Raw genomic sequence first — 115,343 nt, 5'->3', positions numbered from 1 at the left:
TAAATTTGGTGGAAGAGTGTTTTCACTTTTCTTCTTTTCGTAAAGAGCAAGTATGTCTTTTAAATATTCCTCAAACATTTTTGGAGCGCATTAATTGGTAAAAATAAAAGGAATTTTTAGAATTCCTGCAGCATCGTATGGATTTCATATTTGGGCTGTAGCTTGTTGTTTTTTAGTTGTTTATTGTGATTTTCAAATCCGTTCATATCTCGGTAGGCTATCGGGACTTATGGATAAATAGATTTTAAAATAAACAGATGCCCCACCAGTGATTTGCATTTCCAAAATTATTTCAAAAATTACTCATGGCTTTACGGTTTCCCGTAAGTAAAGGGATTTGAACATCTATACTTTTGATAAGCTAAATAACCGGAAATGATTTGAAACCGAAGATTATGAATTTAGCAATAATGAGTTTACTGAAAAAATTGACCGCACATTTTGAAAGATCAAATGGGTAAAATAGTTCTAACCTAAAATATTATGCTTACAGAAAACGCTCAACTTGACCAACAGGTATTGCACAATAATAAAGAGATTTTTTCTCGTATCGTCGAAGAGCTCGAAGGAGCCGAATTCGAGATTTTAATTGCTACTGCCTGGTTTACTGATGATGAATTATTTGATATCATCAAACGTAAAGCCATCCAAAATATAAATATATCGCTGATCATAGCAGACAATCAGGAGAATCTTAAACTGGATTTCGACGAGCTTGCTTTGTTGGGCGTTTCGGTAACCAGGATAAAAAATGTCGGTTATGGGATGATGAATCAGAAATTTTGCGTAATTGACAAACGGGTTGCACTTCATGGTTCCTACAATTGGTCCGTAAACGCAAGGAAAAACAATCATGAAAGTATTATCGTAACCAATCACGCAGAAACGGTGGCAAATTTGATTGTTAATTTTAACGACATCAATCAGAAAGCCTCAATGCAGCGTGCTGAAGTAGTTGTGCCCAGCCCAACTGAGCCTTTGACTGTTGAATCAAAAATCGAAAACCACACGGCTAAGGAGCACGCCATTTCGGAATTTACAAAGGTACTCGATTCAATGATTGCTGCAGAGATCGGCAGCTTTGATCGAAAGATGCTGAGGGGGCAGGGCTACGAGCGTTCCAGGTTTAATAATGGTGATCACCAGGTGCTCACCAAGTCTCTTGACACCGTCTATTCGGTTTTCATTAATGACATCGATGTCGTTGATGATAAGAAGAGACGTTTAATCACAAAGATTGATGAGCAAGAGCTGAAGAGCATTAATGCCTTTGAGGAAAATCTGAATTTACAGTTACAGACTGCTGAAGCAGCATCTGAAAACGAAACTTTAAATGCAAAAAATAACCTGATCAGCCTCAGATCAGAGACCGAAAAAAATAAACAGGAAATCCAGAGCCTTAAAACAGATAAAATCGCTTTTCATGAAAAAGAGGCGGCAGGGATTAAAGAACGGATACGTGATGCCCAGCGGAATTTCATTGCGCCAAAGTTTAAATGGTATGAATTTATCCCGGTACTTTTTGCCAATATAAGTCTGGTCGCGTATCTTTTTATTTTTTATTCTTCTGCATGTTATATTCTGTTATTTGCTGTAGAGGATTCAAAGGCAGCTGAAGCGGCTGGTCTGGAAAGTATTCCGATGGAGATATTCAACCCTAAGGCATTAAGCCTGACTTTCTCAAAGGGAGGCTTGGGTACAATTTTTATTATACTTTTTGTGAGTATTCCAGTTTCCTGTGCGTTGATGCGGCTTTTTACAAAAAATAAGGTCATTACTGTGGTTATGTTTTTTGTCGGAATCCTGCTAATCGATGCGGGAATTGCTTACAAAGTCTCTGCTGCAATTTATCAAATGAACTTTATCAGAGGAGATGAAAATGAGGTATGGCGAATAACCATGGTCTTCGCTGATCCGAATTTTTATCTGGTGTTTCTACTAGGGTCTATTGGCTTGATCATGCTAAAATTCGCTTTTGAGAAATTGATATCAATTTTTGAAGAGCGCAACCCTGATATTGCCACCTTAAAAAATAGCCTGCTCATTAAACAGATGAATGAGGATGTGAAATTACAGGAAGAAAGAATTCTGCTGGTTAAAGCGAATGTTTATTCGATAGAAGCCATAAATATAGGTCTGGATGCTCAGTATAAAATAACTGAAGCGAAACTGGAAGCCATGCCTAATAAGTTAAACCTGCTGAGAGAGATTAAAAAAATAGACCTGATTACCGGGAAACAACACATCAGGGACATTTCTACCATTTACAAAAGCCATGTGGAGAATGATCACCTTCCAATCTCCATCGATTCGCTTAACGACAGGATCAATATTTTCTTAGAGGGTTGGAATGATTACTTGCATGAGGAGTATGCCATATTAAAGGCAATGGAAAAATCGCGTGAAGCATTTGATACAGCAGTGCGTTGGCAAAATGAAAAAGTAAGAAGTTCACAAATAGATAAAAGGGTAAAAATCTAATGAAAAAATATATTTTAATAGGCCTCCTGGCATTGCTGTCCGCAACAAAATTATCTGCCCAGAAACAAAATGATATCACTGATTTTAACCTGATTTTTGCCCCGGATCTATCGAACCGTTTAAATCCTAAACTATATCCAAAGGCAGTTTCAGATGCAGATATCGTCCAGGGGGTATTGGGTAGAGTGTGGCCGGATATTTTACGAATAAAGAGAGAAGAAGGGCAGTTGGATCACTATAGTGTTGATTTTATAAACAAGGGATTAATAGGTTTGTATAAAATTAATACTGATGCGCTGGCGATTGATTTCCAAAGATTCGAGCGTCGTCAAAGTGACAGAATTGATTATATCAAGGCCAGAAATAAAACAGGGCCCACATTAAAGACAGATACCGTTGCTTTTATAGCTGAATATAAGAAGTTTAATAATAAAGCTGCAATTTCTAATAATGGGGCGGATATCTGGACCTATTTTCAATCCGGCATTGATGACCGGATAGTGTTACCAACCGTGTCAACCGGCGGTAAGCTGAAGCATAAATTCCGAAATGTAATGGTTTTAATGACTGATGGTTATATCGAGGCAGGTATATACGGTAAAGGATATGATTTAAGTGCAGCAAAAGTGACGGATTTTAGAAATGCTTTTTTGAAATCGAACTCAGATGACATGCATGCTTTCTTATCCAAAAATCCCAAATTTAAGATAAAGCCTGCTAAAAATCCATTTTTGAAAGACCTGGAAGTTATTGTAATGGAAATGTATGACCGCTCGCTCTCTAAAACCGGTGCCGCGAGGAAGCATCCTACCGATATGGAAATCATGAAATTAATTTGGACGGATTGGATGAGAAGTTCCGGGGTAAAAAGATTTGAACTTAAATCTACAGCCAGCAATAAAACTGAGGCCGTTAAATATATTATCGACTTCTTGAAAAAGTCATAAAATCAAGTTGATTTCTTTTTTCGACTTCTTTATGCTATTTGTTTTTAGTAGATAAGCATCTAACAACCGGTCGATACCATCTGTTGCATAACCTAAAAGTCTGGAATTTTCGCCAAGTTCAGAAGAAGCAATCACCATTTTTTCTCTGATCTGTGTCATACAGTAGGTATTTATAGATTGTTGCATAGGCAACGTGATATACTGCTTTGCTTTGGCAATTTGTCCGCTTAACACAATGAGTTCCGGATTAAATAGCTGGATAAGTATAGAGATCCCTTTCCCCATATTGGCCCCAACGTTAGACAACAGCTGGATAGCATATTGATCGCCTCTGTTCGCTGCGTTTATAATTGCTTCTGGTTCAATCCTTTCCAGTTCTTCTTTCGAGAGCTCGTTTAACATTGATTTCTTACCTAATAAAAGGCCTTCTTTCGCCGTTTTTGATAAAGCATTTCCAGAGGCGATGGTTTCCAGGCAACCGTGTTTTCCGCAGTAACAAAGCGCTCCGTTTTCAATAAAAGGAATGTGCCCGAATTCGCCGGCAAAACCGGTAGCACCTCTTCTTAATTTGCCATCCATGATGATCCCCAGTCCGACACCCCAATCCATTAGCAATACCAATGCATTCTTTTTGCCTTTGGCGAGCCCATGTCGAAATTCCGCTATCGCTGATCCGGCCATATCGTTCTGTACAATTACCGGTAAATGAAGGGCTTTTTCAAAGGCTTGTACCAGTGCGCTGCTTTCCTGATTGTCGATCAGGTAGCTGTAATTTTCGCCTTTTTCCGTGTTCACCAGGCCTGGCATGCCCACATAACAACCAATGATCAGGCTTTGATCAATGGCAGCGGATTGTTGTATCTCCTCGAGGTGCGGAAGTAAAATGGAAAAGAAATCAGTTCTGTTTTTAGAAATAGGCAAAGAAACAGTTTTTACCTGCGTCATAAAATTACAGTTGTTATCCAAAATGGCTATTTTGGTATGAAACAACTCAATATCTATACAGATGATCAGTGCTCTTTCATTTTTTAAAGTATATAAATCAGGCCTCCGTCCGCCGATAGACAATCCACTCCCTTTTTTTTCGACCCAGCCTGTCGTCAGCAAATCTGCCAAAAGCTTGATCATGCTCGGCGTACTCAGGCCTACGGCATCACAGAGCGCAGAAATAGAAGAAGAGCCTGTAGAGAACAGGTGCTTTAATATTTTGTATTTATGGGTGAGTTGCTTATCGTTTTTACTTTCTGATAGTATTATATTCTTTAATAAGGAAAGATCCATTGGCTAAGTGTATTTATTGAGATAAGGTTCGTCAACTTAAGTGAAAATTTTATTAAACTAAGTTTTTTTATTAAAAAAATCAGTTTATTGATAAACTTAAATAAAAAATGTCATTATATTTCCTAAGCCAAACAGACTTATTTATAGTTTGTTTTCCACAACGAGTATCTTTTTACCCATAACAACCTAACCACATTTTAATTTTTCGTAACACCAATTAATTAACAATGGAACCAAAACACACAAACGAAACCAATACCAGAAGAGATTTTATTACAAAAGCCGCCGTCGGGCTCGCGGCATTTACCATAGTGCCACGTTACGTACTGGGCGGTACGGGCTTTATTGCGCCCAGCGACCGCTTAACAAAAGCCGTAATCGGTGTTGGCTCTATGGGCCGGGGCCATTTCGGTTATGATGGAACACAGGTTGTAGCCATTTGCGACGTGGATACCAGACACATTGAAAAAGCAACTTCCATGTTAGATAAAGGCGTTAAAACCTTTAGCGATTACCGGGAACTGCTTAAATTACCTGAAGTAGATATCGTACACATCGCCACACCACCACACTGGCATGGCATCATGTCCGTTGATGCAGCGAATGCAGGCAAGGACATCTGGTGTGAAAAGCCGATGACGCATACCATTGGAGAAGGGAAACGAGTGATGGAGGCCGTACAGAAACATGGCAGCATGTTCCGCTTAAATACCTGGTTTAGATTTAAAGATACTTTTTACGGAATGGGAACCACTGTGAAACCTGTAAAAAAATTAGTGGACAGTGGTATGTTGGGATGGCCTTTAAAGGTGACCGTAGGAAAACATACGGGTTACGACTGGAAATTTTATTGGGTAGGAAAGGACAATCTCGCCCCTCAGCCAGTACCACCGGAACTGGATTACGACAGGTGGCTTGGCCCGGCACCTTACAAACCTTATAATGAACACCGGGTTCATCAGACTTTCCGTGGTTACTGGGATTATGATGGTGGTGGTCTGAGTGATATGGGACAACATTATATCGATCCGATCCAGTATTTCTTAGGAAAAGACAATACCAGTCCGGTTTCTGTGGAAATAGATGCCCCGCAACAACATACAGATGCCGTTGGCACCTGGAGAAGAATCACTTATACTTATGCGGATGGCTGCCAGATCATTTTAGATGGCGAAGGAAAAGATACCAATGTCCCTTATATTGAAGGGCCTAAAGGAAAACTGTATCCTGGGTTTAAATCAGATATACCAGACCTGGAAAGGAAATTGGCTGCATTCCCTGAGCCTGCACCGCAAATGACAGATTTTGTAACCTCTGTTAAAACCAGACAAAAATTTGCCTTAAATGAAGAGAACGGACATCGCTCATGTAATATTGTAAATATGGGACTGATCGCATTGAGATTGGGTCGCTCCTTAAAGTTTGATCCTGTAAAACAGGAGTTTATTGATGATGAAGGTGCAAACAGGCTTATTAATCCTGTAATGCGCGCGCCTTTTTCTATCTAATTAAATAGCGGTTTTAAATACAATTCAGATTAACATTTTACACATATCATAATGATAAGAAAGATATTCTTTATCCTGCTGGCCGCAATCATGCTACAAAATGCAGCACAGGCACAGCAGAAAACTGACCAACGTACAATAACGACACGCATTGCGGATTTGCTTGCTCAAATGCCTGCAAAGGATGCAGGACTGTTAAAAAATAACATGAACGACATCTCTCAGCTGGGAGAAGATGGGTATATCACTTTAATTACCGGACTTACTGCACCGGGCAAGGGAAATAACGCGCTGCTGGAATATGCAATTGGCGGTTTCTCTGGGTATGTTACCCAAACCGGACAGGAAAACTTGCGGAAAATGGCGGTTGCGGCTTATTGTAAAGCGTTACCGAAGCTTACTGATCCGCAAAACAAATCATTTATCATCAGCCAGCTGGAACTTGTGGGTAAAGATGATGCGATTTCCTGTTTACAAGGTTTTTTAACAGATCCGCTATTGGCTGACCCTGCAGGCAGAGCCCTGGTTAAAATCAATACTGTTGCCTCAAAAACAACCTTGTTAAATGCCCTGGGCCAGGCAAATGGTGCTGCAAAACTTTCCATCATTGAAGCTTTAGGCGACAGCCGTTTTAAGGATGCTGCTCCGGCGATTAATGCCCTTGCAGTGAGTAATGACGTAAATACAGCCAATGTAGCTTTATATGCACTTGCTTATATTGCAGACCCATCTTCAGAAAATGTACTCGCTGCAGCAGCCGAAAAAAGCGGATATAAATATGAAAACACCAATGCGACTGCCAATTACCTGATCTATGCAACACAGTTATCGGAAAATGGGAACACTGCAATGGCAGAACAAATCGGAAAAAAACTATTAAGTAAAACTGCTGCTGATGAGCATGTAAGTGTTCGCACTGCTGCTTTAAAGATTTTAGTAGCGGCAAATAAAGAAGGCAATCAACAAATTCTGCTGGATGCTGCCGGCGATAAGAATGCAGCGTATCGTGCCGCAGCCTTAAAGTTCGCGGTTCCGTATATCACTGAGGCTTCAACCGGGGCATGGGTTAAAAAACTGGGACAGGTGGATGATGAAGCGAAAGCTGATATCGTGTACATGCTTGGCGAAAGCAATGCAACAGCAGCATTGCCTGCGATACTAAAATTATTGAAGAGTAAAAATCAGCAGGTTAAACTGTCGGCGATAAATGCGGCTACAAATATTGGCCAGGAACAGGTTCTTGGCGATTTGCTGAAGGTAATGGGCAAAGGTGATGCGACCGATATTGCTGCTGTTTCCGGAGTGATCGACCGCATGAAGGGTAATGACATTCCGGCAAAAGTTGCTGCTGCAATTCCCGGCGCAAAACCGGAAGTACAGGTGGCATTGATCAATATCCTTGCCTCGCGTGCTGCAAATACACAATTGAATGCCGTTTATACGCAAATGAAAAGTAAAAACCCACAGGTACAACAAGCGGCATATACTGCTTTAAGTGCTGTGGTCGTAAATGGTGATTTACCTCAGTTGTTTACCTTACTTAATGAAAATTCCGGAACACAGGAACTGGCGGTACAGGCGGCAATTATTGCAGCCGTAAATGGCCCTGGCGATAAGACCGCACAGGTGGATGCCGTATTGCAGCAAATGAATACCGCTCCGGAAAATAAGAAATTATTGTACTATAAAGTCCTTGCAAATTTAGGATCTGAAAAGTCATTAAAAGCGGTGTCTGATGGCTATGCTTCCGGTAATGAGCAAACTCAGCAGGCGGCTTTAGAGGCTTTATCTGCCTGGGTTGATGGTAACGCCGCGGCAGCATTGATTAAGATTGCCCGTGAGACAAAAAATCCTGCTTTCCTGAATACTGCGTTAAATGGTTATTTGCGTGCGGTAAGAGAAAGCGCTGCCCCTGCAGAACAGAAATTGTTATTGCTTCGCAATGCGATGGCAGTAGCGCAAAGCCCGGAGCAAAAAAATCAGATACTAAAGGCTGCTGAACAGGCTAAATGTTTCAATGCGATTGTTTTTGCAGGTAAATATTTAGACGATGCTGCATTACAGCAGACTGCTGCAAATGCAGTAATGAACATTACTTTGGCCGGTGAGTATAACGGAGATCTGGTTAAAGGATTGCTGAATAAAACGATCGCTGTGATCACCGGTGGTGATAGCGGTTATCAAAAAGAAGGAATGCGCAAGTATATTGCTGAAATGAAAGCAGGAGCGGGTTTCGTATCTATGTTTAACGGAACCGACTTAACAGGATGGAAAGGCTTTGTGGCAGACCCGATTAAGCGTTCGAAAATGGATGCCAAAACATTGGAAGCTGAACAGAAGAAAGCGGATGCAAAAGCAGTTGATAGCTGGAAAGTAGCCAATGGTGAATTACAGTTTGCGAGCCATGGTGACAACCTGGTTACGGCTAAAAAATACGGTGATTTTGAAATGCTGGTAGACTGGAAAATCATCGATGATAAAAAAGGAGAGGGCGATGCAGGGATCTACCTTCGTGGCACGCCTCAGGTTCAGATCTGGGACAATGCACGTACAAAAGTAGGTGCCCAGGTAGGTTCAGGTGGCCTGTATAACAATCAGGTGAATGAAAGCAAACCATTGAAGGTGGCTGATAATAAACTGGATGAGTGGAATACCTTCCGTATTTTGATGAAAGGCGACCGTGTTACGGTTTATTTAAACGGTGTGCTGGTAACTGACAATGTAATTCTGGAAAATTACTGGGATAGAAATATGGCGATTTTTGCAGAGGAGCAGATCGAGCTTCAGGCACATGGTTCTCCGGTAGCTTACCGCGATCTGTACATCAGGGAGCTTCCACGTGTGAAACCTTTTGAATTGACTGCTCAGGAGAAAAAGGAAGGTTATAAAGTGCTTTTTGATGGTACGAATATGCACAACTGGATGGGCAATACTACCGATTATGTGATCGAAGACGGAAACATTGCCATTCGTCCAAAACCAGGAAAAGGCTCAGGTGGTAACTTATTTACCAAAGAAGAATTTAGTGATTTCGTTTACCGTTTTGAGTTTCAATTGACACCGGGAGCAAATAATGGTTTAGGGATCAGAGCTCCTTTAACAGGTGATGCTGCTTATGAAGGGATGGAACTACAAATCCTGGATAGCGAAGCACCAATTTATAAAGACCTGCATGTTTACCAGTATCATGGTTCTATCTATGGTACAGTTCCTGCAAAAAGAGGCTTTTTAAAGCCTGTAGGAGAATGGAATTATGAAGAGGTGATTGTAAAAGGTCCTAAAATTAAAGTGATCCTGAACGGAACGGTGATTCTTGATGCAGACATTACTGATGCCAGAAAAAATGGCGCAGCTGATGGTCAGCCTCATCCCGGATTATTGCGCAACAGCGGCCATATTGGCTTCCTTGGTCATGGTTCCCCGGTACAGTTCAGGAACATCAGAATTAAAGACCTGAGCAAAGGGAAATAACCTGTACAAAGGCGAATAACCTGCCTGGAAGAAAGGCAAATCATATGAATACGACAAAAGAATAAAAAAATGACTGAAGAAAATAAAGATTCAGGGGCAAATAGTTCAAGAAGAAACTTTATTAAAACCACCGCCCTGGCAGCGGCAGGATTTATGATTGTACCCCGCCATGTATTGGGTGGGAAAGGATTTTTAGCACCCAGCGACCGCCTTATGGTTGCTGGCGTTGGCGTAGGTGGAAAAGGGGAGAGCGATCTGGAAAGAATCTATAGTGGTGGTAAATCTGATATCGCATTTCTGTGTGATGTTGATGATAGAAGAGCCGCGGGATCGGTTAAGCGGTTCCCTAAGGCAAAATATTATAAAGACTACCGGCAGATGCTGGATAAAGAAGCCAAAAACATTGATGGTGTTGTTATTTCAACACCGGACCATACCCATGCGATGATTGCCATGGCAGCAATGCAACTTGGAAAACATGTATATGTTCAGAAACCTTTAACACACGATATTTTTGAAGCACGCAAGCTAACTGAAGCGGCAAAGCGTTACCAGGTGGTTACCCAGATGGGAAATCAGGGCGCATCCGGTGATGGGGTAAGACAGCTGCAGGACTGGTGTGATGCCGGCCTGATCGGTAAAGTGGAAACGGTGTACTGCTGGACGGACCGTCCAGTATGGCCTCAGGGAATCACCTGGCCTTCAACAGCTGCTGAGATCCCAAAAGAACTGGACTGGGACTTGTGGTTAGGCTGTGCCCCTTACAAGCCCTACATCGATAAAATGGTTCCTTTTAACTGGAGGGGATGGTGGGATTATGGCACTGGTGCGATTGGCGATATGGGCTGTCACCTTGTGGAGCCACCTTTCAGAATATTAGGATTGGATACGCCGATTGATGTGCAGTGCAGCGTTGGAAGTATTTATGTAGATGAATTTAAAAGAGGGTATTTCCCTGATAGTTGTCCGCCGTCAAGTCATGTAATCATGACCTTTGAGAAAACAAAGAAAACCAAAGGGAACCTGGAGCTTCATTGGATGGATGGGGGGATTAAACCCGAACGTCCGGAAGAACTGGAAGCGAACGAAGCTTTTGGGGCAAATGGCGTGTTGTTCATTGGCACCAAAGGAAAAATGATGTGTGATGTGTATGGTGCTAACCCAAGGTTATTGCCATTGTCGAAGAATGCGGAAGACCGTACCAAACGGAAAACTCCATTGGTAGAAGGTGGAGTTGACGGTCATTACACCCAATGGGCAGAGGCAGCGATTGCGGGCTATGGTAAGATAAACCTGAGCTCACCATTTGAAACGGCTGGCCCGCTTACAGAGACACTTTTAATTGCCAATCTGGCGATTAGAGGAACCGATGTGAGAAGAGCCAAAGACAGCGGTTTTGACTATCCAGGAAGAGACATCAAGTTACTTTGGGACAAGCAGAACCTTAGGGTTACTAATTTTGATGAGGTGAATCAATTTGTTAAACGCGAATACCGCCAGGGCTGGAGCCTTGGGGTATAGGAGGAGTATCAATATTCCTGAGTTTCAAATGAAAAAAGCACTGACAGGTAAAAACTGTTAGTGCTTTTTTTCTGTGATGAGTTCTGTTGAGATCAGCCAAATAATGCGGTCCCAGTAGCCATTCTTTCTATTAACGCGAAGCACAACGAACCTGAAATCAGGCCAATAACTATTGCGATCAGTCCAAAGAAAAGTAGTAGTTTTCGCAAGGAAGATTGCGCTAAGCTTGTTTGTTTTTCAGCGGAAATGTGCTCATGAATGTTTCTGAAGTTCCGAAACACAACGACTCCAACCAGACCCATTGCCAAAAAAAGTAATGCAACAACAATTGTGATCACATAAAAGCGGGTTTGATTGGCGTGGATAAAAACATCACTCAAAGTAACCAGGCTCAACAAAAACTGACAGATAACTGCTGCAAAAACGGAAAATTTAAAAAAACGAAACATATCTTTTGATAAATAACAGATGCACACAATGCTACGAAAATTAATTAAATGATTGTCTGAATTCCAATGGAGATAAATTGGTTTTTCTTTTAAATAACTTGTTAAAAGACTGAGGATGTTCAAATCCCAGTTGGTAGTGTAGCCGATTTTACAAAGTGATCTTTCCCAATCTATCCAGCATCATTTCGGTGAACCATAAATTGCCATCCTTGTCTTTTCTGATGCGGTGCATCATCACCGAGCGGCTCGGAACTACATGGGTGGTAAAGGGGACACCTGTAACCGTAAAGCCACAGGAGGTTCTTATTGATTTGTCAAATTTGAGGAGATAGTCGCTTCCTTCTGGTTTGGGGTTGTCTAAATCTACATAGACCTGCACCCATAAATTCATTTCATCATCAAAGCATAAAGAAGCAAGACGGGAGTTTTGCTGAACAACAGGGATGGGGTATTCGCTGATGTTACCTTGTGCATCTATTCTGCCGATGTTAAGGCCAGCTTCCTGGGTAAACCACATGCAGTTTTCCACCGGGTCTTTGATGATCGCTATTGGCCTGCTGTTGCTGGTCGGTATTGCGTATTCGCTTACCTTTCCCTCAGCTGAGATGTTCAGGATATTGTTGCCCAGTAATTCTGTTCCCCACATTCCGCTTCCATTTCCTGCAGATAGAAAGATCGGTAGTGCCGCGAGGGTTTCTAATTGAAAATGGCTTACCTGACCGTCAGGAGAGATTTTGCCAATCGTACTGGTTCGTTTTCCCGTAAACCAAATGGTTTCCCCATCTGCATCGAGTCCTATACCATGCGGTGCAGTATTAATTGGAGCCCCGGAAGTGCCATTCGGGTAGATTTTTACGTCAATGCGTTGAACAATATTTCCATTTTCATCCAGACGGACCACCTGACCGAGTGATTCAAGGGAAACCCAAAGCCTCCTTTTGATATCAATTAACAAACCATGTGGCGCGCTGTTTTCCTCCATGTCGTAATAGGTCAGCAATTCCCCCTGGTAATTGAACTTCGCTACTTTATTCATGTTCTGCCCCGTCACAAAAATAAACTGATCGTTGATGATCAGCTCATGAGTTGATCCAGGTTTTTCGTCGCCGGTAAGTGGCCAGTTTAAGGGAAATTCTGTAATGTTTCCAAGTGTGGATGGTTCCGCTTTTTGCGTTGGCATCGTTGGCATATTCATGTCCATAGTATATTTAATAAAGGGTATGGAACCAACGATTCTTAGGGTCTTATTACAAAAAAAAAGAATAAAACAAAAAGGTTGAGCAGCGTTAATTCTTGTATCAAAGCTAAATAATTATCCGCATTTATAAATGAAAGCCATAAAGATTATTCAGAAGATCATAGCCTTATTCCCGGCAGGCGTACATGGGCGGCGACAGGAGGGAAGGGATTGGTTTCCACTTCATCCCCCAGGGGCAATGGCACTTTCTGTAGCCTTGGTTTTTCCTGTACTTCTGGTTCCTCCCGTAATCCTGTTTCTTCCTTTAGTTCTGGCTTTTCCTGCAATTCTGGTTCTTCCTGTAGTCTTAAACGCCCTAAATACTGGCTCTCCGATTGACTGCATCTGTCCTTAGCCACTACCGCAATGTAAACGTCTACTTCTTTTCCTTTCAGCGCTTCGGGAAGCTGGAGCACATCTGTTCCTGAACTCCTGAAGTTACCAGTACACTGGTAAGCCGCCTTCCGGTCCTGCATATCTATGGCCAAAAGCATCACCTGATCATAAGGGGAGCCACCGTCGATGTTCGCCGGATTCCAGCTAAAACGGAGCATATCTTCTCTTTCCTGTACCACAACCGCAGTAGTTAAGCCGGGGAGCGTTCCACCACTGATTTTAAATTGAGCAGGATCGATATAGTCGGCTTCTTCATTTGTTTTAAGCGCAAACCGGCGGTTATAGGAAAGGGCAGCACGTGTACCCCCGCTAACGGTCCAATAGTCTTTAAAACCAACCTTGACCAGATCCTTAATACAGTTAACAACCTCCTGTATCAGTTTAAACCGGCTCCTGTTTTTCAATTCATTTACAGTGGGCGGAGCTGTTCTATCCGGTAAACTCCTCATCCGGTCTATGCCATACAAAGTATAGCCGACAACGGTACCCACCTTTCCGCTGAAACCACCTAACAATCCTTTTGTAATTTTTGCCATCTCTTTTTATTTAAGTTGCGCTTTCATTGGATCTTTACCCGATGTATACTGCGTTCTTACCCGCCTTTAACACGCATCCAAGCGAGGTTGCACCGAGTATAGACCGAATATAAAGCCTGGTTTGAGCGCGTATAACCGGGAGCAGTTCCAATACTGCAAGGTACAGAACATTTCCCTCCCTGATCCCGGATAGGATTCGCTATTATATGCCGGATACCCGCCAGGATTTGAAGAAATTCAATCGTTTCCTATTCACATCGCTACCATGGACCAAACGAATTCCTGATAACGATCAGTTTTTTAACCCCTCTGCATCATTAATTAGCGTTTATTGATTACTTACTTTTATCCCTATAATTTCCCAGCTATCTAAAGGATGAAAAAGATCATCAGCATCATATTAATATTGTCTTTGGGTTTTCAATGTATGGCCACGTTGGGATTAATTACAATTTATCAGCTGAATAAAGCATACGTCAGTAGCGCACTTTGCGAAAACAGAAACCGGCCGGAAATACATTGTGAGGGCAAATGCGTTTTGAAAAAAAGCCTTGCTCATGCGGAAAGAACCGAAAGGGAAGCTGGTTCTGTCGGGAAACAGCTAGATATCCCTTTATTTCTTACGGTTACTGCCGAAGATTTGGTTGTCGAATTCATTCTGTCCTGTAAAGGAAATACACCTTTTCTCCTGAATTATACGCACACGATTTCTGATCATATATTTCATCCTCCTTTGGTATGATCTCAGTGAACTAGTCTTCAATATCCGAAACATTGCCCTTATTTTACCTCAGATCCATATGAAACCATCGTGATCTTACAGAACACATAACGAAATGAACATAAGGTCATGATCGCTTCATCACCTTTAAACCAAGTTTACGAGTTCTTGAGAACCTTTGAGGATCAATAAACAACACGAAAAAAAACAAATATATTCTGATGAAAAAGCGATATACTATTGTCTTTTTGCTGACCGTTTTTGCGGCCTGTAAAAAAGATTCGAATCATACAATTTCTACCGACCCTAAAGAAGGGTTAATAAAGATCTCAGAAGGTTATGCCTTAGGTGCTGCTACCAAGGTAGAGCTCTGGTCGCAGACGACCATAACGACAGGACATAACAAGCTGTTCCTGGCACTTTATGATTCTCTTTCCAATCAATCAATCACAAAAGCCGGGATACAAGTCCTGCCTGTTATGGATATGGACATGAATGGAATGCAAATGTCTCATGCCGCACCTTGCTTTCAACCGGAAAGCAACCAGGCTGAAAATACACTGTTCCCTTGTGCTGCAGTTTTTACCATGCCTGGCGCTGCTGCTGGTCAGAATAAATGGTCTTTTAAGGTAACTGTTAAAAAAGAAGGACAAAATAATTCTGCAATAGCCCTGTTGCCATTGGAAGTTAAAGCCTCCCTGCCGGCGAGGGTGAAAATGATCAGCACTGCTGATGGGGCCAAACTGGTTGTTTCCTGCTTTTTACCTGCCAATCCAAAAATTGGAATCAATGAGATGGAGTTGACCATTCATCGTCAACAGGATAAGATGACCTTTCTTCCGGTGGATGATTATGTTGTATCCATGACACCGGAAATGCCGGCTATGGGACACGGTTCTCCCAATAACATCAATCCTGTGATTACCAAAAACGGACGCTATAAAGGGAAAGTCAATTTCACCATGACCGGTGAATGGAGGATCAATCTTGGGCTAAGCAAAGCGGGACAAAACCTGAACACATTTTTTGACCTTACATTTTAAGGCGATGGACATTTATTTTAAATCTGTTCCAGTTGTTTTTTTACTCCTTTCCGGATCACTGGCGGTAGCTCAGACTAAACAAGATAGTGTCATGAAGGAATTGGCATTAAAAGAAGTTCAGATCCATACGAGCCGGAAAAGTAAACATCCGCGAACGGCCTTTTATCAATCGTCTATGCTTTCGGGCATAGACGATATCCTGGCGAAGGTGGAAGGGCTGAGTTTAATTAAACGGGGACCGCTAGGAATGGAACCTGTACTCCGGGGATTTTCCGGCGGCTAGGTGAATGTGGTCATTGACGGGATGAAAATCTTTGGCGCATGCACGGATAAAATGGATCCCGCAACAATTTATACGGAGCCTGTTAACCTGAAAAGTATCGAGGTCAGGAACGGCGGAGAGGGGATGAGTATGGGTGCTACAGTGGGTGGTACGTTAAACCTGAAACTGGCCGACGCCGTTATTGATTCGAATGTCAGACTTAGCGGAAGCATGGCCTCCGGATATTATTCGGCTGCTGCATCGGTACAGAATGTACTTGCGATGAACTACAGCGCGAACCGTTGGGCGTTGCGGGTAAGTGGCGTCTATAGAAAAGCAGGGGATTATATGGATGGCCTCGGCCAAAGGATCGCCTTCTCCCAATATGAAAAATTAAATACCAGTGTTTCCGGAAAATATCTGGTCAGTAAAAATAGCCTGATTAAGGCGGATTTTCTATTGGATGATGGCTGGAACATTGGTTTTCCGGCATTGCCGATGGATGTGGGTTATGCAAAGGCCAGAATCGCCTCGCTTAGCTATGAGTTGAAAGGTCAACCCGGCATCCTGCAGGAGATGGACGCAAAAGTGTATGCAAACTCCGTCCGTCATGCGATGGACGATACCCGGAGACCAACGGTAACAATGCACATGGATATGCCCGGAGAAAGCCATACGCTGGGTGCATTTTTTCAGTTTCGACTCAAACCCCGGGGAAAGCATATATTGAAGTTGAAAACAGACTTTTATTACAATTCAGTGAAAGCAGATATGACCATGTATCCCCAGGGAGCGGCACCAATGTATATGAAAACATGGCCCGAAAATCATCAGGTTGTAGCAGGGCTCTTTTTGGAGGATGGGATTTTTCTCAATGAGAAAAGTCGCCTGGATCTTAAACTACGGGTGGAAATCGCATCTTCAAAACTCGCTGACCAGATGGGGAAAAACCAGTTCGCGGTTTTAGGTTATGAGGTCCATCAGCCCCTTAACCGGTTCCTGAAAAATGTGAATGTCAGTTATACCCGGTTTTTGAGTCCGCTTTTTACCGTGTATGTGAGCGGAGGGCTGAATGAAAGGTCGCCAACCACATCTGAACGATTTGGCTTCTATCTGTTTAACCGGATGGACAATCACGATTATGTTGGAAATCCATTGTTGAAGAATGAACAGGCCTGGAATGGCGAATTAAACCTGTTGTTTTCAACAACGGATTTTTCCTGGAAATTAACGGCCTTTGGCAGCCTGGTACAGCATTACATCATCGGGAAAACCCAACCGGAATTAAGCGTAATGACGACCGGTGCTGCTGGTGTCCGTGCTTATGAAAATATTCCTTCCGCAAAATTATTTGGCGCAGAATCCAGTTTTAATTACCAGTTTTTCCATCAGCACTTTATCCTTAACAATACCTGGAAATGGCTGCAGGGCGAAGACCATCGAAATAACCCCTTACCCCTGATCGCTCCGATAAAAACCATCACGAGCCTTCGTTTCCTGCATCGCCGTTTATTTCTGCAGGCAGAAAATGAAATCAGCCTCCGGCAAAACCAGGTCAGTCTGGATTTTGGCGAAAAAGAAACCCGGGGATATACGGTATTCAACCTGAGGTCGGGTTATAGTTTTGCAATGAGCCGGTATCAGCTGAACTTTTCAGCAGGCATAGAAAATCTGTTTAACAAAGCGTATGCAGAACATTTAGACTGGGGTTCGATGTTAAGACCGGGAAGGAATATTTATGGCATGCTGACTTTGAAATTCTAAATAAGTGATCAGGCCGGTAAACAATGCTGAACATCACTTTTATAAGTGATCCCGCTTCCGAAAGGATGACCAGCTGCCATTTAACTTAGCTCCAGGATGGATGACCTCCGGACTTAATGAAAGTAAAGCATGATTGAGGAGCATTTTTTAATTCAGTTTGGTGCCAAAACCGCAAGTTTTGAAAAGGGAGAAATGTTATTCAGACAAGGTGACACGCCCAGGTATTACTTTCAGATCCTGAAAGGAGCGGTAAAAATGAATAATTTTAATGACGACGGAAAGGAATTTGTGCAGGGAATTTTTACAGAGGGGGACAGCTTCGGAGAACCACCTCTTTTCATTAAAGATAGTTATCCCGCCAATGCAGAGGCGATCGCGCCTTCGGAAGTCTTCCTCCTGGCGAAAGATAAGTTTCTGGAACTACTAACCTCCAATCCCCAAATTCATCTTAAGATTACGGTTAACCTCGCCGAACGGCTTTATTTTAAATCTGTTATGGCCTCAGAAATCTCTTCTCAGGACCCCGAACACCGCGTCCTCAAACTCATTGACCATTTTAAAATTAAGATCAATAAAGTGCCCGCAGGAGAAAAATACAGGGTGGAAATTACACGGCAACAAATTGCTGATCTAACCGGATTAAGGGTGGAAACCGTGATCCGTTCTATAAAATCCCTGGAAAAAAAGGGGGAACTGACCATCGATAACCGCAAAGTGTACCGATAGTATGCTTTATGATTTCAGTCATAAAAATGACCTGTATCTCCATCATAACTTTGACCCATTACTTCAGCTAATTACTTCATATAAATTAATAATCACCATTAAAAATAATCAAAATGAAAAGATCAATCCGTACTTCAGCATTACTATTTGCATTTGTTTTTATACTCAGTTCCTGTGGCGGAAACGCAGATAAAAGTCCGGCTGCAGGTTCAGTTCAGGAAACCACTGCGGAGCCGGTTCAGGAGGAGAGCAGTGCTGTTCAGCCTGAAATCAGCAACTCCCTGACGCTGGAGGGAAATGACCAGATGCAGTACGACAAAACAGAACTGCGTGTTAAAGCAGGTCAGACCATCACTCTGGTATTTAAGCATACCGGAAAAATGGAGAAAACGGCAATGGGACATAATTTTGTAGTCTTAAAACAAGGGACTGACCTTAATGCATTTGCGCAAAAAGCGATGACCGCTAAAGACAACGACTACATTCCTAAATCTGAAAGTGCCAGCGTTATCGCGCATACCAAGCTTATTGGCGGAGGCGAATCGGATACGATTGAGTTTACCATTCCTGAAAAAGGCAGCTATGATTATATCTGTTCGTTTCCAGGACATTTTTCTATGATGAAAGGTAAGTTAATTGTAGAGTAAAAATGAACAAAGAGAGAAAACTTTGGATAGGTTTTGCACTGGTAATGAGTATCTCCTTTGCCGTTTTAGGCTATTATGGATATGAAATTTACCAGCAAGCGCCACCGGTTCCTGACCGGATAATTTCCGTTGGGAACCAGGTTGTCTTTACAGGGCAGGAAATTAAAGATGGTCAGAATATATGGCAAAGTATGGGTGGTCAGGAAGTCGGTACAATCTGGGGACATGGTGCATATGTTGCGCCCGATTGGACCGCCGACTGGCTTCATAGGGAAGCCGTCTTTATCTTGAATAAATATGCAAAAAGAGATTTTAATAAGGATTTTGATGCACTGAATGGAGAGCAACAGGCCGCTTTAAAGATGCGGCTCCAGGGAGATGTTCGCAGCAATACCTATAATGAAAAAACAAACACGATCAGCGTTTCTGCTGATCGTCTGGAAGCCATCAGTTATCTGAGTAACTATTACAGAGGCCTGTTTATGGATGAGCCCGAATTTGATCAGCTCAGACACGACTATGCCATCCCGAAAATGTCTATAAAAGACAAGGAACGGATGCATAAAATGAATGCATTTTTCTTCTGGGCAACATGGGCCACGGTCACAGAAAGACCAGGTGCGAAAATATCTTACACACACAACTGGCCATCGGATGAGCTGGTAGGAAATGTGGCCACTCCGGATTTACTGATCTGGTCTGGTATTAGTATCATTCTACTGATTTTTTGTATCGGCATTCTGGTTTTTTATCATGTAAAGTCCGGCGAAGATGAACACCTCGAAACACCTGCAGAAGATCCTCTTTTAAGACAAGGAATGACTCCTTCGATGTACCATATTAAAAAGTATTTTTTAGTGGTCAGCCTGCTGATCGTGCTTCAGGTAGTCATGGGAGTCATCACTGCACATTATGGTGTGGAAGGCAATGGGTTTTATGGAATTCCTTTAGACCAGTTTCTGCCTTATTCGATCACAAGAACCTGGCATACACAACTGGCCATCTTTTGGATTGCTACTGCATGGCTTGCCACAGGTTTGTACATCGCCCCGGCTGTTTCCGGTAAAGATCCGAAATTTCAGGTGTTTGGTGTGAATTTCTTATTTATTGCACTGTTGATCATTGTACTAGGCTCTATGGCAGGCCAATGGATGGGGGTAATGCAAAAACTAAACCTGATTGACAATTTCTGGTTTGGACACCAGGGTTATGAATATGTTGATCTGGGAAGGTTCTGGCAGATATTCCTGTTGATTGGGTTGTTCCTGTGGCTGGCGTTAATGGTAAGACCTTTACTTACGGTATTAAGGCAAAAAACAGCGGAAAAGAGTCTGATCGTGATGTTTCTGATCTCCTGTACTGCAATCGCATTGTTTTATGCGGCAGGTTTAATGTGGGGCAGGCAAATCAATCTGGCCATAGCTGAATATTGGAGATGGTGGGTAGTTCATCTTTGGGTGGAGGGATTCTTTGAAGTATTCGCAACGGTAGTCATTGCTTTTCTATTCGTGCGTTTAGGTTTGCTTAAAACTAAAACAGCAACGATAAATGTTATTTTTTCGACCATTGTTTTTATGTCGGGCGGGATTCTGGGAACCTGTCATCATTTATATTTCTCCGGAACACCTGTGGGTGTGATGGCACTTGGAGCGACATTTAGCGCATTGGAGATTGTTCCTCTGGTATTAATCGGGTATGAAGCTTATCACAATTACCGGCTTTCCAAAGCTACCGAATGGATTAAAGACTATAAATGGCCGATCTATTTTATGATCGCAGTTGCCTTTTGGAATTTCCTGGGTGCAGGGGTCTTTGGTTTTATTATCAATCCTCCGATAGCACTCTATTATGTCCAGGGTTTAAATACAACAGCGCTACATGGACATACGGCCTTATTTGGCGTCTATGGAATGCTTGGGATCGGTCTGATGCTCTTTGTGTTAAGAAGCCTGTTCCGTCATGAAGTCTGGAATGAAAAGCTGATGAAATTTATCTTTTGGTCAACAAACATTGGATTATTAACGATGGCCTTATTCAGCCTTTTACCGATAGGGATATGGCAGGCCGTGGAAAGTATCACACATGGAATGTGGTATGCACGTTCCAGCGAATTGATGCAGCAACCTGGTATGGTTACCCTAAAATGGATGCGTGCGATTGGAGACACACTTTTTGGGTTCGGAATACTGGCCTTGTGTTATTTTGTTTTTGAAATATCATTCAGAAAAAAAAGATGAAAAAACAAGTTATAAAGAGAAACGGAACTTATCACCATTTTGAAGCTTTCAAGATTGCGGATGCGCTAAAAAAATCATTTGAAAGTGTGGGGTTGGTAGCGGATAGTAACATTTGTGAAGTCGTACTCAGCAAGTTGGATGAAAATGACATCTGGGCAGTGGAAGATATACAGGATGTAATTGAACGCGTGCTCTATGAGCAGAAATACTTTGAAGTATTACGTTCTTTTATGTTGTACCGCCACACCAGGAAAATGCAAAGGGAGCATGTTGCCGGCTTAAACGAGGATACGACTTATGTAGACAGCACACAGACGGTTGAAGAGTACATCAGGCAGACGGACTGGAGGATCAAAGCAAATGCAAACACTTCCTATTCAAATGCAGGTCTGGTGAACAATATGGCTGGAAAGATCGTGGCCAATTATTGGCTCGATAAAGTGTACTCACGTGAAGAAGGATATGCCCATCGCGCTGCGGATCTTCATATCCATGACCTCGATTGCCTGACCGGCTATTGTGCGGGATGGAGCCTTCGGGCGTTGCTCAACGAAGGTTTTAATGGCGTAAGGGGAAGAGTGGAGAGTAAAGCGCCTTCGCATTACAGAGAGGCTTTAGGTCAGATGGCTAATTTTTTAGGAATCCTGCAAAGTGAATGGGCAGGAGCACAGGCCTTCAGCTCATTTGACACCTATCTTGCGCCTTATGTTTTTAAAGACCAGCTTTCTTTTAATGAAGTGTTAAAAGCGATCAGAGGTTTTGTCTATAATCTGAATGTGCCTGCGAGGTGGGGACAATCTCCTTTTACAAATATTACGCTGGATTGGTTGGTTCCTCAGGACCTGAAAGAACAGATCCCCACAAAAAATAACCTTCACCTTTTTACCGGCCTTGCCGATGAGGCACTGCTAACTGAAGCCAAAAACAGAGGGGCAAGTCAGCTGACAGACCTGCGTTATGAACATTTTCAGAAAGAAATGAACATGATCAATAAGGCCTATTATACCGTCATGACCGAAGGTGATGCCGGCGGACAACCTTTTACCTTTCCCATTCCGACGGTAAATATCACTGAAGATTTTGACTGGAATGGAGAAAATGTGGACCTGCTCTTTGAGAACACAGCGAAAATTGGCTCTTCGTATTTTCAGAATTTCATCGGAAGTCAGTATATGCTGGATGAAAACGGAAATCAAACCGAGAATCCGGATGCCTATAAACCCAATGCGGTAAGGAGCATGTGCTGTCGCCTGCAGCTCGATTTAAGGGAGTTGCTGAAACGTGGAAACGGACTCTTTGGAAGTGCAGAAATGACCGGCAGTATTGGCGTGGTGACGATAAATATGGCCCGTCTGGGGTATTTATGTAAAGGAAACAAGGAAGCGCTTTACGAACAACTGGACCGGTTGCTTTACCTGGCCAAGTCGACATTAGAGAAGAAAAGGGTTTTTATTCAGGAAATGTATGATCAGGGTTTATATCCTTATACAAAAAGATACCTGAGCCATTTCCGCAATCACTTTTCTACCATCGGTGTAAACGGGATGAATGAAATGATCCTGAATTTTTCGGAAGGTCAGTATACGATTATCGACTCCAGTGGGATCTCTTTTTCATTAGAGATGCTGGAGCATATCCGGATGCGGATGAAGGAATTTCAGGAACATACCGGAAATCTATACAATTTGGAGGCTACTCCTGCAGAAGGGACCACTTATCGTTTTGCTAAAGAAGACAAGAAACGTTTTCCGGATATTCTGCAAGCCGGAAAAGACGCCAATATTTATTATACCAACAGTTCTCAGATTCCTGTTGACCATACCGATGATCCTTTTGAAGCTTTACTCTTGCAGGATCAATTGCAATGTAAATATACCGGAGGAACGGTTTTGCATTTGTATATGCGGGAAAAAATAGCTTCTCCGGAAGCCTGTAAAACATTTGTCAGGAAGGTGCTCACTAACTTTAAATTGCCGTACATCACTGTCACACCGCTCTTTAGCGTTTGCACCATTCATGGTTATTTAAACGGAGAACACGAATACTGTCCGCTTTGCGATGAATCAATTTTAAATGAATATAACCAGTCAAAAGATTTGCATTATGAAAACACAGGAACAATTTGAAATTTTAAGCCGTCATTCAGAAAAAAGAACGAAATGTTTAGTCTATACCCGTGTCATGGGTTATCATAGACCTGTCGAGAGTTTCAATACCGGAAAAAAGGGGGAGCATCAGCAACGAAAACATTTCACAGAAAATGAAAACGGTAACGCCGGTTTATAGCATTACGCCATTTACCTTACTCGATTACCCTGATAGAACAGCCTGCATACTTTGGTTTGCAGGTTGTAATATGCGCTGTTCTTATTGTTATAATCCGGATATCGTGCTGGGAAAAGGAAAGTTGAGCATTAATCAAACAATGGATTTCCTTCATTCCCGAAAGGGAATTCTGGATGGGGTGGTCCTTAGCGGTGGAGAATGTACCCTGCATAAGCATCTGATCCCAGTCATAAAGGAGATCAGGTCGTTGGGTTACGTTGTGAAATTAGATACGAATGGCTGCAGGCCGAAAGTGATGAAGCAAATTCTGGAGGAAAAGCTGGTGGATTATGTTGCATTGGATTTTAAAGCTTTACCCGAGTCCTTTCAGTCGGTCACTTCTTCTGATTTGTTTGCCGAATTTGAAGAAACATTAATGCTTTTAATCAAATCAACTACATGCTTTGAACTGCGAACGACTGTTCATGCTGATCTCATCGATGAAAAAGATTTCAGGGCAATGGTCTGTTTTCTGGAAAGCAAACATTACAAGGGGAATTATTACGTTCAGCACTTTGTGAATCAGGTACCCACCCTGGGCAATCTTGGTTATTCCGGAAAGGAGTTCATCAACAAAGATTTTTCAACTGTTCATATTCAGGTCGTTTTCAGATAACTCAAGCTGCATTAGGTCATGGTGATTTTATGAGGAAAATTAATACAAATAAAGATGGAAAAAAGATTATTGACGATTAACAGAAATACACGTATTACCGCATTGTTAGCGGCAAATCAGGAAGCGGTGATCGAGGCATTGGTGAAGCTTAACCGGAATTTCTCGAAGTTGAGGAATCCGATTTTGAGAAGCTTATTTGCCCGCCGTATCAGCATTGAAGATGCCTGCAGAATTGCGCGTTGCGAGCTGAATGCTTTTTTATCGAGCATGGAGCAAATCGGGTTTTGTATTGATCAACGGCCGGAGGAAGGGATGGTGCCGGCCCCGAAAAAGATAGATTTCAGTCGGCATGAAAATGTCAGGGAACTCGATGTTCGCCCTTATCTGGATCAGGATATAGATCCTTTAAAAGAAATATTAAAGCTGGCTGGTTCCCTAAAAAAGGGCGAATGTATCAAAATAATTAATTCCTTTGAACCTGTCCCGCTGATCAATTTACTCCATGATCAGGGCTTTCTGCATGAGGTAGAGGTTGTGGAGGAAAACCTGGTGGTTACCTGGTTCGAAAAAAAGGAGGAGCCGGTTGTCAACCTATCTGAGGGGCATCCGGTTTCGGTTGACAAGCGGATGTTCGACAGTGTACTGGATCAATTTAATCCGGAGAAGATCAGGTGTATTGATGTCCGTCAGTTGGAAATGCCTCAGCCTATGCTGCGGATCATAGCGAACCTGGAAGAATTAGCGGGTGATGAATTGTTATATGTGCATCATAAAAAACTTCCCGTATTTCTAATCCCGGAATTGACTAAAAGAGGATTGACATTTTTATTTCACCATAAATCAGATCAGGAACTGGAGCTGCTGATCTACAAATCATGAGCACAGTTAAACCTCAAAATGCCCTCTACCGAATCACGGTCTGTCATTATCTGATCGCTGCCTTATTTTTCCTGGCCCTGACGGTGATGTTCCTCTTTTCAACGGAGGCTATTTCCGGTCATTACTTCCAGCCTAAAATATTGGCGCTAACGCATATAGCTGCCCTGGGATGGGGTACGATGATTATCTTCGGTACTTTATATCAGTTGCTGCCCTTTATCCTGGAGACGAGCTTATTTAGCATCCGGCTTTCCTGGTTTAGCCTGGCCTTCTTTGTGCCTGGCGTCATTCTCCTGGTGTATTCTTTCTGGGTGTTTAATCCGGGGCTGAATATGCAGATTGCAAGCCTCCTGATCTTTGTCGCTGTTGTCTTATTTAACCTCAATGTTTTCCTGACGGTGAAGGACAAAAAACAAAAATCTATTGTTACAGAATTCATTCTCACTTCTTGCATCTGGCTCAGTTTAACCGTTCTGTTAGGAGGCCTGATGGTCTTTAATTTTACCTTTTCCTTTTTGCCTAAAGATCATTTGCAGTTTTTAAGGTTACACGCACACATGGGGATCGCAGGTTGGTTCTTAATGCTCATCATTGGGGTTAGTGCGAAATTATTACCCATGTTTCTGGTTTCGAAATATCAAAAAACACACTTGCTGTCCTATAGCTATTATTTCATAAATGCCGCCTTATTGTTGTTTATCCTCGATGGATATGTTTACGGAATTAATTTCAAGACTTATGTAATTTCATTTTTAGGAGTTCTCGGGATCTGTTTTTATATGGCTTATGTTTATCAGTGCGTGATCACGAGGATACGTGCAGGGATCGATTTGCCGATGCTGCAAACACTGCTTTCATTTATATTGCTGGCTTTGGCAATACTGACCTTACCCTTTGTACTTTATTATCATTTGAAACACAATGCACTGGCTACCAATTTATCGGTGTTCTATGGGATTTTGATCTTTATGGGCTGGATTAACTCCTTAATATTAGGGCAGACTTTCAAGATCCTGCCGTATGTGGTTTGGCTGAAATGCTATGAACATTTAACCGGTAAAGTGAAAACGCCCTTACCGGCAGATCTGATTGGTAACGGCCTTCTGTACCTTCAATTTGCTACATTCCTTGTCTTTCTGCTGACCTTCATTCCCGGCTTTCTTTTCTCTTACGACATCCTGAAATACATTGCTGCAGGGAGTTTGTTGCTGACTGCTTTATGCTATGGCATCCACGTCGTTTGCTTGCTTTTACATCCTATTAAAACCGAAAATTATGAACAATCCTGAAACGTTAATTGAGCATAGAACCCAAGTTGTCGAGGCTTTAAAAACGGTTATCGATCCTGAACTGCAAGTGAATATTGTCGACCTGGGGTTGATTTATTTCATGGAGATGAATGAAGATTTCAGTGCCATTCTGATAGAGATGACCTTATCGTCCAAATCTTGCCCGATGGGAGAAAGCATTTTGTCTGCGACCAGAAATTGTATGGAGCGCTCTTTTAAAGCGTTCAAAGTAGAAGTGAAATTGGTTTGGGCTCCCGAATGGAATGCTGATTTCATCTCTGCTGCAGGCATCAGAAAGCTACGGGGATATTGAGCGAAAAGATTATTCCCGGATGTGATTGAGATCATAAAAGGGGGGCAGGACTAAGCGATAGATTTGCCTTTATATTATTCATCTTAAAAAAGATATTATGGAAACGATGATCACATTAAATGTTACCGCTTTAGAACCCCGCTTAAAACACCCGACAATTTTTGAAATATATGATGGCTTAAATCCTGGAGAAGCCTTTGTCATAGACAATGACCATGATCCAAAACCATTGTATTATCAGTTACTGGCGGAGAGAGGTCAGCACTTTACCTGGGCGTATTTGGAGAACGGTCCGGAATTATGGAAAGTGAAAATTGCAAAAAATGAAACGCCCCAAAATGAAGAGACCATTGGAGAGATGGTGACAAAAGATTACAGAAAAGCACAGGTATTCAAATCGTTTGGAATTGATTTCTGTTGCGGAGGAAAAAAGATCCTTGCCGAAGTTTGTAAAAGAAAAGGAATTGATACAGAGGTGGTACAAAAAGCAATGGAATTCCTGAAGGAAGCTCCTGTTGACTCGGAAAATGATTACAGCAAATGGAATCCGGGATTTTTGACCGATTATATCATCAATACGCATCATCAATATGTAAAGGACAATACCACTTTTATTATGGAACTGGCAAATAAAGTAGCTTCGGTTCACGGTGCTCAACATCCTGAAACCATCCGGGTGGCAGAGATCTTTGCGAAAGTTGCCAATGATTTAACCCTGCACCTGATGAAAGAAGAAAAAGTTCTTTTCCCCTTTATCAAAGAGATGTCGGATGTTCAGGATCAAGCCGGCCGATTGTCGGAAAGCGCTTTCGGAGCGGTATCTAATCCAATTCAAATGATGGAATCTGAACATGAGGAGGCAGGTGAAGCTTTGCAGACCATCCGTGAACTGACTGATAATTTTACCTTGCCTGCCGGTGCCTGTAACTCCTACACCATTTTATACAAGAAGCTTGATGAATATGAAAATGACTTACATAAACATGTGCACCTGGAAAACAACATTCTTTTTCCAAAAGCGCTTGCCTTAGAAAAGGAACTTAGACAGCGATAGCATCTTAAGTGTTGATTTTGGTTAATCCATTGTGAATCGTATTTGCAGTGGATTTTTTTATGTCCCATATTTTGCGAACCATCAGGAACAGCCCTGTTCCCATGATCAGTGACGAAACGAATAAGATGATGCCCGTTGGTATCGGCAGATTTATTCCGATCATTTCCAATCCCTGGATCATCAATGCGATTTCCTGAATGATCACGCCCGAAACAAAGGTCATGATTCCGGATTTGCTCATTTTTCTATGCGGTGCCAGGACCTCATTGAAATGGCCAATCAGGAAAAACGAAATGATCCCTAAAAAACACAGATGCAAATACGCGATTACGATTGGCCTGAAGCCAAATGCAAAATCGCTCAGGTTGGGAAAAACGGATAAAAACTGTAAGCTGATTTTGATGACAAATGAAAGTGCAGCCAGGGTCCATAAAAAACGGGTTGTTTTTGTGAAGTAAGTGATGGCCTGTGCTTTGATCAGTTTGAAAAATTTAAAGAAATAAAAGAGGGCTAACAGTTGCAGGATACCGGAAAAAGTAGCGGTCCAGTAGACAAAAGAAGGTAGTTTTAACCAAAGTAAAGAAAGAAAGTAACCAGGAACAACGGTGGCAGCGAGTATCAGGAATAAAGCCCTGTTCAACTTTAGCAAGGCCGCATGCTGACCACGGTTAAAAAATGAAAATAACAGGCCAAAACCCGCAAATATGAACCATCCATTGTATTGGAAATGGAGAAAAAAATAGATCGCCGCAAAGTAATAATCCTGGACTTTAATCTGGGATGCCATTAAATAGGCGAGTGTGAATGCGCCCAGGGAGGAGAGCGCCCATAAAATCAATGCCGTTTTAAACCAGGGCTTCACCGCGAACTCCTCCTTAATTTTTCGCAGGTCCTGCCAGAAAAAATAAATGAAAGCATAGGAGACAAAGATGGAGAGTGTAGAAAAGGTGATGGAAAAGAACGCATAGCCCTGGACCACAAAGGTCAGTAACATCCCGTATGCGGTGATGGTATTGGCAAGCAGGATCCAGTGGTATTTTCTATAATTGGTTTTCAGTCCGTTTTTCAAAAGATAGTTAACCATTAAAGCCATTAAGGCCAGGGTAACCCAACCCACGAAGGCAAAATGGGAGTGGCCATGCAGCAGGTATTTCTGGTTGATCAAAGGCAAAGGGAAATTTATTTTGTACCGTAAGATGATGCCGGCCAGCGCCACAACGAGGAAATTCAGGAGGGCTGTTTTTAGCCAGTTATTCAAATTAAAAGAGGTGGATTCCATAAGTTTTAAAGGAATGTTTTTATACGCGTGTAAAATTCTGTCAAGTAAAGTAAAAATCGTGGTTTAGCATATGATGAACATCATTTTTTAAGAGCCTTTGACATGATTTCGATCATTCTTCAGGATGAATTATAGCTGTACTATTACATAGAAAAACAAACCAATATTTCGTTATGAAAAAACTATTTTTTATTTGCTCATTGGCCTTAGTGATAGCTGCTTGCGGTGGAAAGGTCAACAGCAGTTCGACAGAAACATCCGGAGAAGCCGGCGCAGAGACGGCTGGCACAACAGAGAAGTCCGATTACGATCCCAACCGTGGGGAGGGCAAGTTTACCGAGGTCAAGTTAGAGGAGAAACTTGATCATGTGATGGCCGACAGGGGTAAGCAGGTTGCCGATTTAAAATGTACTTCCTGCCATAAGCTGACTGATGAAAAACTGGTAGGCCCGGGATGGGCCGGAGTAACCAGTCGGCATAAAGCAGAATGGATCATGAATTTTATGACCAATACCGATGTGATGATCGATAAAGATCCTAAGGTTCAGGCGATGCTGGAAATCTGTATGGTCCGGATGCCAAATCAAAGCCTTACTGATGAGAATGCAAGAGATATTCTTGAGTATCTCAGAAAAAATGATGGTGTAAAATAATGTTAAATTAATATATGTTTTTATGAGAAAGTTTCTATACTCTGTTTATTCATTTGCGAGCGTTCTGATGCTGATGAATTTCTCTGGCTGTAAGCCTAAAAGCGCTGGAGATGCGACCGGAAGTGATGCGGCTGGGAAGGTGTATGTTGCACCCGGTAAGTACGATGAAATGTACAATTTTGTGTCTGGTGGTTTTAGCGGACAGGTCAGTGTTTATGGCATACCTTCGGGTCGTTTGTTAAGGGTGATTCCCGTATTTTCTGTTGATCCTGAGAAGGGTTGGGGATATAGTGAAGAAACCAAGCCGATGTTAAATACTTCTCATGGCGAGATTCCATGGGGCGATCAGCATCATCTCGATTTATCACAAACCAATGGTGAGATTGATGGGCGTTGGTTGTTCGCGAACGAAAACAATACGCCAAGGGTGGCGAGAATAGATTTGAAAACATTCCGGACTGCGGAAATTATAGAAATTCCAAACAGTGCCGGAAATCACTCTTCTCCTTTTATTACTGAAAATACAGAATATGTGGTGGCCGGTACACGTTTTAGCGTACCCCTGGATAATGATAACGGAGATGTGCCGATCAGTTCTTATAAAAAGAACTTTAAAGGTACGCTGAGTTTCATTAGTGTGGCACCTAAAGATGGGGAAATGAAACTTGCGTTTCAACTCTTGTTGCCGGGTATGAATTTCGATTTAAGCCATAGCGGTAAAGGGCCAAGTGGTGGCTGGTTTTTCTTTAGCTGTTACAATTCTGAGCAGGCGCATACTTTGCTGGAAGTGAATGCTTCTAAACGCGACAAAGATTATATCCTCGCTGTGAACTGGAAAAAAGCCGAAGAATATGTGAAACAGGGAAAAGGGAAGAAGATTAAGGCCAATTACGTGCATAACAAATACAGTGAATCTACCCATAATGCAACTTCGACGAACGAAAAGGAAACGATCGTTCTTGATGTCAAGGATTTCCCGGATCTGGTCTATATGATCCCTTGTCCTAAGTCGCCACATGGTTGTGATGTTGACCCTACGGGTGAATACATTGTTGGAAGTGGAAAGTTAGCTGCCCTGATTCCTGTATTCTCTTTCAGCAAGATTCAAAAAGCGATTGCCAACAAAACTTATGATGGTGCTTATGGTGGTATTCCGGTATTGAAATATGAAGCTGCATTGTATGGTGAAGTGAAGAAACCAGGTTTAGGCCCCTTACATACCGAATTTGATGGTAAAGGAAATGCGTATACGACCTTCTTTATTTCTTCAGAAATTGTAAAATGGAACATTAAAGACCTCAAAATATTAGACAGACAGCCTACTTATTATTCTCCGGGTCACTTAACGATTGCGGGTGGTAATACCAAAAAACCTTATGGTAAGTACCTGATTGCCTATAACAAAATCACGAAAGACAGGTTTTTGCCAACCGGTCCGGAACTGGCTCAAAGTGCGCAGTTGTTTGACATTAGCGGTGACAAGATGAAATTGCTTTTGGATTATCCAACCATCGGCGAACCTCACTATGCACAAATGGCTCCGGCTTCATTGATTTCTAAGAATTCTCAAAAGATCTTCAAACTGGAAGAGAACAAAAATCCTTATGTGACGATGGGAGAAAAGAACTCAAAAGTGGTTCGTGAAGGGAATAAAGTTCATGTTTACATGACCGCAATGCGTTCCCATTTCTCTCCTGATAATATTGAGGGAATACAAGTTGGTGATGAAGTTTATTTCCATGTCACTAACCTGGAACAAGACTGGGATGTACCACACGGTTTTGGGGTAAAAGGTAATATCAATGCAGAATTGCTGGTGATGCCGGGGGAAACCTCTACCCTGAAATGGGTGCCAAAAAAGGCTGGGATTTTCCCTTTTTATTGTACAGATTTCTGTAGTGCGTTGCACCAGGAAATGCAGGGATACGTTCGTGTTTCTCCAAAAGGATCCAACGTTCCACTTACTTTCAGCCTGGGTAAAAATTCAGAAGCTGCTGATGAAGCATTGAAAAAATAAGTACCTGTAATCAGGCAGGCAATCCAATTGCCCTGCCTGATTAACTGTTTTTTAGCTTCTTTATTTTATACATCTCATTATGAAAACTGTCTATCTCACAAGTACCGTCAGAATGCTTGTATTATTTTGCGGACTCGCTTTGTTCGTTGTCCTTTTTGTTCCGCTCTGGCAAATAGAATTGGCCGCTCCACAATATCCGGAGGGTCTTGTACTGAAAATGTACCCTCATAAATTAGCGGGAAACGTAGATATCATCAATGGGCTTAACCATTATATTGGTATGAAAACGCTGCATACGGGAGACTTTATTGAGTTTAGCGTTTTGCCCTATATCATCGTCTTCTTTGCCGTTTTTTGTTTAATGGTGGCTTCGTTTCTAAAAACCTATAAATGGCTGATCGCTGTATTTACACTGTTCGTGATTTTCGGTGTGCTGGCTATGGTTGATTTCTGGAGATGGGAGTACCAATATGGACATGACTTAGATCCGAATGCAGCGATTAACGTTCCGGGAATGAGCTATCAGCCTCCGCTGATCGGCTATAAACAACTTTTAAATTTTGGTGCCTATTCTATCCCGGATATCGGCGGATGGATTTTTATTGGCGTTGGCGGGCTATTGCTTACGGCGATCGTGATGCAATACAGGGTTCACAAAAAAAGAATATTGACTATGGAAAAAGGAAAAGCAGCCCTTGCGGCTTTGTTTTTAATAGGCCTGTTGGCTTCCTGCAGTACGGGACCTCAGCCTATCAGAGTGGGTATTGATGCCTGTGGTTTTTGTAAAATGGGCATTGCAGATCAACGTTTTGGCGCTGAGCTGATCACAAAAAAAGGAAAGATTTACAAGTTCGACGATTTGCATTGTCTTCTTGAATTTAAAAAAACGCAAACGGTTAAAGCGGAAGATATGGGCTCCATCTATCTGGTCGACTATGAAAAGCCTCATGGATTTATTGAAGCAGAAAAAGCCTTTCTGCTAAAAAGCGACGCGCTGAGATCCCCTATGGGTGGAAATATTGCCTGCTTTGGAGATCAACAGAAACTAAAGGAAAAAGCACAAACCGCTCAGGGCGAAGAAGTGAGTTTCCAAACATTGACGACCGGGAATTAATGAAGAAAGTCTTATATACGCTGGTTATGGTATGCCTGGTTGCGCTTTGTGCAAAGGGCAAAACCATTCGTGTGGGCAAATTAAAACCCTTTAAGTCGATACAGGCGGCAATAGATTTCTCTGTAAACGGGGATACCATTCTTGTTGATCCCGGCCTGTATAAAGAAAAAAATATCATTATTCAGAAGTCGGTCACCTTAAAGGGAATTGGCTTTCCAGTGCTGGATGGTGATAAAAAGTACGCCATCATTTCTGTAAAGGCCAAAAATGTGCTTATCGAAGGGTTTAAGTTACAACGTACCGGAAGGTCGGAAATAAGAGACCTGGGAGCGATCATGATTTATGACAGTTACAAAGTATCTGCGATAAATAACATTCTCGATGATACCAATTTTGGCATTTATGTGCAGAACAGTAAAAAGTGCACGATCAAAGACAATTCGATCACCGCCTACGGTAAGAACGAACTGCAGAGCGGGAATGGCATTCATTGCTGGCGCTCGGATAGTTTGATTATCATAGGGAATAAAATAAAAGGACACCGGGACGGCCTGTATTTTGAATTTGTCAAAAACTCACTGATCTGGAGAAATGTAAGCACAAAGAATGTCCGTTATGGGATTCATTTTATGTTTTCCAACCGGAATACTTATATCGGGAATATTTTTGAAAGCAATGAAGCAGGAGTGGCCGTGATGTATAGCAAAAACATCCACATGTATAACAACCACTTTTTAAACAACTGGGGCGATGCTGCCTATGGGATTTTACTGAAGGACATTACAGATAGTGAGATCTCCGGCAATTATTTCACTAAAAATACGGTAGGCCTGCACATGGAAGGTTGCAGCAGGATAAATCTGTATAAGAATACGTTTAACAATAATGGCTGGGCCGTTAAAATTCAGGCCAGTTGCGATGGAAACGACTTTACCGGAAGTAATTTCGTCGGGAATACCTTTGATATAGGGACGAATGGTTCATTGGTGTTAAATACGTTCACCGGAAATTATTGGGATAAATATGAGGGCTATGACCTGGGAAGGGATGGCATTGGAGATGTGCCTTATCATCCGGTAAGCATGTACTCCATGATCATTGACAGTAACCCGGCAGCACTGATGCTTTTTAGAAGCCTGATTGTTTCGCTGTTAGATAAAACCGAAAAAATACTACCTGGTGTAACTCCTGAAAGTTTAAGGGACGACAAGCCTGTTATGAAAAGAATCCCATTATGATTGTAGCAAAAAATATCACCAAGAGTTTCTCCAGATTAAAAGCTTTAGACGAAATGTCTGTGACCTTTTCTAAAGGGGAATGTATTGCCTTGCTCGGGCCAAATGGTTGTGGCAAAACCACCCTGATCAAGACCATTTTAGGAATGGTCGTCCCGGATAGCGGGACGATTGAATTTGACCATGAGCCGATTGCCGGACAATGGCTTTACCGTAACCGGATTGGTTACATGCCACAAATAGGCCGTTATCCTGAAAATATGACCATTGCGAATGTTTTTGAGATGATGAAAGACATCAGAAAAGGGAGTTGTAAACAACTGGATGAAGACCTGATGGAGAGCTTTGAGCTGAAAGCATTGATGCATAAAAAAATGCACACCTTATCCGGAGGTACCCGTCAGAAAGTAAGTGCCTGTTTAAGCTTTCTTTTCAATCCGGATGTGTTGATCCTGGATGAACCTACAGCAGGACTGGATCCGGTTTCATCTGAAAAATTGAAAGAGAAAATCATCATGCAAAAAGAAAAAGGCAAACTGATCTTAATTACTTCACATGTTTTAAGTGAGCTGGATGACCTGGTGACGGAAGTTTTTTATATGCAGGATGGAAAGCGGGTGTTTTCTAAAAAGATATTGGAATTGAAGGAAGAGACGGGGGAAGAACGGTTGTCAAAAGCAGTGGCGAAGATGATGGTCCTTTCCAATGAACAAAAACACGATAAATCATATACTTTCTAACTGATGAAACCATCATGATCTTACAGATCACACAACGAAATGAATACCAAGATCATGATCGCTTCATAACCGATAAAATTCAGATTATATTCCAATGAAAAAAATCTACAAATACGTACTCCTCGATATTATTCAGAATAAAATAGTCCTGATTTATACTTTTTTATTGCTGGTCATCTCTTTTAGCGTTTTTACTTTAGAAAGTAACTCGGCAAAGGGACTGCTGAGTCTGTTAAATATCATCCTGATTATCGTTCCGCTAATCTGTATCATCTTTTCGACCATTTACATTTACAACAGCTCTGAATTTATTGAATTGCTGGTGGGGCAGCCGGTAAAGCGGAAATCAATCTGGTTGAGCTTATTTGGGGGCCTGGCTTCTTCTCTGTCATTGGCTTTCTTTGTTGGGGTAGGGATTCCGATACTTCTGTATCATGCAGACAGTACGGGAATAATGATGATTGCGATGGGCTTGTTTTTAACCGTTATTTTTGTCAGCATTGCCATGTTCGCTGCAGGGATCATTCGCGACAAGGCGAAAGGAATCGGGCTTTCTATCCTTTTATGGCTTTATTTTTCATTGATTTTTGATGCGATGGTTTTGTTTCTGTTGTTCCAGTTTCAGGATTATCCGCTGGAAAGGGTAATGGTGTTTTTCAGCTTTCTGAATCCGATTGACTTAGGTCGTATACAAATATTGTTGCAGATGGACATCTCTGCACTGATGGGATATACAGGTGCGATATTCAGGGAGTTTTTTGGAAATTCACTTGGCATTATGATTTCATTTGCCGGTTTATTTGTCTGGGTGCTCTTTCCTTTATTGCTCTCGCTGAAAAAATTTAAAAAGAAAGATCTGTGATTTTTTTAATAAGTGACCTCTGTCAGCAAAAGCATTGATGCCCGTCATTGCTTTCCGGGATCTCATTCAGGACATTTGATGTTGTTAATCCTTAATTAATCATCCAGATCATATGAAAACAATAGTTTTATTAACAGATTTTTCCGAGAGTGGCAATCATGCCGTGGAGTACGGTTATCATTTGGCAAAGTTTTTACAGTTGGATGTACTTCTATGTAATGCAATTTTTGTTCCCGTTCCAGTTGCTGAGGCAGGAGGGTTCGTCTGGTCAATGAATGGATTTGAGGGGCTCATTGAAGATAGCAATGAAGAACTGAAGCGGTTAAAAAAACATTTTGAGCATACCGATCATTCCAGTGGCTTTCATCCACAGATCAGTTGTGTCAATCAAACAGGCAGGCTGACCGATGTATTGGAAAATGTCATGGGCATTTGCGAGGTAGAAATGATCGTTATGGGAACGCACCGTAAAGGTATGGGACATTTCCTGCTGGAAAACAATACCAGAAATATGATCAATGCCGCAACTTGTCCTTTGTTACTTGTTCCTCCTGTGGCTAGCCTTAGTAAAATAAGAAAAATCGCTTATGCCACGGATTTTAGTTATCCCGAGCAGGACGCTAAAGCAATCGGCCAGCTAGTGCCATTGGCCAGTGCATTTGGGGCAGAAATTTTAGCAACAAAAGTGCATACGCTTCATGAGGAAAGAGCTGACCATAGGAATGGGGTAAATACGATACTGGCAAAAGTTAAAGCCCGGACCGGCTATCCGGATATTTTCTATAGACCCGTAGAAAATGAACAGGTAGGCATTGGGTTAAGTTTGTGTTGTGAAGCTGAAGCAGTAGACCTGCTGGTGATGGTGCATCGTTCGCACGACTTCGTCGATGTTATTTTAAAAGGCAGTGACACCCAGAAAATGGCTAAACATACCACCATTCCATTACTGGTTTTACCAGATGGTGATAAAACCTGAGGTATTATTGGGCTATTGGCCACCATTGTATGGATTTTTTTTTCGGTTCTTCAACCACATTCCGTTTTTATACAATAATTTTGCGGCGAAATAATAAATTCAGTTCGTTTTATGTTTAGTAAGGGTTTGGTGAAATGGGATAACATACCATCCAGGTTGATCAGTTTGATTTATGGAGAGTATTTTACGGATGCTTTGCGAAATACCATCACCATTGTGCTGCCTTTTGCCCTGCTGTTCTTTTACCATCAACCCAAAATGGCCATCGGAGTGGGGGTGGGTGCGTTGCTGATCAGTTTAACGGATGCACCGGGAAACAGAGCTAACAAATTCAAAAGTGCCATCATTAGTATCCTGTCCTTCTTTGTTACAGCGCTGATCGTTTCCTCCTCACTGGGCAACCACTGGTTAACAGCGGCCAGCATTTTTCTGCTGTCTTTTGTGTTTTCGATGTTCGCCATTTTTGGAAGCAGGATGGCCTTAACAGGGACTATGGCCATTATCCTGGGTATTTTCACCCTTGGACTGCATCCGGTTCATCCCTTATTGTTCAGTTGGTATGTTTTTCTTGGCGGATGTTGGTATTACCTCATCAGTCTGATTCAGATTGCGATCTGGCCTTACCGTTCTTTACATCAGGCGATTTTTGAATGTATTACCACGACCTCTTTATTTCTGAGGTCTAAAGCGAACTGTTATAACCCTGAGGCTCCGCTGGATGAGTGTTACAGCGAAACCATTGCTTTACACATTAAGGTGAGTGAGAAGCAGGAACTCGTGAGAAATCTGTTGCTCAGTGATAAAACAGCCATGAAACCGGCGAATGAAAGAGGACAGCAATTGTTGCGCAGCGCAATCAGCGTCATTGATCTGTATGAGCAGGTAACGGCCATTCATTATGACTATGCAGATGTAAGAAAAGCGCTGGATAAAACCGGAGCCCTGTAACTGATCATTGAACTGATTGATATATTAGCCGAAGAGCTGGAAATACTTAGTGGCATTTTTTTAAGGCCAAAGAAGATTTTGCCCTCTCAGCGTTTTATGAAATTTGAAAAGGCCAAAGCAGAACTCCTCGCCCTTGCGCAACAGGAGGGAGCTGTAAATTCCCGGATCCTGCATAAAGTATTGCGAAATATGGAAGATATCGCACTCCATATTCAGGTGATTAAAGGAGATCAGCCGATCTCTGTCCTTCATCCGGACCTGAGTTCGAACGAGCTTACCTATGAAGATTTTTTATCTCCTCAACTGTTTAGTCAGACGTCGTTAAAACAGCATTTTTCTTTTAGTTCGGCGGTTTTTAAGTTTTCTTTACGACTGGCGCTTTTGTGTTTGTTTGCTTACCTGATCACCCTGTTGTTTCCTTTTGGAAGATACAGTTACTGGCTGTTACTCACGATAGTGATCGTTGCAAAGCCGAGGTTTGGCTTAACCTGGAAAAGAAATGTAGAACGCTTATCCGGTACTTTCATCGGTGCAGTTATCGGGATTGTTTTAATGCTGGTGATTAAACAGGCGGCAGTGTTACTGATCATCTCGGCGTTTATGCTACTTGGTTTTTTTACCTTCAACCGAATCAGGTATTCTATAAGTGTGATGTTTATTACCTCGATGGTGATCTTATGTCTTAGTATTTATGATGGACATGCAGATCACATCATTACGGAAAGGATCTTATATACCATTATCGGTTGTATCATTGCTTTCCTTGCCGCATTTCTTTTCCCGATCTGGGAGACCAAAGGTTTAAAAAGCTTGATTTCAAACATTCTGGAAGCCAACCGCAATTATTTGCTCAAAGTAAAGGAAGAACTCCGGGGGATTCAAACTGGAATTAATGCTTCAAAGCTAGCCAGAAAAAGCGGGTATATCCAGCTGGCTAAATTTTCTGAAGCATTACAATACCTGCACCTGGAACCAAAAAGTAAAGAGGTGGACATGCAGGGAATTTATGCCATCCAGATGCTCAGCTACAGAATTAATTCGATCATTGCTTCTTTATCATTGTCTGCAAAGCAAAATGTCCGACAGGATACCGGAATATTATTGGCATCTGAGGCCTTAAACAATCTGGAATATTGCGTACAACACAGCTGCCGTCTGAATCTGAATCAATTTAATGAAGTGGTACATTCTGCTAAAATCGAAGAGGAAGATGCAGATGAAGGGAATGCACAGCATCAGCTAAATCTCCTGCTGGATTTGTCTTTGGAACTGAAAATGTATTTTATATGAACAAGTATGGCGTCTGATAAAGGCTGACACCATACTTGTAATGGGTTAATTGCTCAAATGCAGGTATTTTGATGCTTTTTTCTGATCACCCAGCTTTGAATAACTTCTGAACAAAAGATCATCCCGTAAATCCTGATCAAGGGTGGTTTCTTCTTTATTCGGGCCCTCCAGGATGCCAATCAGAGATTGGTAATCTTTCAGTTTATACAAAATTGCAACAAACAGACCGGCATTTTCTGCGCTGAAGGTTTTGTCTGTGCCTGTCAGCGCCTCTTTTGCCTCGCTATAGCGCTGTAGTCCCAGATAAGCACTCGCTGCGACGATTTTTGTGGAGTCGTTATCCATTCCACCAAGTTTTTTGTATTCATTAATGACCTTGATGGCGCTTCCATAGTCTTTAGCAGCGAGGTAGATCGCAGAGAGTTTGACTAAGCTGGCTTTTTGTATCAAACCGGGGCTCTGGTCAAGGGTGATCAGCTCATTTTTCACCTCGTTAACCGCTGTATTGTATTCTGTAAGCCAATTTCCATAGGAACTGATTCCTTTCTCCAAGCCATTTTGATAAGTCTGGATCACTTTGTGGTGTTCTCCTGTTGCTGCATAGCTTTGTATGAGCAGGTCATAATAGCTCTTTTGAGGATTGCCGGTCATTGCTATCGCTTTGGAGATCGTCTGTGCAGCATCGTATGGCTGCTCCGTTTCCAGATAGCAGGTTGCCAGGCCGTAGAGGAAATCGTGGCGATCTAGTGAATCCTGACTGAGGGACTGATATAGGGGCAGCGCTTTTGCAAAGTCGTCGGTTTTCAAATACAGGCCCGCAAGCGCAAGTTTTGCACTGTCATTGCCCTTTTCTTTTCCGCTTAACTTTTCCAGATAAACGATCGCTTCTTCCAAATTTCCAGCCCTCAGGTAATAGTTAGCGAGTTGTTTAATATAGTCTGGATTTGTCGGAATTTGTTGATAAGCTTTCAAGCCATAGATCAATGCGCTATCTGGTTTTTTATCCACTTGGTAGATGGCAGAGAGCACATGGTTGAGTTCAGGCTGGGCCGCATTCATTTGTAATGAGTTGAGCATATAGGATTTTGCTTTCCCATGGTCAGACCTTCTCAAATAAACATAACCAAGGTCATGGTAAACCTTAAATTGTTCGCCGTTTTTGAATTCCAATGCTTTAAGGTACAGCGGATCAGATTTTTTTTGTTCTCCCTTTAGCTCAAACACGGATGCGCCAAGGAGATAATCATCCGGAGAATCTGCTTTATTTAACAAAGCTTCAGCGAAACCTGTGGCAAGGTCTAAACGGTTTGCCTGCAGGGCTTCATTCAATTTTATTTTGATCCTGTTTTTGTCTTGAACCTGTGCAACTGCAAACTGGCTATTGAGGAGTATGACCATTGCCAAAAGACATTTCTTTAGTGTTTTCATGGTTTTTGAATAAGGTTGTTGTAAACTAAACTTTTACTTCCCCAGGCCGGGTTGAGAATGGTTTTGTACTGAAGTACCTCTAATGGGATAGCGGGCAGTTGAATGTCAAAATCATGCTGGATATCAAAGTTGTAACTGCCTTTAAGAGACAGGTCAAGGAATTTATTAAAGGTTTCAGATTTCGCTAATGCCAGATAGGAAAGTCCGGCGAGGATTCCTGAGCCACAGTTCAGGATCAGCTTTGGGTTTTTTAGTATTTCTATTAAGAATGGTTCCTTAAGTTTAACTGGTAAGGTCAATTTGCTCATGCTTATTTTAAGAAAAGGATGCTCATTGTTGGTGAGACGTAAGAAGTCTGCCCTCAATTGCAGCTTTTTGTCGGCCAGCGTAATGTGGTTAAGGTTGAACTTGGCCGCGGTAGGGAGGCTGCAGACCATCAATCCGAGTAGTCCCGAAGGAACAAAGCCAAGGCCAACTTCGGCATTGATGTCCGCGTCTATAGATCCGTTGAAGCTGATCGAATTGATGCCGTCTGGCAAGGTTTGGTCTATTCCTCCGGAAATTGTTCCTGAGGCTTTTGCATACCCGTTAAATTTGCCAACAGGTTTAATCATGTTGTCGTATAGGAATATGGCCGCAACGGTAGTATAACAAAATGCTTTTCTGGTAACGAGTTCAGCCGCGCACTGGGTCAGTTTTAGTGCGTTGGCGGCCTGGCATGCAGACCATTTTACTGCATTCCAGGATTTGCAGGCTGCTTGCCTGGCATAACACCATCCTTGCCACCATTTACAGTCATAGTCGCAATTACTCAATCCATTGGAGCAATTGTTTAAGTTGCAGTCAAAATGAATGGCGCCGCAATCTGGTTTCTGAATCTCGTCAAGTTTGATATTTGTCTCCTTAAACGGTGTGGAAATATCAATCTTGTAAGCAAGATCAAACTTAACATCACGGAACAGTTCATTTGTAATTCTTGAAATTGCGCCGTACGACAGGTGGACTGCTGAACTGGTTGAATCCCGGTAATCTATGGTATCCAATCCAATTTTCCAGCTTTCCCGAAAGGCAGAATCCAGATAAGCATATTGCTCGTTAAATTCATTCTGAGGGAGATTTTCGGCGGTTTTATCTGTACTTGCCGAGGTCATATTGGCCAGTACGACGTTATTGACGGAGATCAATTGCTGCTTTTCGTTGACAAAGAACGCGGGCTTTTGCAGGTGATCAATTGCCGGATTAGCTTTAATCGTATCCGTTTGAGCCGCAATAGCGATTGAGCCTGAATCCTCCTTTCCATCTGCTATTGCGGATAGGACGAGCAGATTCTGCGGATTGATCAGGATAACGGGGGTTAGTATTTTGCTTTTTAGCTTAAAAGTAAAATCGTTCCTGATGATAATGTTGGCGTTTGTACCGATCAGTTTTGATATTTTTTCTTCAGGCAAAGGAGGATAACTGATTTTAATATTGATGTCCTTGATCTGTCCGTTGATGTTGTCCATAAATGCCAGACAGAGACTATTTACGGCAAGTTTTGCGGCTTTCCCCAGAAACAGACATTTGCTCAGGTGCAGGGCTTCTATTTTAATGCGTTGAAAGCCAGGCCTCAGGACGAGTGTATCGCCAGCTATGGAAGGGGCCAGTCGTCCGGTAAAAGAAATCTGGATATCCTTCAGGTACTTGTTCTTCTTCAGGAAAAATTTAAGGGAAGTTCCAATAATGAGCTCCTGATTTCCAAGGGAAAAGACGGGCTTTTTTACGACTTCTATTTTTTCCACTTCGGCAAGTCCCAGTGTATCGTTCTTCTTTATCAGGGAATCAAAATACTGGTGAAAGGTGCTGTCCATCATACCTGAACTGATCTTTGCACCGAGATCAACCTGCGAAAGCTTTTGCAGGCCCTCAATGGATTGTTTTACTGCCGCTGTGCTTTTTGCTAAAGAAGATACCGGCGGATACTTTTTGTTCACATAATTGCGGATACCGGGAGCGCAGCCGGTAAACGCAAAAGCGAGCACCAGAATGATGATCGCCTTTGCTTTAATTGAATTTCTGGTCATGTTTTTAAGATTTTGTGGTGGGAATCGATTGGTCTTACCAAAGTTATCCAGCCACGCGTCTTTAGGATAGCGTAAAACCACCCTATTCTCCTGCGTGAAAAAAGCAGGCGATAGGGGTGATAGTACCTAACCAGTAGGAAATATAATCAGCCGGGAGGGAGTCGAATAAGGGGCTGCCTGTTTAGAATCAGTTCAGGGTAAATATAAAATCAGCTTCATTTGTGCTTCCTACGTAGAACTTCAGGGTGCTTTTAGGTGATTTAATTAATGGGGCCATTGGCCCGATGAGGTCGGAAAACTGCATTTTTAGCAAATCCATGTCGGTGTCTTCAGGAACGCGGATCAACAGGTCGCCACCACTGGACCGAATCTTCCAATCTTTGAATGCTTCTTCTCTTTGAAGTAAGGATTTCCATTCCTGCTGATATTTTCCCATTGTCGTATTTTTTATAATTTACGATTTTTTCTTTACACTAGCCATGGTAAACCCTGGATGCATTTATTTTTCCATGGCTGATTTCAAGGACTTCCGCGATCAGCATTTCCGGTTCGCCTTCCACCGTTCTTATATATTCCATAAAAACACGTTCCTCATTGGCAGTGAAGGAGGTAGGTTGGTAATGCAAAGTAGGCAGGCGTTCGAAAGAATCTTTCCACCATTCCCGCAGTGCTGCCTTTCCGCGTACCAATCCTCCGGTTTCAGGCTGTCTTATTTTTAGCTTCGGACTAAAATGGATGGCTTCCTCATCGTATAATGCCAATAGTGATTCCAGGTTGTGGGCGTTGAATGCGTCAAACCATTGTTGGGCGATATGTTCGAAGGAAAGGTTTTTCATAAGGATTTTGTTTTGACCGGCAAATTAAGTAAAATGATACTTCAAAGCACTAAATCCAAACAAAATCCTTGTGCTATTTTTAAGCATTTTCCAGGTCAGCAATCACGAGTTTTTTCATTTTCATCATCACGTTCATCACCCTTGCACTGCGCTCAGGGTCGGTCACCCATTTGATGATGTCCGCAGGTATGATCTGCCAGCTGATGCCATATTGATCGGTTAACCAGCCACAAGCTACTTCATAACCTCCATTGCTGGTTAATTGCGACCAGTATTTGTCAATTTCTTCCTGATTTTCACATTCCACCACTAAAGATACACCGTCATTGAACGTAAAAGCATGGGCTGCAGAACTGTCCATGGCCATGAAGGAACTATCTTTGATCTTGAATTGTGCATGTTTCACAAATTCGGGATTGTCGCCATCTTCTTCGGTATAATATAATACGCCTCCGACGTGAGCATTAGAGAAAAGCTTGGTGTATCGCTCCATTGCCGCTGCTGCCTTTCCCGCATTGGCACCTGTAAACATGAGGGTAGGGCTAAACTTCTGTCCGGTTTCGCCTTTACTGCCTGTAAACAATTGCCAGGAAACGCCGTATTTGTCTTCCACCCAGCCGTATTTTGGGCTCCAGTCGTAGCTGTCGAGTGGCATTAATGCTTTGCCTTCCTCGATTAGCTTATTCCAGTATTTTTCTGTTTCTTCCGGATTTTCAGATACCACCATAAATGAGATGGAGGGGTTAGGAGTAGAAGAAGGCCCTTCATTGAGGAGCATAAATTTCTGACCGCTCAATTCAATCTGTATGACAAAAGGTGTGTTTTGACTAACTTTTCCTTCTCCAAAAGTCTGGATGTAAAAATCTGATGCTGCTGCAATTTTACCTTTGATTGCTAAACAAGGATAAATGGAATTTTTCATGGTTTTTAAGCTTTATGGTTAAATTTATTGCTATACTAAGATAGCAATCTTAAAGAGAGGACATCACGTGCATAACCGACAATAAAAGGGGGGAGTTGCGACATCAGGCTTAAAAATATAAATAAATTAAGGATCTTTATCCTATAGATTGTCCTTTTAGATCGCATGTTATGAGACCATTGGTGATTAAGAAATCCTGGAAATCCCTGCCGCTGGAGGTCGCAAATGTGCTGCTGTTCCTCGGTCCCGCAATTGTGGTGCTGTATTTTTACGAGACGAATGTCATTGTATTTATACTGCTCCTGATTTACATGCTTTTTGTCATGGTTATCGGAGTTTACGTCATGGTTTATTTAAGACGTCCCAATGTGCTCATCCTCACCGATGAAGGGTTGAAGTTGGATGATAAAGCATTTTACGAATGGCAGGACCTGGAATCCTACAAAATTCTGGAAGAGACTGTGAGGAACAAAACGGCAGAGGGGGATGTGGTAAACACGACATACACACTGGTCATTACGTTAAAGAACGGCAATTTACTACGTGTTTCAACAGCGCAGTTAAATAAAAGACCAAAGCAGATCATTGCCGCTTTTGACGAAAGGAAACAGGCCTTGGGTTTGCTATAGCGATGCGTTCGTCGAAGCGTAACGCTTTGGTTTAAGTCCGATATATTTTTCAAATACCCTTGCAAAATGACTCAAATTGGAAAAGCCCAGCTGATAACCAGTTTCCGATACGGATAATCCTTTTTCTTTTAAAAGATAAGCGGCCTCGGTCATCCTGAACGACTGGTAATAGTCGTAAATGTTCTTTCCGAAAATCTGTTTGAACAATCGCTTCAATTTCGATTCGCTCATGCCGGAAAACTTTGCCAGTTCTTCCAATTTGGGAGGATGATCTATATGGGCCAGGATTTTGTCCTTTACCTGATAGATCTTCTTTACATCCGCCACATTAAGTGTCTGAGCAGGTGCTTCCCTGCGTTTTAACAATTCCATAAATAGCAAATAGATCAGCTCTTCGGCTTTTAGCCTGTAGAAGAAATGTTGTAAGGGACCATTTTGACCGGCAGTTACAATCTGGTTGGCCAATGCCTGCATTTGCGGAGATATGAGCTCTTCATATAAAAACGGCTGGTTTCCGTAAAGAATGTTTCGGAACAGGGCATCTTCTTCTTGCAGCAGGGTATCTTCTTCCTGGAACAAGGCATCTTCTTTCCCGGGATGCAGCAGCGTTTTCAGTAAATCGACATTTACCGCGATAATGATGGTATTGATAGTGGAGTTTACCGGAAAGAAATCTTCATAATCAATACCTGCTGTGGTGATCTGGACGAAGGGCAAACCAGGCTTTTTATCGGATGAGGGATAGAAGAAATTGTGAAATGCGATGACGACAACTCTCGTCCCATTTCCTGAAGCAGAACGTCTGAATACTAAATCTTCGTTAAGCTCATATTGTCTGATCATCATTCGGATCTGAGGACCGAGATCGAGTCCTCTCATATAGCCATTTCCCAAGTGTTCAGGAAGCTCAACGATCCCATTTTCTACTTTGCTGCCAATGGCTTTTGCAAAAGCACTTAGCATTCCAATGTGTTCAGACGATGTGAATTCAAAAATCATATCATGACTATTTACGACTGTTTTTTGAACTAATATAGCTATTTTATTCTTTAACAGTCAGCTACTTTTGTCTCCTAATAAAATAGCAATGAAGAAAAACAAAAGAATTGCCATCATAGGTGGCGGGCCGGGAGGACTAACACTGGCCAGGCTTTTACAAGTCCAGGGAGCAGATGTAAAAGTATATGAAAGAGATTTCGATCAGGAGAACAGGATACAGGGTGCAACACTGGACCTTCACGAGGAATCAGGTTTGGAAGCCTTGCGCAGGGCAGGGCTGCTGACTGAATTTTACGCTAATTTTCGTCCAGGAGCAGGAAAGATGCGCATTATGGATAAAGATGCGGTCATTAAAATGGATTGGGACGAACCTGGAGATCTGGTAGACGATCGTCCCGAGATTGACCGTGGCCCTTTAAGAAACATTTTACTTGAATCCCTGCATGCGGATACCGTGGTTTGGGATAGTCAGTATGTGGCTATGGTGCAACAGGAAAATCAATGGCACATACAGTTCAAAAACGGAAGTTCAGCCATCGCAGATGTCGTGATTGCTGCTGATGGGGCAAAGTCTAAAATCAGACCTTTACTGAGTACTATAGCCCCGGTTTATTCAGGGATCACGATCGTGGAAGGAAATGTCTATCAGGCCGATAAAAATGCACCGGCTTTACAAAAGCTGCTGGATGGAGGGAAGATTTTTGCCTTTGGTGAGGGGAAATCCCTGATCTTAAGTGCTAAAGGGGATGGCAGTCTTTCGTTTTATACCGGTTGCAGGGTGGAGGAATCCTGGGTTCAGGACAGCGGAATTGACTTTTCATATAAATCACAGGTCTTTGAATGGTTTAAAAGGGAATTTGGCTCATGGGATATCATTTGGCAGGAATTGTTCCAGGCAGAAGAGATTTCATTTGTGCCGAGACCTCAGTATTATTTTCCACTGGACCAGCAATGGGAAACACAGTCGAACTTAACGATCATTGGCGATGCAGCACATGTTATGCCACCATATGCCGGCGAGGGTGTAAACATGGCCATGCAGGATGCAATGGAATTGGCCGAATGTTTAGGCAATGAGGAATTTCCTACAATACAGACTGCAATAGCTGCATACGAGAAACAGATGCTTAGCAGGGCGGCAGAGGTGACTAAAATGACATTGGATTCAACGGAAATGTTGCACGCTGAGGATGCGGCTGAGCGCCTGACTAAGATGTTTAGTGATTTTGATGAGCATTGAGAATTTTAGATTGAATCATCTTGTTTTTTATTTATTTTTATAGGTAGTTTGAATCGTCATAAATTTCACAGCCATGAAAATAAAAACCATTTTTACTTATGTATTTGTACTGATGTTTAGTGGGTTATCTGTTGCTTTTGCACAGTCGGGTGTTAATTCGGGGTTGGTCAGCTTTGAGCAAAACGGCAAAGCTTATACCACCAGGCAGACCAATGGTCATGCGATGATTGGGCTGGATAAAAAGGCAATTTTCGGACTAAGATGTAGTCTTGAGCAAGATGGTCGTTTACTTAATGTGATGATCGATTTGAAGAAAATGGGGGAATTCAAGCCAGGGAAAACCGTGCTGAGTACGATGGATGATAAAGCTGTTGCAAACTTTGCCGTTTTTTCGGATACTGGTGATGGAGAAGCTTCGACGAAAGATATCACCGCAGATTCTAAAACAGGTACTTTCACTTTAACGGCGGTAGAGGTAAAGGGCAATATTGCCGTCGTTAGCGGCAGTTTTGAATTTTCCGGAAAGAACTCGATTGAAGAAGGAGCCGAGAAAAACATCGCCATCAAGGGGAGTTTTGAAAATGTTCAGGTTCGTTGCCTCAGTCCAAATCTGCTGAAAAAGCATTAATTTCTCATTTTTATTCCTCATATGAATAAGTGGCGGCCCTGGGGCGGTCTCTCTCAGGTTTATGGATTTCCCGGACAGGCAACGCAAACGGTTGCGTTAGGATGAGCCATTTCTCCGTATTTGCTTTGTTTTCGACAGGATACAGGACTGCCTGTGTGGTAAAATGCACCTGGGATACGTTTATCATCTTAATCTTTCACTTTTCGAGAGCCACAAGAGAACAATGATCTGTCTGTAATCTGTTTTTTGTTGAAAAACAAGCGTTTTGGCAGGAATCAAACGTTTGCGCAATATGGAATGGATCTTCTTCGTCTTTTAATCTATAGTTTTATGTAAGCGGCTGCTTAGTAGCTGTTTATTGGTCATCAGAATTCAAAGGGAGATGGTTTGACGAAGGTGTTTTGAAAGTTGGGTACCGATAATTTGAATGCGAATTAACCAACCAATCATAACCCTAAACCAAAAACTATGAACAGACTTTCATTATCTGCAATTTTACTGATTGCATCATTGGCCGTCCTTGCCAGTTGTAAACGAGTTTCGGATTTACCTGTCGGCGAAAATCAAAGAGCTGCCAATAAATTCGGCGCTACAGGAGACGGACCTCAATCCGGGACAAATAACCTGAATGTGGTTTATTTTATTCCATCCGACCTGGATACGGTTCCAGGATATCAGAAAAGGCTAAATGGAGTAATGGTGTACACTCAGAATTTTGTTTCCAAATGGATGAACCACTGGGGCTACACGAATAAAACGGTAGGCATCCCTGTTGATGCACAGGGGAAATTGAAAATGGCCGTGATCAGAGGGGCTTATCCAAAAGCAACCTACCCTTATGAAGGTGGCTCTGGTCAGATGATGACAGAAATTAATGCCTATTATGCTGCCCATCCCGGAGAAAAAACGAGTGACCATATCCTGGTCGTTACCCCAACTTATTCTTATGATGCAAGCGGATACCCTAGCGGAGGTCCTTTCTATGGAATCGGACGCTGGTGTTTCGCGCTGGACTATACCGGTCTGGATACGCTTAATCTTGGCAAGCCGGACGATAAATACTCGACGATATGGATCGGCGGACTGGCGCATGAACTGGGACATGGAATCAACCTTCCTCACAATGGGGGAGCGGAATCGCAAAATGTAACCTTTGGAACCACTTTGATGGGATCTGGTAACAGTACTTTTGGAAAAGCTCCAACTTACCTTTCTCCGGCAGATGCAGCCATACTTGCGAATTGTCAGGTGTTCAGTAGTACTACAAGGTCAGATTGGTATGCTGCCCCCGGTTTTCAGCTGACAAAGTTCAGTGCCAAATACCAAAGCGGAAATATCATTGTCGCCGGAAAATTCAGTTCGCTTAAAGCAGTGAAAGATATCGCTTTATACCATAGAATTGCTGCTACAGATCCAGGAGGCTATCGTTCTGTAACTTTTGCAGCCAAACCCATCGGAACGGACAGTTTTTATGTCAGCATGCCGGTGAGTGATTTCAGGGAGAAAGGAAATACGGGTTATGAGTTTACGATCAGGTATTGTCACGAGAATGGAAGCATCAGTTCACAGGTGATTAATTACGCTTTTGCCAACGATATTCCACAGATCAATATTGCCGATAAACCGGTTTACAGCAAAACAAACTGGAGCATTACTTCTTATAGTTCACAGGAGACAGCAAGTGAAAACGGTGCGGCAACGAATGTGATCGACAATTCCATTTCTACGTACTGGCATTCCCGCTGGTCAAGTAGCGCAACGAGCTACCCGCATACCCTGGTGATTAATATGGGATCGGCTAAGGATGTAAACAGGTTTACCTTCTGGCAAAGAGATTCCAGAAGGGTGAAAAGCATAGAGATTTTGACGAGTAATAATGCCAATGCATGGACAAGTCTGGGGACGTTTACTTTACAGGATACGACCAACCCTCAGGATATTATATTGTCGACAGTGAAGAATTTCAGGTATTTTAAGCTGAATATGAAGTCTTCGTATGATGGGGCGCAGTTTGCAGCGCTTGCAGAAGTAGGGACGTATAAAGATTAACCGTTTTTTTTAAAGGAACAAAGAGGCTGTCTAATGACAGTCTCTTTGTTATTATTCCTCAGTAGGTAGGACTAACGCAAAGCTATTTAGTTTGGAATAGCATAAAACGCGACTCCCTCTAATATCATTCCTGACAAATTGCCATTAGTAGAATATACGTAATCACGATTGGCCCTATATTGATAAACCGGTACTGTTCCGGCAACCTGAGTTTTGTATGCATAAAACTTAACCCAACCCATTCCGTTATTTACAAATCCAGGCCATCCGGATGTTTCATATTGATTTTGAGCATAATGGTGCATATACCAACTATCGTTATAACTTTCAAAAACCGGAACTGTACCCGGCACCTGGGAAGCAAAAGCTTTAAATGCAGCTCCATGGTGAACCCAACCATTGTACTGCAGGTTTTCATTAGGATTCAGCGTATAAATATGATCTGAGATACTTGCACAATAATTTTCATAAACACTTTCAGGATCAATCTTGACACGATTGTTGATTAGATATTGTTCTATATAACTTTTAACCGCGGCTTTTTTTGCAGGATTAGCAATTAATTCATATATCGGAATTAAGGGTTCTGCCCCAGGATATGGATTGTTAAATTCGATTAAGGTTGAGCTTGAAGGTGTAACAGAGTTTTTCCAGTTACTAATATCCACGGGAATTACTGTTGAGTTAGGATCTATTGATACCGTTTTGGTTTCGACAGAAACTGTTCCTCCAACTACGTTATAATGAAGTTTCTGAGAAAAATTAGAAGCTGCTTCAGAAGTAATCGTTGAATATCCTGCGCTAAAGCCAAAAATCTTTAGTACACTTATTTCCAATCCACCTCCGGCGGCATTTCTCCTGTTTGAATTCGATGTTTGCGCTTCGTAAAAAGCTTCCAGCCTGCCACCTAATAGAATGTCCTTCATGAAATGTGTACCATAGTTTTGCACAATGTAAGCAGGAGTTTGCGACTGAATTGCGGATACAAAACCTGGATCAAGATAACTTTGTAGTAAGGTCAAAGGAGCAATCAGGTAAAGTCTCTTTTGTATTTTTTTTAAGTTATACTTAGCGAAGATATATTTAGATGATTTATAAGTTGAATCTTGATAAGCTGCAGTAAAGCTGCCTTTAAATGCCTTAATATTTACACTGTCAAGACCCGCTTTGAATGTTAATCCTTTAGATACTTCAATTGAATTACCTCCTAATTCTGCACTGAAGTCTTCATTCAGGAATATTTCCTCTTCGACAGCACTTGGATGAGCATTCTTTAAAGCCTGAATATTTATAATTTGACCTCTGGCAGAAGTGGATTTTGCGTACTCGCCTGTAACATTGTATCCATATCCAAGTAAATTCCAGGTTGGATTTGAACGTAGTTGAACATTTGCTTGTTTAGAAACATCAGATTTTAAATCCGGCTGATCAGCAGGAACATTGGCCTTTTTACATGACCATAAAATAAGAAGAACGGAAAACAATAGGGGAAATCGTTTCATTGATTGTAAAGATAATTGATTATGCCTACTCTTTTAGATTTTCGGCCTCCTCTGATAAAATGAACTCGTCAAGATATTGATGTGAATTTAGATTAAATATTTAGCTTGAAATGTATGGATGTTATCCTTTTACACCAACAGGCGCTCCGCCGTGGCGAACAGGCGATATTATTACGCGAATTCTAGTTTGAAGCTTGTAAAGTTTGAAATTTGGGTCCCTATTTTACTCAGGACTAAAAAAAATGGTAAAAATTCAACGTATTGTCAATATTTTTAGGCTTTTGTTATTTACGAAGTAGTTATTTTAACGAATAGATGTAATTTAATTATTTAAGATCCTCTATTGGAGCAACGGTTACAACGTCCATATGGGACCTAAATATTAAAACTACGAGTGGAGATGGCTAACTGGCCAGATTATGTATTCAAAAAAGAGTATAATCTGCCTTCACTGGCTGAAATTGAAAAATACATTTTGGATAGTGGACATTTACCTGAGATTCCTTCTGCCGCTGAAATCGACAAGGATGGACTTGCACTTGGTGAAATGAATAAAAAGCTCCTGAAAGAGATAGAAGAGTTAACATTGCATTTAATCGCGATGGAGAAGTTAAATAAGCTTCATAATCTAGAACGTGATAAAATGGGAGAAAGACTCCGGAAGCTTGAAAATAAGTTGAACCGTTAACCGCTCACCTGCCAGAAATGTTTACACTCGTCCGATAAATTCCGTTTATCTACTGCGAGGCCCCTTGAGTTAAATAATTGAGGAATTTGCGCTGCAATTAGGTTGTTGATCAGTAGATGTTTATTAAGGTGATATATAGGTGGAAATGTTTTTTTTATTATTTTATGCATAAAATATTTTAATATTACTTATTATTTCTTTTAGGTTGTTTTTATTTGTATTATTGTCAGCTTGGTTAATTGTTTAAATATACCTCGCGCTTCATATGTGTCTAAATGCTCAATACTTCTCTTTATCAGATAATTGCGAAATTTCTTTTGTAGGTCGAACTCGTTTCTTTCGGTGTAATGTGTTGGATTACAATAAAAATTTTTCAAATCAACAGTTATTTGTTTTTTATAAACGATCTGTTATCGGGTCATAAACAAAAAAATCCCACTTCTACAACTTATAAGATCACCAAATCAAAACATGAAAAAATCTCTGTTATTGTGTACTGCCCTGATGCTTTTTTTTAGCATTACTAAAGGACAGATCTCATTTCCTACTCCAAATGCTGCGGAACTTGGTAAATATGGTCAGGTCCCGGTTGACCTATTTAATGGCCTGCCAAGAATTGCGGTGCCTATTTATACTGTGGTGAATAAAGATATTCAGGTTCCAATTGAGTTGACTTATCATGCCAGCGGAATAAAAACGGAGCAGCATCCAACCTGGGTTGGTCTTGGCTGGAATTTGTCTTGTGGTGGAAGTATTACGAGGATCATAAATGGCGCTAAAGACGAATTGGATAAAGCGGATGTCCAAAGGCAAAGCGGCATTGGATTTACCAGACAATGGTTTGGACATTTCTACCTCTCCAAAGAATTATCCGGAAATGATTGGGCGTCATTTTCTTCGTTTGAAAAATTTTACGGTACCCATTCACAAGATGACAAAGGATTTTTAGACGCTGAACCAGATGAGTTTATGGTCAATGCGCCTGGAGTAAATGCAAGCTTTTATTTCTACCGTGATGAGTTGAACAACCTGAAGATAAAAGTGAAATCTAAAGATGGAAAACAAATCTCTGTGGAACCAGAATTATATCAGGATCTGAGAATGAATTTTTATAATGGAACTTCAGATTTGTATGAAACCGCAACCAATCCATTTTACAAGTTTGTGATTACGACGGAAGAGGGGCGAAAATATATATTTGGAGGTGATGTTGATGCGATTGATTTCTATAGCAATGTCCGTGGTTTTTTAGATCCGGTACCAACAGCATGGTATTTAACAGAGATTTCCAGTAATCCAGTTACCAAGGTCAATTTTACCTACAAAAGAGATGGGAATCCCATTGTTGTAAATGACTATGTGAGAAAGCTTTTTGTTTATACCGAGGGCGCTGTTAACAGGCCTTGTATCGGCTGTGGTCATAATGATAATTTGAATATGATTCTTCAACATCCGGTGTATTTGTCGTCCATAAAAGGTTCAAACGGGCTGGATGTGCAATTTACAATGAGTAAATCTGATGAACTCAAGTACGAAATCAATAAAAGCTATTTCGACGCCTTAATGCAAGGTGCTAATCTTCATTGGATGGATGGCAGCATGGTAATCGAGGACAAAAATTTCTGGGCAAAATTGGATGAGATAAAAATTAACGATAAAACAACGGTGAAGTTTGATTATATCAACAACAACACTGAGCGTTTAAAGTTAAAATCTCTGGCCTTTAGTGACGATAGAAAATTAGATAAGTATTCCTTCCTTTATAACGAAACAAAACTTCCTGCATATAACTCAAAAAAGGCAGATAATTGGGGGTACTATAACGGCAAGCTCTATAGAGACGTTGATTTTAATCTGATGTATGGGTACCGGACTGCGGATTCGGTACTGATGAAAGCTGAAATACTGACTTCAATTACTTATCCAACAGGAGGCACAACAAGCTTTGAATATGAGCGGCATGACTATTCAAAAATTGCAACCCAGTTCCCGTTATTTGAGTTGAGGGCATCCAATGGCATTGCCGGCGGATTGAGGATCCGAAAAATTACCTCTTCTGATGGAGCCAATACAAATCCGCCAATTGTGAAGGAGTATTCTTACCTGAATGAAAATAATACTTCCAGCGGGATTCTTTCCGGAATACCTGTTTACAGAGCGTCAGGACGTACACACGTTGACTATAAAGTTTCAACCTGGATTAGTTTATCTTACTATAGAGAATCAGCTAATTATCAGCAAAAGTACGACATGGAGTCTGAGAATTATATAAATATGCTTGGCAATACCAATGGAGCACATATTACTTATTCAAGGATAACAGAACAAACTCAAGGTGGAGGAAAAGTAGTGAGTAAATATCAAAACCATGATACTTATGGCGACCTGGCTCCAGAATACATGTTCACCAATATCGACAATACGACTATTATTGATCCATTTATTTCAAGAGCACTGGAAAGGGGGCTTTTAACTTCTCAGGAAACGTATAATGCTGCAGGTGTTCCGGTTGAAATAGTTGATTATAAATACAACAGTTCGCCATCCCGGTACGATGAATTTGTAAAATCTATTGTTAGAAATGTGATACCTGGTGTTGAGCGGTATCCTTTTACCAGGATGACGGCCCTTAAGACTTATACTTTTTATCCCTATCTGGAGGAAACTACTGTCAGAAATTTCGACACTAATGGCAATCCACTTACAGCTGTCAAACAAAATTTTAGTTACTACAGCCCGGAGAATTTACTGTGGAAGAACCTCCTGGTGAATAGTAAGGGAGAAACCGTTACCACCGAGTATAAATATCCGGGGAATATGACAACTGCCGACCCGACAGGCGTGTATACGGAAATGTATAACAATTATTTTCGTTCCCCTGTTGTTCAGCGTAAGGTTTCCTTTTCAGACGGAACGTATGAATTACAGGGAACAGATTTTTATAAACCATTTAAAGGAGTGTATGTGCCTAAAAACATTTATTCAAGTTTGTCCAGTCCGACTCCTGAGATACGTAAGACATTTCATGACTATGATAATTCCGGGAATCTTTTAAGCTACTCACTGTCAAATGGGCCTGTGCAATCCTACTTATGGGACTATAAACGGGAATATCCGATTTCTGAGGTCAATAATGCCAGCCTTTCTGATATTGCTTATACTTCATTTGAAACAGACAGTTTAACTGGCTGGACCATCCCGGGTTTAAGCCAGATCAGAACTCCGGATTTGACTTCTCCAACCGGAAGGTTTTGTTATAAGTTGAATAATACAAATGGAATAAGTAAAACCGGATTAAATAGTTCGATAGTCTATACTGTTTCCTATTGGTTAAAAGATGGGGGGACCGGAGCGGCTACCATTAATGCAGTGAACGCTTTGCCGGTAACTAACGATGTAGCAAAGGGAATTACGGTCAAAGGCTGGACTTTTTATAAACATACTGTTTCAGGAACTACTAGTATCGTGCTGACCGGAATTCAATTTGTAGATGAGCTGCGTTTGTATCCGTCTGATGCTCAGATGACTACTTATACGTATGATCCCTTCGTGGGAATGACCAGTAAGAATGATGTTTCAGATCAAAGAACCTATTATGAGTATGATAGCTTTAAAAGGTTAGCCAATGTTCGGGATGACAAATGGAACATCATAAAAAATTACAGCTATCATTTTAGAGGTACTGAAGAGATTCCTGTATTCGAGAATGCTTTACTGTCAACTCCGTTTTTTAGAAACAACTGCGGTGAAGGTACCGGGTCAAGGGTGATTTATGTAGTTCCAGCTGGAACTTATACGGGAGCAACTTTAAAAGAAGCAAATGATAAAGCAATAGCAGAAACAAATTTGAAAGGGCAGGATTATGCCAATAGAAATGGGGAGTGCTTTTGCAGCGGACCCGATAAGAAATTGATCAACGGTTTTTGCGAAACAGGAAGAAGAGTGAATCTTTCTTCAAGTGGTTCAGGTAATTCTTATATCTGTACCTATCAATATGAGTTTTCTGATGGAACAGCGAGCCAGGTTTACAGCGAGGCAAATGCTCAGCCCTGCGCTATCCAATAATGCCAAATTAAAATTTTAAAGGAATCTAGAAGCTTTCGTATGCTAAATATAAAAAAGACAATTTTACTTAATTTGATCCTGTTGCCAATGGCAATAGTTTCATCAATTGCTCAGGAAAACAAGGAACATAAGACGTTAAATATTTATAAAAATGAAAAAACTATCAGTGCCACTAAAAGTGTCACCCTGAAAGATGGTTTTTTCGTTCCCAGAGATAGCGAAGTTCATATTTTTACAGCTCCTGATTTTATGGAAAGTGTCCTGTCGGCATGGCTCCCTTCCAAAAACCAGAATTATGTGCGGACAAGGTTATTTAAGATGCCGGATGTAAATCCGGGAAATATTGATTCAGCAAGAAACACGCGTGAGGTAAACCAGACTGTTCAATATATTGATGGTTTGGGTAGAGGACTACAAGCTAATACAGTACAGGGAAGCCCGACTTTTAGAGATATAGTACAGCCTGTGGCTTATGATGATTTTGGCCGGGAACGGTTTAAATACCTTTCTTATTCTGCTCCGTTAACAACCAGCAATGGAAGCTTTAAACCTGGAGCAATTGCTGATCAGACTAGTTTTTATAATGATCCTGTCGCCGCAGGTGCCATTGATATTCCAGTTATCCAAAATGCTGCTTTTTCTGAAACCAGATTTGAAGCCTCACCTCTGAATCGGATAATGGAAATGGGAGCACCCGGGGTTGCCTGGCAGCTTAGTCAAGGGCATACCAAAAAAATAGACCATGGAACTAATTTAGCGGGTGAAGTTAAATTTTGGCAATTGGTGGCCGGAGGTGCGGAAAGCACGAAAACATATGAGGTGAATAGACTGCGTAAAACAATCACCAGAGATGAGAATACGCCTGCAACTCAAAAAGTGGGGAGTATAGAGGAATTTAAAGATTTTGAAGGCCGCCTTATCTTAAAAAGGAGCTGGGAAACTGAAGCCAGAGATGTAAGTACCTATTATGTATATGATAATTTTAATAATCTACGCTATGTGATTCCTCCGGCAGTTGGTCAGAACAATTTTTCGGAAGTTAATGAGGTATTCGATCAGTACATCTTTGGCTATCGCTATGACGGTAGAAAAAGGATGATCAGAAAGAAGATTCCAGGAAAAGGTTGGGAATCTATGGTGTACAACAATCTTGATCAGTTAGTGCTCAGTCAGGATTCGGTTCAAAAAACAGAAGGGAAATGGCTATTTAATAAGTATGATGGTTTGGGTAGACTGATCCTTACAGGTATCTGCATCTCTACAGAAAACGCGTCTTTGTTGGAGAGTAAAGTTAATGGAGCTGCTAGACTTTGGGAAAACCGAACAGCAGGAGGAATTGGATATAGCAACAATGCCTTCCCAACAAATATTACCTATTACCATTCGATTAATTATTATGATGACTATAGTTTTCCGGATAATACGTTTGGTTTACCAGATGGGAGTCTAAGTCAATTAGGTACTGCAGGAACCAAAGGTATGCTTACCGGAAACCGGACTACCGTACTTGGAACCGGGACTATGCTGTTGACTGTGAATTATTACGATACTGATAGAAGACTGGTTCAAACTAAAAGTGAAAACCATTTGAATGGTAACGATGTGATCAGCAATAGCTACAATTTTGCAGGGGAGCTGGAGAAAAGTGTAAGAATAAATACTGTTGCCGGGGTAAAGACAACGATTTCGAATCGTTATTTATATGATCATATGGGACGCAAAAGAGCAACTTATGAACTGATCAATGAAAATCCATTAAACGAAGTGATGCTGAGTAAACTGGATTATAATGAGTTGGGACAGCTACAAGAAAAGTCTTTGCATAGTACCAATAAGGGAGGTAGTTTCCTTCAAAATACAACCTATACCTATAATGAAAGAAATTGGTTAAAAAAGAGTACTTCAGCTCAATTTGGAATGGAACTGACTTATCAGGATGGAACAAATCCTCAGTTTAATGGTAATATTGCAAGGCAAAGATGGGGAACGGGAGTTGACTATACTAAAAAGTTCGTCTATACTTACGATCTCCTAAACAGACTTTTAAAAGCTGACAGTGCAGGGATGAAAGAAGTGTTAACTTATGATGTGATGGGTAACATCTTAAGCCTGAATAGAGACGATGCAGGGCTGAGTAATTATAGTTATTTAGGTAATCGTTTGGATCAAATTAGTGGGGCATCTCTTGCAACAGGCAAGTATGAGTATGATGTGAATGGAAATGTGAAATTGGATGGCAGGAATGGTCTGAGAATTACCTATAACCATCTTAATTTGCCTGTTACATTAAGCAAAACCGGGCTTGAGGTAACTTATGCTTATGATGCTTCGGGTCGTAAGTTGCAGAAAACCAGTAATGGTACAGTAAGAAACTATATAGATGGAATTGAGTATAATGGAAATGTCATTGATATTATTCATCATGAAGAGGGTATCGTCAGAAATAATTCGAACGGTGCTTTCAGCTATGAATATAATCTGAAGGACCATCTTGGAAATGTTAGGTATACGTTTTATAAAAATCCTTCCGGAGGGTTAGAGCGTATCCAGAGCGATGATTATTACGCTTTTGGTCTAAGAAAATCAGCAAATAGTCCGGCTTCACTAAATAATAAATATCTTTATAACGGAAAAGAAATCCAGGATGAATTAGGCGGGCAATATGATTACGGGGCAAGGTTCTATGATCCGGTGATTGGAAGGTGGAATGTCGTAGATCAGTTGGCTGAAATGTACGCAGTAACGTCGCCATATAATTATACGTTAAATAATCCAGTTAGATTTATTGATCCTGATGGAATGCGAGTTGAAGATGGTCCAAACTATCTTGCTTCTACTCATACAGATCGTAACGGTAAAGTCATTGCAGTTTATGACGACGGGGATTTGGGTGTATATAGACATGAAAACAATGAGGATGGGAAAGCCCCGACTAAAGCCAATATTGATAAGAGGCATGAACGGTCTACTTCTGCCGGAGGGCAAAAGATGGGGGAAACTGAGTTTTGGGATGAATTTACAACCAATGATGCTAAAAAAAAGCCGATCGGGAGAATTCGTTTTGGTGAATCATGGGACAAGATAATAGATACATATAATGATATGGCAAATGAGCAGGACCTTTATTTAACTGGACAACAGTCCAGGAATCGCCGTCGTTTTGATATAAAGGAAGCTGATTTTCTGGCTGAAGACGGGGTGATGACAGGTAAATTGTTGGATGGTAAATATGCTTCAGCTAGATCTGCTGGTAACTACTTGGCTGGATTAAATGGACGGACGGGCACTATTCAAGGACAACGAATTAGCCGCATTACTTACATGAAACTGGCTGGAGCGCTGCAGCAAAGAAAATATTCATTTTGGAATGCCTTGAGAATTGTGACGTTTGGTACCTCATTTGGTTCCGCTCCCTTCTATGGTGAAGAAGAATACTCTGGAAGAATGATTTTAAATGGTTGGAACTCTAATCGTAAATAAATGAAGAAGGTATTATTAATTGTTTTTTTTACCTCAGTAGTGGTGGGAGGATTTATTTTACTGGGGCTGTATAGCGTAATGCCAGATTTTCAGACGTCTTCCTATGCTGAGGATAAACTTGTGTTTACTAATCATAGGGACACATTATATTTGAAGAAGAGGATTGATGGAAATAAAGAGATTATCGCGATATCAACATCTTCTGATTTGAAGTTTGACCCTGATAGCTCTTCAATGTTTATTTATGATGTGAGTAGTACCTCGCTGTTTTACAAGCAGACTGCCGACTCATTGATTATTTATACTAATGCGCTGTCTGAAATTCCTGCTAAGTTTACATCTAGGGTTAAAATATCGCAGATAGAATTAAGTAATCCAGAAATGATGGACTTGATGGATAATAAGTACTACATGAAGATGGGGCTTAAAAAGCTGGATTAAAGTATACAGTACGATTACGGAGCAAGACTCTATGATCCGGTAATTGGGCGCTGGACAAGAACAGATAATAAGGCGGAGTTTTATTTTAATCATTCGCCTTACATTTATGCATTAAATAGACCAATCAATGCGATAGATCCAGACGGTAACGTTGTAATATTTATTAACGGAAATCATTTCGGATCAGGAGCTACAGGTTATGAAGGCTGGAGAAGAAGGAAAAATATAAATTATAGCTTTCGGGGGTCCAATGCATATTGGAATGAGAAAGGTTCTTTTGATGGTGCTGTGATGAAGCAATTGAACGACTATAAGAGTTTATATAGAGACGGCTCCGGTGGCGGAAAGATGGGGCTTAATGATTTTGGTGCTCTTTTTTCTGAAGGACGTAATTCAAGTGGATATAATCAAGGTACAGTAGATGCCGAAACTATTATTGCAAATTTAGCGAGGGATAAAACATCGGGAGAAATAGTTGAAACTATCAAAATTGTGACTCACAGTATGGGAGGAGCATACGGAAAGGGTTATGTTAGAGCACTTAAAAAATACATTCGTAGTTTACCTAAAGAGCAACAAGCCCAAATAAAAATTACTCTCGTGGCAGACTTCGATCCATTTTTTGCAGGTAGTATGGAGGCAGATCCAAATATATATACCCAACAATTTAATCATAAAAATGGGAAAGGGCGGAAAAGTTCTGATAAATTTGGTTGGCTTGGCAATGAGATTCAAAGTGGAGTTGATTACTATCACGAGGATAAAAAGGAATCTGCGCATAGTATTAGTACTTTTTTTAATGATATAAGTAAATTGAAAGAAGGCTCATACAAATGGGATGGGGATCAGTGGATTCTGCAGAAATAGAATATTTGTTTACTATTAATATAATTTAAGATGATTATCTGGTTTATTTTGCAATGCATTATTACAATCCTTATTTCAATTATATACGTCACCAAAGGCAACTATGGAGATGGGGAAAAAGCTATGGCACCAATGACTGTAATGATCGCTGTATTTATACAGTTTCTGATTTCGGTTGTTGTTTTTTATTTGCTGAAGAAACGCATAAGAGGGAATAACCGCATTATCTTTTTTGCATTCAACATGGTGCTATATGAGCTGTCATTCCTGTTTTTTTCTAATAGTTTACCAATATTCGATGTTTTTAAAAGTGGATTTATAGGATTTATTAACAGAGCATATTCCTTATCATCAATTATTTCCGGTGTGTTGATTATGACTGCTTTTTATATTTTTAATCTATTACATCCTGAGGAAGTCAAAAGTTAAGATACACTTTCATAGTGAACCTGTCTGATTATGGGGCAAGGTTATATGATCCAGTGATTGCAAGGTGGACAAGGACTGACAATAAAGCTGAATTGTATTTTAACCACTCTCCATATATTTACGCACTTAATAGACCAATTAATGCAATTGATCCAGATGGTAATCTCGTAATATTTATTAATGGAAATCATTCTGGTGATGGGGCTACAGGATATCAAAGATGGCGCAAAAGAAAGAACGATCACTACAGCTGGCAGGGGTCTAATGGCTATTGGAATAAGGGCGCCTTGTCCTTTGATGGCGCTGTTATGAAACAACTCAGAGATGGTAATGCAATTTATCGTGATGGGGCTGCTGGAGGTAAATTCGGTATTGGAGGTGATGCCATGTTGAGTGTGAATCTTCCTGGTGGACGAAAAAGTGACGGATATGCACAGGGATCGCAAGACGCTGAAACGGTGATCGAAAATTTAGCAAGAGATAAAGCATCGGGTGAGATAATTGAAACAATTAAAGTTGTTACTCATAGTATGGGCGCAGCATATGGAAAAGGTTATGTTAAAGCACTAAAAAAATACATTAAGTCACTTCCTGAAGAACAACAAGCTCAAATAAAGATTACACTTGTAGCAGACTTTGATCCCTATCAAGGTGAGAGTTTAACCGTAGATCCAAATATTTACACACAACAGTTTGCTCATGTCGAAAAGAAAGGCCGTAAAGATTCAGATGGTTATGGTTGGCTCGCCAATGAAAGGGAAAAGGGGGTTGACTATTATAGAGAAGATCCAAATGAAGCTGCTCATAGCATCTTTACCTTTTTCAATGATATAAGTAGACTTAAAGAAGGCACATATACATGGAATGGTTCTGGATGGGTTAAGCGGTAAAGCTTTATTAATTTGTTTTTTAACATAAAATATATTTGAGGATGGTAATTTGGTTTATTTTACAAGGTATTTTGACAATTAGCCTTTTTATGACTTATATAGCTAATAGCGGTTATAGTGGCGGCGAGGTTGGAATGGCTCCGTCGGCGGTCATTTTAGCAGTATTTATACAATTCTTACCTTCGGTTATTGTTTTTTATATACTTAAAAGATATTTAACCGGACAAAGACGTGTTTTGTTTTTAATTATCAATATGTTTTTATATGAGTTAGCTTATTTGTTTTTCACTGATAGAATACCAATACTTCATTTTTCTGAAAAAGGATTGTTAGGCTTTCTTAATAGAGGGTACTCTTTGAGTTCAATTCTATCTGGGATTATAATTATGGTTGCTTTTTTGATTGTTAGTTTAAGAAAAAGTAAGATTAGTAAATTATAAGAGTTTCTGGGATAATTAGGCCTATATGATTACGGAGCTAGGTTCTATGATCCGATATTGGCAGGTTAAATGTAGGAGATTAAATAATATGAAGATTTATAGTATTTTGTTAATCTTTTTATTGACTTCATGACTTACGATCCTAGTGATAAGCGGTTAGAAACTATCAGCAAGTGCATTAAAATGCAGTAAACTTCTTTAGCTTGCTTTGAGATCTGGCTCTTTTTCTAATCGTGAAACCTCGGTGGAAAAAGTATCCAAGCGGTGAATCGTGTTGTCTAGCCGTATCCCCCGAACACTGCCAAAATGGGAATGCATAAAAGGGAGGCGGCTTGTACATCTAAAGTTTATTCAAAAATAGCCACCACTCTTGCCGGAGCTGCAGAACCTCCTTTTATCTTCAAGGGGAATACCGCTACTTTGAAACCAATATAAGGCAATGAATCCAGATTGGTTAATTGTTCAATATGGATATATTCTTTCCTTGTACCTACCAAATGTCCTTCCCAGAACAATTCATTATTGTTCTCTTTTTTTGCCTTAGCAGCCATATATTTAAGCGGCAGATCCCAACCCCATTGGTCAATACCCATTACTTTAATACCCTGATCCACTAACCATTCTGTTGCTTCCGCACTCATACCCGTTCCTTTAAAAAGGAAGTCCTTGCCGGTATATTTATCCCTTCCTGTTTTAATCAGCACAATCATATTGGGTACGATGACCAATTCATTATTTTTCAGAAATTCACGAATATCATCAGCAGTTATCGGATCAAAGTCTTCTTTATGTGACATGTCAATCACTATCCCATCATTAAAACACCATTCTAAAGGTATTTCATCAATAGTTTTAGCCGGCTTTCCTTCACAAAGGGGACTGTAATGCCATGGGGCATCAATGTGCGTGGTTGCATGTACGCCCATCTTTTCAATCGTATCATCAGCCCATCCTATAAAGTTTGAAGGAAAGAGTCTAAAAGGCAGGCCACCGATTAACCTGACCAGCCATTTCGATTTTTTATGCGCTTTATGCTTTATTTTAATCCTGATGATAGGATGGTCTTTTTTATTTCTGTTCTCAATGGTCTTGCTTAAATCAACAATGCGCGGTAAACTCATTTTATAAACTTTTTAGGTGACAACAAGCATTTATAATGCCAAATGCGACAAGATTGCACGTATCTCATTTCTTAAACCAGATCATTTTTTCTTAGCGCTCTAAAATTGAATTTTGTAAGATAACGATTGCTTAAAACAACGGCAATAAAATAATTTATGATATGGAAAAATTAGAGTTTTTATTAAACCCCTATCAGGATCTGAACCTGAACCTGGATAGCCGCATTGTGATATCATTGCACTCCAGTGTTTTGCCCTAAAATACAGCTTTTTGCAGTCGAAAACTTTGTTTTGGATTCTCAGGTTTTTCGGTTTGATCTGTCGTATTTAGTGTTCATTTAAACTGAACAGAATGACAAATATAGCTAGCCGTTACATTGATCCGCTTACAGACTATGGGTTCAAACATATTTTTGGCAACGAGCCGGACAAAGACATCATGATTGATTTTTTAAATGCCTTATTTGAAGGCGAAAAAATAGTTGTGGACATCACTTACAGCCCTACCGAACATGCAGGTGAAGATGCGAAAGAGAAAAAGGTGCTCTTTGATTTGACCTGTACAGGTGCAGACGGAGAAACCTTCATCATTGAAATGCAGCGTACAGATCAGGAGTTTTTTAAGGACAGATGTGTGTTTTACATGTCCAGGCTCATCAGTGCCCAATTGCCCAGGGGAACATCGAATTGGGATGTGCCGCTTAAAGAAGTTTACCTGATTGGCATTATGGAGTTTCAGTTCAACAATATCAACAACAATTACCTGCACAATATTGCCTTGATCAACAGGGATACCGGAAAGGTTTTTTACAAAGGAATGGGGTATAAGTTCTTAGAATTGCCTAATTTTGATAAAAAGGAAAGCGAACTGATCACAGATCTGGATAAATGGTTCTATCTTTTAAAGAACCTGAGCCGTTTGGATAAAATCCCTGATTTTCTGGACAAAAGAGTATTCCAAAAAATATTTAGAATTGCGGAAATGAGTAAAATGACCAAAGAAGAACGTGAATTGTACCACTCAGATGTGAAAGCAAAATCTGATTGGAATGCCGGTATTCGTTACGCAGAGAAAAAAGCAGCTGAACAAGGGAGATTGGAAGGGAAATTGGAAGGAAAGTTGGAAGGAAAATTGGAAGGAAAATTAGAAATCGCTATAAATCTCAAAAAAGCAGGTATTTCAGTTGAATTGATTGCTGAAACCACTGGTCTTTCCATCGAAGAAGTAGAACAGCTATAATTTGTATTCCAAAATAATGGGGTCTAAGTTCGTACCTTAAACCCCATTATTTATAGTATTATAAAATACTACCCTTATTTTACACGTTCTACGTATTCTCCCGTGCGGGTATCTACTTTTACTTTATCACCCTGGTTGACAAACAAAGGTACTTTTAGTTCCACACCGTTCTCGGTAGTTACCATTTTCAAAGCGCCTGAAGAAGTATCACCTTTAACCGCAGGTTCTGCATAAGTAATCTCCAGTTCCACGAAGTTTGGTGCCTGAGCCATGATTGGTTCTTCACTTTCGAAAGAAACGATCACATCCATTCCTTCTTTTATAAATTTCGCTGATGGTCCGAATAGGGCTTTTGCAACGCTGAACTGCTCAAAAGAGGTATTGTCCATTACTACAAAATAATCACCTTCTTCATATAGATATTGATAGTCATTAGTTTCTACACGGCAAATTTCAACTGCCTCATCAGTTCCTAAACGGGCTTCTACGATTTTGCCTGTTTTAATGTTACGAAATTTACCTAAGTAGAAAGCTCCACCTTTACCTGGTGTACGATGTAAGATTTCAGTAACTGTTACCAGTTCGTTGTTGAAACGTAAAATATTTCCTACTTTAATTTCAGATGCCTTTGCCATAAAAATATAAATTGTAAAATTTGAGCCCAAATATATAAGCTTTTTTGAATACTTAGATATCCATTCCTCATTCCTGCTATTTATTTAAACTTAAGTGTTTCATTTTTTGCATCTTATATTGATTGAGTTAACTGATAATTCATCATAGAAGCAGCTCTTTAAGCAATTTCAAATTGATACACACCAGCACCGAGCGTAATTTTCGGCGCAATAACCTTCCCATTTTGATATACTTTTTTACCGGGTTTTATAGGAAAATTAACCACTGCATCGGAATTGGCGGGAATGGTAACCGTATAAATTACCTTATTTCCTGATCTTTTCCATGCGGAAATGATCTTACCATAAGGGCCCTCATGTTCAGCGCTGAAGTGATCCAGTCCTGATACAAAATTAGGGCGGAGCTGGATCCGCTTAAAGCCAGGCTGCTGCTCATCCGGATGGATACCACCCAACCCTTTGAAAAACCAGCCACCGATTTCCCCAAACATCATATGGTTTAAAGAGATGTCTCTTTCCGCCTTGATGTCCCAGTTTTCATAAAGGGTAGTGGCTCCGTTTACAATCCACCATCCCCAGGAAGGGTAGGTGTCCTGTGCGGCTAATTTGTAGGCCGTTTCTGCCTGTCCATTGTCGCTGAGCGCATTTAAGATCGCCTTGGCGCCAAGTACACCAACATCCAGATGCATGCCGTCTGCCGCTACTCTTTTGGCCAGGTTCTCTGCAACCTTTAGTTTGAGCCCTTCAGGTACAAGTCCCCATTGTAAGGCCACACTTAATTCTGTTTGTACACCAGAAGCATAAATTCCGGTTTCAGCATTAAAGTACTTATCATTAATGGAGGTTTTAATCTTTTCAGCCAGTTTAAGGTAATGCTCATAATCCGCTTGTTTGCCCAGTAATTTCGCGGTCTTATAAAGAATCGTTGCATCCACAAAATAATAGGTAGAGGAAGTATATTCCAGGTCTGATTTCGATTTAACCGGTACCCAATCCCCCCGGCCAAATGTAGTCAGTCCATTCGGACTGATTTGCGTAATGTAATCTACATACTTTTTCATACTTCCATAGCTGTCTGCCAGCAGTTGACTATCCCCGTAAAACAGGTAAATGTTCCATGGAATGATGGCTATAGTACTCGTCCAGTCGGTTCCGTTTGCCGTTCCATAACCCCAGCCTCCGGTAGGAATAATATCCGGAAGTACGCCATTTGGCTTTTGTTCATCCCTATGGTCTGCCAGCCATTTTTCATAAACCGTGATCCCGTCAAAATTAAACAGGCCTGTTTCTATGGCGAAATGTCCGTCGCCAGTCCAGCCGTTCTTTTCTCTTTGCGGACAATCGGTAGGATAGCCCATAAGGTTGGATAAATAAGAATTGTTGGTTGCCCACCACAAGCGGTCTATTAATGGATTAGAAGAGCTGATTTTGCCTTTTGGAGCCACATCGCTGTGCATAAAGTAACCAGTAATGCTTTCCTTGCTCAGTTGAATGGGTTTATTGCTGGTGACTTCTACATATTGAAAACCTTTATAGTTAAACTTAGGCATGAATTCCAGTTCCCCTTTTCCTGATAAAGTTAGGATATCTGTTTGAAAAGGATCGGTTTGATCTTTGGGACGGTAATAAACATCAATATTGGAAAGGTCAACTCTGCCATTGCCATACAGGCGTTCCCCGTGTTTTAAACGAAGAATGGTTCCTTCTGCTCCCTTAACCCTGATTTTGGTGACACCGGATATATTCTGACCAAGGTCAAAAACATAAGTCGTATCATCGAACTTTTTCATCGATTTGACCGGAATTTCCTTCACATTCCGGATGGGCTGCATGGCCTGACTGACCACTAATTCCGAAGGCGCTTTCCTGATCACCACAGGGTCCCATTTATGGTCGTTAAAATCTGCGGTATTCCATCCCGGTTGTTCCAGACGGAAATCATAATGTTCGGCAGTATAGATATTATTCGATATAACGGGACTTAAACTGGTTTTCCAGTCCTTATCCGAAGTAATTACGGTTGTTGTTCCATCTGTATAGGTAATTCTCAGGTCCATGCAAAAAGCAGGTCTTGCCCTCCAGGCCGCTTTATCGAAATTCCATACGGCTATTGCCTGGTGGTTGTACCAGCCATTTCCCAGCAGTACACCAATGGCGTTACTGCCTTTTTGCAATTGAGCGGTCACATCATAAGACACATATAGATTTCTTTTGTCAAAACGGGTATACATGGGGTCCAGACGGTGATTGCCCACTTTTTTGCCATTCAGGTACAACTCATATAACCCTGCTGCAGCAATATATGCCCTGGCAGATTTAACCTGTTTTGCAGGTTCAAATGTTTTTCTGAAATAGGAGGCAGGACGTTTATTGACATCATTTCCATCACTGATCCAGACACCTTTCCAATGATCTGCAGTGGTCATACCGGTTTCAAAACTTGCGATCGGCGCATGACCTGCCAATTTTCCGTCTTTGTCCCAGAGTTCTACCGTCCAGAAATATTTAGTAAACGCATCAAGAGGTTCACCGGCATAGTTTAGCAGTGCAACCGCGGAATTTGTCTTCCCTGAATCCCAGGAGTTCCCCTTCTTTTTACTGACCGCTACCGAATCCCTTCCAACCACAATGCGATAAGCCGTTTGTTTGGCATGCTGACGGGTATCGGTCATCAACCAGGATAAACGTGGTTTTGGCGCATCGATGCCTATCGGATTGACAAGGTGTTCACATTGCAAGGCCGCAGGTTTAGCAGATAATGGCGCTTTTACCTGTCCTATTGATGGCATTACAAATAGTATGGGAAGGAATGAGGAAAGAGATTTCTTGAAATAAAGGTTCATTAGTCTAAAGTTATGTGTTTTATTACAATAATAAATCCCTTAGCGGTGATTAGCAACCTGTACTGTCCTGTTAGGGGCGTAATGAAGGTCACAAAGCTGTGTTATAGATCTGCCTGGATGCAAAAAATGCTGACAGTCGCCACAACTGCCAGCATAATTAACCTAAAAAGAGAGCGCTAATGTCTTTATTGAGGATTCTGCGCTAATTTACTGCGGGTTCTGTGCTAAATTATCGAGGTTAACCTCCCGTTGTGGTATAGGCAGCAATAGTTTATTTTGCGTTGGTTGATATGATCCGGCAGGGAACTGACTTGGGTTTTTGACAATTTCCCTTTGTCCATGGGCAGTCAATACCGGTATGGCAGTACCTGTCCGCACAAGGTCATACCAGCGGTGATTTTCAAAAGCAAGTTCTACCTTGCGTTCCTGATCCATCGCAGTTCTGAATTCCGCCTGGTTGCTTACATTCAATGCAGGGATCGGATTTCCAAAGCTCTTTACCGCAAGACCGGCACGTTTTCTGATCTGGTTGAGTAATCCAAATGCCTCCCCATCAGGCACAAAGCCCTGCTCGTTTAAACATTCCGCAATCATCAGCATCACATCAGCGTAGCGGATTACGGGAAAGTTAACGTTGGTCTGGCCTGGCTGTACAAAACCCTGGTTGTATTTTTTAACATAGGGTACCGCTACAAATCCAGCGCTGCTGGTAAAACCTTCTGCTAAGGAAACGTCCTTGCGTAAATCACCTGCCTCATAGGCCGCAATCAGGTCTGTAGTAGGGGTGTTCCAGCCGCTGTTGAAGTTCAGGTTTGTTCCCGGATCATTAGTTACGGCTGTTCCGGAATTGAATGGTGCAAACTGATACATGAAGTTACTAGACAAGTTTGTACCTGCGGTAGAATAATATTGTATCTCAAATATAGACTCTGCATTGTTCTTATTTGTGGTCAGGAAAATATCCTTATAAGCGGATAGAAGACTATATCCGGTCACCTTTCTCAAAGCAATTAAGGCTTCTCCAAACTTTTTCTGTGTCATATATACTTCTCCCAGAAGCGCATTCGCAGCACCTTTTGAGATCCTTCCTTTTTCCGAAGCAGGGTAGCTGCCCACCTCAGGTAAAGCATTGGCGGCATCCGTCAGGTCGGTGATGATCTGGCCGTAAACTTCATCTACTGAAGCCCTGCCTTTTGAAGGTGCCTGGGTAGGCGATTTGATCGCTTCCAGACGCAAAGGGACTCCACCAAATTGCCTTACGAGGTTGAAATAATGGAACGCACGGAGGAATTTTACTTCTCCTGTGGCCTGACTTTTAGCGGCATCCGGCATTTCAATTCTTCCAACATTGTTCAATACATCGTTACAGCGGGAAATGGCTACATAACAATCTCTCCAATAGTCCTGAATCAGGGTGTTGGTGGAGTTTACCAGCAGTTGGTCTACCAGCTCCCTGTTTTCCTGGCCTCTTTGTGGCGCGTTGTACTGGAAGGTCGTATTGTCAGAACGCATTTCGCCAAAAACCCAATAACTGAATGTTCCCATTCCACGTAAGCTGCTATAGGCGCCTACAACACCTTGTTTGAGGTCTGATTCTGTTTTCCAGAAATTGGCATCTGTTAAACCGGATTCCGGTTCCTGATTTAAAAAGCTCTTTTTACATCCGCCAACTGAAATGGCGATGGACAGGAGGGCGATGATTATATATTTCGATTGATTTCTCATTGTTAAATTCTTTTAAGGTTAAAAAGTCATGTTAATTCCGGCAGTAATGACTCTTGGCAGCGGGTAACTGGTGAAATCACGTCCGGGAGTGAGCACAGAAAAACCATCATTGGTACTTGCCTGAGGATTCGCGCCGCTATACTTGCTGAACGTAACGAGGTTCTGTATACTGCCATATAAGCGAAGCCCTTTAAGGAACCTGGAGTTGCTGATGAACTTTTGTTTGAAGTTATAACCCAGGGTGATGTTCTGGATGCGCAGGAAACTGGCATCTTCGATCCATTGTGAGTTTACTTCACGGTAAAGCGTTCTGCCATTTACGGTGGTAGGTACAAGGCCATCTCCAGGGTTTGATGGAGATCTGAACCTGTTTAATACTTTGCGGTCCACATTGAACACACCATCGATATTCGTTAAGAATTCATTTCCGGTTTTCATGATTTGTCCGCCCTGTGAACCAATGATCAGCACATTCAGGTCAAAATTCTTATAACCGAAATTATTGGTGATTCCGTAGTTGAAATCAGGTTGTGAATTCCCGATTACGGTGAAATCTTTAACAGCTTCGATCACGCCATTGCCATCAATATCTTTATACCTGACTGATCCTACGATAGAAGAATTGTGTTTTGGCTGACTGGCAAGTTCGCCTGCGTTTTGGTAAATGCCATCAAATACAAATCCGAAGAACTGTCCCAATGGTTTTCCAACCTGACTGATATGGGTATAATTACCTTCGCCACTGCGTCCGCTATAAATAGGGGCATTGTTATTCCCTGGGTTCAGTTCTAAGACGATATTCCGGTTAAAGCTGATGTTGAAATTGGTGTTCCAGGTAAATGCACCGGTCAGATTTTTTGACGTCAGTCCGAATTCAAAACCCCGGTTTCTCACTTTCCCAAGGTTTACGGTAGCAGAAGAAAAGCCTGAAGCAAGGGGAAGTTCGACGTTTAAAAGCAGGGAGCTGGTGATGCGGTTATAAAAATCAGCGGTCAGGTTCAGTCTGCTGTTAAAAACTGAGAAGTCCAGCCCCAAATCAAATTCATCTGAATTTTCCCAGGTCAGGTTTTCGTTGGCAATAGATCCCGATGCCCGGCCACTGGCGAGTTGTCCGCCAAAGGAATAATTTGCTGATCCTATTCCTGAAGCATAGGAGTAATTGCCTATGTTAAAGTTACCTGTCCGTCCATAGCTGGTTCTTAACTTCAGGTCGCTGATCCATTTAACATTTTTAAGAAACGCTTCTTCAGAAGCCCTCCAGGCGAATGCACCTGATGGAAATGTTCCATAACGAACGCTCGCACCGAAACGGGAAGAGCCATCAGAACGAATGGTCCCGGTAAACAGGTACCTGTCTTTGAAGGTATAGTTTACCCTGGCGAGGTAAGAGATCAGGGACCATTTTTCTACTCCTGCACTTGCTCCATTGAGTAATGTCGAAGCGTTAATGGTTTTGATCAGGTCATCCGGATAATTGGTTGCACCAAAGGAATAACCATTGTAACGTTCTTTCTGTGCGGTATATCCTACAATTGCATTGATGCGGTGATCCATTCCAAAGGTCTTATCATAACCCAGTGTAAACTCTGAAAGCCAGTTGGTATTGGTATTCTGGGCGGTATTGGAACCGGGGATAGAGAGGTTTGGTTTTGGATTTCCCGTTTCACCAATCACAAAAGTCGGACTGAATGCGAAGGAACTGTTGTTGGTGTAATCAAGGTTAAAGCTATACTTTGCTTTCAGGCCATCAATGATCTGATATTCAGCAAAAGCAGTGGCAAGGCCTCTGAAATAATCGGCTTTAGTGCCGGCAAATTCCAGTGTATTTAAAGGGTTTCCTGCCCCGATAGCGCCGGGAGAGGTAATGAATACCGTTCTTTTTCCTGCTGCATCGGTAATCGGAACCAGCGGACTAAGCCAAAGTGCGCGGGTCAGCACATCTCTTTGCCCGGACTCAAATCCACTTCTGTGCTGAGTACCGCCACTTGGCGCAAGGCTAATGCCTACGTTAAACTTTTTGCTCAGCTCAGATTGAAGGTTGAAATTCAGGGAGTAACGTTTATAATCCGTATACCTCACTGTTCCTTCCTGCTCGAGTCTGTTAATAGAAGCGGAATATTTTGTTTGTTCAGATCCTCCTCTGATGCTTGCATCCACGCTGTTTTGCATCGCTGTGCGCAATACGGCATCGTACCAGTTTGTGCCTTCACCGTATTGGGAAGGGTTTCTGAATTCTGCCGGAATATCATTATCCGTGGCCACTAAACCTCTGGAAGCAAAATCATCTGTGATGATGTCTTTTCTGAATTGAGCATACTCTGTACCGTTAAGCACCTTAGGTCTGCCTTTTTGAGGGACCTGCGCACTACCGATATAGCTGTTCACGTTCACTTCAGGAACACCTGCTTTTCCTTTTTTTGTGGTGATGACAATCACGCCGTTTGAGCCTCTTGACCCATATATTGCGGTGGATGAGGCATCTTTTAAAACGGTAACGGATTCAATATCATCAGGGCTAAGTACGTTCAGGGGGTTGTAGGTCTGGCCACCGGTGTTTGAAATCGCGAAGCCATCCACGACAAATAGAGGACTGTTGGCAGCACCGATGGAACCGGCACCCCTCACTTGTATATTCACGCCACCACCCGGCGCACCGGTAGGGGTAGTGATCTGAACACCTGCAATTTGACCGACCATTTTCTGGTCTATAGAACTTACCGGCAGGTCTTTGATCTGCGAGGCTGAAATGGTAGAAATGGAGCCAGTCAGGTCTTTCTTCTGACGCGTTCCATAACCGATCACGATGACCTCAGACAACTGGTCGTTCTGTGCAGAAAGCGCCACATTTACGGGGCTGTTGTCTGCTATCGTTAATTCTTTGCTGGCATAACCGATATAGCTGAAAACAAGGATGGCTCCCCTGGCTGCTTCCAGCGCAAAAGTGCCGCTGGTATTGGTTACCGTTCCTGTTGTTGAGTTTTTAACTTTAACGGATACTCCGGGAAGCGGTCCCCCGTCGCCAAGGTCTGTCACCTTCCCCGTAATTTTTAAATGCTGTGCATAAATGAAAGTGCTCAGAAGGCACAGACAGCACATCAGGCCTATCCCTTTTTTTAATAGCCCGATTAGATTTTTCTTGTTCATGATGCTTTGATTTGGTTTAGTAAGTTTTTGTTCATTTTAACGTTTTACTTGATGTTTAAATAGGGATTTATTAGCTAATCTCGTATATCAGATTTGCCCCGGCAACCTGCACCGTCCTGTATAGAAGGGGAATTCAGAGGGGAAAAACAGGGCATAAAAAAAGAGCCGGAACGGCTCTTTTAAAGAAATATAAATCAGGTCTTCGGGAAGGAGCGGATCAATAGTGATGCTGCGCTGCCGAATAAAACTTGAGTTGAATAATGTCGTTTGGCAAGGGTTTAGTGTTCCAAGATTTATGAATAGCAAGCGCCGCGCCAACTGCCGTAGCCTGTGCCATAGAAGCAGCAAATACTTCAAGCTCAGGGAAAGCTGCCGACAATAAATTCATGAATATGGCATTTTTGCTAAAGCCTCCGTCTACGAAAATCCGTTTTACTTTAGTTCCTTCTAGGACCCTTTGTGTAGCCTGGCATTGCTGATCTACCAGGTCCTGCATCAGCTGATGATAAGCAATGATGTCTGTGGCATAGTCGGACAGGTTTCTTTTGGAAAACAGCGACTCCTTTATGGTTTCTGACCCAGGCTTTGGTCCTGGTTCTTGTCCTCGTTTACCGTTCTTCCTGAGCAGTTCAATAATCCCAGGGTCAAAAACAGCATTGCGGTAACTGATCACATCTCCGCCAAAATGGGCCGCAATCCGTTTTACCTGCTGCTCGTGCTCATAGCCTGCAAAAACACGGGAAGCTTTTACTGGTTTGCCCTCAAACTGAAGGTAACACAGGCAATCGTTTTTGAGCTCTTCTACGGTTAACGGAGTCGAATTAAACGGATTCAGGCTGATGCACCAGGTTCCGGTAGACAAGAGGATAAAAGGCTCCTGAAAATTGATCAGGTAAGGAATCAGTGCCGCTGAACTGTCGTGGAACCCGATTCCTACGGCATAATTATTTCCCGGAAAAGCAGCGGGCATCACATGATCGGAAGTCGCAATAGGGGCCAGCTTGTCCAGAATGCCCTCTGCTTTAACCCATTCATGATAGTCCTGGGTTTTGAAATTCCACAATGCAGTATGACAACCGATGCTGGTAAGGTCAGCATAAAGCGCTCCGGAGATCAGGTAACTTAAATACTGAGGCAGATGAAGTGCATACTTTATCTGTTTAAAAAGTTCGGGTTTTTCGTGTTTCATCCTGTACAGCTGTAAACCGGAATTGAGGCTTCCTAAAACAGGGGAGGCAGTGGTATTGGAAAAGGCTTCTTCGCCTCCGTATTTTGCATAAAACTGACGCTTGAGCTCCTCTGGATAGGGTTTCAGGTAGTTGTATAAAGGACCTAAAGGCTGGCCATCTTTATCGAGGTAAACCAGACTAGCTCCATAGGTAGTGAAATTGATGGATTTGACCTCAAACTCCTCTTTTTTAAAAACTTCCCGCAAGGAGTCAAATATCGAGAGCCGCAGGCTTTCCAGGTTTTCACAGGGATCACCGTCCTCATCAACAGTTTCGGTAAATCTGGCTGTCCGTTCAAAAACGATTTGGTATTGCTCGTCGAACAGGAACAATTTCTTGTTCGTCTTGCCGACATCAAAAATGGCAATTACAGGAACCGGTTTGTTTTTTTGTCCCATTAATTATAATCCTGTAGCTATGGTTTGATTACCGCGGTTTCTGATCAGTTCCTTGCGGACCTCGCTTTCTCTGTACAAAGCTATGGGCGACAAAGCCGCACCTGCGCGTAAACGCGCCTCCGCAACCAATGGACGTACGTCTGTTCGGAAAGCCTGTTGCAGGATCTCCTGACAACGGACTACGTCGTTTTCCTGTTGTGCCTGTACCAGCGCGATACGGTCTACAGAAAGGGCTTGTGCATAAGCAATCATGATCGCCTCCACCGACTGAAGCAGGTCTTCCAGCGGATCTTTTACATTGTGTGAAGCATCGATCATCCAGGCAAGGTCGTCCTTATGGTTCATTCCGCGTTGATCCATTCCTTCTACCAGTTCATTAAAGATGAGAAACAACTGATAGGGTTTCATGCAACCCGCCGTCAGGTCGTCATCTCCATATTTTGAATCGTTAAAATGGAAGCCGCCGAGTTTCCCCTCCATCAGGAGCAGGGATACGATTTGCTCAATATTTGCATTGGGCAGGTGATGTCCAAGGTCAACTAAGGTAAAGGCTTTAGGCCCAAGTTTATTGGCGTATAGTAAGGACTGACCCCAGTCGCCAACTGTGGTAGAATAGAAATTTGGCTCGAAGGCCTTATATTCTACAAATACTTTCCAGTCGGCCGGTAAAGCTGTATATATTTCCTGAAGGCTTTCCAGCGTGTTTTCAAAAGCCTTTCTGAAATTAAGTTGTCCGGGGAAGCAGGAGCCATCGGCTAACCAGATGGTCAATGCTTTTGAGCCCAGTTCCACCCCCTGGCGGATCACTTCGATATTATGTGTAATGGCCTGTTTCCTGACTTCCTTATTCACGTGTTGCAGGGAGCCAAATTTATAGCTATGTTGCTGATCGCGCTGATCCTGAAAAGTATTGGAATTCATCGCATCAAAGTGTAGGCCATATTGCGTGGCCAGTGTTTTTATCGCAGGTACATCCGTTGTGGTATCCCATGGAATGTGAAGGGAAACGGCAGCACTGGAAGCATTCAGCTGGTGAAGCAGGCCAATGTCTTCGAGTTTTTCTTCTATATTTCCGGGTTCACCTCCAAGGGAAAACCTGCCGAAGCGTGTTCCGCCGGTCCCTAAAGCCCAGCTTGGGATGCCGATCTGAAAATCACTGAGCTGCTGTAGGATATGATCAGAGTTATGGACTTCCTGTGATGCAAAAGTTAGTCTTTGTTGGTGTTTGGACAGTAAACGCTCATTATGTGAGGCAATTTGATTTGGTTCTAATTTCATCATCTATTTTTTTAACGTAAAAAGGCGTTGGCTACGCCACCATCTACATTTAATACATTTCCGGTTGATTTGTTCATTAATCCGCCTACAAAAACAAAACAGGCGTTTGCGATGTCTTCAGGCAGAATCATTTCATTGAGTAAGGTACGCTTTGCATAGAAAGCAGGCAACTCTGCTACGGTAATTCCATAGGCCTTTGCTCTTCCTTCGGCCCAGGCGCCTTCCCAGATTTTACTATCCGAGATTACTGCATCGGGATTAACCGTGTTTACACGGATATGATCTCCACCCAGCTCTGCCGCATTTAGTCTGCTCAGGTGCAGCTGTGCTGCCTTCGCAGAGCCGTAGCCCGCATTGTTGGGCCCGGAAACCAGTGCATTCTTACTCACGATATTGATCACATCGCCTCCGATGGATTGCTTTCTCAGGATTTCAACACCTGTTTGTGTAACCAGGAACTGGCCCTTTACCAGGATGTCGTACAGCAAGTTCCAATCTTTTTCTGTATGTTCTTCAATAGGCTTGGAAATGGATATTCCGGCACAATTGACCACAATGTCTACGCCGCCAAAGGCTAAGCCAGCGTAATCAAATGCATTGCGAATGGCCTCCGCATTGGTTACATCGAGTAAAACAGTGGTATAGGTATCTTTACTGAATTCAGCTTTAAAGCTTTCTTCCGCATTTACCAGTCGCGCGGCATCATTGTCATTGACAATCACACAGGCGCCTTCATTGATGAATTTCCTGGCAATTGCCTTTCCAATACCACCTGCACTTCCGGTAATCAGGGCGATCTTTCCGGTAAGGGGTTTAGGTTTGGGCATTCGCTGCAATTTAGCTTCTTCCAGCAACCAGTATTCGATGTTAAAGGCTTCCTGTTTTGGCAATGAGGTGTATTGGGAAATGGCTTCAGCACCTTTCATTACATTGATGGCATTGGTATAAAACTCCGCAGCAACCCTTGCCGTCTGTTTATCCTTAGCGAAGGAAAACAGGCCAATTCCCGGGTACAAAATGATGACCGGATTGGCATCGCGAATGGCAGGACTGTCCTCGTGTTTACAAGACTCGTAGTATTCCGCATACATTTGCCGGTATGCTTCAAATTCAGGTGTCAGTTTTGCACGCAGCAGCTTCGGATCAGTCAGGTTTTCATTCGCATCCAGTTTCAAAACCAGCGGGCTGATTTTTGTTCTTAAGAAATGGTCCGGGCAACTTGTTCCCATAGGAGCAAGTCGGTCCAGGTCCTTAGAGTTGATGAATTCCAGCACGCGGACATCATCCGTAAAATGCCCAACCATATGCCTTTCACTGGAACATAGACCCCTTAAAACAGGGGCAATGGCCGCCGCCTGTTTTGAACGTAAACCTGGGCTGGTAGCTGTTACTTTTTGGCCGCCAAATACAGGCCCTTTTTTGCCGTAAGCAGATTCCAGGTATTCCGAGCATTTTTCGACCACTTCCAATGTGTTGATATAGCATTCGTGAGCGGTATCTCCCCAGGTAAACAGGCCATGCGAACCCAGCATAATGCCTCTGATTCCCGGACGGTCGTCCAGGCATTTGCGCAATTGCAGGCCGAGTTCAAAGCCAGGTTTTTGCCAGGGCACCCAGCCAATGGTTCCGTTAAACAATTCGTTCGTAATTTGCTCCCCATCTGCCGATGCAGCGATAGCGATGGCCGCATCGGGATGTAAATGGTCTATATGGGCAAAGGGTAAAAAGCCATGTAACGGCGTGTCAATAGAAGGGGCTTTTGATTCGAGGTCGTAGATACAGTGGTTAAATAAGGCAACCATTTCATCCTCATAAGCTAAACCTCTGTAGATGTTTTTCAGGTTTCGCAACTGATCTACATATAAAGCGGCAAGACCGCTCTTCTGAAGAGTTCCGATATCCCCTCCGGAGCCTTTAACCCACATCACCTCAGTATATTCCCCGGTTAGCGGGTGTTTGGTGATCGCCTTACAGGACGTATTGCCGCCTCCGTAATTGGTTAAGCGTAAATCTGCACCCAGTAAATTTGAACGGTAGATTAGTAATGCGATTTCATCTCCGGCCAGTTCAGCTGCCTTTGCATCATCCCATAAATGGCTTACATGCTTGAAATCAGTTGTTCGAGAAGTCATAAATTCCAGTAGTTATATTGTTTTATTTGATAGAATTTCCATATCCGACGATCACTACAGACAAGATAATCATAGTTATTCCCAGGATCACTGTAGTCAGGGTTTTTCTTTTTACCCCGGTCCATTCTTTTAACACCAGGCCCCATACATTGGCTACAAGAATAATGAATGCCATGTGCAGGATCCAGGAGCTGGCTCCGTTTCCGAGTTTGCTTTCGCCCATTCCGTAAAAAAAGAACTGTAAAAACCAGGTCGTGCCGGCCAGTGCCGAGAAGGCATAATTTGCCAGCAGTGGGGTGCTTTTATTGGTATAGTCTTTAAAAGTCTTATTACGGAAGTTTAAGACCATACACCAGAATAGGTTGGTGGTCAGGCCGCCCCATAAAATGAGAATGTAGGTCACATTGTTTTGGAAAAGAAACTCCCCCTCGTTGGGATGCGTGCTTTTCCAGATTTCATTGGCCTGATGGGCCATATCTTTGCCTGCGTCAATGCCAAATGCAAAGCAGGCACTGAGGATTCCGGATACGATGGATAAGATCAAACCTAAGCCCAGCTTATATTCTTTATTGGAAGGGTCAGTTTTCCCAGCCGATACGAGGTCTTTTTCTTTCATGCCTCCGGCTTTGCCGCAAATAAAGATTCCCAGAACGCAAACCAGCAGTCCGAGTAAGACCATTTGTCCCCATTGGCTGTTCAGCATATCGGTAAAACTGTCTTTTCCGGCTTTAGGTTCGAAGTTGTAATAGATGGAAGGGATTAGTGCACCAAAAACAGAACAGAGACCCAGTATGATGGAGCTGCCCAGGGAAACGCCAAGATACCTGACCCCCAGTCCGTAGGTGAGCCCGCCAATGCCCCATAAGACCCCAAAAAAATAGGTAAGGAGTAGAGTTTTTCCTTGAGTTGCGGCAATGATGGCCGGGAAATCTGCAATCGTCAGGTAAGCGGCAAGGGGAGGGATAATGAGCCAGGAAAAAAGCCCGCCTACAATCCAGTAACTTTCCCAGGCCCAGCCCTTCACTTTTTTATAAGGAATGTAAAAGCTACCTGAGGCAAAACCTCCTGTAAAATGGAAAATGACACCGAGAATTACCTGCATAACGATTTGTGGCTATAAATGGTTTAGTTTTAATGGCCCTAATTTATGTAAGTTGCGATGATCAACTGTCCTGTACCATCCTGTTGACCCAGGTAAAACGATCAGAATTTCCTATAAAGAAGCTCTTTTGGTATAATAAAAAGGAATTTCAATATGCCTTCTCGACTGATCGTGTATCAGTTCTGCAGCTACAGTACCCATAAATTTGAAATCCGTAGAGATCGTTGTGATGCCATCTAACAAGATTTTTTTCAATGGAGTTTCATTATAAGAGACGACGCCAACGTCTTTGCCGATCTTGTAGTTCATATCGATCATCCGCTCGAGCAAAATAACAAGGTCATCTTCCATTAAATTGATAAATACTTCTCCTTCGTTGATTGGTTCGGTCGCAATATCGCTAACCACCTGATAGGAAAAGGCGTACTGCTGACAAAAACGATGAAAGCCATCCAGAATTTCATTGGGAAAATAACCCGGCTCCGGAAAAATGATCTTTAAAGTATGGTATTTACTCAAAGGTTCCAGCGCCTGTTCCAATGCCTCGTAAATGTTCTTTTCAAAGTTTTCATACACTGCGCCAAAATCACCATCAATACCAGGGATTAGTTTATCCAGTAAGATCAGCTTTGATTTCGGAATGGCGTTGATGATTTCCTTTGCATCTTCTTCTCCATCCATAAAATGAGGAATGATGACGTAATGGGTATAGTCCTCTTTTTTATTGCTTAGAAAACGCTTAAAAAGCGTAAGGTCATTGTTATAGATGTAAAAATCTACAGATACCTCATCGCCCAGCGCATTGATGAAAGCATCGTATACTATTTTTTTATGCGCACTGAGCTTATTGAACAGCAGAAAGACTTTTAACTTTCTTTTTACGTCTGTACTGCTGATATAATAACCTTTGCCCGGAACGGAGTTGATTACACCAATGGATTTAAGGTACTTATAGCCCTTTTCTGCAGTATCTCTTGAGATCTCCAGTTTATAACTTAGTTCATTTATAGATGGGAGCAAGGCCTCTTTTTTCAGTTTTCCAAGCTCAACGGATTTGATGATGGCATCAGACAGCTGCAGGTATTTAGGCGTTGCAGAGTATTCATCAACATGGATAAAATCAAAAAAAGTTTCGGTCTTCATGGCTAAAAAAAAAGCAATTTACAGTTTAAAGGTTAATTTTCCTTAATAGCTGAATTTATTATTTCGCTGGCAAAAGTGTATTTTACCGGAGCAAAAGGAAATGTTAACCTTGATGGATAAAAGACCATATGATTAAAACAGATACCCTTATCGATCCGGTGGAAAAACGCGGCGTTTTAACATACCTCTTCCTTACTTTCCTGAAAATCGGCTGTGTTTCTTTTGGAGGGCATATGGCTTTAATCGCTGTGGTAGAGAAAGAAATGATAGAGAAAGACGGGCGGCTCAGTTCTGAGGAGCTTTTAAATGCGGTAAGCATAGCCAGTCTGCTGCCCGGGCCTTTGGCGGTCAACGTGGTGGCTTATATCGGTTACCACCTGCAGCGCAAATCCGGACTTGCCGTGAGCATGTTGGGCGTATTGCTGCCGGCATGTATGCTGATGTATGTCCTTTCCTGGTGTTATTTTAACTATATCCACGTAAAAGGCTTATCAGGTATTATGGTCTATACCGTGGCCGCAGTAAGTGCCATTATTCTGAGCACTGGCTTGAATATTTTCTTGAAAGAAGTAAAGGGTAACTACAGCAAAATGACCTTATGCCTGCTTGCTATAGTGCTGCTTTTTTTTGTAAAAGGATATTTCATCATTCTGTTGCTGATGTTGATTGGAGGGGCCAGTGGTATCGCATTTAAGCTCGGAAAGGGCAACTCAAGCGGAGCTGATGCTGGTTTTAAATGGAAGAAATTAAGCTTTAGTGCCAGGGCAGGGTTAGCTGTACTTACGCTTTTGTACCTGTCTTTTATCTCGGGGATTTACAAATTTGCTGACCAGATCTTAGTAAAGATCATTTCCGTATTTTCCGGCGTTAGCTTATCTCTTTTTGGAGGTGGTTATGTCATGATCCCGATCATGCAATCTCTTTTTGTTACGGAATTAAAATGGCTGAGCAATCAGGAATTTATAGACAGCATCGCTTTTAGTCAGCTTACCCCCGGACCAATCCTGGTGAGTGCCTTTTTTACAGGTTATAAACTTGCAGGTATTGCCGGAGCTTTGCTGGCCACAACAGCGATCTTTTTACCATCGGCCATTCTGATGATCATTACCGCTAAGCTATTTAAGGAGAATGTCGATTCTTTGCTGATGAAGCATGCATTGGCGGGGATTAAACCTGTTGTGGTAGGCATGATCCTCATCTCGGCCATTAAGCTGTTTCTTTCTGTAGCCAGTACACCACTGAGCATTGCTTTATCTCTGGCCGCTTTTGTGTTGAGTTTCCGGTTTAAATTTAATCCGGTATACTTAATCCTGATGGCCTTGATACTCGGGATACTGCTCCATTTTAATACTAATTTTTAAATCAATGTAAAACCATATGTTAAATAATGGAATACAAATCATAGGAACCCAAAGGTCGGGATCTAATCTGTTAAGGGTGATTTTGGATCAGTCGCCGGAAATAGCTTCCCCGCATCCACCTCATATTTTGGTTACTTTCCTACCGCTGCTGGATACTTATGGAACGTTAGATGCGGTTTCTTACCGAAGACTGGTAAAAGATGTGGTGGCTTATGTGAATGCCAATCCCGTACCTTGGGATGGAGTGGTTCTGGACGAAGAACAGATTTTCAATCAATCTGAGACTTATCATTTGTTTACTTTAAACAGGCTGATTTACGAACAGGCAGCCATTGCCAAAAATGCAAAATACTGGTGTTGCAAAAGCATGGCGAATGTACACTATGCAACAGAAATGGAGGCTTTTGGACTTCGCCCGAAATATGTTTTTCTGTATCGGGATGGCAGGGATGTAGCCTGTTCTTTTAAAAAAGCCATTGTGGGCGAGAAACACATTTATCACCTTGCACAGCAATGGAAGAAAGACCAGGAAGCTTGTATTCGCTTAAGGGAAATTTTGCCGGCTAACCGATTCTTTTCGCTCAATTATGAGAGCCTGATTACTGCACCTGAAGCAGAGATTCGTAAACTTTGTCTGTTTCTGGATATTGAATACCAGCCGGAAATGCTACAGTTTCACGATTCCAAAACCTCAAAGCTGACTGCCGCTGCCGGCGAGATGTGGAGCAACCTGGAAAAACCCATCATCAGTAACAATACTGGGAAGTTCTTAAAAGAATTTAAAGGTGATGATCTCGATATTTTTGAGCTCGTTGCCGGAGAGGTCCTGACCGCACTCCATTACGAAAGATATGCTCCGCAAGCAGATCAGGGTTTAATTGCTGAGGACCGCCTCAATGATTATGACAGAGAAAATGGAGTTTTAAAGCAGGAAGCGCTGGCCCTTGCCAGACCGGCTGACCTGGAAAACAGAGCGCCTCAGTTGCAGATCCTCAAAGAAATAAAATCAAGAAAAGCATCATAGATTTGATCAAATGAATAAGATAGACATCACACCAATATTGAATATCGCGGTCGAGGCAGGCCATGGGATCCTGAAAGTTTACCATGATCCTGCTCAGGATTTCGGAATCACTTCAAAAAAAGACAATTCCCCTTTAACGGCAGCAGATCAGGTTGCACATGATATCATCATGAAAGGATTGACCGCTTTGCATCCGGATATTCCCGTATTGTCCGAAGAGGGAGCAGACATTCCTTATGAAGTCAGAGAAAACTGGCCGGTTTACTGGTGCGTAGATCCATTGGATGGAACAAAAGAGTTCATTAGCCGGAATGGGGAGTTTACCGTAAATATTGCTTTGATGGTCAATAAAGAACCGGTGATGGGAGTGATCTATAGCCCGGTATTAAATGTGATCTACTACGGAAGCATGGAGGAGGGGAGTTTTAAAATGATCCCTGGAGGACTGCCGGAACGTATTTTTGTGGGGAAAGAAACCGCTGGTTGGAAAGCCATCGGCAGTCGTTCTCATGCAGATCCGGAGGAGGAGGAAGTCCTGAAGGGATTTCCGGTAACGGATAAACTCTCGATCGGGAGTTCCCTTAAATTTTGCTTCATTGCCGAAGGTAAAGCACATGTTTATTATAGAAAAGGACCAACAATGGAATGGGATACCGCCGCTGGACAAGCGATCGCCGTTAGTGCGGGAGCCACCATGCTGAATAATTTGAAAGAGAAGTTCTGTTACAATAAACCTTCTCTTTTAAATCCTGGATTCTTTTGTTACAGCAGCTAGGTCAATTGCAGACTTGTGACTCTTGAACTTACTGCGGCATATAAATGATCGCAGCATTGCTGCGGAGTCTGATCTTCAGTGAGCAAGACCAGGTCTGCATTTTCCGGCTTTTCAAAAGCAGAGCTGATGCCGGTGAAGTTTTTCAAAGTATTGTTTCCTGCCATTTTATACAAGCCTTTTACATCTCTTTGCTGACAAACAGAGAGGGGACAGTCGATAAATACTTCAAAGTACATTTCTCCCAGTATTTCTCTGGCTATCGTTCTGTGAGCATTTAAAGGCGTTATAAAAGAACAGATCACAACAATGCCTTTCTCAGCCATAATTCTGGCGGTTTCGGCAGCTCTTCTGATGTTCTCTGCACGGTCTTCCATGCTGAAACCAAGGTTTTTATTTAAACCTTTTCTGAGTTCATCCCCATCCAGCTGTATGGAAAAGATGTTTTCTGTTTGCAGTTGTGCTTCCAATAAATTGGATATCGTACTTTTTCCCGCTCCGGATAGCCCCAGCATCCAGATCACTGTTCCTTTTTGTAGCATTAATTTCATTAGCACTAATTTAGGGTTTAATCCTGATTTGTCCTGAACTTGTCTCCTGATATTTTTATCAAGTGGAAAGCGTCCTGACGCGAGGTGTGGAGAAGCTAAAAAAGGGTGTACAGCATTACTGTACACCCTTTCTATAAAAAACAATCCTTATTTCCAGCCGCCTCCCAGCGCTTTATATAAGGAAAGCTGGTTGAGTACCTGATGTTTCTTTGCCTGAACTTCGTTCATTTCTGCGTCTAAAACATCTCTTTGGCTGGTGATGATGTCCAGATAGGTTACCCTCCCTGTTAAGAAAAGGATATTTGCGGCTTTAACAGCTGCGTTTAATGCCTTCACCTCATCAGAAATATGGATTCTCTTTTGATTGATGAAGGCATGTGATTTTAGTGCATCCTGCACTTCATTATATGCCTTCAGGACGATCTTCTCATAGTTTTGAAAGGCAATGCCATATGCTGCAACATAGCTCTCGTATTCGGCCCGTATGCGATGCTGATTGAAAATCGGCGCCGTCAGACCACCAAGCAATCCATAAGCCAACGCCGTTTGGGGTTGAAAGAGTTTACTCAGGTCAAAGGACTGCAATCCGATCTGCGGTGCCAGGACAATTGCCGGAAGGAATGCAGCACTGGCTGCTTTACCTTCTTTTTGAGAAGCAATTAATTCCAGTCCTGCCTGCCTGATATCCGGCCTCAGGGCAATCATCTGCAAAGGAGTTCCTTCTTCTAAAGCTTTAGTGGAAATGAATGGTTCCAGTCCACTTTTTGTCAGACTGATAGGGCTATTGAATCTGCCAGTCAGGAAATTTACATGATGTTCCATCAGGCTGATTTGCTGTAACACTTCCTGTTCCCTGGCTTTTGAGTTTGACCATACTGCTTTGAATTGTTGTACGCCCAGTTCTGTTGCCATACCTGCTTCTTTTTGAACCTCAATCAGCTGAAGCCCTTTCTGTTGCAGGCCGATGTTTCTGTGTAAGATGTTCAGTTCTTCATGCAATGCCAGCAATTCAAAATAGGCGGTCGCCACATTACTGATCAGTTCGGTCTGCACCAGCTTTTGTCCTTCGTAAGAAGCCAGGAATTTATTCACTGCAGCCTGTTTTTTGTTTTTAAGCTTACCCCATAAATCCAGTTCCCAGGAAGTTCTGATACCCACAAAATAATCAGGAACAGGATTCGGCAGTCGTTCATTGTCCTTCAGGTTTCCGGAGAAATTAGTGTCATAATTGCCAATCCCGTCAACCGTATAAAAACCGTACCTGCGCAAACCTGCCTCCACAGCAAGATCTAAATTCGGCAGCATGGCGCCTTTACGCATGCGTAAATTAGCTTTGGCCATTTCAATATGATGTAAAGCTTGTTTCATGTCTGTATTGTTGGCCAGGGCGGTATCGATCAAAGCAATCAGGTGTTTGTCTTTAAAGAAATCCTTCCATTGCGTATTGGCAATGGTTACAGTATCAGTGTTTTGTCCATAGGAAAGTGGTGTGCTTCTGTGCTCATGTTTAGGCAATTCTTTCTTCATGTTACAACTGCTGATCAGCATAATGGCAGCGATCAGGGTCACAGCCTTTGTCGCGATAGTTACCTTCTTTTTCATTAATGAAGAGAAGAGTACATAAAGGCCGGGGATCACAATTACACCAACTATTGTTCCGATGATCATTCCACCTACAGCTGCAGTCCCGATAGAACGGTTGCCCAATGCACCGGCGCCACTGGCAATCATTAAAGGAACAAGTCCGGCTGCAAAAGCGAAAGAAGTCATTAATATTGGACGCAAACGGGCTACAGAGCCCTCTATTGCAGCTTGTAAAAAGCCCATGCCTTCCTGTTGTTTGATGATCGCATATTCAACGATAAGGATGGCGTTCTTTCCAAGTAAACCAATCAGCATGACTAGTGCAACCTGCGCGTAAATGTTATTTTCCAGACCAAACATCCATAAGAACAGGAAGGCTCCAAAAATACCGGCAGGTAGAGAAAGCAGTACCGGGAGCGGCAGCAAAAAGCTTTCATACTGTGCAGCCAAAATCAGGTATACAAAAAGCAAACACAAGGCAAAAATATACAGTGCCTGATTTCCGGAGAGGATTTGCTCGCGTGTCATGCCCGACCATTCGATTTCATAACCTGCAGGTAGTTTTTTAGCCACCTTTTCAACGGCTTCAATCGCTTGTCCGCTACTGAAACCGGCGGTTGCTTCTCCATTGAGCATGGCTGAAGAAAACATGTTATAGCGGGTAATCTGTTCCGGGCCATATACCCGTTCCATAATAATGAAAGTAGAAAAAGGAAACATTTCTTCTTTGTCGTTTTTAATGAACAGGTTCAATACATCCTCCGGTTTCTCCCGGTAATTAGGACCTGCCTGTACCATTACTTTATACATTTGTCCGTAGCGGATAAAGTTAGTCGCGTAAAAACTGCCCATTAAAGTCTGGAGCGTGTTCATGGCATTTTCAACGCTGATCCCTTTTTTTGCAGCAAGGTCATGATCTACCTTGATGAGGTATTGCGGAAAGCTCACGTCAAATGTGCTGAATACATTGCCGATCTCCGGAGTTGCTTTTAAATCTTCCATAAACTTTTTCATCACCTCTGAAGTCTTGTTGAGGTCGTCAGCGCCTGTTTTATCCAGCAAGCGCAATTCAAATCCGGAGGAGTTACCAAAGCCGGGAACGGTAGGCGGTGGGAAAAACTCGATATCCGCATCCATAATATGTGCAGTCGCCTTTTTCAGGGTCCCGATCATTTCAGTTACTGATTCTTTTCTCTTGTCCCAGGCCACAAGGTTGATCATTCCCATCCCATAAGAAGCACCGGAAACTTCGTTCACAATACTATATCCCGCGAGGGTGGAAACGGTTTCTACAGCTTTCATCTTGCGGCTGATTGCATCAATTTCATTGAGCACACTTTCCGTTCTGTCTACTGTTGCTCCGGGAGGAGTAGTCACATTCACATAGATCATTCCCTGATCTTCTGTCGGAATAAAGCCTGAGGGAAGGATACTGCTCATGCCCCAGGTGGTTATAAAAAAGACGATGAGCAAGGCGAAAGTCAGAATTCTTCGTCCGGCTATTCTGCCAAGCAGGTTTTTATAACCTCCGGCCATTTTGTTGTACCCCTTATTGAAGATCGCGAAAAACCTGGCCATCCAGCCTTTTGCTTCCGGTTTATCGTGCGGAGAACGGAGGATAATGGCGCACAGGGCAGGGGTAAGCGTTAAGGCATTAATCCCGGAAATGATAATTGCTGAGGCCAGTGTTAAAGAGAATTGTCTGTAGAAAATACCGACAGGACCGGAAAGGAAAGCTACCGGGATGAATACCGCCGACATCACCAGTGTGATAGCCACTACCGGTTTGCCCACTTCTTTCATCGCAGCAATGGTGGCTTCCATCGGCTGCAGGTGTTCCTCTTCCATCTTGGCATAGACGGCTTCAACCACCACAATCGCGTTATCGACTACGATACCTATCGCGAGTACCAATGCAAACAGGGTCAGCAGGTTGATGGAGAAACCCAGCATCTGCATGAAGAATAATGCTCCGATCAGACATACCGGAACGGCCAATGCCGGAATTAAAGTGGAGCGGAAATCCTGTAAGAAGATGAAAACCACGATAAATACAAGCACAAAAGCTTCCAGCAGGGTAATCAATACACTGGAAATCGAAGCATCAAGGAAACGTGATACATCATAACCCATGGTGTATTTCATGCCCGGAGGAAAGGAGTTTTCCTGTAATGCCGCCATCTTCTCTTTTACATTTTTGATCACTTCCTGTGCATTTGAACCCGGAAGCTGCTTCATCATGATGGAAGCGGAAGGCCTGCCATCGGTTTTGGAAACCATCTCATAATCCAGTGAACCAAATTCTACGTCAGCAATGTCTTTGATACGGATAATCGAGCCATCTGCATTTGCCCTGATCGGAATGTTCTTATATTCCTCTGCGTCAGAGAACTTGCCTGGATAACGCAATACATATTGCTGCATATTGATCGATTTATCAGAACCGATTCCGGTTTGTCCCGGTGCAGCCTCTACATTTTGTTTTCTCAAAGCAGCAATCACATCATCGCTGGAGATTTTATAAGCCGCGAGGCGGTCGGGCTTTAGCCATACACGCATCGCATAATCCCTTAAACCCATGATCTGGGCAAAACCAACGCCTTCAATACGTTTGAGTTCTTTGAGGATGTTGATGTCTGTGAAGTTGTAGATAAAGCGTTCATCTGCGGACTTGTCATCACTGTAGATGTTCAGATACATGAGCATACTGTTTACCTCTTTTTCAGTGGTTACCCCGGCTTTAATGACCTCTTCAGGTAATTCGTCGAGTACGGTGGTTACCCGGTTCTGGACGTTTACAGCAGCAATATCCGGGTCTGTACCTACCTTAAAGAACACCTGAATTAAGGTGGTTCCATTGTTAGTGGATACGGAACTCATATAGGTCATCCCAGCCACACCATTGATGGCCCTTTCTAAAGGGATGGCAACGGCATTGGTACTTACTTCGGCATTGGCCCCCGTATAATTCGCGGTGACCACCACAGAAGGGGGAACAATGTCTGGAAATTGGGTTACCGGCAGGGTAAACAAGGCCAGCAGCCCCAAAAGGGTAATAAAAAGCGATATGACCAGCGACAATACTGGTCGTTTTATGAATTGTTCAAACATAATAAATGCGTGTTGAATTGAGTTAGTTTTTGGCAATAGGGTTAGCGCCTTTTAAGTTGAGGTCGATGGGTTTAATCTGAATTCCGTCACGCAGACTTTGGGTACCTTCAAAAACAATTTTGTCGGATTTGCTTAGACCAGCGCTGACAATGTAATAGTGTCCAACTCTTTGTCCGGCCTGGAAAGCAGTCATTTTAATCTTGTTATCGGCCCCCAGAACGTAAACATAAGTCCTGTCCTGGATCTCAAAAACAGACTTCTGGTGGACTGCAAGGATTTCTCCGGTTTCTATAGGAACGCTGATTTTGCCGGAAGCACCGTGTTTCAACAAGCCTTCAGGATTCGGGAAATTCGCCTTTAAAGAAAGAGAGCCCGTCTGACTGGCGAATTCACTTTCTGCAAATTTAGCCTGACCTGCAAAGGGATAAACGGCGCCATCTGCAAGGGTCAGTTTAACCTGTTTCTTAAAACTGTTTTTCGCATATCCGGCATCACTGGCGATATTTAAATACTCTTTCTCAGTGATCGAGAAATAGACGTTTACCGCGCTCAGATCAGAGACTGAGGTCAGGAGGGAACCTTCCTCCAATAAACTGCCTGCTTTTAATGGCAATCGATCGATGCGACCGCTGAAAGGGGATTTGATCAGGGTATTGGACAACCTGGATTTCGCATAACGCAGAACGGACCTGGCTTCGGCGATGCGGGATTCTGCTGCTTTGACTTTAGCTGCTGCCAAATCAAGTTCTGTTTTGGATACAATGTTGTTTTTTACCAGCAATTTTGTTCTTTGCTGCTCTAACTCCACCGTCTTTGCATCTGCTATCGCATTGTTTAACACCGCGTCTGCTTTACTCAGCTCCGCTTTATATTCTTCGTCGTTTATCCTAAACAAAATCTGCCCTTCCTTAACAGCGGAGCCTTCTTCTACGTAGATTTTTTCCAGGAATCCGGATAAACGGGACCGGACTTCCACATTTTTTACAGCCTGTATATCGGCAATATATTCTTTGTAAATCGTGGTGTCTAAAACATGGATCGCAGCAACAGGTACGGGTTTGGACTTGTCGGCGGTTGCATGTTCTTTACTTTCAGAAGAGGTACAGCTGGCAAGTGCAAGTGCAACAAAAAGAGGGGAATAAGCTAAGAAATTAACCTTCATGGCAATACTGAGTTTTGTGGACGTATGGATTTACGCCCAGATGTATAAATGGTTTAATGAAATTCGATACAGAAACGAAATGGAAAGGATTAGTAAATGCTGAAACACCCAGGAAAAGCAGAAATTTGGCCGCGCTTAATGGCGGGGCTTCTCAAAGAAATGCCTGAATTAGAATTTACTAATAAAAGAGGGTTTGCCCTAGAATGGTTTTAACCTGAAAAGGTGGGAGTAATAACTTGGTAAACAAACGCTTTTTGTTCTGTAAAGCGGATGTTCAATCACAATTAGCTTTCCAATCTGTTTAAACAGGAAAAAGGAAAGGAAAACAATAATTGCAGGTAAGATATAAATGCCGGTATGGAAAAGACGGTAATTCTCGTTCGGAATTTTTATATCGTCTTCATAATTATGCATTGGAATATCGAGTAAGTCATCCAGTACAAATTCCAGAACTGAATCGCCCGCAAAAGTAGATTGCTTTTGATTTAAGGAAGTATCTCCAGCTTCATAAGCAATTATGTTGAGGTACGCAAACAACGATAGAAAATGAAATAGTTTGATAAACATACGGTTTCAAAGATATAACAATAGGGTACCTGATTATTTGCAGATAATTGTCTTTACATTTTTATGATAAATGCAATTCGTTCCCATCTTTAAGGAAGTGATTTAATTCCTTAAATTAGGATCATAATCATGAAAAAGGAGATGCAATTAATAAATAACAAACATCCCGATCTTCAGGCCATACTCGAAAACGAGCTTGTTAAGCTTATTCCTCTGCAAGAAAATGATTTCGAGCGGCTTTATGCTGTGGCTTCGGATCCACTCATCTGGGAGCAGCATCCCAATAAAGACCGCTACAAAAGAGAAGTGTTTGAAAGTTATTTTAAAGGAGCGATGGAATCAGGCGGCGCTTATCTGATCTTAAATAAAGATTCAGAAGAAGTGGTTGGCAGTACGAGGTATTATGATTTCGATCCGGAAAAGAAGCGTGTCTTTATTGGTTATACCTTTGTTGGTCGCAAGTTCTGGGGCCAGGGATACAATCCTTCCTTCAAGAAGTTAATGATCGATTATGCTTTTCAATTCGCTGATCAGGTAATGTTCCATATTGGTGCAGAAAATATTCGTTCACAGATGGCCATTGGGAGACTGAATGCCTCTAAAGTTGGGGAAGAGGAAGTAGCCTATTATGGGGAAGTATCCAAAATGAATTTCGTTTATCAGATCAGTAAACCTGATTGGTCTGGAATTTAAACTAACATCACATGAAAATTGAGGATAAGGATACGACCAGAATATTTGATCTGTTAAGAAGGATTAACAGTGCTGACCCTGAAGCAAGAAAAGAAGCCGGGGATTTGGCCGACCAGTTCTATTATTGGGCGCAACAAAATTCCAGTGCTCTTCTTGTATTTAAGTACTGCGAGGTTGATCAGGTTCAGAAATGTTTTGCGGGTGCTCAGGGAGGGGCTTCAAGTTTTTATGTACCCTCCGCCTTTAAAATTAAAAGTGTTACGCTGGATAAAGGAACTTATACTTTTGTTGCTGAAGATGGGAGGGCCATGGCTGCAAATTTAGAACAACTTACCCGGATGTGGGACCTGATTCCTCTTGGTGGAGCAAGGGTAGAAGAAGCCTATATAGACTGGACATTCTTTAATTGTAATCAGGAAAAAGATACGACAGACTATACACAACAGGGAATAGGTGAGTTTGTTTTTGCTTACGGCACCTACACATTCGACGAATATCAATCAGAAGATCACAATTTTTCTATTGTCGTTCATGTCGATGATGTCAAAGATCTTTCTGCCTGCCTCTCCTGGATTGATCCGGTTTTAAACCGGATTCCTGAGTTTGATGAAACCTCCAGGGAAGCGCTTGCCACTAAGTTGTCCATGACTGCAGAGGAACTGGAAATGATCAGCCTGGATATTCTGGACTACTATAAACAGGGAGAATTTGACCTAACCTATTGTTTGCCTGAAGATGCAGCCCTGGAATATGTCAGGGTCTGTTATTCAAAAGATGGCCTGCCAGTTGAGGTCACCTTCGGTAATTTTTAAATAAGCATGCCTACTTCCAGCGCTGAAATTCACCTACTTCATAACTGATCGTTCCTGTTTTAGGATCGTAAGCATCTTTCGACAAAATGGGGATAGGCATTGCTATTTTTGATTGTTCCGGATGATGGGTGAGGTTGGGATTCGTGATCACAGCCTTTGGAATTACCAGTTTTCCGTTCAACATGAGATTTTTAATCTCCAGTTTAACCACTGGTAAGTCTTTGTAGTTGACAGCAAGAGGGGTAGCCTTCGGTTTCTCTTTTGCAAAATTGATCACTGAGCCATATTGCTCGAGGAAAATGGCGTTATAATTACCGAACAATAGCTTTTTTCCGGGAAAGGCCATAGATCCTATGATGTATTTTTTTCCTGTTTTAAGATCCTCAACGCTCATCGTTACCCAGCTGTGTTCGTATTCGCCCCAGGCAAAAATAAGGTCCTTGCCTTTATAATCAGGTGGGACCGGCTTTCCATCCACTTCTCCCGACTTATAAAGGGTTAAACGATAAGTACCCTGATCCCATTTTACTTTGTTTCTTACGCTGATGAAATCTCCTTCACCATCGCTGCTGGCATAATAACCAGTTGCCTTTAATGCCGCTGTGTCCCTTTCCATCCATCTGGAGAAAATTCCCCCTCTTCCGATTTTCCGTTCTTTTCCTCCTTTTGCCGGTATTCCGTCAGAAGAAGTCTGAATCCCTGCATAGAACTGGATTTCGTTAAAAGTGCCGTTAAACGGGGAAATGTAAAAGTTATACCCTTTAGGGATTTTGGTTTTCACCACCACATCCAAAGAAATGCTGGTAAAGTCAAAACCCGCCTTATCCAGAGGGATGTAAGTGTTGATGAAATGCAGCGGTGCCAATACGATGCTGTCAGGATACTGAACATCAGACCGCATTTTTTTGTCGATTTCCTGGCCTATATCAGAATTTTCATATTTCTTTTTCAGGGTTTCTTTTTTCAGATTTTCATCCTGACAAAATGCAGCGCTGTAATGGCCGGCGACAAGTAAAGCTAAAACCAGGTATCTTTTCATATAAATTGAAAATATTTATAACCTAAATATAGCTAAAATCAGAGTGACATCACCTTTGCAGACTGTTAAAGAGTGTTAAGATATCACGGCCACCATCAATAGATTATTTATTGATTTGCAGCCATATGTAGGGCAATTCGGTTTCCCTCGCTATCCTTAAATTCTGCAACAGATCCGAATGCTCCATTTGAGGTTTCGGGATATAAAATTTGCCCTCCGTTTTTTAAAGCTAATTTTAGTGTTGCATCAATGTTTTCTGTCTTAAAATAGATCAGCGTACCGTCTATAGTCGGTTTGTATATTTCTCCTTTTGCCAACGCGCCCGAAATACCACTATCTGTTACGGTAAAAGGAAATAAAGCCATTTCATTGTGATCGATCATGTCTTTCTCAAAGTTAAAGTTGAAAACGGCAGCATAAAATTTTACGGCTCTGTCCATGTCGGTTACCGGAATTTCAAAATAGACAACCGGATTGGAATTTTTTTTAGTGCTCATCTTTGTGATTACATCTTTTGTAAGGGAATCTTTCTTTTCGTTTTTACAGGAAAAATAGAGGGTAATGGTCAGCACGATGCTGGTTAATAAACAGGTTGTTTTTTTTGGTAACATCGTTGCCATAGGTTTGCATGCAAATGACCTGACAATTTTTTATCGTATAAGTCCGTCAGTTTTCAAATATACAAAATGGATGTTGCTAAAATATATCGGATTTTACGCTGTATCTTCTTTTTGGAAAGGGACAGGAGAGGGATTCTATATTTTTGAAGGATTCTGCGGATAAATTTCTTAATAAATTAGCTAACTTGATGGCCTGGAATTAAACGATGAAACCATCATGATCTCAAAGATCACTTCACGAAATGAACCGAGCGTGTGAGCTCATGAATACCATTGGAAATCAATAAAATAATACGAAAAACAACAAATATATTCTGATGAAAATCAATATAGACGAAAATATAACTCTTGAACTGATTGCAGCGCAGCATGCTACGGGACTATACGCTGTTATTGAAGGAAACAGAACCCATTTTGCTGAATTTTTAGCATGGGGTGATAATGCCGAATCCCTGGAAAATTTCAATAATTACATCAGGAACTGCGAGTTACAATACCAGCAGGGAAATGATATAAATTTTGTGATCTTGTTAGACGAAAAGCCGGTAGGGAAAATGGGATTACACTATATAAATACCTATAATAAAAGTGCTGAAATTGGTTATTGGCTCGGTAAAAAGGAGGAAGGCAAGGGAATCATTACAAAATCATGTAAAGGTTTGATCAGTTATGGTTTTACGGAATTGGGTTTAAACAGAATAGAGATTAAAGCAGCCGAAAGTAATGTCAGAAGCCTGGCCATTCCAAAGAAGCTGAATTTCACAAAAGAAGGTATATTGAGACAAGCGGACCTGGTTAATGGTAAGTTTCTTGACCTGGTTTTGTATTCCATGTTAAACGAAGAATGGAAATCATAACAATCATATTTTTATTGTCATTACCGGTTTTGGGCTGTGTAATCTACAAACAAGCAAGAAAAGGCGTAGCTACACCGGTAAAAACGTTGGAATATGTGTTTATACTGGGCTTTACACTCTCTTTTTTGTTGTTCTGTTGCGGTTTAATGATCTATGCTGCGGACTATTATACTGCGATTGACATCGTTGATGGGGGCTATTCGCCCTTTGCATCTAAGCACCTGTTGAGCCTCATCACCTTTTTTGTTCTGGCTGTGTTCGGACTGTGGAAGCTATGGTTAAAAGGACGGGCGATGCCTCCGTTATGGTTTGTGCTGATGCTGGTTTTTGTTTTAACCGGCATCCCCATCAGTATTGCTGTATTTGTTCAAATCTCTCATAGTACGGAGTCTTATGATGGATGGCTGTTCGGTTTTTTACCTTTTGCCTATATTTTAACTGCGGTAGCCGTAATTTGTAAATGCGTTGTGGAAGAGCTTGCTGTTGCAAATGATAAGGTTTATCGCAATAAAGTGCTCAATTATTTAAACCAAAAGATGGCGAAGACCGCCCATCAGCCATTCTACGTGTTAATTTTGTTGATTCCGGTTTTTGTCGTTATCGTTGCTTTATTGATCTTATTCGGACAAGAGGCGGATTCGATGAGTAAGGTGTTTACCGAAACCACAACCTGGCGTTTTTCGACTAAGACTCATCCACCATTTTTAGACCATCAAGGTCATTATTTATGTACGGTCGCAGTTTGTGGTGATCCGAAAGTGGTAAAGCCGCTTCGTTTAGGAATAAGGCATGGTCATGAAATTATCGTAAACAGGCAGCTGCTCATTGCGAACGCTTTTGAAGAGTTGATCCAGGAAAATCTCCCGGCAGCACATCGGGCAATCAGGGCTTGCTATGATAAATACGGCTATCCGTTATCAAAGAAAATCACTAGTCAACAGGGCTCAAACCTGGTTTATAGATTGATGAAACCCCTGGAATATTTCTTTCTCCTGTGCTTGTATTTGTGTGTTACTAAGCCGGAAGAAAAAATTGCCGGTCAATATGTCCTGTAATTGCGGTTAAAACCAAATTCACCGTTATGATCATCAGCAAAAGCCCCCACAGAAAGGTGGGGCTTACTTCTTATGGCCATCAACCAGCTTGAATAAAATAACGAACGGCGGTGCATGCATAAAATCAATATCCTGATAGAACTTCATGGCTGGCATAAACTGATGAGTCATTAGTGTTACTGTACTTAATCCCTGTTCAAGTGCATATTCTTCTGCATGATTCATCAACATTTTCCCATATCCCTTTTTTTGCAATTGAGGCGCAATAAATAGTTCATCGATATAAAGTTGTGAGCCTGTCCACCAGGTTTTTGTATGGGTAAAGATTGCTCCGGCAAAAGTGTCATTGTCAAATAGAACAAAACCTTTAAACTGTGGAGAGGAGAAGTATTCTTCCAGATACTTTAGGGCATCTTCATATTTCCATTGATAGTTCCATGGCGCCTGGTTATACGTTTGCAGATAAGCAGTGGCACAGATTTCAAGATCAGTTGTGGTAATTGGCTTAATGGTCATAAAATTAGAATTGGGTTACTTGATTAGCTATTGTCTAAAGCGTCCTGTAATATTTTTCCAAACTCAATCACGTTTGGATGATGAAGCATCGTTTCATGATCTCCTGAAACATCGAATACTTTTACACCTTTTTCGGCATACTTCTTCCAGCCGAGATATTTAAAGTCGTCTACAAAGTAGACCCGTTTTTTTGCTTTAAACAGATAAACAAAATTATTGAAAGGGACGATCTCATAAGTTTTAAATGCAGTCTGGTGTTTTTGGTTAATTAACTGGATTCTGGTGTAAACTTCATCCAGTTTTGGCTTTTTTATTAAGCCAAGGCTATAGCCTGTGTTACGTAGCTTTTTTTGAAATTGGTTGAATTGATAATTAAGGGTCGTTGAGGGGTGTTTAAAGAAAGACCTGATCAACCATAGTAATTTCGGCAATTGCCGTCTGATTTTTTTTCGGAATATCGTACGCAACGGTTTGTTATAAACACAATTTTCTGCATCGGTATCAAAAATTCCCAGCATTTTCACTTCTTTGCCCAAAGCAGTAAGTTGTCTTTCCATCTCCACAGCAATGTATCCACCAAAAGAGTAACCGGCTATCGCATAGGGACCATTTGGATTGTGCTCTACTATTTCATCAATATAATGCCCGGCGATGTCAGACATCGTTTCAATGGTATTGTCGACCTCTTTTAGATCCGGGGGTTGTAAGCCAAATAAGGGTTGTTCATCATCTACATATTTTGCCAGATCTTTAAAATTCAATACATAAAGTCCATCACCATGGACAATATATAAAGGCATTTTATTTCCGGTCGGTTTAATCGGAATAAGAGATTTCCATTCCCGCTCCGCAACACCCTCTTTTTCTATTGAAGCAAGTAAAGAGGAGATGGTTGGGTTTTTAAATAATATAGCTGCAGGAAAAGCTGTTCCTGTTTCTTTTTCAAACCTCGACAGGATCTGCATCGCCATAATAGAATGGCCCCCCAGTTCAAAGAAATTGTCATTGATTCCCAGCTTTTCCATGCCAAATACCTGTTCCCAGATCGTTGTCATTATTTTTTCAAGCCGGTTTATAGGTGCTGCATACGTTGGACTGGCTTCGCGTGGAATAGCTACATCCAATAAAGCCTTTCTGTCAATTTTACCATTAATGTTTAAAGGCAGACTTTGCATTTCAACCCATGCCAGAGGAATCATGTAATTTGGCAATAAGCTTTCCAAATAAGTGACAATGGCCTTCTTTTCAAAAGTTGGCAGGGGAACAACATAGGCGATCAGCTCCTTTTTTCCCTGCTGATCATCTTTTGCAAGGACGATGGCACTTTCCAGATGTTCTGACTGATTAAGCACATGCTCAATTTCACCGAGTTCAACCCTGAAGCCTCTTATTTTTACCTGAGTGTCTTTTCTGCCGAGAAATTCCATGTTCATGTCCGGTAGCATCCGACCCAAATCACCGGTACGGTACATTGTTGCGCCGGAATCCGTATTAAAAGGATCAGGTAAGAATGCGGCGGTTGTTTTCTCCGCATCGTTGGCATAACCCCGGGCCACACCAACACCACCTATGAATAATTCTCCGGTAACTCCTGCGGGAACTGGTTGGAGTTGTTCATCAAGTATATAAAAGAAGTTGTTATTAATCGGTTTACCATAGGGGATGCTTCTCCAGTCTGGCTCTATTTTCTCTACTACGAAATAGTTCGACCAAACCGTTGCTTCGGTAGCTCCACCAAGGCTGATGACACTGACATTTGGGAAAAAATGTTTTAACCTGTCTGGCAGACTTAGCGGAATCCAGTCGCCACTCAAAAAGCAGACCCTGAGCGAAAGCTGTCTGTAATCCTTATCGGTTAATTCGAGCTCCTTCACTAAGTAATCGAGTGTAGTGGGTACAGAGTCCCAAAAAGTGATCTGGTAATGCTGAAGCATCCAGTGAAGCTGATTGATATCACTCAGTTGTGCCTGTTCGGCTATAACCAATGAGCCACCCGTCGCTAAAATTCCAAATATATCGTAAACAGAGAGGTCAAAACACATGGAAGTAAGGAAGAGCAGACGGTCCTCAGTTCCGATATTAAACTGTTGGTTTACCCATAAAATCAGATTGACAGCCGAATGATGTTCAATCATTACACCTTTTGGTTTGCCCGTTGAACCTGACGTATAAATGATATAAGCCAATTGCCGGCTATCAATGCTTAAGTTTAAATTGCTTTTATGATAGTGGTCAACTGATGCGGTGCTAATGTTTAAGGATTTTCCTGCAGGTATTAAATCGGTGACCGGATGCGTTGAGTCGCTGAGCAACAGGCTGATCGCTGCGTTCGAAAGTATATACAGTTGTCTGTCAACAGGATATTCGGGATCAATAGGGATATATGCTGCTCCCGCTTTGAGTATCGCATACATTCCGATAATCATATCGAAACTGCGCAGTACCAGTAGCCCTACATTATCGCCTTGTTTTACACCACATTCAATAATGAGCCTGGCCAGTTGATTGGCCCGTTCATTTAAATCCTTATAGGTCATCGATTCCTTTCCAAGTCGCAGAGCGATATGATCAGGGGTTTTTAAGACTTGCTCTTCCAATAGGGTATTCAATGTTTTATCCATTGGATAAGGAACACGAGTAGCATTGAAATGTGCTTGATCGTTGGATGAGGAATAATTAGGGGATTTTGGACTGTAAAATGGGTGGCTGGACATTTATTGATTCTTGCTATGAGCGAAAAGTAATTGTATTTTAATGCAAAGTAGTAATTTGTTATTAAAATGTGTTATTTTTTTACGCGGCAGGAACTTTTACCAGCCTAAAATATGACTTTTTGATTCGCTGATCTGGCGCAAAACAAAGCTTGATTACCGGAGATTTCCACTACAACGAAATCACCCAATTAAGGAAATAGCCTGGGAACCGGGCTTTACTGATAGCAGTCATTTGAACAGAATGATCAAAAACCTGCTCATCTTAGGATGGCAGGTTTTTTTATGGAATTAATCTTTTGATGGATCCGGGATAAAATAATTTCGGTCAGGCGGAGCTTCATGAAGCGTGAAAACTTTTTGATAAACCGGATCATACACATCGATGATGGTGTAAGTTCCTGAGGTTAACCATTCTCCCTCTGTCCAGTTTCCATGGACGTCTAATTTCTTATAGATCGTTTCCGTCTGGATAAAGATGCGGCCCCAGAACAACCATTTTCCATTGATATTATGGACATAGTATACCCTAACCGGATCCAGTTGGAATATACGCGCGGAGGGCTTGTCTTTAAAGCTGAAGATTTTACCCTCAACATCGGCTAAGGTAACCGGATTAATGATATGTTGCTCCCGGTCCATTAGATCCGAAGGAAATCCTTGTTCTGTGGTTAATTGAAGGGTGTCATTTATTTCTACATAGCTTCCCATTGGATTTGATGTTTTAGGGTTAATTAAATATTTTCTTTAGGTTGGTAAACCCATTTTCATAGAATTGAGTTAAGCCGTCTTCATGGTAAACAAAATGACCAGTCCATTGAACTAAGCATCTTTTGCCAACTTCAAGTTCGATCACCCTGATTTCTGCATGGTATTCCTTTATCGCTCTGCCCCAGGCGCCGTCATGCCATCTGTAATGGTAACAAAGGCCGGGGTTGTTCATGTAAATCAGCTCTTCTGTGGTAGTCGGCTGTCCGGGAAAGGTGAGGATTCTTCTGATTTCCGGCAATTCTGTCTGATCGGAGCCTATTTCTGTTTTTTCGATGTCGGGATGCCACAAATGTATCGTGTAAAATCCTCCAATCATTGCCCACACTTTGTCTGCCGCAGAATTAAGCTCAACAGTCCGGACAATTTTCCATTTTTTATCGATTTGACCTGTCATGATTTCTGGTTTAATATTCAATTAATCTAAAACTAGGACCATAATTTCCGGGTATACCCAGAACTGGGATTTTCATTAGCGGAATGGCAAACTTTTCAAGGTCGAACATCAGTTCTATTGCCTTCCATAGCGCCGCCTGCCCGCCATCACCCCATGCACTTTCCAGCGTATGGATCATTTTAGAATAGACCAGGTCAAACTGATGCGTCAGTTCCCAGACTTCTTCCGGCACATCTTTCTGCAGATAGCCTCCCTCTGGGACGATAGCCATTGGCCAGACCTCAGGAAATGCGAGTGGCGACATAAAAGCATATTTGCCGGTTGCCGGATCTAATTCAATCTTCTGTCTTTTCCTTACTTCCCAGAATCTGTAAAAGTGGGAGAGCTCTTCAGGAGCAGTTTTTGTTTCATTTGCTTCTACTGCGCCTTCTCCCTGCTCCATAATCCAGTGGATGGCACTATCCAGTTTTTCGAGATTGTCCACGATGAACCAGGAAAGTGGGCCGCTGACTTGCTGATCGGGTTTCATCTCCGGTTTCAGGCTATGGAACTCTTCATTAATGGCAGTATACAAGGCGCCAATGGTGGTAGAATGTTCTCCGTCATGTTCATGACAATCTTTATATTTACTGTCGTACTCCGCGATCTGAATCTCGCCTTGCGGCAGTTCTATTTCCAGGAAGTCATCCAGCATGTCATCATTCAGGCCAGACAAACGAAGTGTGAGCTCCGGATGCACTCCGCCAGGCAGCTTTGTTGGATACCTTAGCCCTTTATCACTGGTATCATAAATCTTAGGATCTCCACCAATGGAGCTGAGCAGGTTACAAACCAGGGCCAGATGCAACATTTCTTCCTGTACAATATGGCGGATGGATTTGGCAACCGGGTCAAGGTTGTCTTTGATCGACCATAATGCGGCGAGATAAATGGGAATGGTTCCAAATTCCAGATCGATGCATACCTGAAGTGAATCTTTTAGTAAGGCTAAACGGAGTTCATCGTCGACAGAATCAATTAAGCTATGGTTGAGCAGCGCAACATGTTCTTCCATGGTTGTATCATCTTTCCGGATGACTTCATCGATGCTGGTATTTAGATTTTCTGTGGTTGTGATGTCTTGTGATTCCATTGCGTTAATAGGTTTGATTGTTGAATTAATAGGTCTGATAGTCTGAATGATAATGCGGTTAAGGTTAAAGTCGGATTCACCGCACTACCAGTAGGGAATACCCCATTGGAGCAGAGGTATAGGTTCGAAATTCCATGTACTTTGAGGTTTTCATCGGTTACGCCATCGGCTGCTGTTTTGCCCATCCGGCAGGTTCCGGTGGTATGGTGTGCACCCGGTTCATCAACCCTGGCATCTCCGGGATTAATGGTACAGCCCATTTTAAGGATCACCTCTTTCATGATTTCCAGGTTTTTCAATGCATTCTCATTTTCTTCCTCAGTCCGGGAAAAACTAATCTTGGTTAGAGGCAATCCAAATCTGTCGGTACCTTCCATAATTTCCAGTCGGTTGTCATATTTTCCCTTTTCCTCCATGAAGGCCTGAAGTTCAATCGTCATCGGACCGCTCATGATGGCATCGATCTCGTCGCAATTTTTTCCGGCAATCATCAGTTTGGCGATGTTCTGATTGGGTTGCACACGATCTTTGAAAAGAAAGATCTTTCCGATCGCCTGTCTACCCGGTGTATCGTAACTTCTGGACATGAGGGTCGGGAAATCATATTCCTGAAACCATCGTTCCTTATTTTCCGGAAATGTTCCCCTTACTTTTAACATGGAATGAGAGATGATAAAGCGTCCACATAGATCTTCATCATTTCCAACACCTTTCTCCCAAAACTCATTTTTGGAGTTCATGAGTAATTTTGGTGTTTCGTACGAACCGGAACAGATGATGTAATGGCTTGCTTTTTCCAAACTTACCTCACCTGTGAGGTTATTCAGACATTCTATTGAAGCAATCTTATCCTTGCTTTCACAGTTGATCTTCCTTACCGGTGTATTGGGCCTAAGCGTAAAGTTGACATACTTCTTGTTTTCCAACAGTTCCGTCAGGATATCTACCGCAGAAAATCTGGAACCAAAAGGGCAGTACTTACACGTTCCGGTGGTGAAGCATTTTCTGTACCTCGCCAAAGGCATTTTACCGGGTTTGATGTCCATTTCTTCAAATGCTTTGATCATTAAGCCATCGGCAGCTGTCCACTCAAATGGTGGCATTGGATAAGGTTTGCTTCTTGGCGACCATTTTTCGTCTTCATCGCCGCAAACGGCCAGATATTCTTCCGCCTGTTGATAATAGGCTTCCAGATCGTCATAAGAAATCGGCCAGTCTGCGCCCTGTCCCGTATTGCTGTGGAGCTGAAAGTCTTCCGGTTTAAACCTTAGGGACCAGGCTCCCCAGTGCATGGTAGAGCCACCTACGGCTTTTACCCTTGCACCTTCGGACAGCCAATTGGTGGTGCCAACAGATTTAGCTTCCCATTTTTTATCATAGGTATAATCGTAGGGTGTTCTGTTTAAGGTGATGTAGTCCCACCATGCCCGTCTGTCCTTTGAGGGGATCACCGGCCCTGCTTCGAGCATAAGGATAGCGGTAAGCGGATTATGCTCCAGCAGACGCTTTGCTATTGTGGTTCCGGCTACGCCTGAACCGACAATAATATATTCATAGTTTCTCATGACTGCTGCGCGTTATTGGTGGCCGGATCTGGTTTATAAACTCTAACTAAATCTTGCTTGCTATATCTCGAACCTTTCACATAACCATGGTAGTTCTTACCACCGAAGTGCTTAAATCCACTGGCCATGACCTGCATGATGATAAACTCATTGACCACAAATGCTTTGGTATGCGCCAGTCTGGTTGTCGGTGGCCCCTCAGGTTGTTTGTAGGTCAGAAATAGTAAACGGTAGGCATTTTCCTCACCATTCAGGTCAATCAGCTCCTGTATCACATAAGTTGCGTTGATGTACTCGCCTGTATAGGAGGGGGCTACATTGGTTTTTGCAGCGACCATTTCCAGCCAGGAGCTTTTGAGGTTAGAGGATTCGTAATGGACATTTTCCCATACATTTCCGATCTGTACAAATAGTTTCCAGAGGAATTCCCTTTGGGCAGCGGTTAGGGGGTGCTGCTCACTCTGGATAAGTCCGGGATCAATGATATCCTTGCAGATATCTCCGGTTAGCATTAATTTTGTGTTCATAAGGATGGATTTTATATTTTATCTAAATAGCAGACGTTCCTGTGTCTTTCTGTAATTACTTCCAAAATAGTCTTCGGTCCAGGAATCATCCTTTTCGAGGTAAGGACTGGGGATGTCGGCAATTTCTATTTGTGTATCGGCCCCGGTTGAAGCTTTTTTGGAATTGATAAGGGCATAGCGACTGGCGATATCACGGAAGTAAAAATGATTCCAGATGCGCATAAATTCTCCGAGATATACGTCGGCAACCATTTTATCTCCTTTAATAACCAACATATTTTCGTCGTTGTTCACCGTTGAAGCCTGACTGAAATTGGCAGAACCGCTGATTACAGTAGGGTCTTCGCTGAGTGGATTGATGAAGAGGTATTTAGTGTGCAGGTATTTCACCATTCTATTGAGGCCGGATAAGTTCTCCTCCAGCCACCTGTGCAGTTCAGAGTCACCGACAACGGCTTTAGCCAGGATCTCTCCGATGGCGATGTTGTTATTTTTGATCTGAGAATAACCGAGGTATTGAGTATAGGCTTTAGAAGGTCCTTTTTCCGGTTTCTTTGGATTTGGTGCCGGTGGTTTTTTCTCGAAAAGGACATAACGGGTATTTTTGAGGTTGTTCTGCATAACCAAAGCAAAGAGGTCGTTCACACCAAAGGCAGCAGTAAAGCCAACCATTGATTCTGCGCTGTCTATTTCATTCGCGTACCATTGTAGGGCATCGTTTGAGGACCTGGGACTAAAAACAGGTTGCGTACCGTCAACAAATGCAGTGGTTGGTGTTGGGGTCTGCGCAACAGTCCAGCTTCTCAATTGCTTTACAGGAGTATCCAATGATAGTTTTGTCCAATATTCCAGATATTGGGCTGCAATTTTTTGATCTCTCACGATGTGTACGACATTTGATTGCCCATAAATGCCACCATCGGTAAAGTTGGTTGAACCGGTTAAAACTTCTACAGGAACATTATCCTTTAACAGAATGATGTATTTGTTATGGGAGATATAAGCCGGGTCGGAGGTTCTTGGGATCATCAGTTTTCCAATTCCTGCTTTGGCAATTGCAGCTTCGCTGGCCACCTTCGGTCCGGTTGGATTTACCCTTGCGTCGTAAACAATTTTTACATCTGCACCAGTTGTGGATGCATTCCTAAAGGCATTTAAAACACCTTCATGGCTGAATTCATAAGCTGCAGTTCTGATGCTGTATTGAGGGCCTTTTGCCTGACCTATAAAGGCCAATATGGCTTCTTCCAAACCCCTGGATAGCCATTTGAAAGCCTCAGGACCGGCAGCTTCCGGAGTTTTATTGCCAAACTTCCTGGCGTAGGCCTGGCTACCGGCAACACCGCGGTTAAAATGGATGGCAAAGCGTCCGTTGTCTTCACTTTCTGTCTTGATTTCCGTTTCAACAGCTGTTCCATACACTAAGTTTTTTGGGCTTCCATAGACAGGGACTACTTTATAGATATAGCTGCTATTGGGAGCAGCAGTATAATCCCCCCACATGAAACTTTGAATTGGAGCTTCCTGTGTAGATACGAGTGAACCTGGGGCAGGATTAGGATCAATTTCCTCAAAGGTCTTGAATCCTTTAAGCCAATATTGTTCTTTTTTTGTCTGGTCTGTTCTGTGGATGGCAAAGCCTAATAGTCCCTTTCTGGCGGCATCATTTGCATCCATGGCTAAGAGTACTACATAAGTGCCGGCGATGGCGTTGACGGAGATGGTTTTATCCCCTGTCTGGTTGGTTCTTTTTCTCATTGAGAGCGAGTTTAAAGTTTAAGAAATTAATAAAATCAGTGTTCTGAAAAATTCATGACTATGAATTTTTAGGGCTGGTAGAGAGAACGTTGCCTCCGACTAATACAAATGCCAACAGTTTTAGTCAGGTGTTTTATTTTAAGCGTTACTCTAAGCTAGATATTTTTTTTGACAATATCACCGCGATCCTTCATATTGAATTTGAACGAGAGGATAGTGATAATCAGCACACTCTTACGTGCACCGTCTATTGGTCTTGTTTTACTTAGTTATATTGATTGTTAGCCAGTTAGGTATAAATACCTGTTTGCAAATACAGGCGAAAATACGCTGAAAGCGCATTGTTTTTTGATGGATATTTGACTTACAATCAAAAGCGGTGAGCAAAATGAAGCAAATGCCGGCTGTACGCTCTCAGTTGATTCCGTTTGTGGTAGTAGGAAAACCGAAAACCTTAAAAAGTAGGAAATCATCTTTAAACAATAAAATTATGGGATTTTATGGAACTGAGCCGGTAGATCCGGCTAGAACTAAAGCCACATATTTGTGGACAGGATTACGCACCCCTGGAATATTTATCATCGAAGTTCAGGGAGATGCACCAAATTATTCATACGGATTTACCCTATCGCGTGACTCGCATTTTGTAGGAGGACTGAAAATTAACTCTATGGGCTGGACCGGGCCATTGGGTGCAGGTACCACGCCTTATGTGTCGAAAGGATCATTCCCCGGACAATATCTTCCTGAAATTGTGATATCGGGATCAAATGGTAGTTTTTTGATCCCTGTGAAAGAAATACCTCATACCGAAGTTGACAATTATATCAAGTCGCAGGCTGAAGTAGATGTACTCCAGCAACAACAATAAAACAAGCGCTGAAATTCCGTTTTACTTTAAGCAGTAAAACGGAATTTTTTTGTTTCCAGCTCAACTATTTAGCGAATTTTTTTGAACCTGCAACACAAAGAATGACACCAATGGTAACGCCCAGCATCGCAATGCTTACCTTTTCATGAAGTAGGGTGGCGGCCAGAGCCAATCCAAAAAAAGGCTGCAGGAGTTGTAATTGCCCTACTGCTGCAATACCACCCTGAGCGAGGCCACGATACCAGAATACAAAGCCAATCAGCATACTGAATACAGAAACATAAGCGAGGCCAATCCAGGCTGCTGCGCCAACTTCTGTGAATGATGTGGGACGTTGTATATACATCGTAGGTGCCATGAAAGGCAGGGAAAGTACAAGCGCCCAGGAGATAACCTGCCATCCCCCCAGTGTTTTTGAAAGTTTTGCGCCCTCGGCATAGCCCAGTCCACACAAAATAACCGCCAGTAACATCAACAGGTCACCAATAGGTGAGGCTGTTAAGCCCTGAGCGATTGCAAAACCAATCACGAGCAGGCTTCCTAAGATCGAGAACAGCCAGAATGCAGGGCGGGGGCGTTCTGCCCCGCGCATTACGGCGAATATAGCTGTGGTAAGCGGCAACATTCCCAGGAATACAACCGAATGTGCGGAAGTTACATATTGTAAGGCCAGCGCACTCAATAGGGGGAAGCCCAGTACAACACCGATGGAGACAATCACCAGAGAAAAAAGCTGTTCCCGCGTAGGTCTTTTTTCCTTAAAAACGAATAGCATGCAAAGAGCCAGCAGCCCGGCAATGGTTGCCCGGGAAACCGTTACAAATACCGGATCGAAACCCAGAACGGCCGCCCTTGTGGCAGGTAGAGAGCCACTGAAAATCAATACCCCAATGAACCCATTTCTCCAGCCCTTGCTGCTGTTTTTGTCAATAAATGATGGATGATTACTCATGATCTTAAGCTTAATTATTATTTAGGCGAAATTAGCCGGGGAATAGCAGTAAACACAGTCTCAGTTTTGTGTATTTTAATGGACACAGTTATCTTTGTAGCATGAGTAGAGATTTTCTTTATAATGACATCGCCAACGCAATTGCCAGTCAGATCAGAACGGGAGTTTTGAAATCCGGTGATAAATTGCCTTCTGTAAGGGTATTGTGCAAGGACCATGGCATTAGCATGAATACTGCTAAGCGCGTGTTTCTGGAGCTGGAAGCCCAATCATTGATCGATTCAAAGCCGCAGTCCGGTTATTTTGTGAGCCAGTCGTCTTACTTAAAACTTCCACTTCCTGAAGTCAGCCGGCCTTCATCGGTAGCTAACGACAAAGAACCAGACGAACTGGTGAGTAAAGTCTATGCCGATATGGGAAATGAAGGGCTCACACTTTTTTCTATTAGTGCCCCTTCCGGAGAGCTGTTACCCCTGGCCAAGTTAAAAAAAGAGATTGTGCATGCGACAAGGGAGCTTAAAGATGCCGGCACAGCGTATGAACCTTTACAAGGCAATTTGAAATTGAGGAGAATGATTGCAGTCCGCTCTTTAGTATGGGGAGGGGATTTACAGGAAAATGATGTGATCACCACTAACGGCGCCATTAATGCCGTGTCCCTTTGTTTGATGGCATTAGGGAAGCCAGGAGACACGGTTGCTATGGAAAGCCCTTGTTATCCCGGGACCCTGCAGCTGGTGGTAAGCCTCGGATTTAAAGTGCTCGAGCTTCCAACGCACCCAATCACGGGCTTAGCATTAGATGCTTTAAAGCAGGCGCTTCCTAAAATTAACATTTGCCTGTTGGTTCCCAATTTCAATACCCCCCTGGGAAGCTGTATGCCTGATGAACATAAAAAAGAAATCGTTGCCCTTTTATCTGCACATGACATTCCATTAATTGAAGATGATGTATATGGCGACCTGTATTTTGGCACCCAACGTCCAAAATGTTGCAAATCATTTGATAGAGAGGGAAATGTTTTGTACTGTAGTTCAGTCTCCAAAACCCTGGTTCCAGGCTATCGTGTTGGCTGGGTTGCTCCGGGAAAACACAAAGAAAAGCTGTTAAAGTTAAAACTGATTCATTCCATATCCTCGGCTTCTATTATCCAGGAATCCGTGGCTAATTTTCTGAAAACAGGGAAGTATGAAAATCATCTCCGTCAGCTTCGCCGGACGTTACAAGACAATTATCAGCATTATATTCATGCCATAGCGGAGTATTTTCCGGAAGGAACTAAAATAAGCAGACCTCAGGGCGGGCTTTCGATCTGGGTTGAATTTAGCAAGCGCATGGATACCAGGAAATTATATGACCTGGCGATTAAGCAACAAATCAGCATCGCACCGGGACGAATGTTTACCCTGCAGGATCAATTTGAAAACTGTATGAGACTCTGTATTGGCCTGAGCTGGTCAGCTGAAATTAAGTTTAAACTAAAACAACTTGGAAATCTGGCGAAGATGATGCTGGCGGATTAAAGAACCTTTATCTCCATAAAGTCCTTTCAGAGCTTAGGCGTTATTGATGCTATAACAGAGGGATACCAGACCGGTTTCATAAGTTTTACTCCGCAGGAGCCTGAGTTTAGTGCGGCTATTCTGCTTATTGAATAGCGCTTTGCCGCTGCCAAGGAGTATCGGATGCACTGATAACCATAATTCATCTACAAGGCCCTCTTTCATCAAAGCATCGCTGAGTTCAGCTCCACCATATAGCCATATGTCTTTGCCAGGCTGTTCTTTTATCCTTCGGGCCTGGGCAATACTATCCTCAGATATAAGGACCGCGCCTTCTTTTACTGTTTTCAATGTTCTGGAAAATACGTATTCGGTCATTGCCGGCATACCGGGAACCGGTTCTCCGTTATTGTTCTCCGCATATTGTTGTGCGATCTCGTAGCTTTTACGGCCAATAAATATCGTGTCTACACCAGCAAAGAATTCGTTCAGACCATAGTCCTGATCTGTGAAGCACCAATCATATTCGCCATTAGGCCCTTCAATATATCCATCCAATGTTACGGCTAATCCTAATATTAGTTTTCTCATATCCTTAATTTTTTGTATTGCAAAACTGTAAAGAATAATTTAGTTCAAATTGTACAAAACGGACACTAATACAGAATATGTGGTGCATGTACCAATTCCGAAGGAGTACCGCCAGTATAAGTTTTGTAGTCACGATTAAAGTGCGCCTGGTCATAATAGCCACTTTTGCAGGCTATTTCCGTAAGTGAGAGAACCGGGTGTTTTTTTAGGTGAGTCAATGATTGTATGAACCTGGAGACACGCAGGTACTCTTTGGGTGACAGGCCAATGTATTGTTGAAATTTTCTTGAAAGATGGCGCTGGCTAATGCCAGTATCATTGGTAAGTTTGCTTACTGATATTAAGCCGGCAGCGCTTTGCACCTGCTGCAGGCAGTAGGCCACCTGCAAATCATTTTTCGCCCGGGTCAATTGTCGCAGCAAATAATGCTGTACCATAAATACACGGGTATCATTATTACGAGCGGAGGCCATTTTATCTTCTATTTCTTCCGCCAGGTTATTCCATACATCTGACAGCGCTGCATTGGTGTCTGTTAGCATTTGCATCGGAAGGTGGAAGAATTTATACGCCATACCAGGATAAAAACAAACGGCAAGACAACCAGCGCCTTTACGCATCTGAATATCCATGGGGCGGCTCATACGAAAGCTAATGATGCTGCGCTTGTGCAATTCGTCACCAATAATAGCGATTGGTGTACTAGTGTAGTTCACAAACAGTTCAACACAAGTGTCGGGGAGCACACGTACATGACTTGTATCTGTACCTTCATCGCAATCCATAGTACATATCAGCTTAATGTAGGGCTGCAGACTTGGGATGATATCATACATTTGAATACGCATACTTTGTAAAAGTATAAATTTCCGACTAAGTCTCCACAACGAAAGCCTTTAATCCGGCCATCTTACCCTCGCGAAATCGCCAGACATCGCAATAGGAGTACTCTATCATGATCCCATCTTCATTCTTCATACTGATTTTACCAATCGCGGTAACAAACTCGCCTTCGGCAATTAAGTTTTCGACCATGAATTTGGGTGGTTCCAGGTAGGCCGTTGCCATGTATTCCCGAACATCCTGTTTCCCTCGTAGTATCCTGTCGCCCACAAATATCCATTCTGTATCCTCGGTACAGAAAGATAGAAAACCCTCGTAGTCACCTGCTGTGACAGCGGCATTTGCTTTTTCCAGTATTGCTTTGTGATTCAAATTCATGTGATATTTCTAATTTAAATTCAATTGAGTAACCCTCAACGGCTGAGGTTTTATTATTGGTTTGAGAATCAAAAGCAATACCAAAAAAGTGCGGCCCAACATCATTTTTTACCTGTTTGTCTATAAATTCCACCTTTCTGTACGCATTAAGGTCCAGGTCGTCTACTTAATTTTCCGCAATGTGCGATTCGCTTACTTTAGTGTAAATAAAAAAAATTATGAAAAGACTAATCCTGACCTCAGCTGTGCTCTGCCTCTTTACTGTCGCCTTTGGAATTACTACTTCCAGTCGTTATGTTTTATTACAGCTGGAGCCTTTTGTCTCGAAAGATGTTAGAAAGCCAGTAGAAAGGGCCAGGATTATGGCTGCTAAACTGCTGGAAATTTCTAAAATACCGGGTCTTTCCATTGCGGTAAGTCAAAAAGGTAAAATTGTTTATGCCGAAGGATTCGGCTATGCAGACCTGGCAAATAAAATCCCGGTGAATAGGGAGACACAATTCAGAACTGCTTCTTGTGCCAAAGTGATCACCGTCACTGCATTCGGCAAATTGCTGCAGGAAGGTAAATTGGATTTGAATGCCGGTGTCAACAAATACTTGCCCGGACTGCCGCAGGAATATCAGCAGATTACTCCGCTCCAGCTGACAGGCCATTTGTCTGGTTTGCCGCATTATGCAGATGATGATAAAATTGAGAACCGCTTCTACAATTCAACTGAAGAGGCTTTGAAGGTGTTTTCGCATCAGAAACTCTTAACTCCTCCAGGGACAAAATATAGCTATTCTACTCATGGATTTACATTGTTATCGGCGTTAATGGAAAAGGTCTCAGGCATGACTTTTTTAGACTACCTGAGCAAAGAATTGTTGCAGCCATTAGACATGAAAAATACGGGACCTGATCTAAGAAAACATCAGCACTATGGTAATCTGGCCAGACTTTATGATTTTAAAAACAATCAGCCGGTCGAAGAAACTAGTCCTGAAGATGTAAGCTATAAATGGGCTGGGGGAGGATTAATAAGTACGCCATCAGACCTTGTAAAGTTGACATTTGCCTATACCAATGGTTTTTTGAAAAAGGAAACCGTTCAGCAGATGTTTAAACCACAACATTTATTGTCCGGAGAAATGCTGCAAATTGGCATTGGCTGGAGAATCAGTAAGGATATTTTTGGAAGAAACGTGATAGAACATGCGGGTGGGATGGAAGGTGCAAGGACGGTTGTTTGTATGTTTCCTGATCAGGAAACTTCTGTTTCATTGATGGTGAATGCTTCCTGGTCTAGCTCAATAGAAGAAACCGCACATTTATTCGCTCAGCTTTTTATGGATCGTCAGGAAACAAATAGCGTAAAAGACTTTGAGACCGAGGTCATCACCAATAGTAACCTGAATGGAAAAGAAGTTAATGGAAGTGCTCAACTGAAATTTAAGGAAAACATCGGCGATTTAACCTTTGCGGATGGCAGGCATTACGCGATAGTCCCATTGAAGCGGACAGATGTCTATGGTTTAATAAGTCCGGAAGGGATTTACTACCTGGAAATGAAGACTACGAATCAACAGGTTACCGCAAAAGCAATTGCTTATGGTTCGCAGCGAAAGGACAGCGCGATAGACAAAGCTCCTTTTTTGCAGTTTACTTTTGCTGACATGCGCTGATCATTAGCCCGTTCTTTGTGATTATTTATCATTTTATGCATTCAATAAGCAGGTTCCAGGTACAGTTCCCATCTATTGCTGGGTAAATTCCATAGGCAGAGACCACTTGTTCACAACTGGTCCAATGTCAGATCCATATTGGATCAATTCAGGATTGGCTTTTTACGCTTTTCCAAATTAAACTGAATTTATAGGGAAATCATCCCTGAAAACTAAATTTCATTCGTCCCGAAAAGGCAGATACTTTTTGGAGCGAATGAAATTTTTTGGTATATGTTTGACGCTCTTTTGTTTTTATCTAAGATATAGATTTATGGTTGAAGAACTTATCGATTATTATAGCACGAACTTGACTTTCTACAACCTGGTAACAAGGAAACTGATCTGGTGGAAAAAATTGATTCCGGTTTTGCTTTTTCTTGCCGTCGCTGCACTCTTTGTTGTATATTTTATCAAGCTAAAGATTTATCTGTTGGTGCTTTGTTTGCCTTGCTTTGGAGTAGCCCTGTTTTTGGGTAGACGGTTCAATGCCCTTAAAGTAAAGGAGCTTTACCAACGGCATTCCATCTCAAAGTTCTCCTGGTCTACGGAAGGTTTCCATCAGGATGCGGTTCAAAATCTAAACGGTTACTTTGAGCGTAAGGGCTGGGATGAAAATAAGATACAAAAAATACAAGAGCTGATCAAAGAGAAAGCAGATAAAGAAAGAACTGGGTCTATTATTTTCATTTCCTGCCTTGGGGCATTATTCATACCCTTATGGAATGTCTACCTGGACAAATTGATGGGGCAGTTCAATACAACCGAAGATCTGAGTATTCTCTTTGCAGTACTGTTGTTTTTGATTACTGCAGTGTCTTACCTTATGATCAACCTTGCCGATATCAGGGATAATTTCATAACCAGGTTTGTTAAACTAAACAAACTGAATGAACTTATAAGTGAAGTCCTGTTATCGCGCTAAGCTTAAGGAATACGATTTTTAACGCATTTTCCTTCTTATCAACATATCGGCACGAAATTCGGAGGGTTATAATTACATAACTTAAATAAGTTGTGTATATTCATGAATTAGCAGTCAGTTTCAAGAAAAAATGAAAATAAATGAACTTAAAATTATGAAAAATATTTATCTATACTTTGTATTCATTTTGATTTCAGCCCAAATGAATTTATTCGCTCAAAATATTCAGAATAAAGGCAATTATACCTATCAGGTAAGAGAAGAACAGGGCGACCTAAATAATGATGGCAAAACGGACAAACTAACGGTAAAAATGGATACAACAGATGAAACAAGGCCATTTAGATTACAAGTTTTCCTATCTCAGCCAAATGGGAAAAAATTAACTTTAGCGGTATCTTCGACCAAAATAATTGAACCACAATATCCTATTGAAAAGCAAGGGGAACCTAATGGATACCAGATACCAAATTTTTTTATTGAAAAAGGGATATTATCAATGTGGAGTGAAATTAAAGGCGGGAATATTACTTACGATTTCAAATATCGCAAGGGCAATTTTGAATTAATTAACGTGAAAAAGTTAACTACTAATGCAACGAGAGGGTATATTGACGAAAATACAATATTTACAGAAACTAATTTCAACTTAATTTCGGGACTCAGAACCGAAACTGATGATAAATTAGGTTCGAAAAAGGCATTGAGTATAAGAAAAAAAACCGTTTTAATCAGACCCTTACCGAAAATACAGGATCAGAAATTTTCTGATAAAGAATTATATTAAAAACACCCCATTGCCACAGCAATTGGGGGAAGCCATTGCCAACCGGGCCTAAAAGAAAACGGATAGGAAGAAAAATCTAATTGTTGTATTTTGTAAATTAGACTTGCTATGGAAAATATACCTCCTTATTTAAAGAGCTTAAAGCTCATTAAAGAGTCGTTAGACAAGCTCATGGCTAACAGGGCTACGGCTGTTGAAATCAGATCTAATGAATTATATGACCATATATCTAAAAATCCGGTGTTAATGAAATCATTCCCTACCCCGGGGATGTTTAACCATTTCTTGAAAAAACAGCATAACGACAACATATTAAAGCAAATCATCCCAAATTATCGGGTCGATACTTCGAATAAAAATTTTTACCAATGGTATTTTTTTAAAGAGACAAATAGAGATGTAACACAAGGAAGAGGAGTTGAAACCATCGGCAGCAAGCTAAATTACCAAAAAGGTAGTCAGAAAGTCATTTCCGAAGATGGTCTAAAGTTTAGATCAGAGCAGGAGCTTGAAATCTACAATAGACTTTTAAAATGTAACTACCTAACCGTTGAATATGAGCCCAGACTTGTAGAATTTGGCGAGCAGAAGTACCCTGATTTTAAAATTTCGAACAAGCTCAGTCAAAAAACATATTACTGGGAACATTTTGGCCAAACAAATTCTGACAGGTATTTAGATGCCATGGCCGAAAAAATTCAATGGTATAGAAATAATGGATATAAAACTGTAGCAGATGGTGGGAAACTAATTTACACCATTTATTCAGACTGGAAAACCTTTCAAAGGGATATTGACAACTATATAGCTGTTATCACTAAATAAATTCTGTAGTTGTACGAATTTTGAAGCGTTCTTGAAATTAACAGTACTTACTCAGCTATCCCAAGAACAAGAAAACCAAATATTTTTAACAACTTTTAACAACTGTCATGTCAAGTTGCTTAACTTTTTTTTATTTAATTTAAAATACCAAAAATCAGCTAAATATATTTTTGAAAGATTTAAATTATGACAAAGCGATTAGCAGTCCTGTTTAGTTTAATAATGTTAAATTTTACATTATTAAAAGCTCAAAATAATGCATCAACTATATCTTCTAGCAAGATAATCAGATTAAATTACCCAGAGTCCTTAAAAGATTTAATTAAGCAGTTTAAAGGAAAGATAATTTATATTGATGTCATGGCTTCCTGGTGCAAGCCTTGTATTGAGGAATTTAAATACACTAAGGAACTTGATGATTTTTTTCAAGAAAAAGATATAGTTTATATATATATAACAATTGATGAAAAAAGCGGTATTGAAAAGGCATACGATGTAATTAAAGAAAATTCATTAAATGGATATTTTGTCTCCTACCATAATCCAGTGAAAAAAACTGAATCTAGTGATTATGTGAAATTCATAGATGATTTGCTATTTGTTGTTGATGATAAAGGAAATAGAGGCTTCAAAGGCATTCCTATTTATTCAATTTTAGATAAGGAAGGGCAAATCGTTGTCAAAGACGCTTTAAGACCATCATCAAAAGAAAAATTAAAAGAGCAACTCAATAAATACTTATAAAAAGCATATCATTCATTAAAAGTGAAACAAAATTAGCTTTGGGGCTTAACATCCACAAGATGCTCAACTGATAACTGCTTGTTCAGTAATTGATTATGTTGGGTTCGATGAGTAGGGCGAATCGCTGCACATTTTGATAGGATCAATGCCAAAAGTTGTGGAGCAAGTATTAAAAATATAGCTTTGTATTTTTATATAGTTTCAATTTATGCCATCAGCTGCCGCGTCCTTGCT

General features: G+C 41.8%; 96 protein-coding genes and 2 pseudogenes (1 of these 98 running past the window's edge). 56 read left to right on the top strand and 42 right to left on the bottom strand.

Annotated features, from left to right (window positions below; all coding sequences use genetic code 11):
* Window positions 1-78 carry the 5' portion of a hypothetical protein gene (locus BLQ87_RS12750; RefSeq protein WP_074607199.1) on the bottom strand. The gene continues 849 nt to the left of window position 1, outside the view, so 78 of the gene's 927 nt are visible here — the first part of the coding sequence; it begins with the start codon at window positions 76-78; its stop codon lies beyond the left edge, outside the window.
* Window positions 79-483: 405 nt separating this feature from the next.
* Between BLQ87_RS12750 and BLQ87_RS12745 the strand changes: the two genes are divergently transcribed.
* Both BLQ87_RS12745 and BLQ87_RS12740 read left to right on the top strand, forming a co-directional pair.
* On the top strand, window positions 484-2,481 hold the full coding sequence (locus tag BLQ87_RS12745) for a phospholipase D-like domain-containing protein (RefSeq protein WP_074607197.1): 1,998 nt from the start codon (window positions 484-486) through the stop codon (window positions 2,479-2,481).
* Window positions 2,481-3,428 carry a hypothetical protein gene (locus tag BLQ87_RS12740; RefSeq protein ID WP_074607195.1) on the top strand — a complete coding sequence of 316 codons (948 nt, stop codon included), beginning with the start codon at window positions 2,481-2,483 and terminating at the stop codon, window positions 3,426-3,428. Before BLQ87_RS12745 ends, BLQ87_RS12740 begins: the two co-directional genes overlap by 1 nt.
* On the opposite strand, the gene BLQ87_RS12735 is transcribed toward BLQ87_RS12740, so the two are convergent.
* Entirely contained in the window at window positions 3,423-4,709 is a 1,287-nt protein-coding gene (locus tag BLQ87_RS12735) for an ROK family protein (protein WP_074607193.1), read from the bottom strand. The two genes, BLQ87_RS12740 and BLQ87_RS12735, sit on opposite strands and share 6 nt — an antisense overlap.
* A 227-nt stretch (window positions 4,710-4,936) precedes the next feature.
* On the opposite strand from BLQ87_RS12735, the gene BLQ87_RS12730 reads away from it, so the two are divergent.
* The 3 genes from BLQ87_RS12730 to BLQ87_RS12720 all read left to right on the top strand — a co-directional run bounded on the left by BLQ87_RS12730 (window position 4,937) and on the right by BLQ87_RS12720 (window position 11,209).
* Entirely contained in the window at window positions 4,937-6,217 is a 1,281-nt protein-coding gene (locus BLQ87_RS12730; RefSeq protein WP_074607190.1) for a Gfo/Idh/MocA family oxidoreductase, read from the top strand.
* A gap of 51 nt (window positions 6,218-6,268) precedes the next feature.
* Window positions 6,269-9,688: a DUF1080 domain-containing protein gene (locus BLQ87_RS12725; RefSeq protein ID WP_143010427.1), complete on the top strand. Its 3,420-nt coding sequence runs from the start codon at window positions 6,269-6,271 to the stop codon at window positions 9,686-9,688.
* Between the two features lie 69 nt (window positions 9,689-9,757).
* Window positions 9,758-11,209 (top strand): Gfo/Idh/MocA family protein, encoded by a 1,452-nt coding sequence (locus BLQ87_RS12720; protein ID WP_074607188.1) that lies wholly within the window; start codon window positions 9,758-9,760, stop codon window positions 11,207-11,209.
* Between the two features lie 489 nt (window positions 11,210-11,698).
* Here BLQ87_RS12720 and BLQ87_RS33505 read toward each other — a convergent pair.
* The 3 genes and pseudogenes from BLQ87_RS33505 to BLQ87_RS12700 all read right to left on the bottom strand — a co-directional run.
* A pseudogene (locus BLQ87_RS33505) lies at window positions 11,699-11,794 on the bottom strand (AraC family transcriptional regulator); the annotation flags it as partial.
* A 12-nt stretch (window positions 11,795-11,806) separates the two neighbouring features.
* Window positions 11,807-12,859 carry a Vgb family protein gene (locus tag BLQ87_RS12705; protein WP_074607184.1) on the bottom strand — a complete coding sequence of 351 codons (1,053 nt, stop codon included), beginning with the start codon at window positions 12,857-12,859 and terminating at the stop codon, window positions 11,807-11,809.
* Window positions 12,860-13,014: 155 nt separating this feature from the next.
* Window positions 13,015-13,827, bottom strand: coding sequence for a DUF6266 family protein (locus BLQ87_RS12700; RefSeq protein ID WP_074607182.1), 813 nt, complete (start codon window positions 13,825-13,827; stop codon window positions 13,015-13,017).
* Window positions 13,828-14,203: 376 nt separating this feature from the next.
* Here BLQ87_RS12700 and BLQ87_RS12695 point away from each other — a divergent pair, with 376 nt between their 5' ends.
* The 14 genes from BLQ87_RS12695 to ric all read left to right on the top strand — a co-directional run bounded on the left by BLQ87_RS12695 (window position 14,204) and on the right by ric (window position 27,703).
* On the top strand, window positions 14,204-14,569 hold the full coding sequence (locus tag BLQ87_RS12695; RefSeq protein WP_074607180.1) for a hypothetical protein: 366 nt from the start codon (window positions 14,204-14,206) through the stop codon (window positions 14,567-14,569).
* Between the two features lie 200 nt (window positions 14,570-14,769).
* Window positions 14,770-15,591 carry a FixH family protein gene (locus BLQ87_RS12690; protein ID WP_083361833.1) on the top strand — a complete coding sequence of 274 codons (822 nt, stop codon included), beginning with the start codon at window positions 14,770-14,772 and terminating at the stop codon, window positions 15,589-15,591.
* A 4-nt stretch (window positions 15,592-15,595) separates the two neighbouring features.
* Window positions 15,596-15,874 carry a hypothetical protein gene (locus BLQ87_RS12685; RefSeq protein WP_074607176.1) on the top strand — a complete coding sequence of 93 codons (279 nt, stop codon included), beginning with the start codon at window positions 15,596-15,598 and terminating at the stop codon, window positions 15,872-15,874.
* On the top strand, window positions 15,875-17,617 hold the full coding sequence (locus BLQ87_RS12680; protein WP_172664899.1) for a TonB-dependent receptor domain-containing protein: 1,743 nt from the start codon (window positions 15,875-15,877) through the stop codon (window positions 17,615-17,617). It begins immediately after the preceding gene.
* 129 nt (window positions 17,618-17,746) lie between these two features.
* Complete coding sequence (locus tag BLQ87_RS12675) at window positions 17,747-18,343, top strand: Crp/Fnr family transcriptional regulator (RefSeq protein WP_074607172.1); 597 nt, start codon at window positions 17,747-17,749, stop codon at window positions 18,341-18,343.
* Window positions 18,344-18,456: 113 nt separating this feature from the next.
* Entirely contained in the window at window positions 18,457-18,990 is a 534-nt protein-coding gene (azu, locus tag BLQ87_RS12670; RefSeq protein WP_074607170.1) for an azurin, read from the top strand.
* A gap of 2 nt (window positions 18,991-18,992) precedes the next feature.
* Window positions 18,993-21,227, top strand: a complete 2,235-nt coding sequence (locus BLQ87_RS12665) for a nitric-oxide reductase large subunit (RefSeq protein ID WP_074607168.1) — start codon at window positions 18,993-18,995, stop codon at window positions 21,225-21,227.
* Window positions 21,224-23,353 carry a ribonucleoside triphosphate reductase gene (locus tag BLQ87_RS12660; RefSeq protein WP_074607165.1) on the top strand — a complete coding sequence of 710 codons (2,130 nt, stop codon included), beginning with the start codon at window positions 21,224-21,226 and terminating at the stop codon, window positions 23,351-23,353. The genes BLQ87_RS12665 and BLQ87_RS12660 overlap by 4 nt, the downstream gene beginning before the upstream one ends.
* Window positions 23,331-23,513 (top strand): anaerobic ribonucleoside-triphosphate reductase, encoded by a 183-nt coding sequence (gene nrdD, locus BLQ87_RS34175; RefSeq protein WP_143010426.1) that lies wholly within the window; start codon window positions 23,331-23,333, stop codon window positions 23,511-23,513. Before BLQ87_RS12660 ends, nrdD begins: the two co-directional genes overlap by 23 nt.
* Complete coding sequence (locus tag BLQ87_RS12650) at window positions 23,488-24,168, top strand: anaerobic ribonucleoside-triphosphate reductase activating protein (RefSeq protein ID WP_074607163.1); 681 nt, start codon at window positions 23,488-23,490, stop codon at window positions 24,166-24,168. The genes nrdD and BLQ87_RS12650 overlap by 26 nt, the downstream gene beginning before the upstream one ends.
* A 54-nt stretch (window positions 24,169-24,222) precedes the next feature.
* Window positions 24,223-25,047 (top strand): DUF2249 domain-containing protein, encoded by an 825-nt coding sequence (locus BLQ87_RS12645; RefSeq protein ID WP_074607160.1) that lies wholly within the window; start codon window positions 24,223-24,225, stop codon window positions 25,045-25,047.
* Complete coding sequence (locus tag BLQ87_RS12640) at window positions 25,044-26,336, top strand: hypothetical protein (protein ID WP_074607158.1); 1,293 nt, start codon at window positions 25,044-25,046, stop codon at window positions 26,334-26,336. Before BLQ87_RS12645 ends, BLQ87_RS12640 begins: the two co-directional genes overlap by 4 nt.
* Entirely contained in the window at window positions 26,323-26,649 is a 327-nt protein-coding gene (locus BLQ87_RS12635) for a metal-sulfur cluster assembly factor (RefSeq protein ID WP_074607156.1), read from the top strand. The genes BLQ87_RS12640 and BLQ87_RS12635 overlap by 14 nt, the downstream gene beginning before the upstream one ends.
* A 97-nt stretch (window positions 26,650-26,746) precedes the next feature.
* Window positions 26,747-27,703 carry an iron-sulfur cluster repair di-iron protein gene (gene ric / locus BLQ87_RS12630; protein WP_074607154.1) on the top strand — a complete coding sequence of 319 codons (957 nt, stop codon included), beginning with the start codon at window positions 26,747-26,749 and terminating at the stop codon, window positions 27,701-27,703.
* 4 nt (window positions 27,704-27,707) lie between these two features.
* On the opposite strand, the gene BLQ87_RS12625 is transcribed toward ric, so the two are convergent.
* Window positions 27,708-28,982 (bottom strand): hypothetical protein, encoded by a 1,275-nt coding sequence (locus tag BLQ87_RS12625; RefSeq protein WP_074607152.1) that lies wholly within the window; start codon window positions 28,980-28,982, stop codon window positions 27,708-27,710.
* Between the two features lie 173 nt (window positions 28,983-29,155).
* Here BLQ87_RS12625 and BLQ87_RS12620 point away from each other — a divergent pair, with 173 nt between their 5' ends.
* The 9 genes from BLQ87_RS12620 to BLQ87_RS12580 all read left to right on the top strand — a co-directional run bounded on the left by BLQ87_RS12620 (window position 29,156) and on the right by BLQ87_RS12580 (window position 38,817).
* The gene (locus BLQ87_RS12620) at window positions 29,156-29,635 is read left to right on the top strand and encodes a c-type cytochrome (RefSeq protein ID WP_074607150.1); all 480 of its coding nucleotides are present in this window, start codon (window positions 29,156-29,158) and stop codon (window positions 29,633-29,635) included.
* A 22-nt stretch (window positions 29,636-29,657) separates the two neighbouring features.
* Entirely contained in the window at window positions 29,658-31,652 is a 1,995-nt protein-coding gene (gene nosZ / locus BLQ87_RS12615) for a Sec-dependent nitrous-oxide reductase (RefSeq protein WP_083361832.1), read from the top strand.
* 79 nt (window positions 31,653-31,731) lie between these two features.
* Window positions 31,732-32,766 (top strand): nitrous oxide reductase accessory protein NosL, encoded by a 1,035-nt coding sequence (locus BLQ87_RS12610; protein WP_074607146.1) that lies wholly within the window; start codon window positions 31,732-31,734, stop codon window positions 32,764-32,766.
* The gene (locus BLQ87_RS12605; RefSeq protein ID WP_074607143.1) at window positions 32,766-34,004 is read left to right on the top strand and encodes a nitrous oxide reductase family maturation protein NosD; all 1,239 of its coding nucleotides are present in this window, start codon (window positions 32,766-32,768) and stop codon (window positions 34,002-34,004) included. Before BLQ87_RS12610 ends, BLQ87_RS12605 begins: the two co-directional genes overlap by 1 nt.
* Complete coding sequence (locus BLQ87_RS12600) at window positions 34,001-34,741, top strand: ABC transporter ATP-binding protein (RefSeq protein WP_074607141.1); 741 nt, start codon at window positions 34,001-34,003, stop codon at window positions 34,739-34,741. The genes BLQ87_RS12605 and BLQ87_RS12600 overlap by 4 nt, the downstream gene beginning before the upstream one ends.
* A 94-nt stretch (window positions 34,742-34,835) precedes the next feature.
* Window positions 34,836-35,603: an ABC transporter permease subunit gene (locus BLQ87_RS12595; protein ID WP_074607138.1), complete on the top strand. Its 768-nt coding sequence runs from the start codon at window positions 34,836-34,838 to the stop codon at window positions 35,601-35,603.
* A 112-nt stretch (window positions 35,604-35,715) separates the two neighbouring features.
* Entirely contained in the window at window positions 35,716-36,579 is an 864-nt protein-coding gene (locus BLQ87_RS12590; RefSeq protein WP_074607135.1) for a universal stress protein, read from the top strand.
* A 111-nt stretch (window positions 36,580-36,690) separates the two neighbouring features.
* Window positions 36,691-37,527: an FUSC family membrane protein gene (locus tag BLQ87_RS12585; protein ID WP_074607132.1), complete on the top strand. Its 837-nt coding sequence runs from the start codon at window positions 36,691-36,693 to the stop codon at window positions 37,525-37,527.
* A gap of 96 nt (window positions 37,528-37,623) precedes the next feature.
* Window positions 37,624-38,817 carry an FUSC family protein gene (locus BLQ87_RS12580; protein WP_074607130.1) on the top strand — a complete coding sequence of 398 codons (1,194 nt, stop codon included), beginning with the start codon at window positions 37,624-37,626 and terminating at the stop codon, window positions 38,815-38,817.
* A 45-nt stretch (window positions 38,818-38,862) separates the two neighbouring features.
* On the opposite strand, the gene BLQ87_RS12575 is transcribed toward BLQ87_RS12580, so the two are convergent.
* The 5 genes from BLQ87_RS12575 to BLQ87_RS12555 form a co-directional block, all read right to left on the bottom strand.
* Window positions 38,863-40,245: a tetratricopeptide repeat protein gene (locus tag BLQ87_RS12575; protein WP_074607128.1), complete on the bottom strand. Its 1,383-nt coding sequence runs from the start codon at window positions 40,243-40,245 to the stop codon at window positions 38,863-38,865.
* Window positions 40,242-42,308 (bottom strand): hypothetical protein, encoded by a 2,067-nt coding sequence (locus BLQ87_RS12570; protein ID WP_074607126.1) that lies wholly within the window; start codon window positions 42,306-42,308, stop codon window positions 40,242-40,244. The genes BLQ87_RS12575 and BLQ87_RS12570 overlap by 4 nt, the downstream gene beginning before the upstream one ends.
* A gap of 187 nt (window positions 42,309-42,495) precedes the next feature.
* Complete coding sequence (locus tag BLQ87_RS12565) at window positions 42,496-42,744, bottom strand: hypothetical protein (protein ID WP_074607124.1); 249 nt, start codon at window positions 42,742-42,744, stop codon at window positions 42,496-42,498.
* Window positions 42,745-42,781: 37 nt separating this feature from the next.
* The gene (locus BLQ87_RS12560) at window positions 42,782-43,144 is read right to left on the bottom strand and encodes a nuclear transport factor 2 family protein (protein WP_074607122.1); all 363 of its coding nucleotides are present in this window, start codon (window positions 43,142-43,144) and stop codon (window positions 42,782-42,784) included.
* 79 nt (window positions 43,145-43,223) lie between these two features.
* Entirely contained in the window at window positions 43,224-44,066 is an 843-nt protein-coding gene (locus tag BLQ87_RS12555) for a VOC family protein (RefSeq protein WP_074607119.1), read from the bottom strand.
* 170 nt (window positions 44,067-44,236) lie between these two features.
* Here BLQ87_RS12555 and BLQ87_RS12550 point away from each other — a divergent pair, with 170 nt between their 5' ends.
* Window positions 44,237-44,695: a hypothetical protein gene (locus BLQ87_RS12550; protein WP_074607117.1), complete on the top strand. Its 459-nt coding sequence runs from the start codon at window positions 44,237-44,239 to the stop codon at window positions 44,693-44,695.
* On the opposite strand, the gene BLQ87_RS12545 is transcribed toward BLQ87_RS12550, so the two are convergent.
* Window positions 44,690-45,694, bottom strand: a complete 1,005-nt coding sequence (locus tag BLQ87_RS12545) for a helix-turn-helix transcriptional regulator (protein ID WP_083361831.1) — start codon at window positions 45,692-45,694, stop codon at window positions 44,690-44,692. The two genes, BLQ87_RS12550 and BLQ87_RS12545, sit on opposite strands and share 6 nt — an antisense overlap.
* An 88-nt stretch (window positions 45,695-45,782) precedes the next feature.
* Between BLQ87_RS12545 and BLQ87_RS12540 the strand changes: the two genes are divergently transcribed.
* On the top strand, window positions 45,783-46,934 hold the full coding sequence (locus tag BLQ87_RS12540) for an FAD-dependent oxidoreductase (RefSeq protein ID WP_074607111.1): 1,152 nt from the start codon (window positions 45,783-45,785) through the stop codon (window positions 46,932-46,934).
* 73 nt (window positions 46,935-47,007) lie between these two features.
* A complete protein-coding gene (locus tag BLQ87_RS12535) occupies window positions 47,008-47,562 on the top strand; it encodes a hypothetical protein (RefSeq protein ID WP_074607109.1) in 555 nt (184 codons plus the stop codon).
* A gap of 10 nt (window positions 47,563-47,572) precedes the next feature.
* On the opposite strand, the gene BLQ87_RS33755 is transcribed toward BLQ87_RS12535, so the two are convergent.
* Window positions 47,573-47,749 (bottom strand): hypothetical protein, encoded by a 177-nt coding sequence (locus BLQ87_RS33755; RefSeq protein WP_172664898.1) that lies wholly within the window; start codon window positions 47,747-47,749, stop codon window positions 47,573-47,575.
* Window positions 47,750-48,030: 281 nt separating this feature from the next.
* On the opposite strand from BLQ87_RS33755, the gene BLQ87_RS12530 reads away from it, so the two are divergent.
* A complete protein-coding gene (locus BLQ87_RS12530; protein ID WP_074607107.1) occupies window positions 48,031-49,611 on the top strand; it encodes a discoidin domain-containing protein in 1,581 nt (526 codons plus the stop codon).
* Between the two features lie 86 nt (window positions 49,612-49,697).
* On the opposite strand, the gene BLQ87_RS12525 is transcribed toward BLQ87_RS12530, so the two are convergent.
* Window positions 49,698-51,113, bottom strand: coding sequence for an MAC/perforin domain-containing protein (locus BLQ87_RS12525; protein WP_074607105.1), 1,416 nt, complete (start codon window positions 51,111-51,113; stop codon window positions 49,698-49,700).
* 400 nt (window positions 51,114-51,513) lie between these two features.
* Between BLQ87_RS12525 and BLQ87_RS12520 the strand changes: the two genes are divergently transcribed.
* The 9 genes and pseudogenes from BLQ87_RS12520 (at window position 51,514) to BLQ87_RS12480 (ending at window position 62,413) form a co-directional block, all read left to right on the top strand.
* A complete protein-coding gene (locus tag BLQ87_RS12520) occupies window positions 51,514-51,801 on the top strand; it encodes a hypothetical protein (RefSeq protein WP_074607103.1) in 288 nt (95 codons plus the stop codon).
* A gap of 471 nt (window positions 51,802-52,272) precedes the next feature.
* A complete protein-coding gene (locus tag BLQ87_RS12515) occupies window positions 52,273-55,866 on the top strand; it encodes a DUF5977 domain-containing protein (RefSeq protein WP_143010425.1) in 3,594 nt (1,197 codons plus the stop codon).
* Between the two features lie 87 nt (window positions 55,867-55,953).
* Window positions 55,954-59,346 (top strand): DUF6443 domain-containing protein, encoded by a 3,393-nt coding sequence (locus BLQ87_RS34040; protein ID WP_172664897.1) that lies wholly within the window; start codon window positions 55,954-55,956, stop codon window positions 59,344-59,346.
* Window positions 59,347-59,787, top strand: coding sequence for a hypothetical protein (locus BLQ87_RS12505; protein ID WP_074607097.1), 441 nt, complete (start codon window positions 59,347-59,349; stop codon window positions 59,785-59,787).
* 3 nt (window positions 59,788-59,790) lie between these two features.
* Window positions 59,791-59,922, top strand: a pseudogene (locus tag BLQ87_RS34250) (RHS repeat-associated core domain-containing protein); the annotation flags it as partial.
* A 156-nt stretch (window positions 59,923-60,078) separates the two neighbouring features.
* On the top strand, window positions 60,079-60,654 hold the full coding sequence (locus BLQ87_RS12495) for a hypothetical protein (protein WP_074607095.1): 576 nt from the start codon (window positions 60,079-60,081) through the stop codon (window positions 60,652-60,654).
* A 30-nt stretch (window positions 60,655-60,684) separates the two neighbouring features.
* Complete coding sequence (locus BLQ87_RS12490; protein WP_074607093.1) at window positions 60,685-61,083, top strand: hypothetical protein; 399 nt, start codon at window positions 60,685-60,687, stop codon at window positions 61,081-61,083.
* Between the two features lie 14 nt (window positions 61,084-61,097).
* A complete protein-coding gene (locus BLQ87_RS12485) occupies window positions 61,098-61,973 on the top strand; it encodes an RHS repeat-associated core domain-containing protein (RefSeq protein WP_074607091.1) in 876 nt (291 codons plus the stop codon).
* A gap of 41 nt (window positions 61,974-62,014) precedes the next feature.
* Complete coding sequence (locus tag BLQ87_RS12480; protein WP_074607089.1) at window positions 62,015-62,413, top strand: hypothetical protein; 399 nt, start codon at window positions 62,015-62,017, stop codon at window positions 62,411-62,413.
* A gap of 347 nt (window positions 62,414-62,760) precedes the next feature.
* Here BLQ87_RS12480 and BLQ87_RS12475 read toward each other — a convergent pair whose 3' ends face one another.
* Window positions 62,761-63,534: a cyclase family protein gene (locus BLQ87_RS12475; RefSeq protein ID WP_074607087.1), complete on the bottom strand. Its 774-nt coding sequence runs from the start codon at window positions 63,532-63,534 to the stop codon at window positions 62,761-62,763.
* Between the two features lie 352 nt (window positions 63,535-63,886).
* Between BLQ87_RS12475 and BLQ87_RS12470 the strand changes: the two genes are divergently transcribed.
* Window positions 63,887-64,774 carry an Rpn family recombination-promoting nuclease/putative transposase gene (locus BLQ87_RS12470; RefSeq protein ID WP_074607085.1) on the top strand — a complete coding sequence of 296 codons (888 nt, stop codon included), beginning with the start codon at window positions 63,887-63,889 and terminating at the stop codon, window positions 64,772-64,774.
* Between the two features lie 74 nt (window positions 64,775-64,848).
* Here BLQ87_RS12470 and efp read toward each other — a convergent pair whose 3' ends face one another.
* The 9 genes from efp to BLQ87_RS12425 form a co-directional block, all read right to left on the bottom strand.
* Window positions 64,849-65,409, bottom strand: coding sequence for an elongation factor P (gene efp, locus BLQ87_RS12465; RefSeq protein ID WP_074607083.1), 561 nt, complete (start codon window positions 65,407-65,409; stop codon window positions 64,849-64,851).
* Between the two features lie 158 nt (window positions 65,410-65,567).
* Window positions 65,568-68,252, bottom strand: coding sequence for an alpha-L-rhamnosidase (locus BLQ87_RS12460; RefSeq protein WP_074607080.1), 2,685 nt, complete (start codon window positions 68,250-68,252; stop codon window positions 65,568-65,570).
* Between the two features lie 207 nt (window positions 68,253-68,459).
* Window positions 68,460-69,977 (bottom strand): RagB/SusD family nutrient uptake outer membrane protein, encoded by a 1,518-nt coding sequence (locus BLQ87_RS12455; RefSeq protein ID WP_074607078.1) that lies wholly within the window; start codon window positions 69,975-69,977, stop codon window positions 68,460-68,462.
* Between the two features lie 18 nt (window positions 69,978-69,995).
* On the bottom strand, window positions 69,996-73,121 hold the full coding sequence (locus tag BLQ87_RS12450; RefSeq protein WP_083361829.1) for a SusC/RagA family TonB-linked outer membrane protein: 3,126 nt from the start codon (window positions 73,119-73,121) through the stop codon (window positions 69,996-69,998).
* A 217-nt stretch (window positions 73,122-73,338) separates the two neighbouring features.
* Window positions 73,339-74,748 carry an FGGY-family carbohydrate kinase gene (locus tag BLQ87_RS12445; protein WP_074607076.1) on the bottom strand — a complete coding sequence of 470 codons (1,410 nt, stop codon included), beginning with the start codon at window positions 74,746-74,748 and terminating at the stop codon, window positions 73,339-73,341.
* Window positions 74,749-74,751: 3 nt separating this feature from the next.
* Window positions 74,752-76,026, bottom strand: coding sequence for a sugar isomerase (locus BLQ87_RS12440; RefSeq protein WP_074607074.1), 1,275 nt, complete (start codon window positions 76,024-76,026; stop codon window positions 74,752-74,754).
* An 11-nt stretch (window positions 76,027-76,037) separates the two neighbouring features.
* Window positions 76,038-78,158 (bottom strand): bifunctional aldolase/short-chain dehydrogenase, encoded by a 2,121-nt coding sequence (locus tag BLQ87_RS12435; protein ID WP_074607072.1) that lies wholly within the window; start codon window positions 78,156-78,158, stop codon window positions 76,038-76,040.
* Window positions 78,159-78,180: 22 nt separating this feature from the next.
* The gene (gene rhaT / locus BLQ87_RS12430; protein ID WP_074607070.1) at window positions 78,181-79,260 is read right to left on the bottom strand and encodes an L-rhamnose/proton symporter RhaT; all 1,080 of its coding nucleotides are present in this window, start codon (window positions 79,258-79,260) and stop codon (window positions 78,181-78,183) included.
* 111 nt (window positions 79,261-79,371) lie between these two features.
* On the bottom strand, window positions 79,372-80,403 hold the full coding sequence (locus tag BLQ87_RS12425) for a GntR family transcriptional regulator (RefSeq protein WP_074607069.1): 1,032 nt from the start codon (window positions 80,401-80,403) through the stop codon (window positions 79,372-79,374).
* Between the two features lie 128 nt (window positions 80,404-80,531).
* Between BLQ87_RS12425 and chrA the strand changes: the two genes are divergently transcribed.
* The 3 genes from chrA to cysQ are packed head-to-tail and all read left to right on the top strand — an operon-like array spanning window position 80,532 to window position 83,563.
* Window positions 80,532-81,764, top strand: a complete 1,233-nt coding sequence (gene chrA, locus BLQ87_RS12420; protein ID WP_074607067.1) for a chromate efflux transporter — start codon at window positions 80,532-80,534, stop codon at window positions 81,762-81,764.
* A 16-nt stretch (window positions 81,765-81,780) separates the two neighbouring features.
* Entirely contained in the window at window positions 81,781-82,788 is a 1,008-nt protein-coding gene (locus BLQ87_RS12415) for a sulfotransferase family protein (RefSeq protein WP_074607065.1), read from the top strand.
* A 10-nt stretch (window positions 82,789-82,798) separates the two neighbouring features.
* Complete coding sequence (gene cysQ, locus BLQ87_RS12410; protein ID WP_074607063.1) at window positions 82,799-83,563, top strand: 3'(2'),5'-bisphosphate nucleotidase CysQ; 765 nt, start codon at window positions 82,799-82,801, stop codon at window positions 83,561-83,563.
* On the opposite strand, the gene cysC is transcribed toward cysQ, so the two are convergent.
* From cysC to BLQ87_RS12390, 4 genes are all read right to left on the bottom strand, one after another.
* Window positions 83,560-84,111, bottom strand: coding sequence for an adenylyl-sulfate kinase (cysC, locus tag BLQ87_RS12405; protein ID WP_074607061.1), 552 nt, complete (start codon window positions 84,109-84,111; stop codon window positions 83,560-83,562). The genes cysQ and cysC overlap by 4 nt on opposite strands.
* Before the next feature lie 147 nt (window positions 84,112-84,258).
* The gene (locus BLQ87_RS12400; RefSeq protein ID WP_074607059.1) at window positions 84,259-88,806 is read right to left on the bottom strand and encodes an efflux RND transporter permease subunit; all 4,548 of its coding nucleotides are present in this window, start codon (window positions 88,804-88,806) and stop codon (window positions 84,259-84,261) included.
* Between the two features lie 22 nt (window positions 88,807-88,828).
* Window positions 88,829-89,968: an efflux RND transporter periplasmic adaptor subunit gene (locus BLQ87_RS12395; protein ID WP_074607058.1), complete on the bottom strand. Its 1,140-nt coding sequence runs from the start codon at window positions 89,966-89,968 to the stop codon at window positions 88,829-88,831.
* 198 nt (window positions 89,969-90,166) lie between these two features.
* A complete protein-coding gene (locus BLQ87_RS12390) occupies window positions 90,167-90,535 on the bottom strand; it encodes a hypothetical protein (RefSeq protein ID WP_074607056.1) in 369 nt (122 codons plus the stop codon).
* A 129-nt stretch (window positions 90,536-90,664) separates the two neighbouring features.
* On the opposite strand from BLQ87_RS12390, the gene BLQ87_RS12385 reads away from it, so the two are divergent.
* Complete coding sequence (locus BLQ87_RS12385) at window positions 90,665-91,228, top strand: GNAT family N-acetyltransferase (protein WP_245723848.1); 564 nt, start codon at window positions 90,665-90,667, stop codon at window positions 91,226-91,228.
* A gap of 11 nt (window positions 91,229-91,239) precedes the next feature.
* Window positions 91,240-92,040, top strand: coding sequence for a hypothetical protein (locus tag BLQ87_RS12380; RefSeq protein WP_074607054.1), 801 nt, complete (start codon window positions 91,240-91,242; stop codon window positions 92,038-92,040).
* A gap of 10 nt (window positions 92,041-92,050) precedes the next feature.
* Here the strand turns inward: BLQ87_RS12380 and BLQ87_RS12375 are convergent, their stop codons facing one another.
* Together BLQ87_RS12375 and BLQ87_RS12370 are read right to left on the bottom strand one after the other, a co-directional pair.
* On the bottom strand, window positions 92,051-93,079 hold the full coding sequence (locus BLQ87_RS12375) for a hypothetical protein (RefSeq protein WP_074607052.1): 1,029 nt from the start codon (window positions 93,077-93,079) through the stop codon (window positions 92,051-92,053).
* Window positions 93,080-93,186: 107 nt separating this feature from the next.
* The gene (locus tag BLQ87_RS12370) at window positions 93,187-93,690 is read right to left on the bottom strand and encodes a VOC family protein (RefSeq protein WP_083361875.1); all 504 of its coding nucleotides are present in this window, start codon (window positions 93,688-93,690) and stop codon (window positions 93,187-93,189) included.
* A gap of 326 nt (window positions 93,691-94,016) precedes the next feature.
* On the opposite strand from BLQ87_RS12370, the gene BLQ87_RS12360 reads away from it, so the two are divergent.
* Together BLQ87_RS12360 and BLQ87_RS12355 are read left to right on the top strand one after the other, a co-directional pair.
* Window positions 94,017-94,556 (top strand): GNAT family N-acetyltransferase, encoded by a 540-nt coding sequence (locus BLQ87_RS12360; RefSeq protein ID WP_074607048.1) that lies wholly within the window; start codon window positions 94,017-94,019, stop codon window positions 94,554-94,556.
* Window positions 94,544-95,611 carry a DUF6688 domain-containing protein gene (locus BLQ87_RS12355; RefSeq protein ID WP_074607046.1) on the top strand — a complete coding sequence of 356 codons (1,068 nt, stop codon included), beginning with the start codon at window positions 94,544-94,546 and terminating at the stop codon, window positions 95,609-95,611. The genes BLQ87_RS12360 and BLQ87_RS12355 overlap by 13 nt, the downstream gene beginning before the upstream one ends.
* Window positions 95,612-95,674: 63 nt before the next feature.
* Here the strand turns inward: BLQ87_RS12355 and BLQ87_RS12350 are convergent, their stop codons facing one another.
* The 8 genes from BLQ87_RS12350 to BLQ87_RS12315 form a co-directional block, all read right to left on the bottom strand.
* Window positions 95,675-96,127: a GNAT family N-acetyltransferase gene (locus tag BLQ87_RS12350; RefSeq protein ID WP_074607045.1), complete on the bottom strand. Its 453-nt coding sequence runs from the start codon at window positions 96,125-96,127 to the stop codon at window positions 95,675-95,677.
* A gap of 23 nt (window positions 96,128-96,150) precedes the next feature.
* Window positions 96,151-98,748 carry a non-ribosomal peptide synthetase gene (locus BLQ87_RS12345; RefSeq protein WP_172664896.1) on the bottom strand — a complete coding sequence of 866 codons (2,598 nt, stop codon included), beginning with the start codon at window positions 98,746-98,748 and terminating at the stop codon, window positions 96,151-96,153.
* 381 nt (window positions 98,749-99,129) lie between these two features.
* Window positions 99,130-99,549 carry a hypothetical protein gene (locus tag BLQ87_RS12340; RefSeq protein ID WP_074607041.1) on the bottom strand — a complete coding sequence of 140 codons (420 nt, stop codon included), beginning with the start codon at window positions 99,547-99,549 and terminating at the stop codon, window positions 99,130-99,132.
* 19 nt (window positions 99,550-99,568) lie between these two features.
* Window positions 99,569-100,003: an SRPBCC family protein gene (locus BLQ87_RS12335; protein WP_143010424.1), complete on the bottom strand. Its 435-nt coding sequence runs from the start codon at window positions 100,001-100,003 to the stop codon at window positions 99,569-99,571.
* A 10-nt stretch (window positions 100,004-100,013) separates the two neighbouring features.
* Window positions 100,014-101,135: a ferritin-like domain-containing protein gene (locus BLQ87_RS12330; RefSeq protein WP_074607037.1), complete on the bottom strand. Its 1,122-nt coding sequence runs from the start codon at window positions 101,133-101,135 to the stop codon at window positions 100,014-100,016.
* Window positions 101,099-102,700: a GMC oxidoreductase gene (locus BLQ87_RS12325; protein ID WP_074607035.1), complete on the bottom strand. Its 1,602-nt coding sequence runs from the start codon at window positions 102,698-102,700 to the stop codon at window positions 101,099-101,101. Before BLQ87_RS12325 ends, BLQ87_RS12330 begins: the two co-directional genes overlap by 37 nt.
* Window positions 102,697-103,227 carry a hypothetical protein gene (locus BLQ87_RS12320; RefSeq protein ID WP_074607033.1) on the bottom strand — a complete coding sequence of 177 codons (531 nt, stop codon included), beginning with the start codon at window positions 103,225-103,227 and terminating at the stop codon, window positions 102,697-102,699. Before BLQ87_RS12320 ends, BLQ87_RS12325 begins: the two co-directional genes overlap by 4 nt.
* 18 nt (window positions 103,228-103,245) lie before the next feature.
* The gene (locus BLQ87_RS12315) at window positions 103,246-104,985 is read right to left on the bottom strand and encodes a phospholipase D-like domain-containing protein (protein WP_074607032.1); all 1,740 of its coding nucleotides are present in this window, start codon (window positions 104,983-104,985) and stop codon (window positions 103,246-103,248) included.
* Between the two features lie 490 nt (window positions 104,986-105,475).
* Between BLQ87_RS12315 and BLQ87_RS12310 the strand changes: the two genes are divergently transcribed.
* Window positions 105,476-105,856: a hypothetical protein gene (locus tag BLQ87_RS12310; protein ID WP_074607854.1), complete on the top strand. Its 381-nt coding sequence runs from the start codon at window positions 105,476-105,478 to the stop codon at window positions 105,854-105,856.
* 64 nt (window positions 105,857-105,920) lie between these two features.
* On the opposite strand, the gene BLQ87_RS12305 is transcribed toward BLQ87_RS12310, so the two are convergent.
* A complete protein-coding gene (locus BLQ87_RS12305) occupies window positions 105,921-106,808 on the bottom strand; it encodes a DMT family transporter (protein WP_074607030.1) in 888 nt (295 codons plus the stop codon).
* Window positions 106,809-106,909: 101 nt separating this feature from the next.
* Here BLQ87_RS12305 and BLQ87_RS12300 point away from each other — a divergent pair, with 101 nt between their 5' ends.
* Entirely contained in the window at window positions 106,910-108,331 is a 1,422-nt protein-coding gene (locus BLQ87_RS12300) for an aminotransferase-like domain-containing protein (RefSeq protein ID WP_074607028.1), read from the top strand.
* 33 nt (window positions 108,332-108,364) lie between these two features.
* Here BLQ87_RS12300 and BLQ87_RS12295 read toward each other — a convergent pair whose 3' ends face one another.
* The 3 genes from BLQ87_RS12295 to BLQ87_RS12285 form a co-directional block, all read right to left on the bottom strand.
* A complete protein-coding gene (locus BLQ87_RS12295; RefSeq protein WP_074607026.1) occupies window positions 108,365-108,901 on the bottom strand; it encodes a dihydrofolate reductase family protein in 537 nt (178 codons plus the stop codon).
* A gap of 65 nt (window positions 108,902-108,966) precedes the next feature.
* Complete coding sequence (locus tag BLQ87_RS12290; RefSeq protein ID WP_074607024.1) at window positions 108,967-109,749, bottom strand: AraC family transcriptional regulator; 783 nt, start codon at window positions 109,747-109,749, stop codon at window positions 108,967-108,969.
* 25 nt (window positions 109,750-109,774) lie between these two features.
* Window positions 109,775-110,122 carry a nuclear transport factor 2 family protein gene (locus tag BLQ87_RS12285; RefSeq protein ID WP_074607022.1) on the bottom strand — a complete coding sequence of 116 codons (348 nt, stop codon included), beginning with the start codon at window positions 110,120-110,122 and terminating at the stop codon, window positions 109,775-109,777.
* A gap of 218 nt (window positions 110,123-110,340) precedes the next feature.
* Here BLQ87_RS12285 and BLQ87_RS12280 point away from each other — a divergent pair, with 218 nt between their 5' ends.
* The 5 genes from BLQ87_RS12280 (at window position 110,341) to BLQ87_RS12260 (ending at window position 115,109) form a co-directional block, all read left to right on the top strand.
* Window positions 110,341-111,789 (top strand): serine hydrolase domain-containing protein, encoded by a 1,449-nt coding sequence (locus BLQ87_RS12280; RefSeq protein ID WP_074607020.1) that lies wholly within the window; start codon window positions 110,341-110,343, stop codon window positions 111,787-111,789.
* Window positions 111,790-112,102: 313 nt separating this feature from the next.
* Window positions 112,103-112,753 carry a hypothetical protein gene (locus BLQ87_RS12275; RefSeq protein WP_074607019.1) on the top strand — a complete coding sequence of 217 codons (651 nt, stop codon included), beginning with the start codon at window positions 112,103-112,105 and terminating at the stop codon, window positions 112,751-112,753.
* 130 nt (window positions 112,754-112,883) lie between these two features.
* Window positions 112,884-113,540: a hypothetical protein gene (locus BLQ87_RS12270; RefSeq protein ID WP_074607016.1), complete on the top strand. Its 657-nt coding sequence runs from the start codon at window positions 112,884-112,886 to the stop codon at window positions 113,538-113,540.
* 108 nt (window positions 113,541-113,648) lie between these two features.
* Window positions 113,649-114,365, top strand: a complete 717-nt coding sequence (locus BLQ87_RS12265; protein ID WP_074607014.1) for a hypothetical protein — start codon at window positions 113,649-113,651, stop codon at window positions 114,363-114,365.
* A gap of 186 nt (window positions 114,366-114,551) precedes the next feature.
* Window positions 114,552-115,109 carry a TlpA family protein disulfide reductase gene (locus tag BLQ87_RS12260; RefSeq protein WP_074607012.1) on the top strand — a complete coding sequence of 186 codons (558 nt, stop codon included), beginning with the start codon at window positions 114,552-114,554 and terminating at the stop codon, window positions 115,107-115,109.
* Window positions 115,110-115,343 lie beyond the last annotated feature (234 nt).

The sequence above is a fragment of the Pedobacter steynii genome, assembly GCF_900103665.1.
GTDB lineage: Bacteria > Bacteroidota > Bacteroidia > Sphingobacteriales > Sphingobacteriaceae > Pedobacter > Pedobacter steynii.
This window is presented reverse-complemented; position numbering and strand designations above follow the sequence as displayed.

Coding starts and splice junctions, on each gene's coding strand:
- BLQ87_RS12745 (WP_074607197.1), top strand. CDS start 484: ATGCTTACAGAAAACGCTCAACTTGACCAACAGGTATTGCACAATAAT.
- BLQ87_RS12740 (WP_074607195.1), top strand. CDS start 2,481: ATGAAAAAATATATTTTAATAGGCCTCCTGGCATTGCTGTCCGCAACA.
- BLQ87_RS12735 (WP_074607193.1), bottom strand. CDS start 4,709: ATGGATCTTTCCTTATTAAAGAATATAATACTATCAGAAAGTAAAAAC.
- BLQ87_RS12730 (WP_074607190.1), top strand. CDS start 4,937: ATGGAACCAAAACACACAAACGAAACCAATACCAGAAGAGATTTTATT.
- BLQ87_RS12725 (WP_143010427.1), top strand. CDS start 6,269: ATGATAAGAAAGATATTCTTTATCCTGCTGGCCGCAATCATGCTACAA.
- BLQ87_RS12720 (WP_074607188.1), top strand. CDS start 9,758: ATGACTGAAGAAAATAAAGATTCAGGGGCAAATAGTTCAAGAAGAAAC.
- BLQ87_RS12705 (WP_074607184.1), bottom strand. CDS start 12,859: ATGGACATGAATATGCCAACGATGCCAACGCAAAAAGCGGAACCATCC.
- BLQ87_RS12700 (WP_074607182.1), bottom strand. CDS start 13,827: ATGGCAAAAATTACAAAAGGATTGTTAGGTGGTTTCAGCGGAAAGGTG.
- BLQ87_RS12695 (WP_074607180.1), top strand. CDS start 14,204: ATGAAAAAGATCATCAGCATCATATTAATATTGTCTTTGGGTTTTCAA.
- BLQ87_RS12690 (WP_083361833.1), top strand. CDS start 14,770: ATGAAAAAGCGATATACTATTGTCTTTTTGCTGACCGTTTTTGCGGCC.
- BLQ87_RS12685 (WP_074607176.1), top strand. CDS start 15,596: ATGGACATTTATTTTAAATCTGTTCCAGTTGTTTTTTTACTCCTTTCC.
- BLQ87_RS12675 (WP_074607172.1), top strand. CDS start 17,747: ATGATTGAGGAGCATTTTTTAATTCAGTTTGGTGCCAAAACCGCAAGT.
- azu (WP_074607170.1), top strand. CDS start 18,457: ATGAAAAGATCAATCCGTACTTCAGCATTACTATTTGCATTTGTTTTT.
- BLQ87_RS12665 (WP_074607168.1), top strand. CDS start 18,993: ATGAACAAAGAGAGAAAACTTTGGATAGGTTTTGCACTGGTAATGAGT.
- BLQ87_RS12660 (WP_074607165.1), top strand. CDS start 21,224: ATGAAAAAACAAGTTATAAAGAGAAACGGAACTTATCACCATTTTGAA.
- nrdD (WP_143010426.1), top strand. CDS start 23,331: ATGAAAACACAGGAACAATTTGAAATTTTAAGCCGTCATTCAGAAAAA.
- BLQ87_RS12650 (WP_074607163.1), top strand. CDS start 23,488: ATGAAAACGGTAACGCCGGTTTATAGCATTACGCCATTTACCTTACTC.
- BLQ87_RS12645 (WP_074607160.1), top strand. CDS start 24,223: ATGGAAAAAAGATTATTGACGATTAACAGAAATACACGTATTACCGCA.
- BLQ87_RS12640 (WP_074607158.1), top strand. CDS start 25,044: ATGAGCACAGTTAAACCTCAAAATGCCCTCTACCGAATCACGGTCTGT.
- BLQ87_RS12635 (WP_074607156.1), top strand. CDS start 26,323: ATGAACAATCCTGAAACGTTAATTGAGCATAGAACCCAAGTTGTCGAG.
- ric (WP_074607154.1), top strand. CDS start 26,747: ATGGAAACGATGATCACATTAAATGTTACCGCTTTAGAACCCCGCTTA.
- BLQ87_RS12625 (WP_074607152.1), bottom strand. CDS start 28,982: ATGGAATCCACCTCTTTTAATTTGAATAACTGGCTAAAAACAGCCCTC.
- BLQ87_RS12620 (WP_074607150.1), top strand. CDS start 29,156: ATGAAAAAACTATTTTTTATTTGCTCATTGGCCTTAGTGATAGCTGCT.
- nosZ (WP_083361832.1), top strand. CDS start 29,658: ATGAGAAAGTTTCTATACTCTGTTTATTCATTTGCGAGCGTTCTGATG.
- BLQ87_RS12610 (WP_074607146.1), top strand. CDS start 31,732: ATGAAAACTGTCTATCTCACAAGTACCGTCAGAATGCTTGTATTATTT.
- BLQ87_RS12605 (WP_074607143.1), top strand. CDS start 32,766: ATGAAGAAAGTCTTATATACGCTGGTTATGGTATGCCTGGTTGCGCTT.
- BLQ87_RS12600 (WP_074607141.1), top strand. CDS start 34,001: ATGATTGTAGCAAAAAATATCACCAAGAGTTTCTCCAGATTAAAAGCT.
- BLQ87_RS12595 (WP_074607138.1), top strand. CDS start 34,836: ATGAAAAAAATCTACAAATACGTACTCCTCGATATTATTCAGAATAAA.
- BLQ87_RS12590 (WP_074607135.1), top strand. CDS start 35,716: ATGAAAACAATAGTTTTATTAACAGATTTTTCCGAGAGTGGCAATCAT.
- BLQ87_RS12585 (WP_074607132.1), top strand. CDS start 36,691: ATGTTTAGTAAGGGTTTGGTGAAATGGGATAACATACCATCCAGGTTG.
- BLQ87_RS12580 (WP_074607130.1), top strand. CDS start 37,624: ATGAAATTTGAAAAGGCCAAAGCAGAACTCCTCGCCCTTGCGCAACAG.
- BLQ87_RS12575 (WP_074607128.1), bottom strand. CDS start 40,245: ATGAAAACACTAAAGAAATGTCTTTTGGCAATGGTCATACTCCTCAAT.
- BLQ87_RS12570 (WP_074607126.1), bottom strand. CDS start 42,308: ATGACCAGAAATTCAATTAAAGCAAAGGCGATCATCATTCTGGTGCTC.
- BLQ87_RS12565 (WP_074607124.1), bottom strand. CDS start 42,744: ATGGGAAAATATCAGCAGGAATGGAAATCCTTACTTCAAAGAGAAGAA.
- BLQ87_RS12560 (WP_074607122.1), bottom strand. CDS start 43,144: ATGAAAAACCTTTCCTTCGAACATATCGCCCAACAATGGTTTGACGCA.
- BLQ87_RS12555 (WP_074607119.1), bottom strand. CDS start 44,066: ATGAAAAATTCCATTTATCCTTGTTTAGCAATCAAAGGTAAAATTGCA.
- BLQ87_RS12550 (WP_074607117.1), top strand. CDS start 44,237: ATGAGACCATTGGTGATTAAGAAATCCTGGAAATCCCTGCCGCTGGAG.
- BLQ87_RS12545 (WP_083361831.1), bottom strand. CDS start 45,694: ATGATTTTTGAATTCACATCGTCTGAACACATTGGAATGCTAAGTGCT.
- BLQ87_RS12540 (WP_074607111.1), top strand. CDS start 45,783: ATGAAGAAAAACAAAAGAATTGCCATCATAGGTGGCGGGCCGGGAGGA.
- BLQ87_RS12535 (WP_074607109.1), top strand. CDS start 47,008: ATGAAAATAAAAACCATTTTTACTTATGTATTTGTACTGATGTTTAGT.
- BLQ87_RS33755 (WP_172664898.1), bottom strand. CDS start 47,749: ATGATAAACGTATCCCAGGTGCATTTTACCACACAGGCAGTCCTGTAT.
- BLQ87_RS12530 (WP_074607107.1), top strand. CDS start 48,031: ATGAACAGACTTTCATTATCTGCAATTTTACTGATTGCATCATTGGCC.
- BLQ87_RS12525 (WP_074607105.1), bottom strand. CDS start 51,113: ATGAAACGATTTCCCCTATTGTTTTCCGTTCTTCTTATTTTATGGTCA.
- BLQ87_RS12520 (WP_074607103.1), top strand. CDS start 51,514: ATGGCTAACTGGCCAGATTATGTATTCAAAAAAGAGTATAATCTGCCT.
- BLQ87_RS12515 (WP_143010425.1), top strand. CDS start 52,273: ATGAAAAAATCTCTGTTATTGTGTACTGCCCTGATGCTTTTTTTTAGC.
- BLQ87_RS34040 (WP_172664897.1), top strand. CDS start 55,954: ATGGCAATAGTTTCATCAATTGCTCAGGAAAACAAGGAACATAAGACG.
- BLQ87_RS12505 (WP_074607097.1), top strand. CDS start 59,347: ATGAAGAAGGTATTATTAATTGTTTTTTTTACCTCAGTAGTGGTGGGA.
- BLQ87_RS12495 (WP_074607095.1), top strand. CDS start 60,079: ATGAAGCAATTGAACGACTATAAGAGTTTATATAGAGACGGCTCCGGT.
- BLQ87_RS12490 (WP_074607093.1), top strand. CDS start 60,685: ATGATTATCTGGTTTATTTTGCAATGCATTATTACAATCCTTATTTCA.
- BLQ87_RS12480 (WP_074607089.1), top strand. CDS start 62,015: ATGGTAATTTGGTTTATTTTACAAGGTATTTTGACAATTAGCCTTTTT.
- BLQ87_RS12475 (WP_074607087.1), bottom strand. CDS start 63,534: ATGAGTTTACCGCGCATTGTTGATTTAAGCAAGACCATTGAGAACAGA.
- BLQ87_RS12470 (WP_074607085.1), top strand. CDS start 63,887: ATGACAAATATAGCTAGCCGTTACATTGATCCGCTTACAGACTATGGG.
- efp (WP_074607083.1), bottom strand. CDS start 65,409: ATGGCAAAGGCATCTGAAATTAAAGTAGGAAATATTTTACGTTTCAAC.
- BLQ87_RS12460 (WP_074607080.1), bottom strand. CDS start 68,252: ATGAACCTTTATTTCAAGAAATCTCTTTCCTCATTCCTTCCCATACTA.
- BLQ87_RS12455 (WP_074607078.1), bottom strand. CDS start 69,977: ATGAGAAATCAATCGAAATATATAATCATCGCCCTCCTGTCCATCGCC.
- BLQ87_RS12450 (WP_083361829.1), bottom strand. CDS start 73,121: ATGAACAAGAAAAATCTAATCGGGCTATTAAAAAAAGGGATAGGCCTG.
- BLQ87_RS12445 (WP_074607076.1), bottom strand. CDS start 74,748: ATGGGACAAAAAAACAAACCGGTTCCTGTAATTGCCATTTTTGATGTC.
- BLQ87_RS12440 (WP_074607074.1), bottom strand. CDS start 76,026: ATGAAATTAGAACCAAATCAAATTGCCTCACATAATGAGCGTTTACTG.
- BLQ87_RS12435 (WP_074607072.1), bottom strand. CDS start 78,158: ATGACTTCTCGAACAACTGATTTCAAGCATGTAAGCCATTTATGGGAT.
- rhaT (WP_074607070.1), bottom strand. CDS start 79,260: ATGCAGGTAATTCTCGGTGTCATTTTCCATTTTACAGGAGGTTTTGCC.
- BLQ87_RS12425 (WP_074607069.1), bottom strand. CDS start 80,403: ATGAAGACCGAAACTTTTTTTGATTTTATCCATGTTGATGAATACTCT.
- chrA (WP_074607067.1), top strand. CDS start 80,532: ATGATTAAAACAGATACCCTTATCGATCCGGTGGAAAAACGCGGCGTT.
- BLQ87_RS12415 (WP_074607065.1), top strand. CDS start 81,781: ATGTTAAATAATGGAATACAAATCATAGGAACCCAAAGGTCGGGATCT.
- cysQ (WP_074607063.1), top strand. CDS start 82,799: ATGAATAAGATAGACATCACACCAATATTGAATATCGCGGTCGAGGCA.
- cysC (WP_074607061.1), bottom strand. CDS start 84,111: ATGAAATTAATGCTACAAAAAGGAACAGTGATCTGGATGCTGGGGCTA.
- BLQ87_RS12400 (WP_074607059.1), bottom strand. CDS start 88,806: ATGTTTGAACAATTCATAAAACGACCAGTATTGTCGCTGGTCATATCG.
- BLQ87_RS12395 (WP_074607058.1), bottom strand. CDS start 89,968: ATGAAGGTTAATTTCTTAGCTTATTCCCCTCTTTTTGTTGCACTTGCA.
- BLQ87_RS12390 (WP_074607056.1), bottom strand. CDS start 90,535: ATGTTTATCAAACTATTTCATTTTCTATCGTTGTTTGCGTACCTCAAC.
- BLQ87_RS12385 (WP_245723848.1), top strand. CDS start 90,665: ATGAAAAAGGAGATGCAATTAATAAATAACAAACATCCCGATCTTCAG.
- BLQ87_RS12380 (WP_074607054.1), top strand. CDS start 91,240: ATGAAAATTGAGGATAAGGATACGACCAGAATATTTGATCTGTTAAGA.
- BLQ87_RS12375 (WP_074607052.1), bottom strand. CDS start 93,079: ATGAAAAGATACCTGGTTTTAGCTTTACTTGTCGCCGGCCATTACAGC.
- BLQ87_RS12370 (WP_083361875.1), bottom strand. CDS start 93,690: ATGTTACCAAAAAAAACAACCTGTTTATTAACCAGCATCGTGCTGACC.
- BLQ87_RS12360 (WP_074607048.1), top strand. CDS start 94,017: ATGAAAATCAATATAGACGAAAATATAACTCTTGAACTGATTGCAGCG.
- BLQ87_RS12355 (WP_074607046.1), top strand. CDS start 94,544: ATGGAAATCATAACAATCATATTTTTATTGTCATTACCGGTTTTGGGC.
- BLQ87_RS12350 (WP_074607045.1), bottom strand. CDS start 96,127: ATGACCATTAAGCCAATTACCACAACTGATCTTGAAATCTGTGCCACT.
- BLQ87_RS12345 (WP_172664896.1), bottom strand. CDS start 98,748: ATGGATAAAACATTGAATACCCTATTGGAAGAGCAAGTCTTAAAAACC.
- BLQ87_RS12340 (WP_074607041.1), bottom strand. CDS start 99,549: ATGGGAAGCTATGTAGAAATAAATGACACCCTTCAATTAACCACAGAA.
- BLQ87_RS12335 (WP_143010424.1), bottom strand. CDS start 100,003: ATGACAGGTCAAATCGATAAAAAATGGAAAATTGTCCGGACTGTTGAG.
- BLQ87_RS12330 (WP_074607037.1), bottom strand. CDS start 101,135: ATGGAATCACAAGACATCACAACCACAGAAAATCTAAATACCAGCATC.
- BLQ87_RS12325 (WP_074607035.1), bottom strand. CDS start 102,700: ATGAGAAACTATGAATATATTATTGTCGGTTCAGGCGTAGCCGGAACC.
- BLQ87_RS12320 (WP_074607033.1), bottom strand. CDS start 103,227: ATGAACACAAAATTAATGCTAACCGGAGATATCTGCAAGGATATCATT.
- BLQ87_RS12315 (WP_074607032.1), bottom strand. CDS start 104,985: ATGAGAAAAAGAACCAACCAGACAGGGGATAAAACCATCTCCGTCAAC.
- BLQ87_RS12310 (WP_074607854.1), top strand. CDS start 105,476: ATGGGATTTTATGGAACTGAGCCGGTAGATCCGGCTAGAACTAAAGCC.
- BLQ87_RS12305 (WP_074607030.1), bottom strand. CDS start 106,808: ATGAGTAATCATCCATCATTTATTGACAAAAACAGCAGCAAGGGCTGG.
- BLQ87_RS12300 (WP_074607028.1), top strand. CDS start 106,910: ATGAGTAGAGATTTTCTTTATAATGACATCGCCAACGCAATTGCCAGT.
- BLQ87_RS12295 (WP_074607026.1), bottom strand. CDS start 108,901: ATGAGAAAACTAATATTAGGATTAGCCGTAACATTGGATGGATATATT.
- BLQ87_RS12290 (WP_074607024.1), bottom strand. CDS start 109,749: ATGCGTATTCAAATGTATGATATCATCCCAAGTCTGCAGCCCTACATT.
- BLQ87_RS12285 (WP_074607022.1), bottom strand. CDS start 110,122: ATGAATTTGAATCACAAAGCAATACTGGAAAAAGCAAATGCCGCTGTC.
- BLQ87_RS12280 (WP_074607020.1), top strand. CDS start 110,341: ATGAAAAGACTAATCCTGACCTCAGCTGTGCTCTGCCTCTTTACTGTC.
- BLQ87_RS12275 (WP_074607019.1), top strand. CDS start 112,103: ATGGTTGAAGAACTTATCGATTATTATAGCACGAACTTGACTTTCTAC.
- BLQ87_RS12270 (WP_074607016.1), top strand. CDS start 112,884: ATGAAAATAAATGAACTTAAAATTATGAAAAATATTTATCTATACTTT.
- BLQ87_RS12265 (WP_074607014.1), top strand. CDS start 113,649: ATGGAAAATATACCTCCTTATTTAAAGAGCTTAAAGCTCATTAAAGAG.
- BLQ87_RS12260 (WP_074607012.1), top strand. CDS start 114,552: ATGACAAAGCGATTAGCAGTCCTGTTTAGTTTAATAATGTTAAATTTT.